The sequence below is a fragment of the Paenibacillus xylanexedens genome (genome assembly GCF_007676705.1).
Lineage (GTDB): Bacteria > Bacillota > Bacilli > Paenibacillales > Paenibacillaceae > Paenibacillus > Paenibacillus xylanexedens_C.
On the sequence record NZ_VEBF01000006.1, the window covers coordinates 1 to 115,343 of the forward strand.

102 protein-coding genes and 1 riboswitch (1 of these 103 running past the window's edge) are annotated in these 115,343 nt (G+C 48.5%); of the genes, 27 read left to right on the forward strand and 75 right to left on the reverse strand.

Annotation, left to right across the window (positions count from 1 at the left end; all coding sequences use genetic code 11):
• Positions 1-556: 556 nt before the first annotated feature.
• From FS628_RS24210 to FS628_RS24235, 6 genes are all read right to left on the reverse strand, one after another.
• Positions 557-1,777 carry a TraB/GumN family protein gene (locus tag FS628_RS24210; RefSeq protein WP_145325539.1) on the reverse strand — a complete coding sequence of 407 codons (1,221 nt, stop codon included), beginning with the start codon at positions 1,775-1,777 and terminating at the stop codon, positions 557-559.
• Positions 1,778-1,932: 155 nt separating this feature from the next.
• Positions 1,933-3,228: an ABC transporter permease gene (locus tag FS628_RS24215; protein WP_145325540.1), complete on the reverse strand. Its 1,296-nt coding sequence runs from the start codon at positions 3,226-3,228 to the stop codon at positions 1,933-1,935.
• Positions 3,221-4,123, reverse strand: a complete 903-nt coding sequence (locus FS628_RS24220) for an ABC transporter ATP-binding protein (RefSeq protein WP_145325758.1) — start codon at positions 4,121-4,123, stop codon at positions 3,221-3,223. The genes FS628_RS24215 and FS628_RS24220 overlap by 8 nt, the downstream gene beginning before the upstream one ends.
• 20 nt (positions 4,124-4,143) lie before the next feature.
• Positions 4,144-5,040, reverse strand: coding sequence for an ATP-binding cassette domain-containing protein (locus tag FS628_RS24225; protein WP_145325541.1), 897 nt, complete (start codon positions 5,038-5,040; stop codon positions 4,144-4,146).
• A 16-nt stretch (positions 5,041-5,056) separates the two neighbouring features.
• The gene (locus FS628_RS24230) at positions 5,057-5,446 is read right to left on the reverse strand and encodes a GntR family transcriptional regulator (RefSeq protein ID WP_036613231.1); all 390 of its coding nucleotides are present in this window, start codon (positions 5,444-5,446) and stop codon (positions 5,057-5,059) included.
• Positions 5,447-5,538: 92 nt separating this feature from the next.
• Positions 5,539-6,279 carry a hypothetical protein gene (locus FS628_RS24235; RefSeq protein WP_145325542.1) on the reverse strand — a complete coding sequence of 247 codons (741 nt, stop codon included), beginning with the start codon at positions 6,277-6,279 and terminating at the stop codon, positions 5,539-5,541.
• A 213-nt stretch (positions 6,280-6,492) separates the two neighbouring features.
• On the opposite strand from FS628_RS24235, the gene FS628_RS24240 reads away from it, so the two are divergent.
• Entirely contained in the window at positions 6,493-6,822 is a 330-nt protein-coding gene (locus tag FS628_RS24240; RefSeq protein ID WP_145325543.1) for a hypothetical protein, read from the forward strand.
• 110 nt (positions 6,823-6,932) lie between these two features.
• On the opposite strand, the gene FS628_RS24245 is transcribed toward FS628_RS24240, so the two are convergent.
• The 10 genes from FS628_RS24245 to FS628_RS24290 form a co-directional block, all read right to left on the reverse strand.
• Positions 6,933-7,304, reverse strand: a complete 372-nt coding sequence (locus FS628_RS24245) for a hypothetical protein (protein ID WP_145325544.1) — start codon at positions 7,302-7,304, stop codon at positions 6,933-6,935.
• Positions 7,305-7,446: 142 nt separating this feature from the next.
• Positions 7,447-7,911, reverse strand: coding sequence for a DUF420 domain-containing protein (locus FS628_RS24250; RefSeq protein ID WP_145325545.1), 465 nt, complete (start codon positions 7,909-7,911; stop codon positions 7,447-7,449).
• 35 nt (positions 7,912-7,946) lie between these two features.
• The gene (ctaG, locus tag FS628_RS24255) at positions 7,947-8,870 is read right to left on the reverse strand and encodes a cytochrome c oxidase assembly factor CtaG (protein ID WP_145325546.1); all 924 of its coding nucleotides are present in this window, start codon (positions 8,868-8,870) and stop codon (positions 7,947-7,949) included.
• A 108-nt stretch (positions 8,871-8,978) separates the two neighbouring features.
• On the reverse strand, positions 8,979-9,299 hold the full coding sequence (locus FS628_RS24260; protein ID WP_076332731.1) for a cytochrome C oxidase subunit IV family protein: 321 nt from the start codon (positions 9,297-9,299) through the stop codon (positions 8,979-8,981).
• A gap of 3 nt (positions 9,300-9,302) precedes the next feature.
• Positions 9,303-9,929 carry a cytochrome c oxidase subunit 3 gene (locus tag FS628_RS24265; RefSeq protein WP_047840264.1) on the reverse strand — a complete coding sequence of 209 codons (627 nt, stop codon included), beginning with the start codon at positions 9,927-9,929 and terminating at the stop codon, positions 9,303-9,305.
• Complete coding sequence (ctaD, locus tag FS628_RS24270; RefSeq protein ID WP_440131311.1) at positions 9,926-11,776, reverse strand: cytochrome c oxidase subunit I; 1,851 nt, start codon at positions 11,774-11,776, stop codon at positions 9,926-9,928. Before ctaD ends, FS628_RS24265 begins: the two co-directional genes overlap by 4 nt.
• 71 nt (positions 11,777-11,847) lie before the next feature.
• On the reverse strand, positions 11,848-12,900 hold the full coding sequence (gene coxB, locus FS628_RS24275) for a cytochrome c oxidase subunit II (protein ID WP_145325548.1): 1,053 nt from the start codon (positions 12,898-12,900) through the stop codon (positions 11,848-11,850).
• Between the two features lie 310 nt (positions 12,901-13,210).
• On the reverse strand, positions 13,211-13,396 hold the full coding sequence (locus tag FS628_RS24280) for a hypothetical protein (RefSeq protein WP_222125285.1): 186 nt from the start codon (positions 13,394-13,396) through the stop codon (positions 13,211-13,213).
• A 69-nt stretch (positions 13,397-13,465) separates the two neighbouring features.
• Positions 13,466-14,227 carry a type I methionyl aminopeptidase gene (gene map, locus FS628_RS24285; RefSeq protein WP_145325550.1) on the reverse strand — a complete coding sequence of 254 codons (762 nt, stop codon included), beginning with the start codon at positions 14,225-14,227 and terminating at the stop codon, positions 13,466-13,468.
• A 133-nt stretch (positions 14,228-14,360) separates the two neighbouring features.
• Positions 14,361-14,549: a hypothetical protein gene (locus FS628_RS24290; RefSeq protein WP_017690840.1), complete on the reverse strand. Its 189-nt coding sequence runs from the start codon at positions 14,547-14,549 to the stop codon at positions 14,361-14,363.
• A gap of 398 nt (positions 14,550-14,947) precedes the next feature.
• On the opposite strand from FS628_RS24290, the gene FS628_RS24295 reads away from it, so the two are divergent.
• Both FS628_RS24295 and FS628_RS24300 read left to right on the forward strand, forming a co-directional pair.
• Positions 14,948-15,223, forward strand: a complete 276-nt coding sequence (locus FS628_RS24295; protein ID WP_145325551.1) for a transposase — start codon at positions 14,948-14,950, stop codon at positions 15,221-15,223.
• 197 nt (positions 15,224-15,420) lie between these two features.
• Positions 15,421-15,759: a DUF4870 domain-containing protein gene (locus FS628_RS24300; RefSeq protein ID WP_047840268.1), complete on the forward strand. Its 339-nt coding sequence runs from the start codon at positions 15,421-15,423 to the stop codon at positions 15,757-15,759.
• A 265-nt stretch (positions 15,760-16,024) separates the two neighbouring features.
• On the opposite strand, the gene FS628_RS24305 is transcribed toward FS628_RS24300, so the two are convergent.
• Entirely contained in the window at positions 16,025-17,386 is a 1,362-nt protein-coding gene (locus tag FS628_RS24305; protein ID WP_145325552.1) for a nucleobase:cation symporter-2 family protein, read from the reverse strand.
• A 1-nt stretch (position 17,387) separates the two neighbouring features.
• Positions 17,388-17,975, reverse strand: coding sequence for a xanthine phosphoribosyltransferase (locus FS628_RS24310; RefSeq protein WP_036613196.1), 588 nt, complete (start codon positions 17,973-17,975; stop codon positions 17,388-17,390).
• A gap of 300 nt (positions 17,976-18,275) precedes the next feature.
• Positions 18,276-18,375: riboswitch (purine riboswitch) on the reverse strand.
• 270 nt (positions 18,376-18,645) lie between these two features.
• Here FS628_RS24310 and mscL point away from each other — a divergent pair.
• On the forward strand, positions 18,646-19,140 hold the full coding sequence (gene mscL, locus FS628_RS24315) for a large conductance mechanosensitive channel protein MscL (RefSeq protein ID WP_145325553.1): 495 nt from the start codon (positions 18,646-18,648) through the stop codon (positions 19,138-19,140).
• A 241-nt stretch (positions 19,141-19,381) separates the two neighbouring features.
• On the opposite strand, the gene FS628_RS24320 is transcribed toward mscL, so the two are convergent.
• Positions 19,382-19,684: a hypothetical protein gene (locus FS628_RS24320; RefSeq protein ID WP_017690846.1), complete on the reverse strand. Its 303-nt coding sequence runs from the start codon at positions 19,682-19,684 to the stop codon at positions 19,382-19,384.
• Between the two features lie 79 nt (positions 19,685-19,763).
• Between FS628_RS24320 and FS628_RS24325 the strand changes: the two genes are divergently transcribed.
• Positions 19,764-20,456 carry an NUDIX hydrolase gene (locus tag FS628_RS24325; protein ID WP_145325554.1) on the forward strand — a complete coding sequence of 231 codons (693 nt, stop codon included), beginning with the start codon at positions 19,764-19,766 and terminating at the stop codon, positions 20,454-20,456.
• Positions 20,457-20,725: 269 nt separating this feature from the next.
• Here the strand turns inward: FS628_RS24325 and FS628_RS24330 are convergent, their stop codons facing one another.
• Positions 20,726-21,532 carry a TrmB family transcriptional regulator gene (locus FS628_RS24330; protein ID WP_145325555.1) on the reverse strand — a complete coding sequence of 269 codons (807 nt, stop codon included), beginning with the start codon at positions 21,530-21,532 and terminating at the stop codon, positions 20,726-20,728.
• A gap of 73 nt (positions 21,533-21,605) precedes the next feature.
• A complete protein-coding gene (locus FS628_RS24335) occupies positions 21,606-22,427 on the reverse strand; it encodes a zinc ribbon domain-containing protein (protein ID WP_145325556.1) in 822 nt (273 codons plus the stop codon).
• Positions 22,428-22,777: 350 nt separating this feature from the next.
• On the opposite strand from FS628_RS24335, the gene FS628_RS24340 reads away from it, so the two are divergent.
• Complete coding sequence (locus FS628_RS24340; RefSeq protein WP_145325557.1) at positions 22,778-25,357, forward strand: UvrD-helicase domain-containing protein; 2,580 nt, start codon at positions 22,778-22,780, stop codon at positions 25,355-25,357.
• Positions 25,358-25,454: 97 nt separating this feature from the next.
• A complete protein-coding gene (locus FS628_RS24345) occupies positions 25,455-25,823 on the forward strand; it encodes a hypothetical protein (protein WP_145325558.1) in 369 nt (122 codons plus the stop codon).
• A gap of 91 nt (positions 25,824-25,914) precedes the next feature.
• Here the strand turns inward: FS628_RS24345 and FS628_RS24350 are convergent, their stop codons facing one another.
• Together FS628_RS24350 and FS628_RS24355 are read right to left on the reverse strand one after the other, a co-directional pair.
• A complete protein-coding gene (locus tag FS628_RS24350; protein WP_145325559.1) occupies positions 25,915-26,985 on the reverse strand; it encodes a Gfo/Idh/MocA family protein in 1,071 nt (356 codons plus the stop codon).
• A gap of 47 nt (positions 26,986-27,032) precedes the next feature.
• A complete protein-coding gene (locus tag FS628_RS24355) occupies positions 27,033-27,509 on the reverse strand; it encodes a GNAT family N-acetyltransferase (RefSeq protein WP_145325560.1) in 477 nt (158 codons plus the stop codon).
• 261 nt (positions 27,510-27,770) lie between these two features.
• On the opposite strand from FS628_RS24355, the gene FS628_RS24360 reads away from it, so the two are divergent.
• Entirely contained in the window at positions 27,771-28,829 is a 1,059-nt protein-coding gene (locus FS628_RS24360) for a copper amine oxidase N-terminal domain-containing protein (RefSeq protein ID WP_222125286.1), read from the forward strand.
• A 224-nt stretch (positions 28,830-29,053) separates the two neighbouring features.
• Here FS628_RS24360 and FS628_RS24365 read toward each other — a convergent pair whose 3' ends face one another.
• The 6 genes from FS628_RS24365 to FS628_RS31505 all read right to left on the reverse strand — a co-directional run bounded on the left by FS628_RS24365 (position 29,054) and on the right by FS628_RS31505 (position 36,199).
• Positions 29,054-29,455, reverse strand: a complete 402-nt coding sequence (locus FS628_RS24365; protein WP_145325562.1) for a RidA family protein — start codon at positions 29,453-29,455, stop codon at positions 29,054-29,056.
• Between the two features lie 223 nt (positions 29,456-29,678).
• Positions 29,679-30,647, reverse strand: coding sequence for a M15 family metallopeptidase (locus tag FS628_RS24370; RefSeq protein WP_145325563.1), 969 nt, complete (start codon positions 30,645-30,647; stop codon positions 29,679-29,681).
• Positions 30,648-31,050: 403 nt separating this feature from the next.
• Positions 31,051-31,863, reverse strand: a complete 813-nt coding sequence (locus FS628_RS24375) for a hypothetical protein (protein ID WP_145325564.1) — start codon at positions 31,861-31,863, stop codon at positions 31,051-31,053.
• 46 nt (positions 31,864-31,909) lie between these two features.
• The gene (locus FS628_RS24380; RefSeq protein ID WP_145325565.1) at positions 31,910-35,113 is read right to left on the reverse strand and encodes a DEAD/DEAH box helicase; all 3,204 of its coding nucleotides are present in this window, start codon (positions 35,111-35,113) and stop codon (positions 31,910-31,912) included.
• A 364-nt stretch (positions 35,114-35,477) separates the two neighbouring features.
• Positions 35,478-35,924, reverse strand: coding sequence for a chemotaxis protein CheW (locus FS628_RS24385; protein WP_145325566.1), 447 nt, complete (start codon positions 35,922-35,924; stop codon positions 35,478-35,480).
• Positions 35,925-36,022: 98 nt separating this feature from the next.
• Positions 36,023-36,199, reverse strand: coding sequence for a hypothetical protein (locus FS628_RS31505; protein WP_222125287.1), 177 nt, complete (start codon positions 36,197-36,199; stop codon positions 36,023-36,025).
• Positions 36,200-36,289: 90 nt separating this feature from the next.
• Here FS628_RS31505 and FS628_RS24390 point away from each other — a divergent pair, with 90 nt between their 5' ends.
• Positions 36,290-38,269 (forward strand): methyl-accepting chemotaxis protein, encoded by a 1,980-nt coding sequence (locus FS628_RS24390; RefSeq protein WP_145325567.1) that lies wholly within the window; start codon positions 36,290-36,292, stop codon positions 38,267-38,269.
• Between the two features lie 394 nt (positions 38,270-38,663).
• Here FS628_RS24390 and FS628_RS24395 read toward each other — a convergent pair whose 3' ends face one another.
• The 6 genes from FS628_RS24395 to FS628_RS24420 form a co-directional block, all read right to left on the reverse strand.
• Positions 38,664-39,611 (reverse strand): aminopeptidase, encoded by a 948-nt coding sequence (locus FS628_RS24395; RefSeq protein WP_145325568.1) that lies wholly within the window; start codon positions 39,609-39,611, stop codon positions 38,664-38,666.
• Between the two features lie 99 nt (positions 39,612-39,710).
• Positions 39,711-41,663, reverse strand: a complete 1,953-nt coding sequence (locus FS628_RS24400; RefSeq protein ID WP_145325569.1) for an alpha/beta fold hydrolase — start codon at positions 41,661-41,663, stop codon at positions 39,711-39,713.
• A 60-nt stretch (positions 41,664-41,723) separates the two neighbouring features.
• Positions 41,724-42,290 (reverse strand): TetR/AcrR family transcriptional regulator, encoded by a 567-nt coding sequence (locus FS628_RS24405; RefSeq protein WP_145325759.1) that lies wholly within the window; start codon positions 42,288-42,290, stop codon positions 41,724-41,726.
• Positions 42,291-42,627: 337 nt separating this feature from the next.
• A complete protein-coding gene (locus tag FS628_RS24410) occupies positions 42,628-43,926 on the reverse strand; it encodes an ABC transporter substrate-binding protein (protein WP_145325570.1) in 1,299 nt (432 codons plus the stop codon).
• A gap of 783 nt (positions 43,927-44,709) precedes the next feature.
• Positions 44,710-45,546, reverse strand: coding sequence for a carbohydrate ABC transporter permease (locus tag FS628_RS24415; RefSeq protein WP_145325571.1), 837 nt, complete (start codon positions 45,544-45,546; stop codon positions 44,710-44,712).
• Positions 45,546-46,427 carry a carbohydrate ABC transporter permease gene (locus FS628_RS24420; RefSeq protein ID WP_036607341.1) on the reverse strand — a complete coding sequence of 294 codons (882 nt, stop codon included), beginning with the start codon at positions 46,425-46,427 and terminating at the stop codon, positions 45,546-45,548. The genes FS628_RS24415 and FS628_RS24420 overlap by 1 nt, the downstream gene beginning before the upstream one ends.
• A gap of 143 nt (positions 46,428-46,570) precedes the next feature.
• Here FS628_RS24420 and FS628_RS24425 point away from each other — a divergent pair, with 143 nt between their 5' ends.
• Both FS628_RS24425 and FS628_RS24430 read left to right on the forward strand, forming a co-directional pair.
• Positions 46,571-48,400, forward strand: coding sequence for a cache domain-containing sensor histidine kinase (locus FS628_RS24425; RefSeq protein ID WP_145325572.1), 1,830 nt, complete (start codon positions 46,571-46,573; stop codon positions 48,398-48,400).
• A gap of 5 nt (positions 48,401-48,405) precedes the next feature.
• Positions 48,406-50,034, forward strand: a complete 1,629-nt coding sequence (locus FS628_RS24430; RefSeq protein ID WP_145325573.1) for a response regulator transcription factor — start codon at positions 48,406-48,408, stop codon at positions 50,032-50,034.
• A gap of 122 nt (positions 50,035-50,156) precedes the next feature.
• Here the strand turns inward: FS628_RS24430 and FS628_RS24435 are convergent, their stop codons facing one another.
• A complete protein-coding gene (locus tag FS628_RS24435; protein WP_145325574.1) occupies positions 50,157-51,122 on the reverse strand; it encodes an arsenic resistance protein in 966 nt (321 codons plus the stop codon).
• Between the two features lie 185 nt (positions 51,123-51,307).
• Here FS628_RS24435 and FS628_RS24440 point away from each other — a divergent pair, with 185 nt between their 5' ends.
• Positions 51,308-52,066: a tryptophan-rich sensory protein gene (locus FS628_RS24440; RefSeq protein ID WP_145325575.1), complete on the forward strand. Its 759-nt coding sequence runs from the start codon at positions 51,308-51,310 to the stop codon at positions 52,064-52,066.
• A gap of 110 nt (positions 52,067-52,176) precedes the next feature.
• Here FS628_RS24440 and FS628_RS24445 read toward each other — a convergent pair whose 3' ends face one another.
• The 4 genes from FS628_RS24445 to FS628_RS24460 form a co-directional block, all read right to left on the reverse strand.
• Positions 52,177-52,551 carry a RidA family protein gene (locus FS628_RS24445; RefSeq protein WP_017690870.1) on the reverse strand — a complete coding sequence of 125 codons (375 nt, stop codon included), beginning with the start codon at positions 52,549-52,551 and terminating at the stop codon, positions 52,177-52,179.
• A 147-nt stretch (positions 52,552-52,698) separates the two neighbouring features.
• Positions 52,699-53,379: an oxidoreductase gene (locus FS628_RS24450; RefSeq protein WP_145325576.1), complete on the reverse strand. Its 681-nt coding sequence runs from the start codon at positions 53,377-53,379 to the stop codon at positions 52,699-52,701.
• A gap of 225 nt (positions 53,380-53,604) precedes the next feature.
• Positions 53,605-54,762, reverse strand: a complete 1,158-nt coding sequence (locus FS628_RS24455; protein ID WP_260871177.1) for an MFS transporter — start codon at positions 54,760-54,762, stop codon at positions 53,605-53,607.
• Between the two features lie 213 nt (positions 54,763-54,975).
• Positions 54,976-56,385: a sensor histidine kinase gene (locus FS628_RS24460; protein ID WP_145325578.1), complete on the reverse strand. Its 1,410-nt coding sequence runs from the start codon at positions 56,383-56,385 to the stop codon at positions 54,976-54,978.
• A gap of 240 nt (positions 56,386-56,625) precedes the next feature.
• Here FS628_RS24460 and FS628_RS24465 point away from each other — a divergent pair, with 240 nt between their 5' ends.
• On the forward strand, positions 56,626-57,279 hold the full coding sequence (locus FS628_RS24465; protein ID WP_186327952.1) for a phosphatase PAP2 family protein: 654 nt from the start codon (positions 56,626-56,628) through the stop codon (positions 57,277-57,279).
• Between the two features lie 4 nt (positions 57,280-57,283).
• Here the strand turns inward: FS628_RS24465 and FS628_RS24470 are convergent, their stop codons facing one another.
• The 6 genes from FS628_RS24470 to FS628_RS32090 all read right to left on the reverse strand — a co-directional run bounded on the left by FS628_RS24470 (position 57,284) and on the right by FS628_RS32090 (position 62,205).
• Positions 57,284-58,795: an HD domain-containing phosphohydrolase gene (locus FS628_RS24470; RefSeq protein WP_145325580.1), complete on the reverse strand. Its 1,512-nt coding sequence runs from the start codon at positions 58,793-58,795 to the stop codon at positions 57,284-57,286.
• Between the two features lie 244 nt (positions 58,796-59,039).
• A complete protein-coding gene (locus tag FS628_RS24475) occupies positions 59,040-60,023 on the reverse strand; it encodes an anti-sigma factor (protein ID WP_145325581.1) in 984 nt (327 codons plus the stop codon).
• Positions 60,020-60,616: an RNA polymerase sigma factor gene (locus FS628_RS24480; RefSeq protein WP_145325582.1), complete on the reverse strand. Its 597-nt coding sequence runs from the start codon at positions 60,614-60,616 to the stop codon at positions 60,020-60,022. The genes FS628_RS24475 and FS628_RS24480 overlap by 4 nt, the downstream gene beginning before the upstream one ends.
• An 807-nt stretch (positions 60,617-61,423) precedes the next feature.
• Complete coding sequence (locus FS628_RS33490) at positions 61,424-61,723, reverse strand: hypothetical protein (RefSeq protein ID WP_440131310.1); 300 nt, start codon at positions 61,721-61,723, stop codon at positions 61,424-61,426.
• A 226-nt stretch (positions 61,724-61,949) separates the two neighbouring features.
• Positions 61,950-62,057 (reverse strand): YjcZ family sporulation protein, encoded by a 108-nt coding sequence (locus FS628_RS32085; protein ID WP_221825910.1) that lies wholly within the window; start codon positions 62,055-62,057, stop codon positions 61,950-61,952.
• Between the two features lie 43 nt (positions 62,058-62,100).
• On the reverse strand, positions 62,101-62,205 hold the full coding sequence (locus FS628_RS32090) for a hypothetical protein (protein ID WP_017690880.1): 105 nt from the start codon (positions 62,203-62,205) through the stop codon (positions 62,101-62,103).
• A gap of 350 nt (positions 62,206-62,555) precedes the next feature.
• Between FS628_RS32090 and FS628_RS24490 the strand changes: the two genes are divergently transcribed.
• Positions 62,556-62,930, forward strand: a complete 375-nt coding sequence (locus tag FS628_RS24490; RefSeq protein ID WP_145325583.1) for a helix-turn-helix domain-containing protein — start codon at positions 62,556-62,558, stop codon at positions 62,928-62,930.
• Positions 62,931-63,009: 79 nt separating this feature from the next.
• A complete protein-coding gene (locus FS628_RS24495) occupies positions 63,010-64,134 on the forward strand; it encodes a PsbP-related protein (RefSeq protein ID WP_145325584.1) in 1,125 nt (374 codons plus the stop codon).
• 171 nt (positions 64,135-64,305) lie between these two features.
• Here the strand turns inward: FS628_RS24495 and FS628_RS24500 are convergent, their stop codons facing one another.
• On the reverse strand, positions 64,306-64,632 hold the full coding sequence (locus FS628_RS24500) for an MTH1187 family thiamine-binding protein (protein ID WP_145325585.1): 327 nt from the start codon (positions 64,630-64,632) through the stop codon (positions 64,306-64,308).
• A 772-nt stretch (positions 64,633-65,404) separates the two neighbouring features.
• Between FS628_RS24500 and FS628_RS24505 the strand changes: the two genes are divergently transcribed.
• The 4 genes from FS628_RS24505 (at position 65,405) to FS628_RS24520 (ending at position 71,344) form a co-directional block, all read left to right on the forward strand.
• The gene (locus tag FS628_RS24505; protein ID WP_145325586.1) at positions 65,405-67,738 is read left to right on the forward strand and encodes a ribonucleoside-diphosphate reductase subunit alpha; all 2,334 of its coding nucleotides are present in this window, start codon (positions 65,405-65,407) and stop codon (positions 67,736-67,738) included.
• A gap of 376 nt (positions 67,739-68,114) precedes the next feature.
• On the forward strand, positions 68,115-69,146 hold the full coding sequence (locus FS628_RS24510; RefSeq protein WP_145325587.1) for a ribonucleotide-diphosphate reductase subunit beta: 1,032 nt from the start codon (positions 68,115-68,117) through the stop codon (positions 69,144-69,146).
• 167 nt (positions 69,147-69,313) lie between these two features.
• Positions 69,314-70,288: an SMI1/KNR4 family protein gene (locus FS628_RS24515; RefSeq protein WP_145325588.1), complete on the forward strand. Its 975-nt coding sequence runs from the start codon at positions 69,314-69,316 to the stop codon at positions 70,286-70,288.
• A gap of 21 nt (positions 70,289-70,309) precedes the next feature.
• Entirely contained in the window at positions 70,310-71,344 is a 1,035-nt protein-coding gene (locus FS628_RS24520) for a phosphotransferase family protein (RefSeq protein WP_145325589.1), read from the forward strand.
• Positions 71,345-71,470: 126 nt separating this feature from the next.
• On the opposite strand, the gene FS628_RS24525 is transcribed toward FS628_RS24520, so the two are convergent.
• From FS628_RS24525 to FS628_RS24605, 17 genes are all read right to left on the reverse strand, one after another.
• Positions 71,471-73,282, reverse strand: a complete 1,812-nt coding sequence (locus FS628_RS24525; RefSeq protein ID WP_145325590.1) for a S9 family peptidase — start codon at positions 73,280-73,282, stop codon at positions 71,471-71,473.
• A gap of 106 nt (positions 73,283-73,388) precedes the next feature.
• Positions 73,389-74,195 (reverse strand): 4'-phosphopantetheinyl transferase family protein, encoded by an 807-nt coding sequence (locus FS628_RS24530; protein WP_145325591.1) that lies wholly within the window; start codon positions 74,193-74,195, stop codon positions 73,389-73,391.
• A gap of 36 nt (positions 74,196-74,231) precedes the next feature.
• Positions 74,232-75,455, reverse strand: coding sequence for a M16 family metallopeptidase (locus tag FS628_RS24535; protein WP_145325592.1), 1,224 nt, complete (start codon positions 75,453-75,455; stop codon positions 74,232-74,234).
• Positions 75,448-76,755: a M16 family metallopeptidase gene (locus tag FS628_RS24540; RefSeq protein ID WP_145325593.1), complete on the reverse strand. Its 1,308-nt coding sequence runs from the start codon at positions 76,753-76,755 to the stop codon at positions 75,448-75,450. The genes FS628_RS24535 and FS628_RS24540 overlap by 8 nt, the downstream gene beginning before the upstream one ends.
• A gap of 25 nt (positions 76,756-76,780) precedes the next feature.
• Positions 76,781-77,758, reverse strand: coding sequence for a hypothetical protein (locus tag FS628_RS24545; RefSeq protein ID WP_145325594.1), 978 nt, complete (start codon positions 77,756-77,758; stop codon positions 76,781-76,783).
• A 2-nt stretch (positions 77,759-77,760) separates the two neighbouring features.
• Positions 77,761-78,942, reverse strand: coding sequence for an arginase family protein (locus tag FS628_RS24550; protein ID WP_145325595.1), 1,182 nt, complete (start codon positions 78,940-78,942; stop codon positions 77,761-77,763).
• Between the two features lie 27 nt (positions 78,943-78,969).
• Entirely contained in the window at positions 78,970-80,355 is a 1,386-nt protein-coding gene (locus tag FS628_RS24555) for an MATE family efflux transporter (protein ID WP_145325596.1), read from the reverse strand.
• A gap of 18 nt (positions 80,356-80,373) precedes the next feature.
• Positions 80,374-81,342 carry a hypothetical protein gene (locus FS628_RS24560; RefSeq protein WP_145325597.1) on the reverse strand — a complete coding sequence of 323 codons (969 nt, stop codon included), beginning with the start codon at positions 81,340-81,342 and terminating at the stop codon, positions 80,374-80,376.
• Positions 81,335-82,492, reverse strand: coding sequence for an acyl-CoA dehydrogenase family protein (locus FS628_RS24565; protein ID WP_145325598.1), 1,158 nt, complete (start codon positions 82,490-82,492; stop codon positions 81,335-81,337). The genes FS628_RS24560 and FS628_RS24565 overlap by 8 nt, the downstream gene beginning before the upstream one ends.
• Positions 82,492-83,214, reverse strand: coding sequence for a hypothetical protein (locus tag FS628_RS24570; RefSeq protein ID WP_145325599.1), 723 nt, complete (start codon positions 83,212-83,214; stop codon positions 82,492-82,494). Before FS628_RS24570 ends, FS628_RS24565 begins: the two co-directional genes overlap by 1 nt.
• 15 nt (positions 83,215-83,229) lie before the next feature.
• Complete coding sequence (locus FS628_RS24575; RefSeq protein WP_186327953.1) at positions 83,230-84,186, reverse strand: 3-oxoacyl-[acyl-carrier-protein] synthase III C-terminal domain-containing protein; 957 nt, start codon at positions 84,184-84,186, stop codon at positions 83,230-83,232.
• A 20-nt stretch (positions 84,187-84,206) separates the two neighbouring features.
• On the reverse strand, positions 84,207-85,085 hold the full coding sequence (locus FS628_RS24580) for a hypothetical protein (RefSeq protein WP_222125288.1): 879 nt from the start codon (positions 85,083-85,085) through the stop codon (positions 84,207-84,209).
• Positions 85,085-85,345 carry an acyl carrier protein gene (locus FS628_RS24585; protein WP_145325602.1) on the reverse strand — a complete coding sequence of 87 codons (261 nt, stop codon included), beginning with the start codon at positions 85,343-85,345 and terminating at the stop codon, positions 85,085-85,087. The genes FS628_RS24580 and FS628_RS24585 overlap by 1 nt, the downstream gene beginning before the upstream one ends.
• 18 nt (positions 85,346-85,363) lie before the next feature.
• Positions 85,364-86,650 (reverse strand): diaminopimelate decarboxylase, encoded by a 1,287-nt coding sequence (gene lysA / locus FS628_RS24590; protein ID WP_145325603.1) that lies wholly within the window; start codon positions 86,648-86,650, stop codon positions 85,364-85,366.
• The gene (locus tag FS628_RS24595; protein WP_145325604.1) at positions 86,651-88,039 is read right to left on the reverse strand and encodes an ATP-binding protein; all 1,389 of its coding nucleotides are present in this window, start codon (positions 88,037-88,039) and stop codon (positions 86,651-86,653) included. It abuts the gene before it with no gap.
• Positions 87,978-88,988: a 3-oxoacyl-[acyl-carrier-protein] synthase III C-terminal domain-containing protein gene (locus FS628_RS24600; protein WP_145325605.1), complete on the reverse strand. Its 1,011-nt coding sequence runs from the start codon at positions 88,986-88,988 to the stop codon at positions 87,978-87,980. The genes FS628_RS24595 and FS628_RS24600 overlap by 62 nt, the downstream gene beginning before the upstream one ends.
• 121 nt (positions 88,989-89,109) lie before the next feature.
• On the reverse strand, positions 89,110-89,301 hold the full coding sequence (locus tag FS628_RS24605; protein ID WP_145325606.1) for a hypothetical protein: 192 nt from the start codon (positions 89,299-89,301) through the stop codon (positions 89,110-89,112).
• A 184-nt stretch (positions 89,302-89,485) separates the two neighbouring features.
• Between FS628_RS24605 and FS628_RS24610 the strand changes: the two genes are divergently transcribed.
• Complete coding sequence (locus FS628_RS24610) at positions 89,486-90,736, forward strand: helix-turn-helix domain-containing protein (RefSeq protein ID WP_145325607.1); 1,251 nt, start codon at positions 89,486-89,488, stop codon at positions 90,734-90,736.
• A gap of 53 nt (positions 90,737-90,789) precedes the next feature.
• Here the strand turns inward: FS628_RS24610 and FS628_RS24615 are convergent, their stop codons facing one another.
• Positions 90,790-90,993, reverse strand: coding sequence for a hypothetical protein (locus FS628_RS24615; protein WP_145325608.1), 204 nt, complete (start codon positions 90,991-90,993; stop codon positions 90,790-90,792).
• A gap of 135 nt (positions 90,994-91,128) precedes the next feature.
• Complete coding sequence (gene fosB, locus FS628_RS24620; protein WP_145325609.1) at positions 91,129-91,548, reverse strand: metallothiol transferase FosB; 420 nt, start codon at positions 91,546-91,548, stop codon at positions 91,129-91,131.
• Positions 91,549-91,705: 157 nt separating this feature from the next.
• Here fosB and FS628_RS24625 point away from each other — a divergent pair, with 157 nt between their 5' ends.
• The 4 genes from FS628_RS24625 (at position 91,706) to FS628_RS24640 (ending at position 97,451) form a co-directional block, all read left to right on the forward strand.
• Positions 91,706-92,605 carry a glucose 1-dehydrogenase gene (locus tag FS628_RS24625; protein ID WP_145325610.1) on the forward strand — a complete coding sequence of 300 codons (900 nt, stop codon included), beginning with the start codon at positions 91,706-91,708 and terminating at the stop codon, positions 92,603-92,605.
• 180 nt (positions 92,606-92,785) lie between these two features.
• Positions 92,786-94,396, forward strand: a complete 1,611-nt coding sequence (locus tag FS628_RS24630; RefSeq protein ID WP_145325760.1) for a gamma-glutamyltransferase family protein — start codon at positions 92,786-92,788, stop codon at positions 94,394-94,396.
• A 368-nt stretch (positions 94,397-94,764) separates the two neighbouring features.
• A complete protein-coding gene (locus tag FS628_RS24635) occupies positions 94,765-95,772 on the forward strand; it encodes a BMP family lipoprotein (protein ID WP_145325611.1) in 1,008 nt (335 codons plus the stop codon).
• Positions 95,773-95,798: 26 nt separating this feature from the next.
• Positions 95,799-97,451 carry a methyl-accepting chemotaxis protein gene (locus FS628_RS24640; RefSeq protein ID WP_145325612.1) on the forward strand — a complete coding sequence of 551 codons (1,653 nt, stop codon included), beginning with the start codon at positions 95,799-95,801 and terminating at the stop codon, positions 97,449-97,451.
• A gap of 491 nt (positions 97,452-97,942) precedes the next feature.
• Here FS628_RS24640 and FS628_RS24645 read toward each other — a convergent pair whose 3' ends face one another.
• The 3 genes from FS628_RS24645 to FS628_RS24655 all read right to left on the reverse strand — a co-directional run bounded on the left by FS628_RS24645 (position 97,943) and on the right by FS628_RS24655 (position 101,142).
• Positions 97,943-99,622, reverse strand: a complete 1,680-nt coding sequence (locus FS628_RS24645; RefSeq protein WP_145325613.1) for an NAD(P)H-hydrate dehydratase — start codon at positions 99,620-99,622, stop codon at positions 97,943-97,945.
• A gap of 138 nt (positions 99,623-99,760) precedes the next feature.
• Positions 99,761-100,393, reverse strand: coding sequence for an NAD(P)-dependent oxidoreductase (locus FS628_RS24650; protein WP_145325614.1), 633 nt, complete (start codon positions 100,391-100,393; stop codon positions 99,761-99,763).
• A 320-nt stretch (positions 100,394-100,713) separates the two neighbouring features.
• Positions 100,714-101,142, reverse strand: a complete 429-nt coding sequence (locus FS628_RS24655; RefSeq protein WP_145325615.1) for a GNAT family N-acetyltransferase — start codon at positions 101,140-101,142, stop codon at positions 100,714-100,716.
• Between the two features lie 111 nt (positions 101,143-101,253).
• On the opposite strand from FS628_RS24655, the gene FS628_RS24660 reads away from it, so the two are divergent.
• Positions 101,254-102,141 (forward strand): hypothetical protein, encoded by an 888-nt coding sequence (locus tag FS628_RS24660; protein WP_145325616.1) that lies wholly within the window; start codon positions 101,254-101,256, stop codon positions 102,139-102,141.
• Positions 102,142-102,321: 180 nt separating this feature from the next.
• On the opposite strand, the gene FS628_RS24665 is transcribed toward FS628_RS24660, so the two are convergent.
• Positions 102,322-105,033: an S-layer homology domain-containing protein gene (locus tag FS628_RS24665; RefSeq protein WP_186327966.1), complete on the reverse strand. Its 2,712-nt coding sequence runs from the start codon at positions 105,031-105,033 to the stop codon at positions 102,322-102,324.
• A 363-nt stretch (positions 105,034-105,396) separates the two neighbouring features.
• Between FS628_RS24665 and FS628_RS24670 the strand changes: the two genes are divergently transcribed.
• Positions 105,397-107,718, forward strand: coding sequence for an AraC family transcriptional regulator (locus tag FS628_RS24670; RefSeq protein WP_145325618.1), 2,322 nt, complete (start codon positions 105,397-105,399; stop codon positions 107,716-107,718).
• 284 nt (positions 107,719-108,002) lie between these two features.
• Positions 108,003-109,610: an extracellular solute-binding protein gene (locus FS628_RS24675; RefSeq protein ID WP_313958629.1), complete on the forward strand. Its 1,608-nt coding sequence runs from the start codon at positions 108,003-108,005 to the stop codon at positions 109,608-109,610.
• Between the two features lie 29 nt (positions 109,611-109,639).
• Here FS628_RS24675 and FS628_RS24680 read toward each other — a convergent pair whose 3' ends face one another.
• The 5 genes from FS628_RS24680 to FS628_RS24700 form a co-directional block, all read right to left on the reverse strand.
• Positions 109,640-109,879, reverse strand: coding sequence for a YezD family protein (locus tag FS628_RS24680; RefSeq protein WP_145325619.1), 240 nt, complete (start codon positions 109,877-109,879; stop codon positions 109,640-109,642).
• Positions 109,880-110,057: 178 nt separating this feature from the next.
• Positions 110,058-110,933, reverse strand: a complete 876-nt coding sequence (gene cysW / locus FS628_RS24685) for a sulfate ABC transporter permease subunit CysW (protein ID WP_145325620.1) — start codon at positions 110,931-110,933, stop codon at positions 110,058-110,060.
• Between the two features lie 67 nt (positions 110,934-111,000).
• Entirely contained in the window at positions 111,001-111,837 is an 837-nt protein-coding gene (gene cysT, locus FS628_RS24690; protein WP_145325621.1) for a sulfate ABC transporter permease subunit CysT, read from the reverse strand.
• 87 nt (positions 111,838-111,924) lie between these two features.
• Positions 111,925-113,004, reverse strand: a complete 1,080-nt coding sequence (locus FS628_RS24695; protein WP_145325622.1) for a sulfate ABC transporter substrate-binding protein — start codon at positions 113,002-113,004, stop codon at positions 111,925-111,927.
• Between the two features lie 482 nt (positions 113,005-113,486).
• On the reverse strand, positions 113,487-115,343 hold the 3' portion of the coding sequence (locus FS628_RS24700) for a rhamnogalacturonan lyase (RefSeq protein WP_145325623.1). 21 nt of this gene lie beyond the right edge of the window; 1,857 of the gene's 1,878 nt are visible here — the last part of the coding sequence; the start codon falls outside the window, past its right edge; it ends in the stop codon at positions 113,487-113,489.

A 115,343-nucleotide genomic window follows, 5' to 3' on the forward strand; every position in this document is an offset into this window, starting at 1 on the left:
GCCAGGATCAAACTCTCCAATAAAGTATTGAAAAGAGCGATAAGCTCATTTTGAATCTGACGAGATTAAAAATCTCATTTGTGCTCCAGTCGATCCAAGCCAAGGCTTGTTTCAAACTTTCGCGTTCATTCTGCAAGCAGAATGTTTACTCACTCGTTGTTCAGTTTTCAAAGATCAAACTTGTTTCATTACCGAATGTCGTTCTCTTCAGCAACTCTTATATAATATCATGTCCGAACCAACTTTGCAAGCTCTTTTTTAAGTTTCTTTCGAAGCTTATTTTATTCGCTTGCCGCACCATGTAAACCGTGTTTTCTTGGCCGGACTAATAATATATCATGCAGTACATGTACTTGTAAAGAGTTAATTATTAAAATAACAAATCCACATTTTAACTGTATCACGGACCTTGAATCTAGGATTAAACCTTAGGTTCAATTGTATTATCTTGTAGTTTATCTTTTCTACTTAATCTGTCTTTCTTCTATATATAGAAGATAACCCTCTCAATTCTCACATTCGAGACGATTGGGTTATCTTCTAAAATAAACTATATTTATTTACGTTCTACTTTGTACCCTTTATCCTCAAGCAGTTTCACGATCCCGTGATCGCCCAGATAGTGTGCCGCGCCAACAACAATGAAATACTCCTCGCCTTTGCCGTTTTTCAGGTAGCCATCGATTTTATCCGCCATACCGATATTACGATCAACCAGCATTGCTTTGTTGTACTCCTCGTTAGTGGAGAAGCTATTTGTCAGTTCAAGCAGTTGCTCGTCATTACCCGTTTTCCACATCTCTGCCATTTCATTCACACTGCTATCCAGCACATCGAAGTTTTCAATTGTTGCTTTTAGTGTTTCCTCTTGTGTCTCTTTGGAAAAGTCGTTAAACATGCCAAGTTGAGATTGGTAACTCTCCAACTCAATAACTGGGAGTTTGCGCTCGATCGCCTTCTGGATAAAATACAAATCTACTCCCGCTGACGCTTCGTATCCTGCCGTTGACGACTTCAAACTTGCGAGTGTACTTTCTACTACCCAAGGCTTGAATGCATCCAAAGCATTAGGTTCCAGACCATTTTTCTTCAATACATCGCCCAGTTTAGTATACGTTTCACTTGAAATATGATCTTTAAGTGTTGTGCCGTCTTGATACGAACCCAGACTCAGAACCAACTTTTGCTGCTCTTCATCAGCAGCTTTGCTAATATCAATCTCAACGCCGAGATAATCAGCTTCGGCAAAAGCTTCTTCAAACTCCGGACGCAGTGGATAGAAGCTCTCATCGGCAATATGCATTGAGCCTACCAGGTAGACCGTGTTGCCGTTGCTTTCAACTTCCCACATGAAGCCGCGTCCACCGGTTTGAGCAGTTTCGGTTGCTCCGCCCTTGGATACCAACAGCACTGTGCGCGTTGCAGCATCCCAGCGTACTTCATAACCCGCTGCATCACCAACAACGCGGATTGGAGCATACGTTACACCGTTGATGCGTGTAAGTTTGCTTTTGAGTGTAATTGTTTTGCCATCTACTACAGCCGTGATCGTATCATCTGTCGCAGTCGTTAGCTTCACGTCCATGGCATTCAGCGTAGTGCGCAGTGGAACCAGTGTTGTGCCTTTTTCCAGGATCGGCGCACCTGTAGCATATTTCACAGCTTGATCATTGACCTTGACGGAAGTTCCCTGAGGAGCTGCCATTGCCGGTACCGCAGATGCGAGCAAACCTACTGAGATTGTAAGAGATAAGAGCGTGCGTTTCCAATTCTTCATATTATGTATTCTCCTTTATTGAATATAGTTGCCAATCATTTTAATAGAATGGACATACTTAGATACTACGGATAAAAGTGGGAAATGGTGCCACTCCTTTCCGAAGCAGCACCTTCCCTTAACTATTTTTTTTCAATTTTAAAACAGCACTCATCTTAAATCTTATATGCCTTCATGGCTTTGAACAATTCCTTGAAGGTTGGACGTTTACCGTACATCAGCACACCTGTACGATAGATTTTGGCTGCAAGCCATCCGAAGATGATAATGGATACGATGAGAATCGCTAATGAAGTTAGAATCTCCCAAGTCGGTGCAACCCCTGCGCCGATTCGTACCAGAATCGCGGTCGGCGACGTGAACGGAATAAAGCTTGCGATTTTCAACAACAGAATGTTCGGTGTAGCAATACTGAAGATCGCAATATAGAAGGAAACGAGCGACAGCATCGTGATTGGCAGAACAGCCTGACCGAGTTCTTCAGTACGACTTACCATTGAACCAATGGCAGCGAACAACACGGCATACAGGAAGTAACCCAGAATGTAGAATATGAGTCCATACACAATAACCGCAATATTCACATCCGTGAGATTCATATTGAAGTCACCTAGCACTGCACGGTTATGTGGCAGCAAGACATTTCCGGCAACCACTGCGCCGAAAATCCCGATTTGCAGCATACCCACCATGAAGATACCGATGATTTTCCCAAACATCTGGCTGAGCGGAGATACACTTGTAATCAGAATCTCCATAATACGTGAGCTCTTCTCAGCTGTGATCTCAGAGGCAATCATATTACCTGTCATCATGGTCGAGGTGAATAGCAGGATAATCAACAGGTACACCACAATATAATTAATCGGGCTCATTGCACCTTCAGAATCAGTGCCGGCTCCACTCTCATCTGTGCTCAGGCTTTGTTCAGTGAGCTTCACAGGTGTAGTAATCAGTTCCTTCTGCTCCGCTGTGAGCACATCCTTCACAACCACATCCAGCTTCACACTTTGCAACGCAGCTTCAATGGATGCAATGATCTGAGGTGATACGTCTTCTGCTGAATATAGAATGGGCTGCGGGAACTCTTGCCCGGAAACTGCTTCAAACTTCAGATAGCCATCGGTAAGCCCAGCTTCCGCATCTGCTTTAAGGGCCGCCTCATCTTTGTCTCCACTGGCAATGAATCGATAGGCCTGATCTCCTTGAGCCGCAGAGAAGCTCTCCAGTTTCTCGGAAACTTCAGGCTGCCCTGTACTCAGAAGACCAATATTCACAGGGTTACTGCTTGAAGCTCCGCCAATGGAACCCCCATTGAATAAGGTAATGAAATACGGAATATTGAGTCCGATTGAAATTAAAAGTGCAAGTACAATGGTCGTCACCATGAATGATTTCGTTTTAACTTTGTTTTTAAAAGTAAATCCCGTAATCGTTCCCATTTTATTCATTCGACTCACCTACCTCACGAATAAAGATTTGGTTAAGCGTTGGTTCCTTCAGTTCAAAGTGTTCCACTGTCGTCTGAGTCATGGCTGTTCTCAGAATCTCTTGAGCTGCTTCCACCTGGCCAATATGTATCAGGTAACCGCGCTCATTCCGCTCGACTTTCTTCACACCAGACAACTGTTCGAGTCCTTCCACACTACCAATCGTACCCAGGAATACCTGTTCACGCGGATACCGGCTCTTGATCTCCTTGATCTCTCCTTGTACCACCGTGTTGGAACGATGCAGAATGGTGATCTGACGACACAACTCTTCAACGTGCTCCATACGGTGTGTTGAGAACAGAATGGCCGTGCCTTCGTCACGTAATTCCTTGACGGTGGACTTGAGTAATTCCACATTCACAGGATCCAGTCCACTGAACGCTTCATCCAGAATGAGAATCTGCGGTCTATGCACTACAGCCGCGATAAAGCCCATTTTCTGCTGATTACCTTTGGATAACTCCTCGATCTTCTTATCGTAATACTCCGGTACTTCGAACCGTTCAAGCCAGTATTTGAGACTCTGGTCTGCATCTTTGCCACTCATGCCACGAAGCCGGGCCAGATAATTGATCTGTTCGCTGACCTTCACCTTCGGGTACAATCCGCGTTCTTCCGGGAGGTAACCCATAATCTGTTGTAATTCTGTGCTGTATGACTTGCCATTGTACTGGATGCTACCGCCATCCGGGTGGATCAGTCCAAGCACCATGCGCATTGTTGTTGTTTTGCCTGCACCGTTGGCTCCGAGCAATCCGTAAATCTCCCCCTCTTTTACATTGAGCGTGACTCCATTAACGGCTGTTTTGTCTGCATATTGCTTGACGACTTGCTTCAATTCCAATCGGTTCATCATTTATCGTCTCCCTTCGGTTATTTCCACTGTACGGGTGCATACCCGGCAATCCAGAATGCCAGCACTTCATCCAATTCCAAGTTACGGATTCTCAATACTCGGTTATTCGACAGCTCCAGCCTTTCCTGCGCTTCGCTGACCCGGGTTGTAATTACGCGAACCAGACCTCCCTCTTCCAAAGAAGATTCCACAACACCGGGGATACTCTCTGGCCTTAAGTCTCCTTCATACCAGACTTCCTTCCACTGATCGAGCACCATATCTTTCTCGGCCATCCCCAGTGACTGACCACGGTGCATCAATACGATGTAATCCGCAAGCCTTTTGACTTCGTCCGCAATATGTGTGGCAATCAGAATCGTGGTGTCACCCCCTGCCATGAAAGTACGGAACTGCTCAACCATCACTTTCCAGGCAAAGGGGTCCAGTCCTGATGAAGGCTCATCCAAAAGCAATAGTCGTGGGCGAGCTGCAATTGCAGCTGCAATCTCAAATTTTCGCCGTTCTCCTTTGGACATCTTGTTCAGCTTTACATCAACAGGTACTTCCATATCATGAATCAGTTGGTCGAACAACTTCATATCCCAACGTGGGTACCAGTACGCCCGGAAATGGGCTGCTTCCTGTGCTGTTATCCGGCTCTCTTCTGAACCAGCGTTATCTGCCACAAAACCAATTTGTTGTCTCAGTTCAATGGGAAGTGGCCCATCATGTTCCTGACCAAACCATATAATCTGCCCAGCGTCTGGCAGCACCACTTGCTGCAGCATGTTAAGAAGTGTGCTTTTGCCTGAACCATTGTGACCGAGAATAGCGACTATATACCCTTCCGGGATGGTCAGATCAATTGGGCCAATAACTCTGCGTTTGCGCATTTTGGATACGCCATTCAACTGGATTGCTATGGGTTCCACCGTATGAATCACTCCCTTACTTCACGTAAATAGCCTTCAGGACTTCCCTGAACAGACTCTCCATCTCTTCTTCCGTACAGCCTACCGATTTCCCGGACTGCACCGCTGCCTGCATCGCTTCCTGTGCGGCCTTTAATCTATAATTTTCTCTGTCGCCGGCTTCTACCTGGGCCACAAATGTACCTGTCCCCTGCTTCGTACGAAGCAAGCCTTCATTCTCCAGATCCTGATAGACCCGTCTAACCGTAATAACACTGCAATTCAGTGCTCCGGCGAACTCACGAATGGACGGCAAATGTGTTCCCTCCCCCAACTGACCCGTAATAATTAACGATCTTAACTGATTTTCAATTTGGTGGTATAAAGGTTCAGCGCTATTTTCATTAATTTGAATGGGTATTTTCACATCTTGCACCTCGCCCTCCGGTACACTCCAGTCTGTTACCTGACCGAGCCGGCTTCATCCTGTATTCGTACATACGCTCATATCTCATACATTTAACTCAAATCCCGACAGGCCAGCTTCTTCAGTGTCAATCGACTGAATAACCACAATCCCGCCAAGCCAACTACCAAAGCGATCCACATGATCGGAGACAACAGGCTCCATGATTGGCTCATATCTATCACAAGCTGCAATCCATGGCTTCCTGTCATTCGAATTAGAATGGAGATTACCACGGTGAACGGAATGAACAGCATACTGAGAAGTAAATATTTCTTGCCACTGTGCAAAAACTCTCCATAAATATATAAGCCAGTCATGAGAAGCCCGTAACCTGTCCAGGTTATGCTAAAGGCCAGATATTGATCCCATCGGAACCCTTCGAAATGAAGTCCAACCACATATAACGATCCGTAGAAAAAGATACCATTGTACGCAAACGCCATCAGAGACTGCTGGAGCCTGGACCACATCACTGTCTGTTCTGGAATAGGAAGTCTGCGATAATAGGTCAGCATCTGTGTATAGGAATCCTCTTGAATGTAACGAAAGGATCGTCTACTGAACAAGAATCCTTGAAATGGTACCATGATCAAAAAGTAGGCATCTGCAAAAGGATTCAAAAAATCCGTCTGTTGTTGTCCCAATAACATCACACCGCCCATGCCGCCAGTGTATATCATGAAGATTACGGTCCACAGCCATTGGAGCCTATCCTTGTTCATCTCGCTACGGGTCAGCCACCAAGCCTGCTTCCATGCGTTCATATCATTGCCTGCCTTTCCATCTGTCATTAGAGTGCCTTTACTCACTGTGTTTACTGTGTATATCAATATACACAGTATACAAACCACTCGCTTATCCCGTCAACCCCTTATTTTCCTGAATCAGGAAAGCAGGATGGGATTCATCTTCGATTTACGTTAAAATAAAACTTGATTCTGAACATACAGAGGTTCATTGTAAAATCATTCACTTAACTGGTACATAGAAAGGTTGATTCATCTATGGATTCGCTGATTGAAATTGGTTTTGTGTTCCTTTTCCTTATCGTGGTCATCTGGCTAATTGTTCGCGTTGAACCCAAACGACAGTCTGCCAAAAAAGGCAAACATCGTATGCAGCGTAACAACCGCTATACCGATTCTTCTTCGGCATACCCGGTCATTACCAATGAAGACTCCTATACTCATCATTCCAGACACACACAGGATCACAAACACCAAGAAAGTGATTCTTCTTCAGGACATCATCACTATCACAGCAGTGATAGCGGAGGTAGCAACGACAGTGGTGGAGATAGTGGCGGCGGAGACAGTGGGGGTGGCGGGGATTAGACTCATTCCGCAATCACAAAAAAAAGGGCTGTACCCGTTATTGTGTAAACACAATTCGGGTACAGCCCTTTGCCGTTCTCTAGCACCTGTTAGAAGAAGAGGCCTTGCGATTAAACGAGGTTATAACCACTAGGCAGACTACGGTTGCGGCGGATCGCACGAATCTCGGCCAGAGTCAACCGCTGATTCGTGGAGATCAGGGATTCCACGTCATTGCCTCGGATCAGATCATCCAAATCTCTCAAGTTGGTGTTGCCTCGGAAGACCCGGAATCCACCTTGGAAGTTAGGACGTGTAAACACAACCAGTGTTGCATTCGAACTTGTTGAGAAAAAGCGCAGGCTCTCCACCCCGTCCAAAATATTGTCCAGGTTACGAAGACCCGTGTTGCCACGATAGATGCGGCTTCTCCCTCTGTAGTTCTCTTCTGAATACACCGTAAGACGTGGATACGTTTGACTGACGTTGACTGTTTTTTTCATTTTGTTTCCCCCTCTCGAACTCATTCTATGAATGAATGAGAGAGGAAGCGTGGACGAATCGTCTGCTAGATTCGTCCATTTTCATATTTTCAGAAGAAATGAGTGGCATACATCCAAGAAAGCCGATAGTTAGATGTCTTCTTTATACACCGAGAATGGCTTCCCATACCGGACGTGTATGACCACCAGGATATAACAGATACAACAGGACATACACGATAACACCTGTCAGTGCCGAGCCGAACCAGATCATGGACGTGAACTTGCCCCAACGGCGATGTGTTCCGAACTTCTTTTTAAACCCCAGCACCAGTGTGGAGATCCCGAATATGGCAGCCACAGTAGCCAGAATGATATGAAAGATTAGAAATATCCGGTAAAAGATCTCCAGGTCCGGGTCCCCACCCCAAGCCGTATTGCCCACAAATACCGTGCGCGACATATAGATCACAAAGAAGATCAGAGCCGCAATTGCTCCTGCGACCATGGCGGACTGGTGTGCCTCACGTTTGCCCCGAATAATCAGTGCCCACCCAATCCCCACCAGTACTGCACTAATCACAATGAAAGAAGTGCTGATCGTGGGTAGCCAAAAATACATATCCATCGTGTGTTCCCCCTCTTGTCAGAACATTGCCTTAATTATTTGGCAGCCGGATTGAGCGGCCCTCCTGTGCCTCCTGCGGGATATGAATCATCGTCATCTTCCTGTTTCTCTTTCCGATACCATTGAAAAAATACATAGGCCAGCATGGAGGCAAAAATCCCCTCCTGGATAAACTTCATCACAATGCCACCCACCTGCTGATCTTCCTTCGCCGAAGACAAAAAGTTGAAGAAGGCAGGCCCACCGAATGAGCGAAGTAATGCCGTAGAATCTCCAGACACACAATACCGCATGGCTTCAGCCCATACCGCCGGGTTGCTGTACGTCTGATACAATGGCTCGGACGCAAAGATAATCAATCCGCACGCAGGCGTAAGCAGCACCATATTCAAGAAAATAAAACCGATCTTGGATAACCCCGATGCTTGTCTGCCTTCTGGTAACGGATTCAGCAATGTCCACCACATGAGCATGGAAGTGATGAACAGTGCAATGTAATACAATCGGTGAACGGTAAAATTCAGCATAACGTAGTCATGCACAATCGGCAGGTGATACAGCGAGAACAGCCCGTTAAAGAGCACTGCCGCAACGATCGGATGAGCGAGGAACGATAGCTGACGTGTTGGCAAGCAACGCACGATTCTCCGCCATACCCAGATCGGCAATCCTTTCATCATCAGCGGCGGGGCTACCAGATAAGAGAACGCCATGCTCACCATATGGAAGCTAAACATCACGTGACCAAGCAGATTAAAGGGTCCCGCTTGAGCTAGATACAGGACGAACAGCCCTGTAATAAACATGATTTTCTGTGCAGCAGTCGCTGGCTCTGCATCCTTTATTTGCTCGCTTAACGGTCCGACAAGCAATAAGTAGGCTGCAGCAATGATCAGAAATAAAGCCAATATAAGCGGACTCCACAAGTCGTTGAAGCTAAAGTATTGCAACCCGAGCATACGGGAAACCTCCCCGTGACCTAATTTGATTGTTGCCAATATCTTTCTGAGAAGTTCCATTCGCCAAAAAGGGGAAAAGACGGCGGCAATGCGCCGCCGCCATCTCTTTTACCACCAGACCCAATAGAGTGCCATAATGATGCACGTAAAGGCTACGAAAAAGCCAAAAGCCATGAACAGAATTGGCATCAAATGCCCTTTGTCCTTCATGTGCATCCAGTAACCTAATTGAACAAATACCTGAAGAATAGCCATAACGAGCAAAATAATAATCGTAAAGGTTGTGTTGACCCCTCCGGCAGAAGCAGCCGCAAACGCAATCAGCGTGAGAATAATGGAGAAGATAAACACCACGACGTGTTTCTGTGGCCCTTCCGTCCGGTGACGGTGTTTCACAGGTTGTTGATCTGTCTTATCCTGTGCCGACATGTCTTAGCCCACCTTTCCGAGCAGGTACACGACCGTAAAGATGAACACCCAGACCACGTCAATAAAGTGCCAGTACATTGCGGAGACGTATACTTTAGGTGCAGTTACGACCGTCAATCCTTTTTTGAACAATTGTCCGATAATGATTCCGATCCATACAATACCGAAAGCAACGTGGGCTCCGTGGAACCCGACCAGTGTATAAAATGCTGAACTGAATGCACTTGTGGTCATGCCGAACTCTTTATGTTTCACATACTCATAGAACTCGTATATTTCCAGTGCGAGAAATCCCATACCCAGCACCACTGTGATGCCCAGCCACAATGCCAGCGCATCTCGTTTGCCTTTATGCATAGCCTGAATGGCAAATACACTCGTCAAACTGCTGACCAGGAGAATGAACGTTGCAGCTGCCACGAGTGGTAGGTGGAACAGTTCATTCGCCGTAGGTCCATCATTGGTTTGGCCACGAAGAGCCAGGAAGGTAGCAAAGAGTGTACCGAACAGTACCGTCTCGCCGCCAAGGAACAACCAGAAGGCAATAAGCTTGTTACGTCCTTCCAGCGTTGCTTTCTCCGGTTCATGCGGCAATTTGTCGTTCACCGGTTCGGCATGTGAGGTTGTCATGTTCTAGCCCCCTTCTCATCCTGATCCTCCGGTTCAATATGCCAGCCATGATCATCATAAAGTGAACGAAGTGCCATTGCGCCGAATGTGATTACGAGACCAATAATAACTACAATATAATTGTTAAAAATGACATTCATAAACGCATTACCAAATTCATCCTTGCTGAACATCAAGCCAAGTCCTGCGATAAAGATACCTACTGACATCACAAATGGCAACGGTGTCGCTGAAGGCATATGAATCGAACCTACAGGTTCTGCCGGTGTCATCTCCGTATGTCCTGCCATTTTTTCCTTCCAATAAGCATCAATTCCACGTACCAGCGGCGTCTGCTTGAAGTTATATTCGGGCGGCGGAGATGGAATAGACCATTCCAGTGTACGGCCGTCTTCCCACGGGTCGTTCGGTGCACCAGCTGGTTTTCTCGTTGTGATCACGATGTTCACGAGGAACATGATAACCCCAACACCCATTAGAAATGCACCGACGGAGCTGACCAGATTGAGCAGGTCAAAGTCCTGATTCGGCAAGTATGTAACGATCCGGCGCTGCATCCCCATCAGACCGAGGAAATGCTGTACAAAGAACGTTAATTGGAAACCGATCATAAATGTCCAGAATGTCCATTTGCCCAGTGTTTCGCTGAGAATACGTCCGAACATCTTCGGCCACCAGTAATGTAATCCTGAGAACAATCCAAGTACGAGTCCCCCTACAATAACGTAGTGGAAGTGGGCTACAACAAAGTACGTATCATGGAACTGGAAGTCTGCCGGAGCAGATGCCAGCATAACGCCTGTAACGCCACCCATAACGAAGGTTGGGACGAATCCAACTGCGAACAGGTTTGCCGCTGTAAAACGGATCTGTCCACCCCACATCGTAAAGAGCCAGTTAAAGATCTTGATTCCTGTAGGTACGGCGATCAACATCGTGGAGATGGAGAAAAGCGCGTTGGCTACATTACCCAGACCGGTTGTAAACATGTGATGCGCCCATACCATGAAGCCCAGGAAGGCAATCAGGATGGTAGCAAATACCATGGAGCTGTATCCGAACAACCGTTTACGCGAGAAGGTCGGAATAACCTCTGAGATAATACCAAATGCCGGCAAGATAAGAATGTATACCTCCGGGTGTCCGAAGATCCAGAAGATGTGCTGCCAGAGTACCGGGTTACCACCACCTGCGACATCGAAGAAATTCGCTCCCAGAATACGGTCAAACGTTAAGAGTACAAGCCCTACCGTGATGGCAGGAAAAGCAAAAAGGATAATGGCAGATGTAATAAATGTCGTCCATGTAAACATCGGCATCCGCATGTATGACATGCCTGGAGCACGCATTGTAATAATTGTCGCGAGAAAGTTAATGCCCCCAATGAGTGTTCCCAGACCCGCGATCTGAAGGCCTATGGTGTAGAAATCCACGCCATGCGTTCCACTATATTCACTGCCCGAAAGCGGCGTATATGAAGTCCAGCCCGCATCCGGTGCTCCGCCCATAACCCAGCTCAAGTTCAGTAACAGTCCACCAAACAGGAATGTCCAGAAACCGAGCGCGTTAAGAAACGGAAAAGCAACGTCCCGTGCCCCGATCTGTAAAGGCACAACAGCATTCATAATGGCAAAAATAAGCGGCATGACTCCAAGGAAAATCATCGTTGTTCCGTGCATGGTAATCAATTCGTTGAAGACCTGTGCTGATACAAAACTATTCATCGGTTTCATCAGCTGAATCCGAATCAAAATGGCTTCAATGCCACCGATTCCAAAGAAAAATCCACCCGCAACCAAATAAAGAATGGCGATTTTTTTGTGATCGACGGTGGTGATCCAATCCATCAAGCCCCTGTACCTCTTGACGCTATGCGCATGAGCCAAGGTTGTGTACCCCCTTCTTCGTCCTTGCTGTTCTATTCATAGTCCAATTTGTAATTGGCCAGATATTCGGCAATTCCGTCGATTTCTTCATCCGTCAACCCAAGATCTTTGGGATTCGGCATGGTGTTACCCGGCTTCACGGATTGTGGATCATGGAGCCATTCTTTCATGTTATCCAGTACCGGATTACCTTCTTCCTGTCCCTCACGATAATTCAGCAGAATACCTGCGACAGATTCTTTGCCGCCGATTCCCGTCAGGTTAGGTGCAACAGGTCCACCTTGATCGCCAACAGCGTGGCAAGAAAGGCAGTTTGTTTTGAACTTTTCAGCCAATTGAGCATCTTCAGGAAGGACTGCGGGTGCTTTCATTTGATTCACCCATCTGTCAAAGGATTCCTGACTCACTGCTTTTACCTTAAATTCCATGAAAGCATGCGATCTGCCACATAATTCGGCACATTTACCGCGGTAAACGCCTTCATTTGGTGCGGAGAAACTGAACTTGTTAAGCGTTCCATCCGGGTTTGTGTCCATTTTGCCCGCAAGTGACGGCACCCAGAAGGAGTGAAGCACGTCAGCGGTTTTTAATTCGAATGCGATTTTGGTTCCGGTCGGGATGATGAGATCTTGAGCGGTGGTTACGTCATATTGAGGATAAGTGAATTCCCACCAGTACTGATGCGAGGTGACTTGGACCTTAAGTGCGTTTTTGTCATTAGACAGATCTTCGCCTTGGGCAAAAATCGTTTGTACCGTCGGTACTGCCAGAACAATAACCAGCAATAACGGAATGGCTGTCCATATTACTTCCAGCTTGAAATTACCTTCAACCTGTTCGGGCATCTCAGTCTGCCCGGCCCGTCTGCGAAACCGGATCAGGACATAGGCCGCTATGGCGAATACAATGATGAGCACCACGATCATAATCGCAATGGACAGCTTCATCAGATCGTATTGGCCTTGCGCCACAGGACCCTGAGGTTTCATTACCGACAAGTCTTCCCGCCCGCATGCGGATAGCAGCAAAGAGAACACCGCCAGCAAGGGGAGAATTCGCTTTGCAACCTGCCACTGTTTCATCATTGATCTACCCCACTTTTTTACGTTTTCGTAGATTACCGTTGTCGTTCGGTAGAAAGGCAACAAAAGGTACGTTTCAGCACGATACGCATAATCCTCTTCGTCATACAGAACGCTTACAAAAATAACGCTTCCAGTACTCCCGTCATTTCCTGCTCAGGGCATGTCTGCGCATTCTTCCAATTCATTCTATATGCTTCAATCACTTATTAAATATAAGTTGAGGGTATGATTTTGTCAATCTTTGGACACATGTTCACAAATTGTTCACTTTATGTAAAAAACCGCTCTGCAACTTGATTTGTAAACGATTTCAGTTAAAAATATTACACTCTACATTTGAAAATTTTTGCCAAATTTCGGTGATAAAACTTGATTTATTGGCGATTTTTCTCACATTGAAAACATGCGGTATTATGCAAAAGAAAGGTTCATTTTTATGGAAACCATCTTCCATATCAATCCAAAAGCCATGCATACCGCTCCATACTGCTTTCATTAAGTCCAAAAACAGCATGGAGCATTCCTGAGAAGTTCAACTCAAGTTATCATCTTTACTCACCTTATCTCACGTGCCATTGGTCAGGATCAAAGGGCCATCCCCCGTTATGGCAACCGTGTGTTCATACTGAACTCCCCAGCTGCCATCTACCGTTCTTACCGTCCACCCATCCTCATCCCATATAACGGCTCCGGAACTGCCTTTCGTAAAGATCGGTTCAATCGTTATGACCATCCCCTCGGTGAGCAGCATGCCGGTTCTGCGTTTGCCATAAGGCAGTACATTCGGAGGTTCATGAATATACTGACCGATCCCATGACCGATGAGAGGCTTCACAATCCCGTACCGATATAGTCGGGCTGTTCGTTCAATGGCGCTTCCAATATCTCCGAGCGTATTGCCTGGGACTGCCTGTGCTATGGCTCGCTCAAGTGCTTTCTCCGTACGCCTCATCAGCTTGCGAATGGATCTGCTTGGTTCGCCAATGCCATATGTCCAGGCTGAGTCAGCAAGCCAGGTGTCTTTGTTCACCACCATATCGATGGTCACCACATCCCCGCTTGCCAGCGCCTCATTGCTCGGAAATCCGTGGCACACCACTTCATTGACGGAGGCACAAGTCGCGTATGGATATCCTTTATACCCTTTTTGCTCTGGTGTAGCCCCATGTTCTGCGAGGAAATCTTCAACACGCTCGTTGATCTCTGCTGTTGTGATGCCGGGGACCATCCATTGCTCAATATGTTGGTGACAGCTGCGCAAAATTCGTCCTGCTTCCCGCATGTAGCCAATCTCTTCTTTGGTTTTCAAAATAGGGTCCACATGCATTCATCCTTCCCGCTGTAGGTGTACTCCCATATATATGCAGCAGGAACGCAAAAAAAACCGCCTGCCGGAGCTTAACGCCCGAGAGACGGTTCTATTCATTATCGGAACAGTATAATCAGAGTTGTGTGTTGTTTCAGGACACGGAAGAATCCATCTTGACAAGCTCATGCTCAACCACAGAAGTCAATTCTTCCTCATATCCACCCGTAATCCGGTATTTTCTCACGTACTCCTTCACGAATTTTTTTGGATCCTTAGGACGGAAAATCCGAGTCATTTCCCTCAAACTTTCTTTGACCTCATTGTGACCTTTCGTTGCCATTGTAATTCCCTCCCAAAACGTTGAAAGTGAATGCTCCGTTTAGAGAATGCCGAATAAGTCTTAAATGCCATCCATGAAGTTGTGTGCGCGGCTTAAAGCAAGCTTTAGGTCGGGAACCTCGCAGAAAGCAAGTACCTGACACTATAAATACCCGATATGATTCGGAATGAATCATAATCTTATTGTAGCATATTCGGAAGTATCTTACGACTTGACGATTTCCTCTAATAAATATAACGGTTTTTATGCCCAAAAAGTTTAATTCCGAATCATATGTAGTGATTACGAACATTCTATACGGAATTAATATATCCAGCATAACACTGAACTATTCGGGGGATATTATCACGGACAACCCATACAGTTAAATTAATGGCATCCAAAGGAGGCGTCGTCTCATGGACCGCAAAGAACAGGATATGCTGCCCCTTTCGCATGAAAAGGTGGAAGTAGACGGAGTTTACATCAACGAAGCTGGACGTGAGGAACATCTGCACCGGGGGCAACACTTCCCGGCTGACCCCGTTCTAGGCAAGTCGGAATGGAAACTGACCGAATATGCATTTGATAATCATCACGAAGGAAGAACCGATGAACGTTTGGTTCCCAAAGAAGACGATACCAACAAAAACGGCAAGATCAACAGCCCGCGCAGACAGTTTCAGGGTGGGTAGTGATTTTTTTCGTTAGAAGTACCGATTCTTCATCCGGACAGGGGCAGATCATGCTGTAACTCAGCTGATCCTGTCCCTGTTTCATGTTTTTTGACTGTTCTTTCACTCCATATTATTAAAGGCAAATAAATTCCCAGGTTCAGTTCTGTCCACCTCCCTCATAACCTAGTTAAAAAGGTCAAAGGAGGCTGGACCGGATGTCCCCCATGAAATCATCTAGCGGTCTGGATGAAAATATTGCTGGCATGCTCTGTTATCTGTTTACCTTTGTAGGAGGAATTGTCTTTCTCGCTGTGGAGAAGCGGAGTCGGTTTGTGCTATTCCATGCGCTGCAATCTGTAACGGTCTTTGGCATCATTATGGTCGGGCATGTACTATCAGCTTTCCTTCCGTTGTTTGGCCCCCTCGTGGCATCGCTGTTATCCCTGCTTGGTGTGGTGGTCTGGCTTATTATGGTCGTCACCAGTCTACAGGGGAAGTGGCTGAAGCTGCCGTGGGTTGGCGATTTTGCAGAGAAACAGTTACGTCATCTGTAATCCCCGCTCATCATAGTTAAATAAAACAAAAAAAACACCGAAAACACGACTCTGCTGAGCCTGTTTTCGGTGTTTCGCATCTAAAAGGTCTCTTTCATTTGTTCATGTGATTGAACATTCATAGCATAAACGATGTATGCCATAAACCATTCATGCTGTATATCATCATGATTAACCTGATTCATTATTCATCTTGTGAATCGTCTATTTATAACAGTTAACATAACAATCCTGCTGCACGAAAAGCCTGGCCTAATTCGACTAATTAAGCTGACTTGCCCGCCTCTCCAAGGATGGCATCTGCCTGTTGTTCAGCCATCTTGGCAGCTGTTTCCTTGGTGCCCAGACCATTAAACAGCAGGTTCATGAAGATCGCTGTGAAGCTGCCTGCAATGATACCATTACCGAGCATAATCTGAGCCCAGGCCGGTGCCCCTGCGAACAGCTCAGGTACAACGGTAACCCCAAGTCCCATACCTACAGAACAAGCGATGACAAACAGATTCTCATGTCGATTCAGATCGACCTGACTGCCGATAATCCGAATGCCTGATGATACCACCATGCCGAACAAGGCCACCATGGCTCCGCCAAGAACTGCCCCTGGAACGAGCTGTGCGAGCGCCGCAATCTTCGGTACAAATCCAATGACCACCAGGATTCCACCAGCCACCACAATGACATCACGCGTCTTCACACGTGTCATCTGTACCAGTCCTACATTTTGCGAATACGTTGTATATGGGAAAGAGTTGAAAATACCACCTAACACAATGGCCAGACCCTCTGCACGATAACCGCGGGCCAGATCCTTGGAAGAAAGGTCCTTGTCCAAAATCTTGCCCAGAGCCATAAATACGCCTGTGGACTCGGCCACGCTGACAATCGCCACCAGGATCATTGTCAGGATCGGTACAATCTCAAACGTAGGTCTACCAAAGTAAAACGGCTGAACAACGTGGAACCAGCTTGCATCACGAATAGGGGCAAAGTTCACTTCACCCATGAACCCTGCTGCCACTGTACCTACCAGCAGACCAATCAGTACCGAGATGGAACGGATAAAACCTGTAGTGAAACGAGTCATTAAAATGATGAAGAGCAACACGCCGAAACCGAGTAACAAGTTTACTCCACTGCCGAAATCTTCTGACCCCTGGCCACCGCCCAAATCATGGAAAGCAACTGGAATCAAGGTTAGACCGATAATCGTAACCACCGAACCCGTGACAACGGGTGGAAAGAGCCGAATAAGCTTCCCAAAGATTCCGGAGAAGATCAATACGAATAGCCCTGAGGCAATAATCGCTCCGTAAATGGCAGATACTCCACTGTTCATCCCGATTAGGATCATCGGAGACACGGCCTGGAATGCACAACCGAGCATGACAGGCAGCCCTACGCCGAAATATTTATTTCCCCATACCTGAAGCAGTGTAGCCACACCACATGCGAGCAGGTCAATGGCAATGAGATAGGTTAGTTGTTCCTGTGTAAAGCCCAATGCGTTACTGACGATCAATGGGACAACGACGGCTCCTGCATACATCGCAAGCACGTGCTGTAGTCCGAGGGAGAACGTTTTGATTGGATGCCGATGCCGCTGAAAAATACGTTCGCGTGCCATATTAGTTCGTGCCCTCCTCGTCCGCAAATGTAACCTGTCCATCCGACAGTGCCCCGATGCGAACCAGCGATTCCACACGGTATCCTGCTTCTTTCAGCAAGCGACCTCCTGGCTGGAATGCTTTCTCAATAACGATACCGATACCAACCACTTCTGCTCCGACCTGCTCCACAATGCGGGCCAGACCAAATGCTGCTTCACCATTCGCCAGGAAATCATCAATTATCAGCACGCGGTCACCAGGCTTCATGAATTTCTTGGCAACGGTAATTTCATTCGTCTCCTGCTTGGTGAAAGAGTATACTTTCTCCACCAGAATGTCTTCCGTCAGTGTGAGTGACTTCTGCTTCCGTGCAAAAATCAGCGGTACATTCAGTTCCAACGCGGTCATGATGCCTGGTGCAATCCCTGACGACTCAATCGTCAGCACACGAGTTATATTCTCGCCTTCAAAGCGGCGAATGAATTCCTTGCCCACTTCCTTCATCAGAACCGGGTCCATCTGGTGGTTCAGGAATGAATCCACTTTGAGTACTTGCTCGGACAGGACAATGCCTTCCTGTCTTACCTTGTCTTTTAACAGTTGCATGCAATTCTTCCCCCTGAATGCCCTCTACACAGAAACCCACATGCCAATCCAATCACACGGTAAAAAAACAAAAAAACCGCCTTTTCACACGCTGCGGAAAAACCGGAGACGGGAAAGACGGACTTGTACGTATATGGACAAGCCGTATGGATGCTGCAAGTGCCTGGAAGGATAGATAGAGACATGATGTCACTCTGACACGTCAAGCTCCAAACAGTCTATTCAGGATCAGATGTGAATCTACCTGAACCTGCTTTTCAGTCAAACTGTCTGAGAATGATCTCATTCCAACCATACAAAATGTTGCAGCATCTTTCCCGTAGTCCGATCATTCCGGTGATCGGGTAGAGACATGCAGGCCTATTCCTGCACATATACGAGTAACGGCATATTTAATTTTTGGCTCCATGATTCGTTACAATGTATGATCGCGAACCTGAATATAAATGGTTAAACATAACTGACAATGTTAGAAGTATACCGAATCGACGGCATGAAATAAAGAAGTATTTTCATGGAAATTGCGGAAACTTGTCTTAATTTGCAAACAAAGGGTGATTGGAATGTGTTTTTTATGTACAATATGAGGACGGAAGCGCGGATCTGAACGGATAATGCATGGAGACGCGGCCTATATTTTGAATTGAATGATCAAAGGAGATATGCAAACATGAAAGGCGTACTTAAAGAATTCAAGGAATTTGCCGTCCGCGGCAACGTCATCGATCTGGCGGTCGGTGTCATTATTGGGGCTGCTTTTGGTAAAATCGTCACATCCCTTGTGAATGATATCATCATGCCCCCGGTTGGAAAACTGCTGGGTGGAATCGACTTCAGTCAGAAAATCATCAACCTGGATGGGGCTATCAAAACAGCAAACGGACAGGACATCACCACACTCGCTCAAGCCAACGAAGCTGGGGCTACTGTGATTGCTTATGGTCAGTTCATCAACGTCATGATTGATTTCCTCATCGTTGCGTTCTGTATCTTCATGCTCGTCAAGGGCATCAATTATCTCAAAAGCAAAGAACACAAAAAGCCCGAGCCGCAAAAAACGACCAAGGCTTGCAAGTATTGCCTATCCGAAATTCCGGCTGCAGCCACCCGCTGCTCGCACTGTACTTCAGAGCTCGAAGCAGAAGGCACCGGCGCTCCGGCATAATCACGTTGAACCTTTAAAGACGCACCGAATGAAATTCCTGATATAAATCCTGATGCGGGGGACAACCTCTTACTTGCTAGAGTTTATGTATGAAAAGCTAGCCATATGGACTTCATTAACAATGGGTTGCGTAGCTTAAAGGTTTGAAGGTTCCACCGTAAAGGTGGGGCCTTTTTTGTGCTTAACATACATGTGATACATGTGCTCCCCCATGAATGTCATTCGCAGCCATGCTCATGAACTAGAAACGGCGTGGCAGCAAATGTTCCAGGATCGACTTCAGATCTTTATCTTCTTTGTAAACTTCTTCCCCGGTATCAAGCTCTGTCACGCGAATATATTCAAAGTTTGCCGAAGCATCCACTGGCTTGAACAACAATTGAGCCTCATCTTCCAAACGTACATTAAAACCCATATCCTTAAACATGCTGCTTAACTGACTGTTAGCCGGTTCCTGACCTTGCCCTACAAATATAAGTCCTCTAAGACTTTTACGTTCCTGAGGTTGCGGATAAATCACCTGAAAGTGTACAATGCATTCCATACGATCGTTCCCCTTTCGTTTAAAACATACTTTGTGAAATTTTGAACTTTAAAAACTGCTATATAAGGAGATACGTTTCATGACCCCAGAACGTTTCGACATTTATGACGATCAGCAACATTGGATCGGTACAGCACTGCGCAGTGAGGTGCATGCCAAAGGATATTGGCACCGTTCATTCCACTGCTGGATCGTGCGTGACGAAGGCGAGCAACGACGGGTTCTTTTTCAGCGGCGGCGTGATATTAAGGATACCTTCCCCGGATGTTACGACATTACAGCAGCAGGTCATCTCACCGCAGGTGAACAACTGCAAGACGCCAGTCGTGAGCTGGAGGAAGAACTGGGTGTGAATGTTCCATTCGAGGCACTAACCTATCTATTCACGGCTACACAGCAGCTCCAAGGAGAGGTCGGTGGTGTTCCATTCGTAGATCGGGAATTCAGTGCGGTCTATGGACTATATCTCAACCAGCCTCTCGAAGCTTATGTTCTGCAGCCCAGCGAGGTGGACAGCCTGTATGAAGTGCCCCTGGATGATCTGCTCGCCTTGTTTCGTAATGAGATCGACGTGATCCAAGCTACCGGAGTTCAGACCCAGCCGTTGACATCACCGCCACATTCCATCGGTCATAAGGACCCGTCCAGCGATCATGCAGCTTATGAACCAGAGCGTATCGTTCGCCCGATTCGGGCGAGGGAATTCGTGCCTCATGGTACAGCTTATTATACGGATGTGCTGGAAGCTCTGTATCACGTGCCCAAAGATTGATCACGTAGAGTCCTGTTCAACCCAATCCAGTTCAATCGAATGTTCATAGCTTCATTTTCTCAAAAATAGCATAACTTCATACCCTTACTATCGACTTGACTGGAAACAGATGCTGTGACGAACATCACTGTCATATCTCAAACCAGCACAAACAGGCGTCTGCCTCTCGGGCAACGCCTGTTATATGTACACCCGTATTCGTTACAGCGAGAACAGTATCTGGCACGAGCACATTCACTCAATCACATGTCAATTAGTTGTCGATCTGCCTAGCTCTTGTCATCCTCTCCTGAAGGAGAAGACCAGTAACGGGCAGAGAGTTCGCCGTACCGATGTCCATAGCGGGACTCCAGTTCCTCACCCATATCCTGTTCCAATTCATACAATACCAGCTCTTGAGCAAAATGATTCAGCAGCAGTCCGGTCATCACCGGATGCTCCGTAACTACGGCCTGTGTGGCGCATGATTCCCCGCGCATGCCCAGCATGCACCAGCGGCGGTCCACCACCAGAGAGAATTTCCGACCATTACCTGTGCCATACAAAGGCAAACCCGGCCAAGGTACGGGCTGATCCAGCATGCCTTCCCCACCGTCACACGACCATAACAGCCGCACACCCCGAGCTTCAGCCTGCTGTAAGTCATTACGCAGTAGCTCCGCCTCTTCACGCCAAACGTCTACGACAATCTCATGCTGAGCCTCAGCCAATTCACGACTCAGATTCTCAAACACATTCTTGTCACCTTCGATGTTATAGAAGACAGGCTTCTCCGGTTCACTCTTGGGCATGCTGCTCTGGACATAATCCAGCGAGGTACGCATTTGATCGGAGATCATGCGTGTCATCTCCTCAGGCTTCAGTACACTATACTTCGCCGGTTCCCCTGGACTACACCGCAAGAATCCACGCTGTTCGAGCCGTTGCAGGGTCGCATATACATTGGAACGGGACACGCCCAGACGCTTCGCAACCTCATATCCTGAGGCTGATCCCTGACGGGCGAGTTCCACCATAATTTTAGATTCCATCTCGGTAAACCCCAGATGACGCAAATGATGCAGCAGTTGGTCCATATTCCCGTCCCCCCATGCTGTCAGCAACCCGCACTGCCTCACACTGATGCGGCAGAGCTTCTACTGCATCAGATCAGATCTGTTCGGCACCACAACGCGGACACCACTTCGAACCTTTGGGCAGCTCGGCTGCACAAATCTGACAATTCACCATTTCGCGTGACACTTCGGTCTGTACGTCCACCGTGTTCACAATCGGGTTATTTTCTTTCCAGTAGCGGATGCGTTCGTCCAGCTCCTGCTGACGCTCACGTTCCCGTTGCATCTCTTCATCTCTGCGACGTTCCCATTCCGCATCGAACGCTTCCTTTTCTTCCTGGGTAAACTCGGTACTGTTATATTCCGATTCCGTCTCCAGATCGGCTATGGACGGAATGACCGTGTGATACGGCTCATCTTCCTCCAGTTCCAATTCAGGTGGCGCATCGTAGAAGTTCGGTTCCGGACTATGGGTCTGAGTCTGAGCTACGGCTGCCTCCTGTCTCGCAGCTGTGGTGGCTCCTGCGACTCCTGCAGCTCCTACTGTAGGTGCTGGTTTCTTGAATTCACCCAACTTGCGTCCGCATTTAGGGCAGAAGTTGGCATCCAGGGAAGCGACGTGTCCACACTCGCACAACCGTTCATTCTTGAGCTGTGCAATCTTGTTGCGCAGACCATCAATCTCGTCCTGCAATTCGTCGCACAGCTGCGACAGATCCACCATCTCTTTTTCTGCACGCGTCATATCCTGTGCCCGATAACCCTCATAGAAGATGCGACCCATATCTGTAAAATGGACTTCCTGTTCCTGTTGCAAGCCCACAATCTGGTTGTTCAATTTCCCAATCTCAACGGCGTGCTGGGCACGCTCTGTTGCTTTGTTCGCTCCGTCTTTGATGCGCTGAAGCAGTTTCATGACCATTCCTCCTCTGTCCCGTCAAAACCAATATTATCATTTCAAAATTTTTAGTAGATTAGCATATTACATCCTTCATGCAAAATGCTCAGGCATATAACTTATACGAAATCATGCCAAAAAGTTGCGTAATCTCGTGCAGGTGCCCGTTTTATACCGATACTGGATGAAATCGGGGGCTTTCGTCAAGACCATACGTTCGGGTATAATGAAGCTTTGGCCATACTTAACCGCCTGATTAGGCGACTAACTCTATCATACCAATTTACAATGCGATTGTGAAAAGGGCAAATGGTTTACTTTTAACCGGGATAGTCCTATCCCTGAATGCATACAGAGGTGGATGAAACATGTTAAGTCCGAACTCAACGTTCTACCCCCGTCCGCTCGGGGTTACCCCGGCGGCGTCCCTGCCCCAGTCCCCGTCTGCTCCGCTGGAGACCAGTCGGCAACTCGTGGGCAGTGATCAACAGGATGCCTTTTATTTTCGCTCTCTGGAAGAGGCAGGCATCAAGTTAAACGCACCACAAATCTCGGCAGTCCGTCACGGCAGAGGACCCATTCTGACGCTCGCCGGAGCCGGCTGTGGCAAAACAACTGTGCTGGCTGCAAGAGCTGGCTATCTCATAGAGGTCAGTGGCGTACATGCAGGCAGTATCCTGCTGGTGACGTTCACCAACAAGGCCGCCACCGAGATGAAAGACCGGATCGCGGCTTTGCCAGGAATACGCCCAGCAGCTGCAAGAGCCGTGCAAGCTCGCACCTTCCACTCTTTTGCCCTGACATTGCTGCGTCATTACGGTGTGCAGGAAGAGATCTTTGGCGAGTCGCGAGCCCAGCATACGGTGCTGAAGATGCTTCTTCGCCAAAATGGCATGAGTGAAGCCTTCCAGCCCGAAAGTCTGCTGGCCATGCTGTCCGCATGGAAGATGCAAGGATCGGAAACAACCGATCTGCCTGAGAAATCGCAGGAAGAACGCGATGCCAAGCGTGTCCTGCTTGGTTACGAAGCCTGGAAGCAGGATCGCGGCAAAATGGATTTTGATGATATTTTGCTACGTGCAGCTGCGCTGCTTCGTGATCCTGCTGTTCTGGGGCCGCTTCAGAAGCGTTTTCAGTACATTATGGTGGATGAGTTCCAGGATACCAATCATCTGCAATATGAGATTGTACAGAAACTGGCTTCCGCCCACCGCAACCTGATGGTTGTGGGAGACGATGACCAGACGATCTATACCTTTAATGGCGCACGCCAGGAATCGATTTTGGAATTCGATAAAGTATACCCAGGTGCACGCATCGTGACGCTGGATATTAATTATCGCAGTGATGCACGCATTCTGGGACTCGGAAGCGAACTGGTCGCCCGCAATAAACGCAGACGTGACAAACGGCTGCGTGCCGCTGGAAACCGCGGCGATGCGCCCCGTTTCGCTACACCCTCCAATGCGGAGGAAGAAGCGGCGTGGGTCGTAAACCAGCTGTGTCAACAGGTTGAAGAAGGGCAACACACCTATCGTGACATTGCAATTCTTCACCGGACAGCCAGCAGCAGCCGGGCTGTATTTGAGCAGCTTGTGTTGAAAGATGTGCCTTTTGTACAGCATGGTGCTTCTCCGGTCTTCTATGACCAGTCTCTCATCAGACCCCTGATGGATCATCTGCGTCTGTCCCTTGATCCACGTGCCATGGATGCTCTCCCCAGTGCATTGGGACCGCTCTACGTATCACGTGATGCGGGTCTGGAGTGGATTCAGCGCTGTGAACAACAACAGGCGAAGAAATATCCGCTCATCCATCTGGTGAAATGGGACAAGCTAAAACCGTTCCAGCAGGAACAGGTCAAGGAACGCATTAAGCTGATCAAATCACTGCACAAACTGAAGCCCATCATTGCCATTCAGGAGATGCGCAGACAGTTCTACGACAAGTATATGGAAAGTGGTGATCCCAGCATCTTCACCCATTATAAGGAAACGATGCTGGAAACCCTAGATGAATTCGAAGCTGCTGTCAAAAAATTCGAAACGGTGGAAGAGTTCATTCAATTCGCGGATGAGCTCTCCCGCAGACACCGTGAGATGGAATCTCTGCGCCGTGCACAGGACAGTGACGCGGTACAGCTGATGACCATTCACCGGGCCAAAGGACTGGAATTTCCTTGTGTGTACTGGATTGGAGCCAGTGAAGGCATTGTGCCTCACAGTACAGCACTGCGCCAGGATATTCCTGAGGATCAGAAAGCTGCACTTGCTATGCAGCAGACAGACGCCGAGCTGGACATGGCGCTGGAAGAAGAACGCAGACTCGCCTATGTTGCCATCACACGGGCCAAGCAGTACTTGTATGTCACCTCCCCCGCAAGCCATCACGGAAAGCCAGCGGATGTGTCCCGCTTCCTGCTTGAAGCCTTCGGCATGGAAGTTCCGGACAAACGCAAACCTCGTGAGGAGAGCCGGACGAGCGGTCAGACTTCATATGGTAAAGGTAATGGACCGTATGCCCGCTCGGGCTCGGGTGCTCGTTCCGAAGGTCGGGATATGGCTCAGCGTCGTGCAATCAGCCACAGTGACCGTCGTGAGTTCGAGGTCCACAACGAACGTGACGAGGATCGCCTTGGGGAACGACGTGGCAGTGGTGAAATTCGCAACCATAAGGCATTTAGTACCACAGGTGTGAGTCCGACAGCTGCAAGTTCCTCCAGTTCAAAGTCGCACACTTCAGGTTCAGGTAATGCTGAGCGTACGGAGACCGTTGCGATCTGGAAATGCAGTTCGTCCACCTGCAAAGCGTGGCTAAGACAGCAGCCGGCTGTACCTTCAAAAGCAACCAAGAAGGCATCATCGGGCCCTCCCGCCTGTCCCCTGTGCTCAGGATCGATGGAGGCCGGTACTCGTCAGGTTCCCGTAACGGGGAGATTTGGGAAATAAACGAAACAGGATACCGTTATGGCTCGTTTCAGGGCGCTTTTTGCTGTTTATTAACAGTAGAAGCGTCTTTTTTCCATTTCAGAATGGAGGTTGGATTATGCAGGACGGCAAACAACATCTGTATGTATCGGTAACACATAATCTTATTGAGCAAACACAGAATGAATCTACACCCTTTGAAGTGCTGGTGGATGATGAACAGTTGGGCCGATTGAAAGATCTGATGAAGGTGCTTCAGGATGATGATGCCTATACCTTGCAACGGGCTCCGGTACCCTACAAGTCGGCAGATCATGATGAGGCAACAGAGCAATTTTCGGATGGCATGACCTTGCTGTACACTTTTCTGTATGACCATGGCACGCCGGACACCCGGCAGGCGATCGAGAGCATGAACGTGCTTCCGAGGCTGCAGGATACGGATTACGATGACCCGGGGTACGAGAATTCACCATTGAACAAATGACAAGATGCCAAAAAGCATGCGCAGCCGCAGATCACGCGGAGGACGCATGCTTTTGTTATATGAAGAAGCACAACAGGAACGTGAAATGGATTTAATCCAGACGAATCTCCTGCCCTTTCTCAGCCGATTCGTAGATTGCGCATAGCATGCGCGTGGAAGTCACACCATCCGCGATTGGACTGATCGGTTCTGTACCGTTCAGACAACAATCCACAAAGTGGTCAATCTGGTTCTGGAATGCACTATGAATATGGAGACCCGTATTATCCGTCTGGGGTTCAATATTCAGAATGGTATTATTTTTCTCCGTGACGATCAGCGTCTCTGGCTCCAGTTCAAATCCCCCGTGCTCGCCATACAGTTTCACGGAAGACTCATCCTCACGTGCATGCAGAGTAAAGCTCACATCCACTGCCAGCGAAGCCCCGTTCTCAAACCGAATGAGCGCATTCGCCATATCTTCCACATCATTCACAGCTGCGCTGTAGTCGGCTGCCTTGTAAAAAGAAAGATGTTCGATATGGGCACGATTGCCCAGCTTCCGATACGTATTACCACTGACCGAAACAGGTTTCGGTCTGCCCATCAGATACCAGCATTGGTCGATAATATGTACGCCCAGATCAATCAGGGGGCCTCCGCCGGAACGGCTTTTGTCAGCGAACCAACCGCCTGGATTGCCGTGACGCCGCAGAATGGAAGCTTTGGCATAATACAGTTCACCAAACTCCCCGGCATCAATGAATCTGCGCATCATCTGCATATTGTTATCATAACGCCGCACAAATCCAACGATAAACGTACGTCCACTCTTCTTCACCGCTTCTTCAATCCGCAGTGCATCTTCCACATTGGTTGCGACCGGTTTCTCCAGCAGTACATGCTTGCCTGCCTCCAGTGCAGCAATGGCAAACTCGGCGTGTGTATTATTCCAGGTACAGATACTGACGGCATCCACATGCGGGTCCTCCAGCATCTCCCGATAATCGGTGTACACGGATTGAGCATCATACTTCTGTGCAGCAGCCTTAGCCCGTTCTTCGTTCAGATCGCAGATCGCATAGATGACAGCATCCTCATTTTTGGCGTAACACCTCATATGAAGATCCGAGATTGATCCCGTACCGATCATTCCAATGTGTAGCATTTGTTTCGTGCTCATCTTCGTCCTCCCTTCCTTTTACACAACTTCCAGAACATCATTATCGTCTAGTCTGCCCGCAGCATACCTTCGTAAATACCCGGCGTTGAATTTTCGATCTTCACGGCACCCAATGTTCGGGCATAGAAATCCACAGGTCCCGCTGATCCGATAATGGCATACCCGTACCCATCCGCCTTCATCGCATGCATACAGGCCAGTAACAAGGCTGTGCCTACACCTTTGCCCCGTGCATCCTGGCTCACACCTGTGGGTCCAAAGAAGTTGCGGCATGTCGCTTCGTAACAGGCAAAACCAATCATTTTCCCATGCTCAACCGCAATATAACAGGACACGGGCTGACGTGTAAAAGCGACATCACATTCATCCACCCAAGCCTGCCTAAAATGTGACCTTACCCAATCCAGTACAAGCTGTTTCTCTGGGGCAATGGCTCTTCGAATCACAATGGAGGATTCCTCCAGCGTTCTCAGTCCACTCTCTTGTTCCGGCAAACGATAGAGCGCTACCAACATATCACTCATCTAATTCGTTCCTCCTCGTACTTGAATGTGAAATGGGACAAAGGTTAGGCCACTTACCTGAAATTAACCTGATCTTGCTGCTGATAACCTGGAATACATGCGAACTTTCAAAACTAAACTAACATGCTGTTTACATTCTATGCATTCCAACTGCAACAATGGATCAAGTTGTCCCGTCTATAAACATGTAGCGCGGCCTTAAGGAAGATTTTACCGCGTCAGTACACAGATTAGAAGGGATGAATATTGATGAACAACAACATGAAAAAAGTAAGTGCACTGATGGCCCTATCCATGGCATTGGGTGGTGGAGCCGCTTATGCAGCAACACTGGACAACACACAACCAGTCCATCAAACATCCGTTTCAGCAGATAGTAACGCAGTGAGAGTAGTAAACGTATCCGTGAATGGTGCATCCATCTCTGATGGTTATTGGAATAAGGATGGCAAAGTAGCCATGATCCCGCTGCGTGATCTTACCGACGCACTGGGTATTGAACTGGAATGGAATAAAGAAACTAAAACTGCAGAGCTGACTCGTGGTGCTCTCTGGACACAGGTAATCACAGGCAAGGATCAATATTCCGTGAATAAAATGCTGCTCACGCTGGGCACAGCGCCCGAAATCACAGGCGGCAAATTGTATGTACCGGCTGCTTTTGCTGAAAAAGCTCTGCATGGACAAGTGAACACAACGGGGAATCAAGTGACCATCTCCAGTGAAGAGGACGTGAAGACGGTTACTGAACGTGGTGTAATTACCAGAATCTCGAACCAAGATAAATATAAGTCCATCCAGATTGGCGGTGCAGGTACGGATGGTATTGTGCTCAATCTGAGCGATGAGACAAAATTCATCTCAGTTGAGGGGAAAGAGATTGCACTGACTGATCTGGCCATTGGCATGAACGTGGAAGCTGAGCATTCCCAGATCACTACCCGCAGTCTACCACCACAAACGCCGACCTATAAAGTCACTGTACTGGATGCGGCTACAGCATCTGAGGCACAACCTAAAGAGCTTCTGGGTACAGCGGGTACAATTGAAAATGTAAAAACTGCAGAAGGACTTATCTCACAGATTGAGATCACAGGTACACGGTTAACAGAAACAGCTCCTGACCATGTCGTGCTGAACATCGATAAAGACACACTGATCGTGAACCACGAAGGTGAAACGGTAAAAGCTGAAGAACTGACCAAAGATGCCAAAGTTATCGGCTTTTACAGCCCTGTGTTGACACGCAGCCTGCCTCCAATCGGAACAGCATGGAAAGTGGTTGTGGAAGCACCAGCAGCAGAACTGGAAGCAAAATAATACGGTTTGTGAAAAGCGCGGACTAAGCATGTGCTGATGCTGTATATTGCAAACCACATACATCTTCTGCCATATGTTGAATTGAGTGTGGCGCATCATGATGACCAGCCAGCTACACGGCTAGCCTAATCAAAAACAACCTTATCCGCCTGTCTTTTGACAGGCATGGATAAGGTTGTTTTTTAGTTTATGGAGTTATTTTTTGTGACTATTTAGCGATACAATTATTCCGGTTTCCCTTCATCTTCAACAATCGCTTCCACTTCAATCTCAACCATCAACAAGGGATCAATGAGTGCGCTAACTTCAACCATCGTGGCTACAGGCTGGATCTGTCCAAAAAATTCACCGTGCGCCTTGCCAACTTCCTCCCATCTGGAGATATCGGTCACAAACATCCGGGTTCTCACCACATGCGACATGTCAGCACCCAACTCTTTCAGTGCGTTCTCAATCGTCTGCAAAATGAACCTCGTCTGTGCATAAGGATCACCTGCACCAACAACCACACCATCTTGCATCGCCGTTGTCCCTGCCACTTCAATTCGGTTACCTACACGGATGGCACGGCAATATCCCACCAACGGTTCCCATGGGGAGCCCGTAAAAACCTGCTGTCTGCTCATTCTCTCGTCCCTCGCTTTGGTTGTATTTGTCTCTTCGGATTAAACATGAATTATATCAGTCTATCATCATCTAAAACAATGGAATGAAGTTTAATTTCATCTTAATTCCAACATCATTTTTGAACAGAAAAAAATCCCCTGAACCCATTGTTTAGATCAAGGACAGTCATTCAGGGGATTTCAGGAAAATTAGTATCTTATCTTTAAGAATAAAGCATCCGGATTACAACTTAATATTAGCCTCATCGAAGTATTCTTCCAGAGTTAATCCACTCTTCGCTACATCCAACGCCAAATCCGTACCGATGTACCGGATATGCCAAGGCTCATAGACGTAACCTGTCGTATCTTCTTCACCTTGCAGATAACGGATGACATATCCATATTCTGCAGCGTGTTCAGCCAGCCACTGGCCTTCCTTCGATGTGCCAAATACCTCTTCCAGCACATTGCCTACACTCGGACTGGATACATCAATGGCCAGACCCGTCTGATGTTCACTTCTGCCGGGTACAGAGCTCACGCGATCTGTGTACTCTTGACCTTTGGTTTTGACATTGTTGTTGTAGATGGATACCTGACGCTGATATGAACGATAGCCAGACACCGCACGAAGCTCGATGCCATCCGCCTTTGCACCTGCAAACAACTTCTCCAGTGCCTCGGCAGCTTCCTTGCGCATATGGCGCTTCTCGTGTGGTTCGTCGAAGGAGAACGGTACATTCGGCTCTACCAGATCGTCCGGCTCGTACCCTTCCGGCAGACTGCGTTGCTTGTTGACAATGACGGTCATAGACTCGGCATTCGTCACCACGGATTGTGCATCAATTGTCGTTTGCAGTGCGCTGATGCTGCGTTTCTCCAGCAGTGGATCTTCGGCTGTCGCACCATTGCCATCGTCTGAAGAACCCTGCTCTTCGCCAGCTGAACCATTATCTGACTCACTGCCTGTGCCCTCATCGCTGTTGCCAGAAGATGACGTATCATCACCACCAGCATTGTCGCCGTCCGTTCCCTTATCCTCCGTAAAATGAACCGTTGTGCCGTCCGACTCTTGTTGTGTCTTACCTGCTCCATTCGGATCTTGGCTCTCCTCTGTGCCATTCTGGCAAGCGGCAAGCAATGCTCCGCATATCATTAATGAGGACAGCATAACCACAATCCGGCGCTGTCTTCCTGTACGTGATTTCATATAAAAACTCCTATCGCAATAATATAAATGTTATATAGTTGTCTGCGTGCAGTGTTCCCTGCGACAGTATACCTTAATTGGGAGTGAAGCTCCACCTGTAAAGACCTCCTTTAGAAGAGATCCGGATGAATATATATGGGCTGCACAGCTTGTATGATCGTTTTTTGGACTTTTAGAGCAATATCCCAGTGCTGTACACCATAGAAGTGAAATGAGAATAAGCCTTCATATATCCAATATGCAAAAAAAATGATTATACCTAGTTGCACTTTAACTAATGAGCATTGTTGGATAAAGACAAAATTCATCTTGTACCGGGAAATGAATTAAATCAAATAATGCAACATGCTGCAATAAAAACAAGCAGGGGTGATCTGAGATCTCCCCCGCTCTGATGGGTGCATCATTTGGTTGCCGGGCTGTCCGTCTTCTTCTGGACAGCCTGCCACATCCGCGCGGCTACACGCTCGCGGATCAAGTCCAGCCCTGCGGTGGCCGGCACGCCCGGCAACAGCGCCGTCAGCTCCGGCAACGCCGGCGGCTTGCCTGGTCGCGCGAGGCGCACCTCAACGGCGCCAAAGCCCGGCCCCGGCTGGTGCATGGCGCCGTCCGCGGCGGCCTCGGCGATCCACTCGCCGACGGCTGCGCCGCCTTCGCCGCCCCGCACTTGCGGGCGGCCAGCTGTTTCCGCTGCGCGGCCAGGGCCGCTGGGATCATGGGCGAGTTCCTCCGCCCATGCCCCCAGCACGCCGGCGAGCAGCGCTTCGCGCGGCAGGCCGGCGTGCGCCAGCTGCAGCAGCGGCTCGGCCGCGAGGCGCGCGGCTACGGCGCGCTCAGCGGCCTCGGCATGCGCGCAGCCCGGGCGGCCGCAGGTGCACGCCACGGCCGCGCTGGCCGTGGCTGCGCCTGGCGAGCCCTCGGGCGCGAGCGTTGCCGGCAGTAGCCCGGCAAGCTCCTCAGGCGCCGGGCCGCCGCGCAGCAGGGCGTACAGCGTCAGCGGGCGCTGGCGCAGCTGAGCCAGTACAGCCTCGCGCTGGGCTTCGCTCAGTCGCGCCGGCGTTCCCGTGACCGTGAACATGCCTGCGGCTGATCCGGTCTTGCCCTCAGCAGCGGAAGCGGAAACGGAAACTTCCTGGTCCGCATCCGCTGCTGTATTTACTTCTGCTGTCCATCCACCGGGGGACATATGCAGCTCGATCTTCCATTTTTCGCTCACAACAATCCCCCTTTCTCAACATCTATATTCCTCTGAATGTTCAAGGTCACAGCCACGTCTCACCCTGAAGCGAGATCAGACCACGCAGCTCATCATCCGACATCTCTGTCAGCCAGTTCTCACCTGAACCGACGACCTGTTCGGACAGTGCCTTCTTGCTCTCAATCAGTTCATCAATCCGTTCCTCCAGCGTTCCCTGACAGATCAGCTTGTGCACCTGCACATTGCGATTCTGCCCGATTCGGAATACACGGTCCGTCGCCTGGTTCTCGACCGCGGGATTCCACCACCGATCATAGTGAACCACATGACTCGCACGTGTCAGATTCAGACCTACACCTCCGGCACGAAGAGATAGAACAAACATGGACGGCCCCTCTCCTTTTTGGAAAGTCTCCACCATATCGTCCCTTTGCGCCTTCGACACACCACCATGCAGGAAATACGGTTCTTCCTCATATCGCTGTTTCAATCGTGCTACCAGCAGATCTCCCATAGCAACATATTGAGTGAAGATCAGGGCAGATTCCCCGTTATCGCGGATGGCGTCCAGCAGTTCAAGCAATCGTTCCATCTTGCCGGATGCCTCTGCCTTGCCATGGTCTTTCCGATTGCTGTCCGCCAGCACTGGATGATCACAGATCTGCTTGAGCTTGGTCAGAGATGACAGAACAATCCCCTTCCGGGCAATGCCGTTTCTGCCATCCAGGCCCCCCATCAGATCGTCTACCACGCGTTGGTACAACACCGTCTGCTCCGGCGTCAGCGAACAATAGGATTTCAGTTCAAGCTTCTCTGGCAGATCCTTGCGAATATCCGGATCACTTTTCAGCCTGCGCAGCATGAATGGAGATACCAGTCGATGAAGCTCACGCAAGGATGCTGCATTTTCTTCGGATGGTCCCAGTCCTGTATAACGCTGACGGAACGATGAAGCTGTGCCCAGATACCCCGGATTGAGGAACTGGAAAATAGACCAGAGTTCGCTCAGTCGGTTCTCTACAGGTGTGCCCGTCATCGCAATACGATGAAGTGTAGACAGACGCATCACACTTTGCGCTTGCTTGGTACGGTAGTTCTTAATATATTGAGCCTCATCCAGCACAATGGTGGACCAGTGTAACGAAGCCAAATCCGGCCCATCTCTGCCTGCCAGATGATAGGTCGTCAGTACAATGTCATGCGTCTGCGCTTCTGCCTGAAAATCATTCCCGTGCAGCCGTTGTCCGCCATGATGAATGTACAGCGACAGATCCGGGGCAAACCGCTTCAGCTCACGCTGCCAGTTTCCAAGCAGCGAGGTAGGACACACAATAAGTGCAGGCAGATGAACAGGCTGCTCATTCGTGTGCTGATCCGCCGGGAAAGAATCATCCGATCCATTCAACAGCTCATTCTCACGCGCTTCCTCTTCGGCTGCCTGCCGTTCCTCATGTTTTCGATCCAGCAGACAGGTGATTACCTGAATTGTCTTTCCTAGTCCCATATCGTCCGCGAGACATACGCCGAAGCCCAGCTCACGCATAGCGGATAACCATTGGTAACCCCGTTCCTGATAAGGTCGTAATTCACCATGCAATTCTGCCGGTACCTGACGGGGCTCAATACTGCGAAGCACCTGTCCATCGAGCAGGAAAGCGAGCAACCCATCGGATTCTGCACCGAAGACGGAAAGCCCCTTCCATGCGGAATCCTCCCCTTCATCCGCAGCCAGATGCAGCCATTCGGAGAGAGGCATATATTGTTCTTCTTCTTTTTTCATATATCGCAGGACTTGGCGAATCTCTTTCGTATCCACTTCAATCCATTCACCGCGGAACATGACATATGGAACAGTCGATTCAGCGAGCGCTGCCAGTTCCTCCGCCGTGACCGGTTTACCATCCAGCATAGGCTCCGCCTTGAAAGCAACCAATTGTTCCATGCCCAGTGCCGATGTGGCTCCAGGCAACCGCTCTGTTCCCCGATTCAACATCTGCAGACGCAGTCCCGCACGACGTTTCCCGGCACGACTCCATTTGGAAGGCATCAGAACGGTTATTCCGGCCTTTTGCAGACGCGGAACGGCATGCGTAAGAAATTCAAAGAAACCCTGCTGCTCCAGCTTGATTCCCTCTGGACGAGGTGTGAGCAGCGCCGTCTCCAGTTCAGGTGCCAGTTCTGCTGCATGCCCGAGTGCCATCAACAACTGTTCTGCCGCCGAGGTATATAACACTTTCCCCCGGTCAAGATCACGCTCCGGATGTGCCCAGATGGTACGTACAGGCAACCTCAGGCTCGTTTCCTGCTCACTGTCCACCCAAAAGCTGATTCCCCAGATCGTTTCATGCTCACCCAGCGGCGGCTCCAGCCGGAGCACCAGCTTCAATTGGCCTTCGGCAGGCGCCATTTCTTCTGCTCCTACGACCGGCATCGTGGTTCCACCGGCATCCTGTAATGTATGAATAAAGGCTGTCATATCATCCGTAGGTCCTTGCACCGTTACAGGTCGGAACATCGAGATCAGACTGTTCCACCAGAGCTCACCTACTGGCGAAGATCCACGTCGATATGGTGTGCGGTAACGGGACAACTCACTGTCCATCCCCTCCAGCTCACTCGTCACTACAGCATGAATCATGCCACTCATGAATGAAAATAATACCGCCGCCCCTGCTTCCTCACGTGTTTCCGGTTCCAATGAAGCATAGGCCCCGGGAGCAGCTAATCCAATAGGAGGCATCGCTTCAGCGAGGTCGCGGAAGCGTTCAATGTCCTCCTCTGACTGCAAGCGTGGCCGCCATACTCCTGTCAATGTCTCTTGCCCAGTCCGTCGACGTGCGCCCGTCTTTGCTGCGAATTCAGCCGATGGAGCAATTGCCCCTCGCAACAGCAGCTCCTGTGTGAACTGCGCCGCTTTGATCCAGTAACGCATCTCTTCTCCCACCTGAATTCCGGCTGCGTTGAATAAACGGTCATCCCATTGCAGCAGCAACCTGAAGGCATCCTTGGGCAGGACTGCCAAGCCTTCCAATGTGCGTCCCAGCAGTTGACGCCGCTTCGTGTTCTTGGCTTCAGCCGTGTTCCTCAGCGGATTCGGCCAGCGCAGCTCTGCAAGACGCAGAGCGGCAGGTTGAAACAGACGACCCCCGTCGCCAAAATTCAACCTTCTTACCACGTGGCTCCATGCATCCACACGCGGTTCCGATGTTTCACCGGAAAAACAAAAAAATACGTCACCAAGCCATACTCCATACAGCGATTGCATCATTAAAGTCTCCCGTCATCCCTTCGCATTGTTACTCTCCATCATATACGAAAATGACCGGATTTAAAAACCTTTACCCATAAAAAGTGGTTATTTCGATGGTTAGGGCGTGTCTCAAAACTCACTGAAGTGCATCTTTTACCCCCTTTTCTCCCCCTGCTGCGTCAATTTCCCTTGACGTGCCCCGACACGCCTGCGGAAAACTTTCTTGCTTGGAACGAAAATTCGGCAAAATCTGCTTCCTTCGGAGTTTTCAGACACGCCCTAGCGGCACAAAAAAATGTCCCTTCTCCCGAAAAGCGGATGAGGAACATTTGGGTCAACCGAAGGATAATACTGAATATTGAAAGAATTACGGATCGTTACATTACGATGATCTGATCAAGCTGCCCAGCAATACATCCAGATTCAAAATGCCTGCACGATGGTCTTCACAGAACCCGATCTTGTCAAAAACACCAAGCATGAAACGGCGGTGTTCCTCAGCTGGTTCCTCGAAACGATCATAACTTACAACAGAATCGACCATATCTACGATCAGCGGCACGAATCCACCTTTGTAAGGCACCACAATAATACGAGTAGAAGAGGTATCCTCCTGGTCCGGCATGCCTAACAATACACGAAGACTCACAACTGAAACGACCTTACCGTACAACGAAGCAAAGCCCCGGATCTCCGGACTTCCAAATGGAACTGTTGTTACCTGCACCATTCTGATAATCTCATGAACTTCATCAATTCGAAGTGCAAAGATCTGGTCTCCTACCGAAAAATTAATATATTGCATTCCCTCGTCCATAATTATCCCCATACCCTCTCATTCCGTATAATCAGATCCATGTAAAATATTTAAATAAAACTACAAGAAGAGCACTTTATTTGGCAAAGTGACCTGCTTATGATTCACATTCACCAAGTCACCACAGGTACTTTCGTCCCATTAGTTGTTACTTTGGTGTATCGGTTATTTTCAAGCAAATGTTTAGGCTTCAGATCAATTTTGCCAACTTCAATAGACGTTGCATTACCGGTTACTGTCTTTGCTTTGTTCATTTGTTTGTGCCCATGCAGCGACTTGATTCTCATCCGTTCAGTTCATCTACCAAAGGCCATATAAAATCACAGCATAAACTACCGATATAAATAGTATATACAGGATCAGAAAAGAGGAAAATCATGACGCTCAAAACCAAAGTTATTATCATCGTCACCACCATCTGTATTCTGCTCGCAGCGCCACTTAGCTATATCGCTTTGTACGTGATTGAAAAGCAAGCGACAGAATCCGTGGATAATGAGTTGCAAAGCACAGTCCAAAAAGCAGTAACAGAAGTCAATGGATGGGCTCTAACTCAAGCCAAAGTCATTGAAACACTGGGCAAAGTCATTGATGATACGGTACCACTCAATGAGATCAGCATGGAGCATCTGCAAGCTTTCCAACTGGCCTCCAACAAAGAGGATATCGCCACCATTTATTTCGGTCTCGAAGACGGTACATATCTAGACGGAGCAGGTTTTATCCCGGATGCAACCTTCGATGCACGCGAGCGTCCATGGTACGTGGCCATTAAAGCGTCGAATCAACTCACGTTCAGTGATGCTTATGTCACCAAGGCCGGCATACAGTCCATATTTATCGGTGTGCCGCTACATGACGAGAATGGGAATTTCCAAGGTGCCATATCGGAAAATATCTCACTCGATTCCATTAAGGATGAGATTAATTCGATCCATACAGATAACGGATTTACCTTTTTGCTGGACCAGAAGGGTGTTGTGCTCTCACATCCGAATCATGAGCTGTTGAATACACCTCTTGCCGAACAAAGTGACTATACCGATATTGTGGGCACGATGCTTAAGCAACCTAACGGATTGTCGGAATACACGTATAATAACGATCGGCAGTTAATCTATTACGAGAAAATTCCGAATACCAACTGGATTGTGGCAACCTCCATCTCCAAAGCAGCAGCCTTGGCGGAATTCACCAAGACAAGACAGCTGTATCTGGCGTTTATCGTTATTTTCACTGTGATTCTGGCAGCTCTGGCCTACTTCTTCGCGCTCAGAACGATTAAACCCCTGCTGAATATGAAGAACAGTGCGCAACAATTGGCCGCAGGAGACCTTACGGTGCAAGTTGCCGTCAAAGGTAAAGATGAAATCGCCCAGTTAGGCACTTCTTTCAATGCCATGTCCACTTCTCTGCGTCAATTGATTCAACAAGTGGATCACTCTGCACAGCAAGTACAGGCCTCTTCTCAAACGATGTATAAGGAAGCTTCCGGCAGCAATGAAATTGCAGGCCAGATCTCCACAGTCATTGAAGAGATTGCCAAGGGTGCAGGCGAACAGGCTGAATCCATCCAATCCGGTGCAGAGATGGTATCTGGCATTAATCAAGTCATTGACCAAATTACAGATGAGGCTCATCAAGCTTCGCAAACCATACTGGATGTTACTCAGGCCATGGAAAGCGGTACAAGTGCTATCAGCCGCCAGATGGATCTTTCTGAAGTCGGACAACAATCCACGACTCGGGTCGAAACATCCAATGAACTACTACTTAGCAAAATTGGAGCAATCTCCGAAATTACGGGCAGTATTAAGAATATTGCGGCTCAAACCAATCTGCTGGCCTTGAATGCATCTATTGAAGCTGCCCGTGCTGGAGAGCATGGCAGAGGATTCGCGGTGGTGGCGGGTGAGGTTCGCAAACTGGCAGAACAGTCCTCCCAGTCTGTAGCGGGTATCGATCAGCTGTTGAATGATCTCAATCATGCAGGTCAGCAAAGTGCAGCAGAGCTGGAGCAATTCAGGTTGAATAGTTCAGCGCAATCTGACTCTATGGCAGAGACGTCGGCTTCTTTTGAGAATATCCGTCAGTCCATTGAGGAGATTATTCATCAGATCAATTCCATTACTTCGGGCATGAACAGTATCAAATCAGGTGCTGCTCAGGTCTCTGACGTCATTACAGGGCTCGCAGCGGTTGCCGAGCAAAGTGCAGCTTCGACCGAAGAAGCTGCGTCTTCGACCACGGAGCAATCCGAGTCCATTGGTAATATCGCAGATGCCGCCAAAGCATTATCGGATCATGCGGATCAGTTGCTATTGGAAGTCAGTCGTTTCAATACGGAGAGTAAGTAACCTGACATCAATCTCATTAATTTCGTTGCAAAAAAAGACCAAAGATCAGCTTGATGCCGATCTTTGGTCTTTTTTATCCCCATATTTATGGATCTGTTTCTATGTTTTCAAATACTTGGAACAAAAAAACGGAATTTCTGTGGATAACTTATATTTTCGCTCCAAAATGGCTGTTTTATGGAGTGAAAACATGAGTTATACCTGATTTGTGGATAAGTTGTGCACATATTGCACACATGCTGTGGATATGTTTAGCGTTTCATGTGGATATTCATTATTTTAATGTGGACATGTTGTGTATTTGTTTGTAAATCTGACGTAAAATCTGAATTTTCGCCCCAGTTATCCATTACTGTGGACACGTTGTGGACATGCCCGATTTGCTTCACTCTGGTTATTCCACCAGTTCACCCTGACGCATAATCAGCTTATCATCGATATACACATCCGGCTTTTGCACAACTGCATCGATATGCACACCGGCGGCAATCGTTCCACCGAATGTATTATTGCTGCCAAAGGCCACATGAATCGTGCCATACACTTTCTCATCTTCCAGCACTACACCCGTGATTCTCGCCTTGTTATTGGTCCCAATTCCGAATTCGCCGAGAAAGCGACCATCCCCCTCGCCAAGTGTTGCCAGTAATTGCGCCCCATCCGGGCCTTCAGCTGAAACCAAACGTCCTTCCTTGACGGTTAATATCATCGGTTCACGAAGTGCACCGATTCCAGCAACGGAGCCATCTACAACAATACGGCCTTCGCCTTTACCCTCAACCGGAGCAATATAGGCTTCTCCAGATGGCAAATTGCCTGATTCACCGGGGTTCAAGTACATGCCTGTGCTCGGTACACCGTTACGATCTTCAATGGAAAAGGACAGACTATGCCCCTGCTTCTCTATTCGTACATGACGACCTGCAGTTAATAGAGCTGTCACCTTCTCGGTTAATGCCTTTACTTGTGAGTATTCAGCCGTAATTGCTCCGTTCACAAACATATCCTCTGTCATGCCAGGCATGGTTGCCACTCGAGTTCCTGATGCAGCAGCTTGTTTGCGTGCTTGGGTATGCGTTAATGAATATCGCGTTACACACACGGCTACATCTGCCCGAATCATGGCATCCGCGATTGGCGCAGGTGGCTCTTCACCGGATCTGCTGCGTTCCTTCATGATTAACAGGACTGATTCTGCTCCAAGTGCTTTGCCTGCCTCATAGATGGATTCGGCCAAATCCCGTTTCATATCGTCTGCGACAACCACCAGATTCTCTCCGCTACGTAGTCCCAGACACTCGATTAGCACATTTTTACTAATCTCCACACGTTGCTGACTCATACATTCATCTCTCCTGTCTTTGGTTCATCTCTTCACAACTCGACTTGACCCTTTCGACAGTTGGCACGGGATTCCTGCATATCCGAACCGAATCTGAACTCATCTCACGTTATCAGACCATTCGACGAGGATTGAAGCTGTTTCCTTATACTGATACGTCGGAAAGTAATGTCCATAGGGCACATCTATGCGTTTGATCTTCGGGTTCATATCCCGGGGATAGTGATATTCCGGATCTTCCTTGGCCCATACGACCAGCGCATTCTTGGCATAATGCTGACTTTCCATTTTCGCCCACAACGTTGATCTCGCGCCTTTCCTCTGACCCGAGTGGATCCAGCGCAACAGGTCTGCATGTGCTCCTGCAATGCGAGGGGATTGGAGACTGGAGCGTATTCTCTTGCCCATGGTATGGGCCATAACACTGCCGTCGCCTACGCCGCTATAGGCACTGAACATTTGAATCCAACTTTTCTCCGATCTGCCACGCAGCAGAGAGCGCATCACCCCTCTTGGCAAACGCGAAATCCATCTCAGCACATTCGGATTCGAATTGTTAGCTACTGGCTGAAGCAAACCCAACCGAATGTCTGTCCGCCCGCTACGCATATGTGCCGCAGCTGCAATAGCTGCACCGATCGAATGACCCACCAGCTTCACCGGACCTTTAAACTCACCGAGCGCCTGAAGCAATGCATCCACCTGACCTTCAAATGCTTCATCCCCCTGATGTACAGGGGACCGTCCAAATCCAGCGAGATCGATTAACCATACCGGGTTCCCGGTCCGTTCCCTAAGCTGTTGTCCCAAAGGTAACATCTCATCCGCAGATTGAAGCAAACCATGTACAATAATCCACGGCTCACCCTCACCTTCCCAACCAAGCATAGCCATATTTCCGCTCCGCGACCGAATATAATCTGTCGGAAAACCCTCAGGTAGCGGCGTATAACGAAGACGATAGTCCAGATCGGCTGTAACCAGCGGAAGCTGTTCCCGGATGTCCGGCCAGGATTGCCCCATGCGTGTGAACAGAGCCTCCGTCTCTTCAACCGGGAATGACCGGTTGGTAATAAAAGCAACCGACTCCGCTGGAACACCACTGATGCGTGTGCCCCCAGATTTCATGATCCATTGGATCCATGGTAGTGGCACAGCCCCTTTGGGCTTGGGTACGTCCAATTGCTGTGCCAGAAGCTGCAACAGTTCCTTCATATTGGGACTGTCTTCCTTCCGCGCCAATAGTGGATAGGTTCCTCCGACTGGAGCGGTTTCCCTCGATAGAAAAACAAGCGTCTGTGCAACAATGTCATTCTCCACAAGCGGTAACCAATAGGATGAACCTCCCGGCACGACCGGCATAAGTCCTTTCTGAATCGCCTGAATGAGCAGGCCAATCCCACCCGTTTGCTCGGTTTCACCGGTGGGACGCGGTCCAACCACTGTACTCGGATTCACAACGGATAAGGGATAGTTATGCTGCTCTGCATGCTCGCGAATATGCAGATCGGCATGAAACTTCATCTCTTCATACGCACTTTCATTGTTATCCACATGCTCAACCTGTAGATAGTTCCCCTGTGCATTCCGCTCTCCATAAGGACTCATATAACCAACAACGTGGATAAAGTGTCTTAATCCGTGGTTACGGTGGATTTCCCGTGCAAGCTGTGCCACTTCTCTGGCCCCGTTCATAAATATCTGCTCTGCTACTTTTCGGTCCAAGGTAACGTCCATGGTTCCACCCGCATGCATGATTACATTTGCTTCAAGAGCACGCTCCCGATCCGCTGTAGTCATTCCAAGACCCGAATGGGATAAATCACCCGTAATAAATGTAATTCGGTCGAAATTCTTCACTCCGTAAGCCTTCAGCACCGTTCTGGCTCGCTGTTCCGAACGAACCAACAAGAGCAATTGTGCCTCTCCCTGCGTGAGTTGCTTGACCGTTTCTTTGCCAATAAAACCTGTGCTGCCTGTCATGAAGATGATCGTTGCTGCATTATCAGCCTTGCCCATTACCTTATTTATTCTTGTCGTATGTACACTCATTCTGTTACAGCTCCTTTTAGTACTATGTAGTACTAGTTATATTCAAAAAAAGAGCTTCGATTAACGAAGCATCTGACAAAACGTACGTGCCGACTGTTCTATAATCCCTACATCACGGGCAGTTCCCGCAAGAATAAGTGAACCTTCCAGGGCTGCAATAAATAACAAAGCGGACGGTCCTGGCTCGATTCCCTGGCGAAATTCACCGCGATCCAGACCTTGCTGAAATAGCTTTTCCACCATTGGTCTAAGCTCCCGAAAGAATCTGGATATGCTCTCCTTCACTTGGGGTGCAGTGTCGGGTGTCTGCATATATAGCGTAACAAAAGGACAGCTCCCTTCGTAATTTCGGCCTTCAATGCCTGCCGATAGCAAAGCCATGAATGAGTAGATGCGTTCTTCCACCCCTCGCTCACGCTGACTGAGCAGCAAGTACAACTCCGATTCATACTGGGCAATCCAGTACTGCACCACGGCCTGAAGCAATTCCTCCTTGTTTTTAAAATGATAATAAATGTTGGACTTGGATACTCCACTTACCCGTACGACCTCATCCATGCTGACGTAGCTGTATCCCTGACGCAGGAATAACTGTGCAGCCACTTCAACCGCCTTCGTCCGGTTCACCGGATTGGAACTTTTGGATTTGGCAGATCCTGTGATCGATTTTTGATTTGTCATAATTAGAACTATATAGTACTAGTTAAATAAAAACAAGTTTTTCTGTTAACAAAAGATACTCTCTTGCTTAAGTTCCACTCACTTGTCCACATTTAGAAAATTATACACACAAGATATCCACATATAGTATTAACTCTAGATTAAATACGTCACGGGATCATTAACCCTTCCGGGTTATCCACATGTCTTCCGCTTTGACACAACAAAAAAAGGTGACTCCGGTTCATCCAGAGTCACCTTTGCATGTTTTTTATTCATAATTCATTAAATGAATGGGAATCTGCTATTTTTTCAGACTATCCCAGTTCTGTTGTAATGCATCAAGCAATCCGGCTTTATCCGATTTGCCTGCAACATAAGCTTGAATAGTGCTACCGTACTCTTGTGGGACGCCTTCAGGGAAACGGTTGAAGTTCCAGCTGAGTGTTTTATTTTCCTGACTGTATTTCATAATTTCAGTGGCGAGGTCACCCAGATCCTCTTCGGATGCCGTGATAGAACTGAACGCCGGGATGAACTTGAATTCTTTCGTCATGTACTGTTTCCCGATATCCGAAGTTACGAGCCACTCCAGAAACTCTTTCGCTTCCGGTTTCACTTGGGAATTCTTATTCACAACCCAGTAGTTCGGCACGCCGACAAACAATTTGTCATTCGGTTCATTGTTAATTGGCATTGGCAGGATACCCAGATTCAGATTTGGATCGATTCCATCGATCTGTACTTGAGTCCAGTTTCCTTGCTGCATCATCGCTGCTTCTCCACTCGCAAACAGCGTTACTTGCGTATTGTAGTCGGTTGTCAGCGGGTTTTTGTTGCTATATTTCAACGTTAAGTCGAGCAAGTTGATCCAGTCAGTGAATACCTGGTTGCCAGGAATTTTCTCCGTGCTTTCGTTGAGCCCCTGGATGAATTTCACCGGATCTGCCTGATTCGCAAATGCCACGTTTACGTTATGGTTACCCAGCACCCACCACTCCTGATATCCGTTCGAGAATGGCGTAATGCCTGCGGCCTGAAGTTTCTGTGCGGCCTGATCCAATTGTTCCAGTGTCGTTGGAATTTCAGTGATGCCAGCTTTTTGGAAGAGGTCTTTGTTATAAATGAAACCATAACCCTCCAGCGCGAGTGGCTGTCCGTAGAGCTTGCCGTCTTTGGTCATTGGCTCTTTGGCTACTTCGAGCGCATCCTTCGCCCAAGATTCTCCAGACAGATCTTCCAGATATTCAAGCCATGTATCCAGCTCACGATAACCACCAACGTTGAAAATATCCGGTTGTTCGCCTGCGGCAAACTTGGCTTTCAGCGCAGCACCATAGTCACTACCGCCACCCACGGTTTGGATATCCAGTTTGACACCTGGATGGGAGGATTCATATTCGGCCTTAAGGCGATTAAGCGCTTCCGCAATTTCAACTTTGAATTGGAAAATTTTAATTGTTTTGTCCCCGGCAGCAGCTTCGCCTCCACCCTGAGCATCCGTATTGACTGGACTGCCGCTTTTATCCCCGTTGCCACAACCCGCAAGCATTACCGAAAAAGCAATCAGCATAAGCAACGTCAACTTCGTCATTCTTTTCATACATACACTCTCCCTATAGTAGTTTCAGTATAACAGTTCCACTAAAGAATATTTACACTGGCACTCCGATGACAGAATAACCTTCCGATCGCTGTTATCCCCAGATTTTTTTGATCCATTAATAATGGGAAAAATCCCGGGATAGTGTATGCTTCCGAAGCAGCTTTCTTCCAGAAAGCTTTTAGGTGAACGCTTCGCTTCTTCAAGTTATTTCTGCCCTCTACGTTTTCGTTGTAAATGTTTAGTTGAACTCATCTAGCATTTATCAAGAGAAGGATCCCCATCTATTTGGGCATCTTTCTCTTCAAGAGTCATGCCCAAGCTATGCGGGCATGACTCCCTTTACACACCTCCATGCGAGGTGGGAGCAAAGGGATCAGGATGCGATGGAGGAGCGGAGCGCTCGCCTTTGATACTCGGTGGCTTCCTTGCCTTAATACATTCAGGCCACCGAGGAGCAACAGCGACCGAAAGCGCAACTTGAGCCCGCAGTGACCTGCACTCGCACCCTTCTCTGCCTTACCGGATTTAGCTTTAAATCTTTTCTTGAAGGATCTCTTTTCTTTATTGCTCTTTTCCCTAGGAGTCATGCCCAAGCTATGCGGGCATGACTCCCTTTGCATACCTCCATGCGAGGTGGGAGCAAAGGGATCAGGATGTGATGGAGGAGCGGAGCGTTCGCCTTTGATACTCGGTGGCTTCCTTGCCCTAATACATCCAGGCCACCGAGGAGCAACAGCGACCGAAAGCACAACTTGAGCCCGCAGTGACCTGCACTCGCACTTACCCTTTAACTGATCCAGCGGTAATCCCCTGAATGATATACTTCTGCATCAGCAGGAAGAAGATAATGATCGGCATGATACCAAGTACAAGTGCTGGCAAGGCCAGATCCCATTGCTTCGTGTACTGACCGAAGAGTGCAAAGGTCGCAATCGGGATTGTACGCAGGTTGGAGCTTTGCAAGATCAGGGATGGAAGCAGATAATCATTCCAGATCCAGAGTGTGTTCAGAATGATGACGGTTACATACATCGGCTTCATGAGTGGAAATACAATCCGGAAGAACACTCCATAGACCGAGCTTCCATCCACCCGGGCTGCCTCCTCAATCTCCAGCGGGACGGATTTCACGAATCCGTGGAACAGAAAGACCGACATGGGTGCCCCGAAACCGAGATAACAGATGATGAGTCCGCCAAGGCTATCGATCAGGCCCAGATTACTGGTTACAGTAACGAGCGGAATCATGATAGACTGGAACGGAATCACCATGGCGGCAATGAACATGCCGAACAAAATCCGGTTGAACCGGGTATTACTGCGGACCATTCGGTACGCGGCCATGGAACTGATCAGCACAAGCAACAGATTGCTGACCACGGTAACGATAAGCGAGTTCATTAGCGCGGACGGGAAGTTAATTTTCTCCCAGGCGTTCGCGTAGTTGCCCCACTGGAATACTTCCGGCCATGCAGCCGAATTGGTGAGCAGATCACCGAAGGTTTTGACTGAATTCACAAACAGGAAGTAGAACGGAACCAGGAATAAAAGTCCAATGAGTACCATGACAATCTCGGTTACAATGGTACTGAAGCGGTAATTTTTCGTCGTCTCCATTAGGCTTCTACCTCCTTGCTCTTCGTCAGACGTACCTGAATCATGGTGATGATGGCAACGATTACGAAGAACACGAGCGCTTTGGCGGTTCCGATGCCATACCTGTTATTCACAAAAGCTTCATTGTAAATATTGAGTGCAACCGACTCTGTCGATCCGAATGGTCCGCCTTTGGTTAGCGACAGATTGAGATCGAACATTTTGAACGACCACGAGATTGCCAGGAACAGACAGATTGTCACACCCGGCATAATGAGCGGAAGAATGATGCTCCGCAATACCTGCCAGCGACTTGCACCATCAATCTCGGCGGCTTCCAGCAGATCAGGGGATACATTCGTCAGGGATGAGATGTAGATGACCATCAGATATCCTGCGGTCTGCCAGACAAATACAATAACAATACCCCAGAAGGCGGTCGGTTCGTCTCCCAGCCATGGAAGGTTGAAGAAGGACCAGCCGGTCACATCGCCTACTGCTGAAAACCCTTTCACAAATATGAACTGCCAGATAAAGCCGAGCAACAACCCACCGATCACGTTCGGCATAAAAAAGATTGTACGCAGAATATTTCTCGTCTTAAGCGGTTTGGTCAGGAAATACGCCAGGAAAAAACCGATCACATTGGTCAGTACTACACCAACCACGGTAAAGCGTACCGTAAACCAAAACGCCGTTTGGAACTTGGGATCATTCGCAAACACATGCACGAAGTTATCGAACCCTACCCAATTAATGTTCTCGGATACCCCGTTCCAGTCCGTGAAGGAATACACCATGCCAAGCAGGAAAGGGACCACGATGATGAGAATAAAAAACACGATGGAGGGACCCACGAACACGAGCTGCTGTAACAGCTGTGAAGATTTGCGATGCTTCATATCGTTCTCCCCTTCTATAGATGGATGAAGTTGGTCTCTTTTTCTATTAAACCCCAATATCGCCGAGGGAAACACCGACCCTTGTGAACAGTTGGGGGTAAAATATTGTCCTTTCTTAACCTGCAACCAGAAGGGGTGTTCCGATGTCCAAATACTACAGTATACGCACCAAATTAATTGCTTTTATGCTGATTGCTACTACACTTCCGCTGCTCGCATCGATCAGCATGACGTTTATCCAGACCAAAACGGCCCTGCGGGAACAGGCTGTTGAAGAGAACAAACGCCTGATCTACCAAGCGTCCACCAATCTCAACAACTATGTGGATAACGTGGCCAGAGCGTCGCTCGCTGTGTATAACGACCCGAATTTTCTGCGTAACTTGGCGAAGATCCCTGGTGATTATCGTGCGGTGGCCGAGGTGTACACCACTTTGCAGACGATACGCGCTGCTGTGCCGGATGTATTCCAGCTGTATTTGCACTCTTTTGCCGCTGATCAATCCACCTTAATTATGAGCCCCTTTCCGAAACGGGAGGAACGCAAACAAGCTTATTCCGACTCGCTTCATGGAAGATTGGGTGGTGACAACTCGGATATCTGGGTGGAATCGGCCCATATGAGTCACACTTACGGATTCAAGGCTGCCTCCGCCGATGACCCTGCCAGAACGGTCATTACCTTGCATCGGGTGATCAAGGATATTCCGTCCACCGAGCGTCTGGGTGTGCTCGCCATTGATCTGAATATGAATACCATTGCAGCAATCTGTGGCAGGTTGTATGATCCGGCTAAGGAACAGATCTATGTGGTGGATGGACAGAATCAGATCATTTACCAGGGACGTTCCGAGGTCAATCATACCGAAGCATTCCGAGAGGAAACGGCTAGTGAACTGACTATTGCACGATCTAGCGCTGGTACAGCCCAGAATGTCGCAGGACATTTTGAACAGGATCGTTCCATGTATGTATATCAGCAGCTCGGTAGCTCATATGCCGATTGGACCATCGTCAAACAGATCCCGAATGAGACGTTATACGCCAGAGCGACCACACTCACGTGGAATAACGCGATGATTGCCATCGCGGCACTTGTATTGGTCATTGTCGCAACCTTGTTCATCTCCATTCGAATCACGGGTCCGCTCAAGCAGCTTATGCGGTATATGAATCAGATTCAAGCGGGGCGTCTGCATGTGGATATCCATCTATCCAGCCGAGATGAATTCGGGGTGCTCGCTCGTCATTTCCGGGATATGATGGATACGGTAAATAACCTGATTCTACGGGAATATCGACTGGAAATCGCCAATAAGACCAATCAGCTCAAAGCGTTGCAAGCGCAGATTCATCCGCATTTTCTGTATAATACATTGCAATCCATCGGTACACTTGCCCTTCAACAGCAAGGACAGCGGGCATATACACTGCTCTCTTCCCTATCGAAAATGCTGCGCTACAGCATGCGAGATCAGACCTGTGTGACATTACGCGAAGAGGCGGAGCATGCCCGATTATATCTGGAACTGCAACAGGAGCGGTTCGGTGACCGCCTTGAGGTGAATTTGGATTTTGCCGAAGATACGCTATCTGTCGAAATGCCAAGAATGACGTTACAACCTTTAATTGAGAACTATTTCAAACATGGAGCAGATATTCAGCCTGGCAAAGGACAAATATCCCTATCCAGCCGCCGGATCAACGATCATTGGATTGAAATAGAACTGAACAATAACGGCCCCTCCATACCTGAAGATAAGTTACTGGAGATCCAGGGATGGTTCCATCAAAGTCTCACAGCAACCGGGTTATCCACGCAGGAATCCGACGAGTCTGAGTCCATCGGTCTACGAAATGTGATACGCCGACTTCAATTGAACTCGCATCCCGGTCACTCAGCCAGACTTGAGATCAGTAATCGGGAACCCAATGGTGTGAAGATCACGGTTAAACTATACGCGGGAGAGTGAACAACATGAAGGCACTGCTTGTAGATGATGAAAAACATGTCCGCGATGCCATAAGGTTGCTTGGTCATTGGGAAGAGTTTGGTATTGATACGTTACTCGAAGCGGCAGACGGGGATGAAGCCATAACTGCCATCACGGCACATCAACCTCAAATCATACTCAGTGACATGCGTATGCCGGGCAAGGACGGTATGGCATTACTTGAATGGATATCAGTTCATGCCCCACACAGCAAGGTACTGGTCATTAGTGGATATGATGATTTTGAACTCGTAAGACATGCAATCAGACATGGAGGCATGGACTACCTGCTGAAACCTGTGGAAGCAGCCGAACTGAACGCATCCCTATTGAAGGCAATCACGGCCTGGGAAGAGGAGGATGCTGTTCGAATGCAATCCACAAGGCAATCCATTGTGGTTAATCGGATGAGGCCTCATTATCAGGATCGTCTATTAACCGAACTTGCCGTTGGAAGAGGCAGCAGCCCATCACATATGCAGCGATTGCAGGATGAGTTGAATCTCCCCGGTCTAATCCCTGTCTGTAGTGTCGCTGTCACCAGTCTGTCCCATCTGGATGCAGATTGTCTGGCAAAATACCGCAGTCAACCGGACCTGCTTGTGTTCTCCGTGCTCAATATCTGTGCGGAGATGTTATCCACACCGGACGAAGGCGTGATGTTTCGCCAGTTGGATCAACCTGACGAGATTGTTCTGCTGCATTGGGGCCCACCCGCATCATTGGAACATATTCTGGATAAGGTCAATCATGGATTGGAGCAGACGATTCAGCGCCGGCTTCATTTCGGCATCTCCACCTGCAAGTCCTACCCTGGCGGAATCTCAGCAGCCTATTTGGAAGCAAGTTCCAGGTTATGGCGACGTAATGCATTGCAAATCAAGCAGAGAATCCATGCTTCAATGGAATCGTCTGGCGGGCTTAAAAGTAGACGTTTAACCGCCCATGAAGAGTCCATGCGTATGGCGGCTATGAGCTGCCGGGTTTCCAGTGTATCCGCTGCAGTCGCTGAATGGCTTGATCCGATCACTGAGCTTGAGGTTGTCAGTGCCGAGCAGATCCAGCAATGGATTGATGAGCTGGAATGGATGCTGAGCCGCTGGCTTGATGATACGGAAAGCTCACCACCCAAAGCGGAAGAAGTGACGGAGGAACAGTCTATCCCCTTTGCTGAATTACCTTTTGACCCTGAAGGAATGTTATCCTTGCCCCTGCTTCGTTCATTGTTGGAACAACGGTTGCTTGCGGCTGGAAAGGCGTTAACCACTCATCAACACGCCAATCCTGACCCCATGAGCGAGATTGCGCGCTATATGGACACCCATTATCAGGAGGACCTGTCCTTGCAGCAGATTGCCGCGCGTTTCTATCTGAGCCGGGAGTATATCTCACGCAAATTCAAACAGCAATTTGGTCTGAACTGGTCGGAATATCTGGGCAAACTGCGAATCAATAACGCAAAGCTGCTACTTCAAAACCCTTCTCTGCGAGTCGCCAAAATCTCAGAGATGGTTGGGTTTCAGGATGAAAAGTATTTCAGCAAAGTGTTCAAAAAAATAGAAGGCATTACGCCAGCAGAATATCGTAAAACATTATTACAGTCAGGTACGTGATACCATGAACTAAACTAAAAAGGACTCCTCGCGGGAGTCCTTTTTTGCGATTTATTTGTAGCAAGAAAACAACATAACTCATGACGACTGTTTGGCTCTTTCTTTTCTAAGATAGAATACGATCACCGATCCCGTAAAATCACCGCAGGTACAAGCCGAATATAGATCAGTTCACCTGCAAGCTCCACCATCGTCTGAGTAACGATGACTGCCGCAGCTACAGTTGCCCATTCTGGCGGAAGTGCCAACGCCAGTGGCAGAACAACCAACGAATTCCGTGTAGCTGAACTGAAAATCAACGCCCGCCCTGCGCCAGTATTCAATCGAAACCCATTGGCAATGATTCGTGATATCCAAGGCATCAGAATTAGAAAAGCAACGTAGATCGGGATCACGTTCACAATGATCGCCATATCACTGTAGACTTTGCCAATCTGGGAAGCGACAACCACGATCAGTGCGAGTGCCATCATTGGAACAGGGAGCCAGGCCGAGGCATTCATGACCCGCTCCCCGCTCGCTTTACCTGTAGAGAGAACTTGTGTAACGATTGCGAGCAGCAGTGGAATAACGATCAGGAACAGAAAAGCCTCCACGAACGGCCCTACCTGCATGATCTGCGCTACCTCAGCACCCATCAATAGCCATAGATAAAACGGCAACAGGATCATTTGTATAACAAATAAAAGGGGTGTTGCGGCGAGCATCAGTTTCTCATTGCCCCTGCCAAGCTGCGTAAAAACAATGACATAATCAATACAGGGCGTTAACAGTACCAGATAGACTCCGATCAGAACGCTTGCTGATTGCGGAAAGACCAGTGTAAGTAACCAAACAACCACAGGTACAACGATAAAATTAGCAACCAGTAACGCGCCCATAAATCGTAGATTGGACCAGGACTCTTTTAACTGTAGAAAGGGAATCTGCACGAACATGCTATATAACAGAACAGCAAGTATGGGAGACACAGTGTATTGCAAGGCATTTCCCCATTCAGGATTGCCCAGTCCTATTGCTGCTCCTGCGAACAACGCAATGACATAGATCCAAGTCTGTTGTTTCTCCATCGTTTCTCTAGAAAACATTCTTTTCTTCCCCTCCTCTGGTTGGACATGGGCATGGACATATTCCTGATTCATTGCGCGTACATTGGGACAGAGTACAACATGTGAATTTTTTGCGGCTGTTATTAGAATGTGCAAGAACTGGGTATATTCATTGTAGACTGACCGGTGGTTCATTCATCTCGTTAAACCAAGGAGGAAACACAATGTCACGTAACAATCCGTACAAGTGGTTAAATGCCATTGGTTTTATCGCTGTAATTATCGTGAACTATCTTTCTAACGCTCTGCCGATCGGAGGCAAGACCAACAAAGATGTATCGGATATGTATCCTGTGCTGCTTACACCTTCTGGCTACGCCTTCTCTATATGGGGTCTGATTTACCTGCTGCTTGCTGGGTTCGTGATCTATCAGTTCGTGCCCTCTTCCTGGAAAAGGGATTCAATTACTCGTCTCGGGTATTGGTTCCTGGCAAGTTGTGCCTTCAACGTAGCATGGATTTTTGCTTTTCAAAACTTGCAGACTGGTCTCGCCTTACTGATCATTGTACTGCTTCTGTTGTCCTTGATCATGCTGTATGTAAAAACACGTACCATTACCGTGCCAACCACTGCTGAGATCTGGCTTGTGAAGCTGCCATTCAGCATCTATCTCGGATGGATTAGCGTGGCAACCATTGTCAATGCAGCTGTGCTGTTATATAAAATTGGCTGGGATGGTTTTGGTATCAGCGAACCGACCTGGACGATCATTATGCTGATTGTGGGTATGGTGCTTGCTGTACTCGTTAGCTTCCGTTATCGCGATAGTGTGTACCCACTTGTATTCACATGGGCATATATCGCCATTGCACTTAAACAAAAGGATGTTACTTCCGTATATTATACGGCAATCATCATTGCGATTGTATTGGCCATCTATGCGGTATGGTTATTCTTCGCCCGCAATCAGGATCGCGATTGAACGATTTCCTCCATTATAATGCAAAAAAATAGTGCAAAAGCAAAAAGCCGATTCTGGTCATTTGACCTGAAATCGGCTTTTTATGTATACCGTAGCGAATGAAGGTTGTCCTATTTCAGGGCAATAACCTCAATCTCCACCAGTGCATCTTTTGGCAAACGAGCAACTTCCACTGCACTGCGTGCAGGATACGGCTGTTCAAAGAACGTGCTATACACTTCATTCACTGGAACGAAGTCGTTCATATCCTTCAGGAACACCGTCGTTTTCACGATTTTATCCATACTTGTACCTGCTGCTTCAAGAATAGCCTTCACATTACTCAAAGACAGACGTGTCTGCTCCTGTACATCTGCACCGAATTCTCCCGTTTGGGGATTCAGGCCGAGCTGTCCGGAAGTATAGATGAAATCGCCCGCATCAACGGCTTGACTGTATGGACCAATGGCGCCTGGCGCCTGATCGGTAGAGATTGGTTTTTTCATGGACGAGTTCTCCTTCATGTTCGTTATCCTGCTGCCACAAGGAGTCAGGGTTCGAACTCATTTTTGTTGCCTATTATACCACGATCTACCTCAAGCGAGAAACGCTCCTACCTATACACATGAAGCAAACAGCTCGTTCAAAGGTTCTTAACCCCCGTCCGCACCAAGAACATGAATGACTTCATTCGGGTAAACATGGTTTCCCTTGGCTTGCACCAGCGCAATATTCGTCATGGCCTGTGCAATGGTTGCCGCGTGGACCGCCCGGTATTTGTCCGCTCTGCCTTTCATCCACCGATCCAGAAACTTCATGGCATGCGCAGCCATCTGTTCACCGAACCGTTTCTCGTTTCGATCTCCCAGGATTAAGGAAGGGCGGAAGATGTGCAATGACTGAAAACCAATATCGGACAGCGCATCCTCCATTTCCCCCTTGGTCCGACTGTAAAAGACACGGGAGCCTGCGCTTGCTCCCATGGAGGAGATCACAAGCATCTGTGATACTTCATGCTGCTTCGCAAGTGTAGCTGCACGAACCGGGTAATGGTAATCCACTTGGCGGAAGTTCTCCTGACTGCCTGCTTTTTTGATCGTTGTACCCAAACAACAGTACAGGTCATCGATCCCGTCGAATAAGTGGTCTTGGCTCTCCAACTGCTCCCAGTCCACTACATGCTGTTCCAATTTGGGATGCTGTAGCTCAAGTGGGCGTCTAACCAGTATGCGAACCAGGCTGTATGCCGGGTGATTCAGCAGGTTGTGAACCAGTAATTCGCCTACAAGTCCGGTGGCTCCAAGCACCATGGCTTTCCGTTCGAGACGATTCATATACATCCCTCCACTTCGCTACCTTTTTTTGAAGCCATACCAGATACATATGATCAACTTAAATATTTACACGATAACGGAGAGGACAGAAATAACCTGAAGAAGTGAAACGTTCGCCTTTATGGCCGGATTTTTTCCTTTTCAAAAAGGAATCAAAAAAATCTGGGGATAACAGCGATCGGAAGGTTGTTCTGTCATCGAAGTGCCAGTGTAAATATATAGTTTCTATTTTAACAGCACACGACGTCCAAGGGTAAATGTAAGGATCAGCATCACTACACCAACCCCCACCTGAAATCCGTAAGCCGAGATCCAGGCCAGCGCATCGGACCAGGTTTCCATCTTTTCATACAACCAGCCACCCATCAGCGGCCCAAGAAAAGAGGTTACTCCGGTCAGCGCCGAATAGACGGCGACAAACATCGGTCTTTCACTTTTGGGTGTATCTCCGATCGTAAAGTTAAATGCCAGCTGATTGAATCCACCCACACCGATCCCAAGGAAGATATGAGATAGAAAGAGCGCAATCAACACGGGCATGAACGACATTAACCCCCATGATATACAGGAAAGTGCAATGACGGGCAATGTCCAAAACAACAGGGTTTTGTTGCTGAATCTGGCATTCAGATTGCCCCAGACATAGAACCCGGCCATCATGACCAGCGTCTGGACTACCGTGATCAGGGATACGGTCTGATAATTGATGTTCAGCAGATCCAGCATCACATAGGAAAAGAGCGGAACAATCAAGGTCTGGATTAATAACCAGGCAGCCAGGAACAGCGTAGCTTTCAGGAAAGATCGATCCTGGAACGGCTTGATAAACATACGCCAGAAAACCTTTTCGGTAGAACGTTCAAAGGGCACGTCCGGATAGAAGAAATAGATGACTGTGTTGGCAATGGCACAGATCCACACCGGAATAAACAGGATCAGAAAACCCATTTCTCCGGGGTAACGGTCCAAAACAATGCCGCCTGCGAATAAGCATACGCTTCCAAGTGCATTCAGAATCGTATTTCGAATTCCAAAATAACGCCCTCTCACCTTGGCAGGTACGATGTCGCCAATTAGTGAAGTCCAAATCATGCCGCCGATGGTATTCGATATAAAAGCAACCGTATATACACCAATATATACGCTTACCCACCACTCTTTGGGAAAAATGAACGGAATCAGTCCCGTTGCACTCCACAAGATACGATGTGTGCCCACGAACAGCAGCAGCATGCGTTTGCGGCTGCGAATACGCTGCATCCAATAAGCTGCTCCGATCTGGGCAATGTTCACGAATGTGGTAATCGCGAGCACAAAGCCAATATGTCTCGACCCGGCCCCAAGGTATAGCAGAAATCCGGTTAAGAACGGGCCTCCCAGCAATGTCTGTAAAATAATTGCCGGTACACCCTCCCATGTTGCAATCGATAAGTTAGTGCGTTGTGTCGAACCCTTGCGCCGTGGTTTGCTTGCTAACGGGGGAGGGTTAACGTTGACCGTCTTCTGTATGGGGATACACTCCTTAGACCGGGTTTCGAAAGCCGATCGATGCTAGTTGTCACCCCAAATTCTACTCACGGCGCGAAGGTTGTCAACTCATTTTTTCACGTTCAATGGAAGATAGAGGTGGAAGGTGCTTCCCTTGCCTGCAGCGCTCTCAAGTTCAATCGATCCTCCCAGTAATCTGGCCAGATCTCGACTGATCGAGAGACCAAGTCCCGTTCCACCAAACTTGCGGCTAATCGACCCGTCTGCCTGCTGAAAAGCTTCAAATATAGAATGATGTTTGTCCTCGGGAATACCAATGCCTGTGTCCTGAACGGAGAAAACGATCCATCGACTCTGATCACCTGCATTTTTGATCTGTTTGGTGCTTACGGTCAGCGTGACCTTTCCCCGGTGAGTAAACTTGATGGCATTGGACATCAAATTCCGTAAAATCTGCTGAACCCGCTGGGGATCAGACCAGAGCGTATCCGGTAGTCCTTGTTTTTTATTCAGAACCAACTGAATTCCCTTTTTCTCAGCAACGAGCTGAAAGTGGTTCATGGCATCTTCTATAAGTTGTGCCACACTGATATCCTCGAGTACAATATCCAGCCGCCCCGCTTCTACTTTGGATAGATCCAGAATATCGTTAATGAGCGTAAGCAGTTCCTGTCCGGATTGGTCGATCATATTGGCAAAACGTACAATATCCTCCTGATCCATCGTATCAGCATTCTCATTGATCATCTGAGCAAAGTTAATGACGCTATTCAGTGGTGTACGCAACTCATGTGACATATTGGCTAGAAATTCCGATTTGTACTGGGAGGCAATCATCAATTGTTTCGCTCGATCCTCCAACACAATCTGGGCTTTCTGCAATTCTTCCTTTTGCACAGATAATAGTCGGTTTGTGCTCTGTATCAACAATATTCGATTCTGTTCATTCTGAAAATCACGTAGAATAAATGCAAAAATAAGACTTAATACAATCCCTGTAGGTAGTGTATAAGGCATAATATGTGAAAAGAAATATGTAGCCGGAATCACACCAACGATAGCAATGTTTACACTATTGACCACATTGACGATAACTGTAACAAGTATTCCTTTAATAATGAGCCTATAGTTGCTGCGTCTCATCCATATATTTAGACCTGCACAGATCACGCCCAGCAAAGACATGTTGATCACTGCCGCCAATGTAGCATCCGTGATGCCAAAAGTCAGCCGGGACAACCCAATTCCAACACCCACGAGGATCACGCTATAAGGTTGTCTATACGTCAGAACGGCAACAATTAAAGGGACATAACGAAGATCAAAGACCACTTCATCGGTGAGTTGTAAGCCAAAAACGGTACTGATCCAGCCTGCAAAAATAAGGACAAGCACTGAGCTGATCTGTTTCACTCGGGATGAGGTACGTATTACGATATATTTATAGAACACACTAGCTAGATAGGCTATCGTTATAAGCATTCCCATATTCAATACGAACATTTTTGAAAATTGCATTCACTCACTCCTGTTGTCCGACTTTACTGGCCAAATTACCTTCGTCCGTATGCGTTTCTATCATATCATGCCCATGGAAACTTCGGCATTCCTTCTTCGTCAAAAAAATACACAAAAATACACAAATCAGGATTCAATTTGTGTGCTGGACGTAGTAGAATATATTGTTGTTTAAATTTTGAACGATTTAATTGCTGGGGTCATGTTCGTCGGAACATGAATGAAAGGAGAAAAGGTGTTGTGCAATTGTTAAAAAATAAATCCTATTGGCTGTCATTGAGTCTGATGTTGTCCTTGGCCGTCATGGGGCTGTTCTATGATATCCTTAATAGTCCGGAACGCGGGTTCGTAGTGCTTGATTCCTCGCTTGATCGGATCATCCCCTACGTGCCTGCCATGTCCATTCCATATTTGGGCTGGTACCCGTTCGTATTCGGTGTGCTCGCTTACCTGTGTGCCAAGGATCGACTGACGTACTACCGCGTCTTGTTATCCATGAATATCTGTGTCTGGATCTGTTATCTGATCTACTTCAACTTTCAGACCATGGTACCGCGCCCGGAATTAACAGGTACAGGGTTGGGGGCATCTGTTCTTGGTTGGCTCTACAGTCAGGATCGTCCTTATAATTGTTTTCCAAGTATTCATTCTCTGCACTCATATCTCGTGATGCGTGCTGTTCTCTCGGTTCCAAGCATCCGCAAACCCATTAAGATCTTGGTAGCTGCCGGTGCAGCAACCATCATAGTATCCACACTAATGATCAAACAACATGTGATCTATGACGCGCTGGGTGCAATCATACTTGGCGAATGCGTTCTTACCATTGTCACAGGACTGGCTCTTTATCGGAGACGCAGAAAAGAATCGAAGTGGACCGAGGGAATCAGCTGATCCCTCACTTCGATGGTTTCTGCATATGCTGTTGTCGTCTCCATTCATCAATAAATAAGCCTGCAAAATAGGGATCCCATTGGGTCCCTTTTCCTTCTTCCAAAATCGTTAGCGCTTTCTCGTGACTCATTCCATTCCGATATGGTCGATCAGACGTCATGGCATCAAAGGCATCTGCCACCGCAATGATTCGCCCAAAAAGCGGAATATCATCGCCAGCCATACCATCCGGGTATCCTTTGCCATCATATCTCTCATGGTGAGATCTTACTCCTGGCAGGAAGTCCGCCATGGCATCAATGGGTTCTATCTGTAACAAAATACTTTCTCCCTGCACGGGATGTGTACGAATGATCGCAAATTCTTCATCGCTTAGCTTACCATCCTTCAACAACACCTCATCAGGTATGCCAATTTTCCCAATATCATGAAGCAGGGCTGATTTGTACAATAAATCCGCCTGTTCTTCATTCATTCCGCTCAGCTTGCCGATCATAAGCGAATACTCTGCCACACGCATGGAATGGCCTGCCGTGTATTTATCTCGGGCGTCCAATGCAGCCGCCAGCGTAGAAAAATAACTTTGCAGTAGCTGCCGATTACGTTCCTGTCTCATCTCAAGTCGATTAATCATCATATTGAAACCGGAGATTAGTGCAGAAAATTCATCCGCATAAAGATCCGGAGCTCTTCTGCCAAGATCTCCCTCCTGAATTCGGTTCATCTCATGCGTCAGCTCGGCAACCGGATCACGAACATCACGAATCAACAACCAGCTTCCCACCAGCGCAAACCCCGCGCCCAGAACAACGATGAGAATTCCCCACAGAATGTACTCTTTCGCAAATTCTTTGTCCATATACTGCAGCCGGATATATGTAGCCAAGAAAAATAAAAATAGAGGAAATAGTCCGATCAGTGCCGTACTTAGCTGAAATTTACGCTGGATCGATACCAGGATGCGCCCTCCCAGTGAAGGCTCCATCCCATATTGGGTTTTGCCTCGATGGCGAATCTCAAGTAACAGGGGTCTAATCGCCCGTACCGTTAGGTAATACTCAATCAGCGCATGCATGATGGCTATCAAAAAGGCGCACGCTGCAGCCACCACAATATACCCGTAAGGGAACTCAAGCCACCCTGTGGATATCATCCATATGGTTAGTCCAGCTGCCGGAAGTGAAAAACCAAGCATGTGCGGACCCATAATTCGATATATGGTCTGTCCCGGAAAACGATGGATACTCTCATACATGCGATTCAAGTCATCTTTTTCATGATATTCTGAAGCAAAAAATTGCCTTATCGGGCCCAACTGCACCCATAACGTAATCAATTCTGCGACCAGCATGAACAAGATTGATATCAACACAATGACGATGAGTCGGACAAATTGAATATTGGGTATCTGTAAGGTAGATACCATAGCCACTGTACCGACAACAAAAACAGCTGCCAGTGAACCGATCAGATAATTGCGTATCAGGCGAAAGATAAATGAACGGTATACTTCCAACTGAACCCCTCACTCTCTATGTGCAACCACTTCTCCCTTGAGACACGGGGAGATTAAGGGTATTGCCTTCTATTTGTTTATCGGTTATTTAGACTGAAAAATTAATAAAATTCCCTGATCAGATACTGAAGCTCCACCTATCAAATCGTAAAAAAACCGTCACGTTCCGCAGTAACTTGATGGTACTCTAAAATAACAAAAAGGCCGCTCCACGAAGGAGCAGCCTTTTGTGATATCCCTATAGTTATCCTTTGATCTTGGCAGCCAGAATCATTGTACCGCGCGGCTCATCTCCCATGGCATCGGGTTCAAGTGTGATCGCAACCGTATCATAGTCGTTGGCCGAATCCAATGTATAGTACACCGCTCCCGTGCCATCACGACTTAGGAATGTTCCGGCATTCTGAGGTGTATCCCCCTTGATCAACCAGACCTGGAACGCTTCATTGCCTTCCAGATTCGGCAGATTCTCAGCTTGCACTACCAAGTGAGTGCCCTTGCTGTCAATAACGATGGTTGCGAGACCCTGGGCTACAATATCCTGCGTTGCAGGATTAAGCTTCACTGCCTCGCCAGTCTGCATTCCCTGTGCAGGCTTCAGAGCTGATGCCAGCTGCTCTTGCAGCTGCGCATTCTGTGCCTGTGCCTGCACCAGTTGCTCTTGCGTAGCCGACGAGCCCTCCGCTTGCTGCGTCAGCGAGTCGATCTGGCTCTGCAGCTGCGCCGCATACACGCCGAGCACCAGCGCTGCTGCCGCAAGGCCGGCGCTGGCCACACGCCATGCGCGGCTGCTGCGCGCACGCGCGCGCGCTTGTGGCTGCCCTGGCTGTGCCTGGGCAGCCTCTTCCACCCGGGTCGCAGGCACCGCCGTTACCGGCGGCAAGCCTGGCCCGGGCTGCGCCGCACGTTCGTGCTGCGGCGCAAGGTCCTCCTGAAGCACCACGGGTGCTTCAGGCTCTGCAGGAGCAGCCGCTGGCTTCGCCTCGGCGCTCTCCTGCCCATGTCCGAGCACGTTGCCCAGCACACGTGCTCGCATGCCTTGCGGCGGCGCTACAGGTTCCGCCGCCAGTGGCAGGAAGCCAGTCACTTCCTGCAATTCCCGCACTTCCTGGCGACAAGATTCACAAGTCGCCATATGCGCTTCAAATGCCGCCACTTCCTCTGCTTCCAGTCCGCCCAGCACATACATCGGTGCCAGATCAGACCACTCCTCATGTCGTTCTATCATGGATGTATGCCCTCCCTTCCCGCGTCCGGATGCAATTCAGCATCGGCCAGCAACTTTTGAAGCTGGCGCATGGCAAGCCTGACACGGCTCTTTACTGTACCCAGCGGAATCCCGAATCGGCTGGATACTTCCTGCTGGGTTAATCCCGCATAATATATCGATTCGATGACTTGTTGCTGATCACCATTCAATTGGGACAACGCCTCTTTAATCCGGGTGCCTTCCCATTTACGCTGCACTTCTTCTTCCGTGTTTGTATATTCATCGGCATAGGCCGCCAGTGTCTCCTGTTCAACTGAAGTAGTCGCTGCCCCTTTCGATTTCCGCCTCAGCATGTCCACTGCAATGTTACGTGTTATCGCAAACATCCATGTGGTCAGCTTCCCCTGTGAAGCATCGTATCGTTCAGCATTATTCCAGACCCGCAGAAAAAGTTCCTGAACGGTCTCTTCCGCCGTCATGGGATCGCCAACGATCCTGTAGGCAAAAGAGTATACCGCACGCTCATAACGGTCATATAAAAGCTCCAGTGCGGAAGCATCACGTTCCGCAATCTGCCGCATTAACCTGCTGTCCTCCATCGATTCAGTCATGCGAGGGCCCCTTTCTGTTTCTTCCCTCATTATTATAACCTACGCAGAAACTTTTGAAGAGGATTACCTCTAGTGAGAAATACTTTGGAAAGGTTTCTGTATATTTTCAAACTAGCCACTCAACTTTCGACTGAAAGAAAGCCCGTAAACATGTTGTTCTGCTTACGCTTTCCTTTTTATTGCAAATAATTACAGCCTGTGGTATACTATAAAAGTTGTATTAAACAACCTCATATGATTTCTGTCTTCTTTAAACCCCGGAATATTTTCTTCATGCTGCGACCGCAGCGAATTAAGTACCAATCAACCTATGAAGATTGAAGAACCTGAATCACAATAACCCGGTATTACAGAGTTTCACAAGATGTTCCCATTCACACTGGCGCGGTCATCGGAGCCGCAAGGACAAAAGAGAGGTAGGGCTTTTGTTGTTTTGGATATCACTTATTCTTGAGAAGATTGAAAACATACACAAAACACCCGGAATTGGGTTCCGGGTGTTTATCTATGTCTACATACCCCTCCCAACCCTACAATTGGGAACAGTCCATATGGTAAGAAAACTTTCTCCATCCGCTCACTAACTCACCAAATAAGTTCAGCTCCCCCTTTTTCCATTCTCATACCTATAGCTTCCCCACCTACTGCCAGATACAAAAAAGGGACACCGCAGGATGAAATCCCTACGCTGTCCCAATCTGATTATAGGAGTGTTACGCCTATCATTAATTTCAAGGTTTAGAGCTTTTGGTACCAGCCCCATTGTAACGGTCCACATTCAGCAAAGCTTTCTTGACTCACAACTAATTAGATGAACATTGTTTTGGAGATAATCACCAGCAGGATGAACAGTACGAGGATCGTACCCATGGAACCCCAGCTTGAGCCACCATGACCATAGGATACTCCACAGCCCTGTTGATAACCGTGCATCATTGGAGCCTGGTTAGGCTGGTGTCCGTAACCGTAGCCCATCGGCATTGTACCGCAACCATATCCGTGCATAGTGTGACCTGTGTATTGATATCCATACATGTGTTCATTACCTCCCATATGTCCGTATACATGCCCCTGTCCGTTCGGTGAGTTTGGTTTTACTTCGCTCATTGTTCATTCCTCCTTAACATTTGCCTACACCCCTAAGCTATGTATTCTGCCTACCTCTGGACCGGGCTATCGCCCTCATTTTGATAAAATGGGCGTTTAGCCAATGGACTAGCTTCCCCATTATCGCCGCATCGCCGTCCTTCCGCAGTCTATATCACCGCGGCTCTCCCTCATGCTTGTCCATAGCCAAAAAAACCCTACCGGTTGCCCGGCAGAGTTCGCCATATTATACCCAGAAAGATTTAGTGATGATTACGAGCAGAATGAACAGAACGAGGATTGCTCCAGTCGATGTCCAGCCGCCGTATCCTGCGCCTCCAACTACTTCACTCATACAGAACCCTCCTTTACCGATATATTAGGGTCCAAACCGTTTATTAGATCAAGAATGCTTTAGAGATGATAACCAACAAGATGAAAAGAACCAGAATCGCGCCAGTCGATGTCCATGCGCCGCCGTATCCACCTACTACTCCACTCATGTAAACCCCTCCTTTGATTTGAGGTACAGTTCACTATATGCACCGATCCGATATGGGACCGGGCTCAGGTCAAAAATGGGCTGTTCTTTTTCCACAGATTATTCTCGCATTGCGCATATATACAGGATTAGTTCTTAAGTCTGTCCGCTTTGTTCGAATACGTTAGGTCATAAATAAACCTCACAGTTATATATGTAAAATGAGTGTACTATTGCTCAATATTGATACCAATACGGTATATTATTAGAAGCATACATGTTAAATTCATACAAATTACCTTTTTGGTAATTATGAATACTGAAATCTTTATTAATGTTATTATTTTACTAATAACGTAGAAAGGAGTTGCTATGCCCACTCTTGGTGAACGCATGAAGTACTTACGGGAATTAATGGGGTTATCGCAGAAAGAATTATCACGATTAACCGATCTTACTGTAGTCCAATTGTCCCGGTATGAAACCAATCACAGGAAACCTGACCCGGATGCTTTGGGTCGCCTGGTGAATGTTTTGGGAACAACCGCTGATTACCTTATCGGACTTACCAAAAGCCCTTTTTCTGATGTCTCCCCAGATCTGGATGAACACGTTCATTTTTATCTACAACATCCTGTACATGGAGCCTTCTTCAGAGAGTATCTCCATGCTCCGGATCAGCTTCAGAATGAAACCAGGCAGTTTTTTAAATTTATTAGCGAGCAATTACGAACACCTAACATCTAAACTTGATTATCCCAAACGAGATGATGACCTTAGAAAAAATCCCAACCGATGGGAAGCACATTAGGAGAACTTAGACATAATGAAGAAGCTTATTACGATTTTGGCCCTAGCGGCATTGCTTAGTGCTTGTGGAAATGCAGAAACAAACAAAACAGCAGACACCTCAACCTCGGAAGTAAACAATACAAAAGAGACTGTATCAGCTGAAGCAAAAGCTACGAAATACACTACATATAGTGGAGAAGGATTTTCTTTTGCCTATCCTGAATCCTGGAAAAGCGTAGATACAAGTCAAATGAATGCTCCATCCATTAAAGCTGCTTTTTCAGACCAATCTTCATCAGTCACATTTGCAGATAATATGAATCTGACGATTGAGGCCAGCTCAACCGGCTCAATCAATCCTGAAGAATACGCCAATAATATAGTTGATTATTACACACAAAACGGTTCAAGCATCGGCATTTCCGATTATACAAAAACCAGCTACACGAACAAGCCTTATAAAGAATATAGCGCTGGTGTCTTGGAAGGAGCCTATAAGCATTCCTCGGGTACAGATGTTATCCTTGTGCAGTATCTGATTCCGACCAATACAGAACTCTATACCATGACGTTAACCTACGCCAAGGATACTTATAATCAGGATGAGATCAAAGATATTCTTGATTCCCTAAGCATTACTGCTTCTCTGGAGCAAACAGCACCAACTGCAACGACTGGAAATTCATCTGCCACAGCATCAGTTGCCGATTTCTTTAATGAATTAACTCCGTACATTACGGAAGATACAGCCTTTATGGAGCAGGCTTCTTACGATTTCTTTGGTAAACATAGCGATGTATTCCCGGCCAGCACAGCAGAACTCCGCAAAAAGGCAAAGGATCTCGTTGACAACAATGTAACGACCCGACATTTAAATAAAAATGTCGCCAACTATTACAATACTTTCGTACAAGTTAACGGGGAAGTCATCTCAGTTGAAGAAGATAGCTCTCTCGGAGCAACTTTCTCTGTCGTTCATGTCATGGATGAGAACGGAAACGATATTATAGCGTTATATCCTGCAACGACCGGAGATTTGCTTGACGGCGATTACGCTACGGTTACCGGTGCACCAATTGCCAACTTCTCTTTTGAAAATGTCGGTGGCGGTTACACCAACGCCACGTTGATTGGCGCCTCGTTGGTAGTTGCAGAATAATTGATGATAAATGTGTGTACACAAAGGACCAGCTTATGAACGCTAAACTGGTCCTTTTTTGTCTTTCAGTTTATAAATGTCAGAAATTCACGTTAACTACACCATCTAAGCTTTAATTAATGACTCATAACATACTGAATAACCGAATATACGGATGTTTACACTAAATCATTAATTCGGATGCGCCTGGAGCGCTGTCAGTTTGTCCTGAACCGATTGTAACTTCTGTACGCTTGAGGCATCGGGTCTATCACGACGGTCGTCAATCTTGACGGATGTAGAGACACGCTGAGCTCCTGACAGAAACGGCGCTTCATGCAGAGCCGCGATTGCTGTAAAGATCTCGTTAAGCGGGCCCTCAATAATGGTACTCATGGAAGTTAACTGATATGTAATGCCCCGTTGATGTTCCAATACCTTCTGCATGTCTGCCACATAACTGCTCAGACTGGTCGTGGCCGTTCCAATTGGAATGACAGTCACTTCTGCTATTGCCATTGTGCTACGCCTCCTCTGGGCCCCGTGAACAACCGCTGCCGCTTATTTTAGTCGATTTTTGACTGTTTTTATTCTACCAGTTCAATACGTCATAATTCAAACTGACGTGAAGACGTCATTGGAATTGCCCAAAAAATTTTTTTGATAAATCTTCAAATCTTCCAGTCCTTTTCCTTTGCGGATTCTCGGCTTAAATGGTATACTCGGAATTACGTTTTACTGTATCGGCCCACTTTACAAACACAATATGTTGGGTTACAGTATGTTGACAGCTACAAAATGTAGTAACACTAGATTTCTCCGCTTCTATTAGTCACCTTCTGCAATCTCGTGAAAAACAGGATGAAATCACCTTCAAAGGCACGTCCCTGTAGGTGTAAATCGCTTTCTCGAATCAGAGTTGACATGGAGGTTAACGGGGCTGTTTGGACTGCATCCGGTATCCTCAAAACCACAGGTATATCTGCAATAGACAAAAGCTTACATAAGCACCCTTTTCTGTCGATATTCTGAATGCTAAGACAGTGAGGAAGCCAGAGCATCCATGGGCATTTTCAGCCGCGAGGCGGGAGAATGCTTTTTATATGAGCATGTTCTGCGTTGTGCTGCTTTGTGCTCCTCAAGTTGAGCGATTTAAGACATGACCTGTCACCGCCGTTTCAGTCCGCAATACGCAACCTATATCTTTTTCTCACCGTAAGAAGACACTCAATTCTTTATATAAAGAATTTCTCCAATTTATCTCTTAAACATGCGAAAGCGAGGAATATTCATGCCACAAGTTGTGACCAAGCCGAACAATCGCCAGCTTGCCTTTGATGATATGCGCATCTCGGTATATGCCGACCGTATTCTGGAAGGACTGGATATGCTGGACAAGGAACGTCTGGTACGTGGGGTAAACAGCAAGCTCCGCCGTGATGAAGTTACCGGAGACGAGATCAGCAACGCTTTTATGATGAGCGCACTGGAACTGGTAACCAAAGAGGAGCCTAACTGGAAATTTGCAGCGGCACGCTCCCTGCTCACTTCCCTGTACAAAAAAGCGGCTACCAACCGCAGATACAAGTCTTACCCGGACGAGCCTTATGGCGCATTCCATCCTCTTCTTGTAGATCTCGTGAAGAAAGGCATCTACCGCGAAGAATTGCTGGAATGTTACACCAAAGAACAGATCGACGAACTTGCTGAGTGCATTGACTACCGCAACGATCTGCTCTTCGATTACATCGGCTTGCTCACACTGGCAGAACGTTACCTTGCTCACGATTTTGACGGAAAAGTAATGGAGTTGCCACAAGAGCGTTACATGGTTATCGCGATGTACCTGATGCATCAGGAGCCTGCTGAGAAACGTATGGATCTCGTCAAGGAAGCTTACTGGGCGATGAGCAACATGTATATGACAGCAGCTACACCTACGATGTCCAACGCAGGCAAAAAAGTGGCTGGACAACTCTCCAGCTGCTTCATTGATACGGTTGACGACTCACTTGAAGGTATCTTCGATTCCAATACCGATGTAGCGCGTCTGAGCAAAATGGGTGGCGGCATCGGCGTGTACCTTGGCAAAGTCAGAGCACGTGGATCGGATATCCGTGGTCACAAAAACACAAGTTCCGGTGTAATCCCTTGGATTCGCCAACTAAATAATACAGCGGTCAGCGTAGACCAACTCGGTACACGTAAAGGTGCCATTGCCGTATATCTGGACGTCTTCCACAAAGACATTCTGGCGTTCCTCGACCTGAAGCTGAACAACGGTGACGAGCGGATGCGTGCGCATGACGTATTCCACGGCATCTGTCTGCCTGACTTGTTCATGGAGCGGGTATCCAGCCGCGGCGAATGGAGCTTGTTCTGCCCGCACGAAACGAAGAAAGTGATGGGTTGGAAAGACGAGAATGGTCGTGCACTCGGACTGGAAGATTTCTACGATGAGTCCTTTGGCGAAGGTGCGTTCCGTGATAAATACGAAGAAGCGGTCAACCACCCGCTGTTGTCCCGTATCACAGTTCAGGCGATTGACATTATGAAACGTGTGATGAAATCCCAGCTGGAAACAGGTACGCCGTACATGTTCTACCGGGATACCGTTAACCGTGCGAACCCGAACCGTGCACACGGTATGGTTTACTCTTCCAACCTTTGTACCGAGATCATGCAGAACCAATCTGCCACTGTGGTAGAAAAGGAAGAACTCGTAACCAAAGATGGACAGACTCGCATCGTGATTTCTAAAGTGCCTGGCGACTTCGTTGTCTGCAACCTGAACTCCATTCACTTGGCACGTGCCGTGCCTCACAATGTACTGGAGCGTCTGGTACCGATTCAGGTACGTATGCTGGACAATGTTATCGACATTAACAATATTGAAGTGCTGCAAGCCCAATACACCAACAGCCAATATCGTGCAGTCGGTCTGGGAACGTTCGGACTTCACCACCTGCTTGCCCTCGAAGGTATTCGCTGGGAGTCCGATGAAGCGGTAACGTATAACGATAATCTGTATGAAAAAATTAACTATCTGCTCGTGAAAGCCAGCATGGAGCTGTCCAAAGAAAAAGGACATTATCCGAAATTCAAAGGTTCCGATTGGGAAAGTGGTCACTACTTCGACCAACGCGAATACACGTCAGGTGAGCGCGTAGGCGAGTTCGTAACAACCGAACAATGGAAAGAACTGCAAGCTGAAGTACGGCAAAACGGTGTACGTAACGCCTGGTTGTTCGCCATTGCGCCTAACGGTTCCACATCCATCATTGCCGGTTCAACAGCCAGCATTGATCCGCTCTATGAGCTGTTGTCTTATGAAGAGAAAACAACATACAAGATTGCCAATCCGGCACCGGATCTGTCCGAAAAAACGATCTGGTATTACAAAACGGCATTCATGGTCGATCAACATGCTTCCATCAATATGGCTGCTGCCCGTCAGCGCCACGTCGATCAGGGACAGAGCTTCAACCTGTATGTTCGTCCGGATATCAAAGCAACGGAATTCCTGGAACTGCACTTGCATGCCTGGAGAGCCGGCATGAAGTCAACTTATTATGTCCGTAGCCGGGCATTAACCATTGAAGAATGTGATTCTTGCGCAAGCTAAGTTTTGACCGTGATAGAGAAGATTGACTAGATCCACGATGACCACCAGGGCATCCTGTTTTGATTGCAAAATGGCGTTGCCCTGGTTCTTTTTTGCCTAAAACACGATCACAGCATCGCAAGATGTTGATATAGATGCCACATTATAAATAAAAGAATTAATGATTACACGATAACGAAGAGGACAGAAAAAAGCTGAAGAAGCGAAGCTAAAAGCTTTCTGGAAGAAAGCTACTTCGGAAGCATTCACTTCGCCTTTATCACCGGATTTTTCCCTTTGAAAGAGGGAATCAAAAAATCAGGGGATAACAGCGATCGGAAGGTTGTTCTGTCATCGTAGTTATACAGTGTAAATTCATTCAAGGAGTGAACGGACTATGCAAGTACAGAAAATTTTCAACACCGAAGCCCCTAACCAATCGACCCGTATTATTGAAGGTGAATGCTCCGGTATCCTGAACTGGAACGACATTCGCATGCCTCATATGTACAAGTTGTACAAAGTATTGCTGCTCAACCACTGGATCGCAGACGAAATTCCAATGTCCAAAGATGCTTCCCAGTTTGCCCAATTGGACGAGGAAGAACAACGTACGTTTAAAATCAACATCTCTCTGCTCGCGGTACTTGATTCCATGCAGACGATGTTTGTCGGTGACGTAAAACGTTACTTTACCGATTCTTCACTCGAAGCGATCTCGGCCATTATCGGACAACAGGAAGTCGTTCATAACCAATCGTACTCCTACGTCCTGTCTTCGATCGTATCTGATCGGGAGCAAAAGGAAATTTTTGAATACTGGAAAAATGATCCAGTCCTGCTTGACCGTAACCGTTTCATCGCAGACATCTACCAAACTTTCCGGGACGAGCCGTCTCCACAGACGTTCTTCCAAGCTATGGTAGCCGATCTGGTACTCGAAGGTATCTTCTTCTATAGTACGTTTGCCTTCTTCTACAATCTGGCCCGTGACCAGAAAATGATGGCAACCAGCCAGATGATCTCTTATATCCAGCGCGATGAAAACCAACACTGTTACTTCTTCGCCGAAGTGTACAAACAGCTGCTGGTAGACTTCCCTGAACTGAACACACCTGAGAACATGGACTACGTATACAAAACAATCCATCGTGCTGTTGAGCTCGAAACTAACTGGGCACACTACACGCTCAGCAACGTACGCGGCATTGACCTGAACGAGTTGGAAGACTACATCAAGTACATCGCCAACAAACGTCTGCGTCTGATGGGTATGGAAAAAGCATATGAAGGTGTGGACGTAAACTGCATGCCTTGGATTAAACCATTCTCCGATGAAGCGTTGAATGCAACCAAAACAGACTTCTTCGAAGCCAAATCCCGTAACTACGGTAAAGTCGGCGACGATAACGGATTTGACGATTTGTAAACCCCTACAGATTCAGTATTTCCGATATAAATAAATACAAAATAAAACACTCCCTTCGATGGAACGCCTTCATGGCTATCTGCATGCGGGAGTGTTTTTTTGTCTCTTAACCTTGTAAGATAGTTTGGAAGAGATTCGCATCCCTCCTACGGAAGTGAGGCCTATTCATGAAAAAAGAACTGCTGGAACAACTCAACTTATGGCATGAGCAAGACCAATTCAGTCTCATTATTGAACGTATTGAAAGTATCCCTGCCTCAGAGTGGGATTATGATCTGATCGGCCAACTTGCCAGAGCCTATAACAATGACGCACGCTACCGTGAAGCTATTCAACATTTGTTGTCTGTCCAAGAGCGAGGAGCAAACGATCCACTCTGGCAATACCGCTTGGGTTACGCATACTGTCACATAGCAAGCTATGAACATGCACTCCTCGCTTTTGAAAGAGCTGACGAACTCCTGCCCCATGATGAATCTACGCTTGAATTCCTTCGCCAGATTCGTCCCAGAGCAGAGAAGATGCGGCTGGATCGCCAACGTCATGAAGAGAATCTTGCAGCATTGGAGCAGAGCGGTACACAGAATCATCTAAGAGCCGCATCAGGGACTTACGCTCCAGCAACGTTCTGGGTACAAAGCGATTATGCGCAAGAAAATCATGTCTCGGAACCTTTTGACGAAGAACAAATTCTGTCTATTGAGAAGGAATTGGGCTACAAGCTACCCGCTTCCTATATTCAACTAATGAATACCCAAAACGGCGGTATCCCCGCACTCACGGTATTCCCAACCCAAGAAGCGACTTCCTGGGCTGAGGATCACATTGCCATTTCAAGCCTGATGGGGATCGGACACGATAAAATATACGCGCTCGGTGGTGAATTGGGAAGCCGGTTCATGATTGAAGATTGGGGATATCCGGATCTGGGGATTGTGATCTGTGATTGTCCATCTGCTGGTCATGATGTCGTCATGCTGGATTATCGATTCTGTGGTCCTGAAGGTGAGCCCTGTGTTGTTCATGTGGATCAGGAAAATGATTATGAAATTACATATCTTGCGCCAAATTTTGAAGCTTTCATCCGTGGATTGGTCGATGAGGATACGTATGACCTGTCTGATGAAGAGGATGAGGACTAAAATCTAGGAGGGTCGGACCGTATGACAACCCGTATATATTTTGGTTCCAATCAACTCGGTGACGTGGCCGCAGCTTCATTGCAAGATGCGCTGAATGAGTTCGATCTGGGAACCCTTGAAGATTATCGACGAACAGAAAAGGGAGTTATGGGCCAGACACTGCTTATTCGTTCTTCTCACGGAGAGTACATTCTGAAAGGTAACCCTTTATACCCAGGACAGCTGGAGGAAGAAAAGTTTTTCGTAGAACAACTGGGGAAACATACCTCCACGCCCGTCCCTGCCCCCTATTTATTACATGAAGATACCGATCTTCTGGGCTGGAGTTATGCTATGATGCCACGCCTGCCAGGCAATCACCTATATGATCCATCATTCCAGGCTACGCTAACACAGCAAGATCAGGAAGAGATCGCCTGCATGTTTGCTCATACTTTGGCTGAACTGCACCGCTGGAAGGTGCCTGATGCGGGAGAATATGATCCTGTAGCGAAGCAGATTGTTTCTTTTGCAGGTAATTATCTGGACTGGTTGTACGGAACCATTCGGCACTGGTTACATGATGCTGAGAAGTACTCGGTGATTACGGATGAAGATGTTCAGTGGGTGGACGAGCAATTCAAGAATGCGGAACCGGCGTTCGAGTCCATGACCGTTCCCGGGTTTGTCATGGGAGACTTCAAGGTCGAGAATGTTTTGGTCCAAAAAATGGATTCTCCTTCTGCAGACTGGCAGATTAGTGGTCTGTTTGACTTCACAACCTCCTATTTCGGGGATGGTACAGCTGATTTAAGCAAAATGTCCACCAGATATGTTCTTGAGGGTCAACCAGAGCTCGCCGCACAGTTCCTTCGCTGTTACCGGGATCTGGTCTGCACAGCGGATGTGGAAAAATACGAACAATTCCGTTCACGTCTGAGTGTGCATCTACTCTATCAACGTGTCTTGTGGTGGGGTGAAGCCAAAGCGACAGGACAAGTGACATGGTCCGAGGAATTACCTTTTGCCCAGTGGGCGGAGCAGGACATCGCTTCGATTCTCGCATTGCTGGATTAAGAGGTTGGGATGTGTCGACTCAATATATCCGGGCGCACGCATAAAGCCGCCAAAGATCAATCATGATCTCTGGCGGCTTTTGTCATACCACAATATATTTCAGTCAACGACGGAATCTCACGCGACTTAAGCTTGTGAGACCGGTGCCTCCTGATGTTTCTGCAAAAACTCCAACATCCGGCGGTATACGAGAATCTCATTTGCCTTTCTGGAGAATCCGTGGCCCTCATCGTCCAGAACGATATATTCCACATCAAGTCCCTTCGACTGGAGCGCAGCCACAATCTGATCAGATTCAGCCTTTACTACCCTTGGATCATTCGCCCCTTGAATGACCAGCATCGGATTCACCATCTGATCCAGATATGTGATTGGTGAATCCTTCGTCAACCGTTCGCGGTCACGGACCGGATCCCCCAGCCAGTTATCCATCATCGGCTTCCAGTCTTCCGGCACAGAATCCAGGAACGTGAACAGGTTGCATGGCCCAAAAATATCGACCGCAGCCCGGAACAGCTCCGGATGGCGTCCTGCCAGCAACAGGGTCATATACCCCCCATAACTTCCACCTACCACAAACAAGCGCTCTGGCGAGGTAATTCCCTGTTCAAACAGCCAGTGGATCCCGGCAACACAGTCCAGCCTTGGGCCTTCGCCCCAATCCCGCTCAACCATCTTGACGAATTCCGCTCCATATCCGGTACTGCCCCGGAAATTCGGTGCAAAGATATGATAGCCCTGAGCAAGCATCATCTGGAACATCGGCCGGAAAAACTTCGCTTCCGAGGCTTGCGGCCCGCCATGCGGCCAAAATACTGTGTAGCCATTGGCCTGCTCCGGTTTTGCTTTGAACAAGAGAGCTTCGATCTCCAGTCCGTCGTAGGAGTTATACCGAATAACGTCAGGGTACACGAGATCACTTGGGTCCAGTCCGGTTACCCGATTGGCAGTCAGCGGCTCCCAGGACTCGACACCTGCCATTTTGCGATAAATGTTATGCGGCTGAATTGCTCCACGCCCCAAAATATACACATTGCCAGCCTTGGTAACGGTCACCTGCTCGACCGTATCCAGCGGCATGTCTACGCGCCGAGGCTGATCAGCATTTTTGTATAGTGCATACATGCGATTCTCTGGCCCTGTAAGTGTCCAGAAGTATAAAGTCTCGGAAGCCTGGTGCCAGCGGATAATCTCCACATCTTCCCCTTCGATTCTGCACAATGGACGGAACTCACGGGTATCGATAAGGTACTCAGCCACATAGGAATATGCCGAGTCATCATTCGTAATCAGTAGAAGGCGATTATCATCTGCAAAAAGTACATATGGAACCTGACTCTGCCGATCTGAATCGGGCACAATTAATTCGGACTCACCATTCCGATACAGATAGGCCTTCTGGTAGGTATTCGAATATACTTTCAAGATTACATAGGCCTGTTCATCCGCACTTACAGCAACCAGCTGGCTGGTGATCTCTTCTCCCTGATGCAGAAGTTCATCTTCTCCTGTCTCCAGATTAAGTCGGCGCGAATTGAGATAGTTCGGGTTACCTGCGCTGGTTATATAATACAATCGCTCTCCATCTTCCGATAAGTGGGCGTAATAACAACGATCATTCGGCTCAGCCTTCACAACGGGCAGTGGAACGCCGCCTTCCGGTTTGAGTGCATACAGATGATAGTTCTCATCACCATCCCGATCAAACGCGGTAAGAAGATGACGCCCTTGCGGGTCTGCTTTGATAAATTGACTGCTCTGATTCAAGTACGTTAAAGGATACGGGTACCCTCCGGGCAAATCCATCGCCCAAATATTCGGCTGACCGTTCAGATTGCTGTCCATGAACAAACGTTTTTCGTCAGCTGATACGGCAAAATGGGAAATCCGATACGTCTGAAAATATTGCTCAACATCCGGTTTGGGGAACTGAATCATGACAAACCTCCTTGGATTGAACCAATGAATTTAACATTGGTAAATTAAGGTACCATTTGTCCATACTATAGGTAGTTCCAATGGTTAGACAATAGATATGTAAGATTTATTTTCCAATTTGTCTGTAAATTTGCATTTCATGAGTTACGTTCATCCGGCGTATACACGGTCTCGCCGCCCCTTTTATGCATAATGATGCGGAGTAATCGTTACCCAGATTCAGGGATTGCAATACATAATGCTGTCCTGCCCGTTCCAGCAACTGTTCATGGTTCCGTAAGGCTTGTACCGTATTTAAGTTCCTCCACTGTCCACATAAAGACTGACCCGATGCCTTAATCCAGGCCTCCTTGCCTGTTAGGACTTCCCATAGCAGGCAGGAAGAATCATATTCGGAACTCCTGGCTTCCCTGACATAATCCTGCTCCTCTTCCGTCAGGAATCGTTGGATAACGGCTTGCTCTCGCAACAGCGGACGTATCCATTCCACGTCTATTCCAAGCTCGCAGTTACTAGATGTAACCGCCAGTACACACAGCCCGTTCGTGTGCGAAAGGCTGAACTGTGGACCTCCCTCAAGATAAGGCTTTCCGGCGTCCCCGTATTCAAATAGAATATCCCGGGCATGCAGCTGCGTGTAATGTGCCAGCACGTTTCTAAGGAAAAGCCTTGAAATCATCCAGCAACATGCCTTTAGCTCTGAGGTTTTGCTGATTTTGGCAATACGTTCACGTTCCTCAAAAGTCAGTGTATCGGAATCCATGGCAAATGCTGATTGCAGTTGATTCTCCCTTAGTGGCAAGGCTTGTGTCCAGATATGGACCTCCGGTTTTTCTTTAATTGACGTGAGCGCATCATTTTCTTGTTCTCTCATGAATAGAAGGCTGCTGATTGTTGCAGTTCTGGAATCCATAAGTCCATAAGCCCTCCTTTTCGTGAGGCATGTATGCTATCGTATAACAACCATCCGCAAACGGGCTGACGTTGCTATATTCCTCAGGCCACTCCATATCTCTTCTTCTGTCAATTCGAGTGCATATGCGCCGAGCTGTATATAATCCAGTCCGATCACATCATATTCCGAGACGTTCATACATCGCTGTTTTAACACATCCATATCTGCATAGTATTTGCTTAACCACTTCATCCGTGCATCGTTCAAGTTAAATAGGGGTAGCGTTCCTTCCTGAATACGCTCGCAAGCTTCCTCAACCCGGGCATACAAAGAAACGGGATCAGCTGAATATGCACAAGTGTTCGAAAATGAAAATTCCTTGCGATAATAGTGGTCCCATTCTGCGCCCTTATGTAGCAGGCCTAACTCTCTGCAACCGAAAAGAAAATCAGAGGTTGCACCCAACAAGGCTTCAATGCCGATCATACAAGCGATCTGCTCCTTCAACTGCATTCCGTTGTCAGCACGGAACCCATACCTTACAAGCGGCAAAGGCATTCCAGCTTCAATCTCCCGATATTGCTTATCGGTATCCTCGCTCACATCGTGGAGTGTAAGTTCTGGCAGGTAGGAAGCAGCTGGTGTTTCCATCGCAGGGAATTGTCCCAGTATATTCGCAATGTCCTCCGCCTCAACCGGACCGGCCACAGCTACTGCCATTCTCCCTGTGACATAGCGAGTGTTGTAGGCATCACTCAGTTCATCAGGTGTTATTCGATATAGGCTGTCCGGTGTGCCTGCAACATCCATCGCGATGGGGTGATTGTTACCATACATCATCTGGGTTAACTGCTGTAAGGCTAGCCACGAGGGCTGATCTGCATACATGGACAGTTCCTGATGAATGGTGGCCCGCTCCTGCTCCACATGTGTCGGAGTGAAATAGGGAGCAGCCAGCATGCCAGTGAACAACTCCAGACTTCGTTTCAACTCACCTGTGCAAGCCAGTTGATAGGTCGTTACATCGTAACGTGTCAATGCGGATGTCGAAGCTCCCAACGTATGGAATAGCGGCTTGACAGGTTGTCTATCCGGATTGTAGAACATCATATGCTCCAGGAAATGTGCTCTTCCAGGCAGAGCCGCATCATGAATTGAGCCATAGGACACGGACCACGATATAAAAGTATGTTGAAAATGAGGTTCAGGGAAAATGTGAACCGACAAACCATTGGACAAGCGCCTGCGGACAGGAGCGATATTAACAATCCTATTCATGAGTCACCTCCTGTACTGGTGCGGAATATTCACTCTCGGGATACAAGATCCAGGTGATCGCCTTTTTCATGCCAGAGGCTACCACGGCTACATGTTCTGCAGTAACACCGGATATGGCATCCAGGAATTGCGGAGTGGTCATCTGCACTTGATTGAGCAACCGATCGATATGAAGATTGACCACCTGCTCAGGCAGATCGTAACCCACCTGCACATAATGCATCACATTCTGAATGGCTCTATTCAGCTCCACTTCCTGAATGTCTCCGCTGCATATTCTCAGCCATTCAGCATCAATCGCTTCGAGAACCTCTGTCACATAACCACTGCTTGTTCCCGTTGTCACATGAAGCGTTCCCCGATAATCATCCAGCGTGCTGTAGATCTGATACACCCATTGCTTTCGTTCACGAAGCTCGGATTGAAGCCTGGAGGCTGGCGTTGCGCCAAACAGGGAATGCAAAAGAAACAGCGCAGGATAGTCCGACGATCCATACATCACTTCGGTGGTAAAGGTCACATTAATTTTGCATTGTTGGACATCCATCAGTTCAAGCATCATCTCGCCTTCCTCCCGGTGTTCAACAGGCTGATTATTCCCGATCACAGGTGGAGTTACTTCCCCCTTAGCCGTGATAACCGAAGGTAAAAAGGTCTCCATGACTTGGGCTATCATCTCATCCGCCTGGAAATCACCAATCACATGAATATGGAGCGGGCTGCAAAGCATCTCCCGGTACCATTGCTGCAGTTCACCATCACGCACACAACGTTGCAGTTGCTCCAAGTCATCATCCCTGCTTCGCCCTGCATACCCAAGCCACTCCAGACTGCGCCCCCGCACCACCTTGTCCCATTGGGAAACATCATAGCCAGCATGATGTTCTGCCCAGGCAAGTTCTTCCTGGATCTGCGCTTCATCAAAATCAAATCCACCCTTAAGATTCGATCCAAACAGCAGGTCTGCGAGCAGCTTCAGCGCATCCAGCGTTCGTGCCTCTGTTCCGGGCAGCGCCCCCGCGGGAATACGCAACCGGATGGATGCAAGTTGATTCTCCCCTTTCTGCTCCAATTCACATCTTAGATCATCTGCATACATGAACCACAAGTGCTGTTGTAGATCTGTTTTGCCACGCGAATCCTGCCTGAACAGTAGCCGCACAATGACTGCAAACACCGCTGGTGGAATTCTCCCCTGTTCGTTAACAATGCCCAGATGCAAATAACGGTTTGCATATTTGCTTGTTGGCATCACATGGACCGATAGACGATTATACTGCTCCGTAATGAAAGACTGCATCCTTGCCTCCTCCCTTATCTGACGGTTAACCCAAATTGTAGATCGTACCACTCGCCATGTTCAGTCCGATCTGACCGAATCCCTCCAGCGGTTTGGAGAACCAGTCCACCCCACCCTCCGCTTCAGCTGAATGAAGGGCAGGCTCATCCTCTTTCCAGTGAATCACCTGCTGATGATGACGGTCCCAGAATCTCCATAATGCAGGTTGTTTCAGCAGTTGATTGCGAAACGGCTCATATACACGTCCTGCTGACTCCTGAATATCTCCTTCTAATATGAACGGCGGCAAGAAGACAATTTTGGAACGAAAATCTTCAGTCAACGTCATAAAATAGAGGCATACCGGCTTGCGTGTCTTAGCCAAAATACGAAAAATGCCGCTCCTCGTCCGGATTCGTGAACTTAGAAACGGAAGCTCCACTGCACGGTTATCCGTGTTGAACCCAGTCTGTCCATCTACAAAAAGGTTGAATGAACCTCCCTTCCGCAAATGAGAATATAATCGTATGCCAATCATCTCATCCTCGGCGTTGAGCAGGTCAGCTCCTGCAAACTGCCGAAGGGTGTTCCACGAGGATAACTTCTGCTCCTGTTCTACAGTGCCTTTTTCAGCCACCAGATAGAAGGGTAGTCCAGACTTCATGTGACCTGCGCGAATCTCTTGTCCGATGGTGATCATGTTATGCCTGACGAATCCATAATGCCAGGTTAACAGAGCTCCTCCTTCCTGCAACGTCGTTTGCAGATGTTCAAGTCCCTCAACTTCGTCCCAATCCATAAAGGAGTACGGGCTTTTTTTGTGTTCGTCGATCGTCCGCAAAAAAGCCAGATAATCCATCCAGATCGACTCCGGTGACGATTCCGGCTGAAGAGGCGAAAGTTCCTTAACAATATTCATCAGTGCATAGAGGAATCCAAGTTGAATTCCGTCTGACTTTTCCTTATGCAGCTCCTCTCTGACCTGTTCCCGATGTAGCGTATATAATGTATGAAAATCCTCCATACTCACACCTCCTTTATGCCCTGATTTAGAAATGATCCCACTCCCGATGCCATTCCTTCCCTAGCCGCACTCGCACAGAAAGACGATTCAAACCGACGACGATTCCGGTCGATACCATCCATCATATAGACCAGCATCCGAAGCGCCAGCTCATATTGTCCAGGAATGTGCCGATCTGATTGCACACCCTGTCCTTCAACCATATCTATCCCTTGATAAGATATCGGAACTTCCAGCGCTGCAATCACACAGTCTCGAATATTCTGCCACGTTGGTCCTGCAGCAATTGGAAAATCAACATATGGGAAGCTTCCGGGATCAAGGGAATCCAAGTCAAAAGTTAAATAAGCCGAATTGGCATCATACTTCTGCCTCACCTCGTTCAGAACATGGCTTACCCTCTCGGGTGTCATATGCTCTGCCGATATCTGGATCAAGCCGGGATGACTGTACATCTGATCTGCTGAGCGAAGACCACGAAGGCCGATCTGTACAACAGCGGCAACCGTACCCTCCTCCAGCAGATGTCTTACAAAATTGGAGTGACTGGTATGCTCCTGATGGATGGCATCGATACCACAATCATGATGGGCATCGAACTGGACCAGAAGCCTTCGACTGCCTCGGGCTTTTGCCATCCATTGAAGTACTGTATGCGTTATGGAATGGTCTCCGCCAATGCAGCACAATAGCGCCTGTTGATCCAGCGCATGGTCCAGTGCGGCGACAAGCCCTTTTTTATAGGGAATAGCTGTATCGGCTCCCACTTCATCCATCAGACAAGTCCCCCAATCCTGCAGGGCTACGATCTCAAGCAATCGTCTTCCACTTCCAATATCGTACAAGCTCGAATTCCCGGACTCTCGCAACGATGGGTATATGACCTTTTTCCATGATTCTACGCGTAACGCATGCGCGAATCCGGAAACAGAGGAATGTAACATGCTTGTCCCCCCAGAGTAGGGGATACCCAAGATCCCCAGTTGAGGAGACCGCTGACCGATCAGAGGCTCATACAAAAAAAAAGGCGCTTGCGCGGGTTCCACCCCCGGCAAATCCGGGGGGAGTTGTGGCTCCAGCTCTTTCGCAGGTTCCAGCTCATAAAACTGGCTGAACGTTTCATCAGCAGCAATCCACGCATCTGCAATCCGACGTACCAGATAAGCGGGTTCTGATGTTTTCAAGCAAAAACCTCCTGTACGTAGTTAAAGTCAAGTCTGTGTGGAATAGCCCTTATTCGGCAACGTCGCTTCCCCTCCTGCAGCGATATCCTTATCCCCAGATGGTTCAACGTATTCCCGTTTCAGCATTCGCATGAAAGGCAGGAAGAACGACATGCCGATAACATTCATGCCAGCGATAACTCCATAGAAATAGATGACTTCATTGAAGGCTCGAGTCAATCCCCAGCCAAGTGCGATAATAATGAGGAAATATACCGCATTCAGGAGGATGGCCTGATATCCGCGTCCGCTCTGTTCCATCGTCAGCAGGGTTGTCATCATGGGGCCCATGCCAATATAAGAAAGAGCAACGATGGACAGATACCTCGCTGCTTCAGCTCGGGTCGCCACGTCTTCAATCAGGAATGCTGTAAGCGGATCTCGCCAGATCCAGACGGCAATGGCAATGATTGCGTACAGCGCAAAGGATTGCAACAGCCCCTGACGATAGCTTGCATAGGCTCTTGGCCGATGTGGGGATTGCAAATTATGATTGATGATAATACCGATAGCGGAGCCAATTACGATTCCCGGCAAGATCGCCATCGTTTGAATTCGATAACCGACGCCAAACCCGGCTACTGCCCCTTCACCAAAGTGACTGACAATTTTATTGAAAAAAAATGTACTCAGAAAAATCATGCAGTACGAAATGAACACAGGAATACCTACATGCCTGAGGGAAACCAGATGCTTTTGTGCAAAAGCAAAGCGTTCAAACACCATTTCCTTGCGAATAAACAGAATCAGCAGGGAGATGGCCAATGACAGGGTCGAAGTAATCAGGTTGGCGTAGATGATACCCTTCAAATCCAGCCCGAAGATCGACACAAATGTGTACACGAGTGCAATGTTCAGCATCGCCATTCCAACCGAGCTCCATGAAGCAGCCTGTGCCCGGCCCAGTCCTCGTAGTGCCGCGCTGCTCACTGCCGCCAGGACAGCCGGTATGCTCACTGCCATCATGCCCCCTACGTACAGCGTAAACACGGGCCCGATGTCGGCAGGCACGCGGTAAAACCATGAAAGCACAGGGGTGAGCAGCATCACAATTCCCCCGGTGAGAATGGCAAGCAGCATGGCACTGCCCATCATGTGCAAGAACAATTGGGTAAATGCGCGGGAGCCCCCGGCACGACTGCGTGCCACCGCTACCTGAACAGAGAGCTGCATCGCTTCGATGATGGCTATCATGACGAATGAGACAGGAATGTACAACGAGAGTACATACAGTACACTTTGACTCGTGTGACCCATGAAAAATACATTGGCCAGTTGCGTAATCACGTTAACCAGAGAAGCGAGAAGCATCGGAACGGCCGTACGAAATAACAAACGATGGATCGAGCCGGCCGTATAATCGATCCCCTGCATGGTGTTCACCTCCACGATTCATGAAGTCTTGATTTCTTGATTCAATGTAATTCTGCTGAGCAATGGCAGATGTACCACATGCACACAACAACCGGATATCATCCGGTCGTTATCCCATGAGACCAGTATGACCCGATCATCTGGCCTAATGATGCCACGCTCCAGCTTATCTGCCAGTTGTATCCACACATCCCCGCTCTGATAATCGGTATGCGGTACGCAGACGGTCTTGGAAGGCGAAATATGCAAAACAGTACTTCCACTGATGCGTAATCCCAGTCTTGACTGAAGAATGATGTGCTCGGCTGCATAAACATCCATCCATTCGCGGATAACGCCAAGTGCTTCGGATGAAAAAGTCGTAGTTTCATTTGACCTGATGATCCTTTTTCCCGAGTAGTATACCTGCAACGCACCTTGACCCAGACCAGCCTCCAGCGCAACCGCCATGTCACCCAGTTCACCGTAAGGTTCGGATCGCTGACCGTACCCCATCTGTCCATCTTCATGGAGAATTCGCTGCTCCACCATCACAATCGCAGTGCGTTCGTTGGGAAGCATACTCCAGAGAGCTGCCTGAATGGCCTCAGTACCCGCGAGTGCACCCATATGGGTTATCCCCAGTGGATGATCAACTCGCCATGGAGCCGTTTCAAGTATTCGGGCAAGCGGAGCATTCAGCGCATGGCGTTCGGGACAACTCTGGGCAAGGATCAGCCATTCCCAGTATGGCTTCGTAGACAATCGCTCCAGCACCATAAGCACAAGATCACCGGCTGTCACACGTCGCCCATCGGACATAAGGGAGCGGGTCAACGTCCCTACGCGACCATAGTAGTGATCCTCCATGTATATGTGCGGTGAAACACATACATAATCATCCGGGGTTGGCCAATCCAGCGTATACAGATGATCCTCCGCCGTAAGCCAGCATATATGATCCACATAGGTGGGCACGCCAATGTCATCATGAAGTGAATCAGGCATTCTGCATCTTCCCGTTGGCATATGCCTGAAAAACGTTAATCTTTTGAATGGACGTTGTGCCTTCCATGAACTCAAAGGCCCTTGCATCACGATACCATTTGTTCAGCAGAGGATGTTCCATCAAGGAACCTGGCCCCATCATCTCCAGTGCCCATTCCGTCGCTTCCTCGGCAACTGCCGCAGCTCGTATTTTACTAAGGGAAGCCAGATATCCCTTATTTGCATCATGGTCAATCTCGGCCGCAGCGTTACGAATCATGCTGCGTAGCGCGTGCAGACGCATCTCCAGCCGCTCCAATTCTGTCTTCTCGCGTTCTGTGAAGAACGTTCTGTGCTCCACAACATAATCATACGCAGCCTGTGCAACACCAAGCGCCAATGCTGCCACGCTGGGACGCATCCGGTGGAATGTCCGCAACGCTCCCCACAACCCACGCTTGGTTGGGCTTAAATGACGCCCGAGAATATCCTTCTCTTCCAGTGGGTATGCCTCGAATTGCAGATGGCTGAGTTGCAAACCGCGAAGACCCATCGTGTCCAGCGGAGTTGCTGTGAAGCCCGGCATGGAAGGATCAACGATCGCCACCTGAATACCCAGAGGCGTGCGATTGGTCTGGGCAAATACCAGACCGATACTCGCCCGGTGTCCATTTCCAATATAAAATTTGTGTCCGGTTAACTCCATTCCCCCATCCGGATGACGCGTAATCCGCGTACTAATCTCCGTTGCATCCGAGCCCTTCTCCGGCTCAGACAAGGCAAAAACAGCCCAAGCCGCTCCTTTCAGGAAGTGACTATAAAAGCGCTCCTTCTGTTCCTCATCCCCCAAGTCAATCATGACGATACTGGACATGGAAGGGCCAGGCCCCCCCAGAAAGACTCCCGCATCTCCTGCGGACAACTGCTCGATTGTAATAACTCTTTCCAGCGAAGAAAGTCCATAATATCGATCCTGACCTATCGTTACGATCGGCTGACCGCCATACTCCGGGGGAATCATCATATGATTGATGGCCTGCAGAGCAGACGTGTGCAAAAACTCGGTGAGCCGGTCTGGCTCCTGGTCAATGATCAGGCCGATCTGACGAAGTTCCGCAGCATACTGTTTCATCTCATGCTCAAACACCGCAATTGTTGATGGTGTAATCATCAATACTCCTCCTTACCTGGCAACAGTACGTTTTTCACCAGTTGGCCGGCATATGTATAGGCAGATACGCCCTGTCTCAAAAAACCAAAACCACCGCCAAGACGTTGGATCTGCCTGAAGGCCTCGTCCAATTCCTGATGTATCCACGTATGAACACGGACGGATGGGATGCCAGGATTCGCGGACAAGTAACGGTCTTCAGGTAACGTTTCCACCATATATAGCGTGGTCAGAATGTCAGCAACCATGCCCTTCACGAGTTGGTGCTGAAACGTGGATTGCCCACCCGATATTCGCACCGACAAATGCTTGCGAACCTGCTCCAGGCCAGCCTTACACAGCTCTGCACGGAACTCAAGCAGGCGTGTTCTCAGTTCATTCGAATTCACACCTTCGCCTGATATCTCAGCCTTCTCGTCCTCATTCGGCTGCACCCGGTATAGCTGTAATCCGGAGGGCTCCAGCATCCGATCCTGCACAGGAACGGCATGTAGTTGGTTCCAACGATACAGTCCAGCTGATGCTTCATGCCAAAGTAAAGGATCTTGTTCAATGAGATGAGCGGTCGCCAATACGTATGGGCCTGTTGCCAAAAGTACTGGACGATTGCTCACAAGCCAGGTTTTCGCCTCGAACATTTCCGAAATCGGAGCAACGGGGTTACCTGCTGCCTTTGATCCAACAGGCTTCGCATCTGCGCCCTGGAATTCAATAACGTGCATTGCCATTCCTCCTGTTCATTCTTCTTCGCATCCTCCATGCTCCACCAATGCAAAGCCAAAAAAACTGCCAAGCCCGATACTGACCATGATGGAGCGCCCCTTCATACACACCCAATCCTGCTCCAATCCCGAACTCAGGTTAATAAACGGGTCGTTGGAAAAGGTATGTCCGATTCGCTGAATGTTATCCAGATATATCCGATCAAGCCCAACTCCCGTACGTCGCGAGAATTCCTTCCAAGTTGTCCAGTTCACATTATGGGGGAAAATATGATTCACATCCTCGAAACTCAGGCCTTGCATTGACAGCAGCTCTTCCATCCCTTGAATGATATGGTCTACATACAATCGATTAAATGCCGAGATCTCATCGGCAGTCGCATGATAGCCCGTGTGGAACCGGGTGTCTCGCAGCACATGCGCGGCCTGAACGACATGTTGGCGACTCTCTCTGCTTAATAGAACGGCTACGGCGGAATCCCCCAGAATGGCCGACTTGCGCAGATACCGCCATTCGGGAGGCAAAAAATTGAATTGATCCGCACAGATCAGCAACACATTGCGGATGTGAGGCTGCGTTCGCGAGATTCGTTCAAGCCATTGAAGAGCAGCTATCGACGATGCACAGTTCATTTGGGATATACCATAGAACGGGACATCTTCCAGCCCAAAGCGACAGAGGATACGCTGCCCGAGCCTGTAATCACTCGGTGTCTGCACCTGGAAGGAATGGACATAGAGAACAAGGTCGATCTCGGAAAGGGAATGTCTACTCTGAAGCCGTTCCACAGCCTGCGCGATCGTATCGTCAAGCATCTGGTCCGATTCCGTTACAGGCACGCCTTCCAGGCGGTGATACTTGTGCAGAAACTGAAGTTCGCCTTTCCCTAGCTCCATGGCAGCTAACACCTCTTCCGGCTGCTGAATCTGCTCAGGCAGATAGACGCCAATATCCACAATACCGAAACCCAATGATCTCCCTCCTTCTTCCATTAGTGTCCATTCATGCTCCATTCAAAGGTCCGGATCAGCAGGGCATGAATAAACGAATCCGTCTGTTCCAGATGCATAAGACATATGTACTCTCCCCCGTCCTTCTCATTCAGTAACTCCTGTAATGCAAAGAATGGCGCGGCACTCCAGTGTGACGGATCATAACAGCTCTTCAATCCAATTTCGCCGTACCAGGCAGCCTGATTGCACAGCTGCTCCAGATCAGGATGGATGAGCAAATTAATCCGGCTCCGGTGAATGGATGCCCCGACACATAATCGATCCAGCACCGTCTCCGCAGTATCCGCTATGGAATCCTCAGCATGTCGCATCTCTACACCAAGCAGCGATGGTCCTACGCCTGTCATCCGATCAAGGTATATGGCTGCTGCGGTGTCCGGCCCAAGTGGCGCTTCCAGCTCCACAGTTTCATAGGGGAGAGCTGTCTGATCCATGATCAGCAGCATGCCTTTTGAGTATCCTTCTCTGCCCAGATAGTGCTGAAGCATGTGCAGAGCAGCAAAAGGAGCACCAAAACCAAGATCATTTACAGCAAAACTGATAAAGCGAGCCTGATAACGATCCATCAAATAATTCACAATCGATATATCCGGGCGGGTATTCGGAAAATTGTAAGCCAGCAGTAGCACATCCACATCCTGCATGACCCGATCAAGTCCCGTTTCTTCCAACAGTTCTACACTCATCTCGTGATAGGCATTGTTGTTACGCCCCTGCAAAAGTTGAACGTCGTACTTGATCGGAGTACCTGCGAGCATATCCTGATGAAAGCGTAGCAGCTCCGGATGAGCAAACGGAGGCTTTTTCTCCGAGAACAGTCTGACTCCCATCTCCCGAATGGCAATGGGCGAAGCCATCAAGCCGCGATGAGCTGCTTCTCAATATAAGCAGCCAGGGAACCTACCGTATCGAATACATCGGGCTCCAGATCATCCGGGTCAATCTCCAGACCTTCAATCTGGTCCTCCAGCGTCATCAACAGTTCCAGAACCGAGGTCGAATCCAGGTAAAGTTCGTCAAATAAAGACGTGCTCAATTGGATATCCTGCCTGGCTTCGGTATTCAACACTTCAGCAAGGGCAATCCTGATCTCTTCAAGCAATACTGCAGTCGTCATGATCATCATCTCTCCTCATTAATTGGTTATTGCCGTGTGGGATACTTGAATCAGGCGTTGCTTGGACAGTAAATCCTGCGGAGTATCCCGCTCACGGATCAAGTGGGCCTCCCCGCCAACAATCAGCACTTCCGCCGGACTTCCGTGACTCAAAAAATGGGTGGGAGAAGCCGTTGGTCCGTAGGCTCCCGAATGAAAAACGCCGATCAGATCTCCTCGTTCAACAGGAGGAAGCAGTACACGCTTACCAATAACATCGTTGGGCGTACACAAGGGACCCGTAATGTTGTATTCGGCCACGGGGGAAGCACCATAACGCGTCAGCGAGGCGATCGGAAAGTTGCGCTTCACGTAGGAGCCTGTGCCTACCGCCGCCATATGGCAGTTTGTTCCACCATCTGTTACGACGAAGTGTTCTCCATACGATTGCTTCACGTACAGGGCACGACTAACCAGCATACCGCAGGTGCCTACCAGATATCGCCCAAGCTCCATAAACAGCCGGGTATTCGCATGACTGGACCGAAACGATTCGAACATTGGATTCAACTGTTCTGTGAGTGTGGCTATCGATAAGAATTGCTCGCCTTCATGATAGGGCACGCCCAATCCCCCGCCTACATCGACCATGCGCAGCGTGATATCCAGCTCATTCTCGATTCGATCCGCCAGTTCCAATATATGACGGGTATTCTGCACGATCGGCTCTACTTCCAACATGCGGGTTCCCATGTACACGTGAAGTCCCATGATCTCCACATGGGAGAAGCTTTCGAACTGCTCTTTCCCCTGGAGCACACTTTGTTCATCCATACCAAACTGCCGCGGTTTGCCACCCATAGTCAGCCTGGAACCTTTGACGGAAAAGGAAGGATTCACTCGCAGCGCCACTGGCACGATCCGTCCCTCACTTGCAGCAATGATCTCAATGCGCTCCAATTCCTGAAATGACTCACACACAATTGCATATATACCAAGACGTATGCATGCAGTAATCTCGTCATCGCTTTTACCTGGCCCCAGGAAAATAATACTCTCTGGTGCTACTCCGGCCTGTACAGCCGTATGCAACTCTGTCAGAGAACACACCTCTGCCTGTGCTCCCATCTCGCGCAGCATTTGTACGATTGAAATATTTGGATTGGCCTTCAATGAATAGAACAGCTCCACGTGAGACGTAAGCGATTCCCGAAGCTCTGTATACACTTGTCGCAACACATCCCCGTCATATACATACAGCGGGGTTCCGAATTTCTCGGCGATGTCCGAGACAGGCAACTGCTGAATCTGATATTCCGTAGACACTCACATCACCTCGTTAATGGAAGATAGGACGGCTTCTATCGCTTCGTCGATCACTCCCAGCCGTTCAGGAGAGGACGCAATAATCACGCCATACAGACGTCCGGAGAACAAGGTCCCCTCACTTCTGAATGCCGCATTAACTGTGGCAAAATTATTGATCAATAATCCCTCGCCGCGTTTCGGTTCAAACATCAACTCGCCCAGACAGGAACGAAGTACACCGTATTCCAGCAGGTGGTTAAGCCGAAGTGTATATTTTTTGGCCAATCCACATTGATCTTCAGCCAGCCATTGATGTTGGATGTTGGTCTGGTAGGTAGACATATTAAACCTGGCATTGATCTCCAGATTGGGCCAGATTGTACCCGCCTCGTCCAGAATGGCGTCCATGCCGGCAATACCATAATATCCATCTTGATACAGGGCGGCTCCAATTCGCATGGCAGCTTCACGAATGACCGCGAGTTGAACATCGTTGAGCCGGGAAGGCATGAGATGTCCCTGATGCACACCTTGCTCTACCAACGATTCCTTCACGCCCAGAAACTCGACTCCACCGGATCGATCAATGAGAATTTGATAATTCAGGTCACAGATTTTATCAATCCATTGCTCAAGCACATAGTTAATGAGCCGAATTCCCTTTTTGCTTGCCTGTTTCTCCAGCATGCTCATGCATTTGTGGAACCTGGCTTCATCGGCAATGACGGTGATGCCTTTGCCCGATACACCCATGGAATCCTTCAGTACAAGGCGTCCACCCTGTTCTAGCACAGACTTCAACTGGTCGAAACCGGATGCAAGTTCGTCCAAAGACGTGCATTCAACACCGGGAATCTGGCGAATGCCCAGTTTCGCGTTGAGACGGCGGGAATACCCTTTGTCATTCACCTTTCGGAAGATATCTGAAGAAGGCACAGCCAGCGGAATACCGGTAAGGCGTGATAATTCCTCTTCCTGGTCCGAGGTACCGAAGGGAACCAGATAGGCAGGGGAATCGCTAACCTGTGAAAGCTCCCGCAGCTTGTCCATCGTTCTTGGACACTGCAGAAGATTAGCGGTAATATTCATTGCCGGATCATTGTGCTCTGCAGTTATGCATTGGGAGCGACCGAACCCGAGAGCCTGTGCATCTGTCATGAATTCCTGATTCGGAAGATCCTTGAGCAGGATAATATCATTCTCTCCGGCGAGGAAAACACCGAGTTCCTCCATCCGATTAACAACGTTCGCAGCCGAGCCTATGCTTAATGAAGGCAGTTTGAGAATGCCCGATTCACTCCAGTACTCCTCCACTTCAAAATTATTCAGATAGACAAAAGTAACATCATGCTGGCCCGTTAACGCCCACTTGAGCTTGCTCGAAAAATCGGTCAACATGGTAGTCATGACTAGCTCCTCCTATTCCTGCATATTGCATCACTGCTACGCTGAATGTAACCCCAAGTCCGACCGTAACAAGCAGATAATAATCATCTGGTTGCAACAGCTTCTGCTCCAAAATGGCTTGGAGATTAATATACGGGTCCGAGCAGAAGCAATGTCCGATCTCCTGCACGTTGGACGTATATATGCGTTCAAGGGGAAAGGATAAACGAGTAGCCACCTTCTTCCACGAGGATAGATTCACATTGTGTGGAACGATATAACGAATATCCTGTAATGTCAGACCCGCCTGCTCTACTGCGGCAAGAATAGCTTCACATAACCGGGGGGTGTAGATCTCTTGAAACTCTCTGAGGATCTGCGGGGTTCCCGTTAGTACATTACAGAATTGGCCCAGTGTAACACTCGTAAGTCCAACGACACGACTTCCACCCCCCTTGTTGCCAACCAGTACTGCAGCCGATGCCTCTCCCATCACCGTGGTATTGGGGATCAATTGCACAACGGGACTAAATGTTTTTTCACCTGTCAAAATTAAAATATGATCATCCGCTTCCAATGAAGGCAGCAATGTCTCGGCAACATTCAGGGCGATCAAGCCCGATGCACAGTTCTGCTGCGTAAGCGAAAACGCGATGGCATGCTGCAACCCGTAAGTCTGTTTCAGGACTTGCAGAACTTTCATAGGAAAGGGGAAATTTTCCTGAATTGTGTGGCAATAAATGATATACTTAATCGAGTTGGGAGCTACTTCAGGGTTACTTACAACCTGGGTTAATACGCGTCCAAGCAACGAAGCCAAATCTCCATCCCTGTCTTGCCGAACCTGTTTCAAACCGTGAATTTTCTCCAGTACCTTTGTCTGGGCTTTATTGAGCCCCAGAACCTCATTCAGTTCCCTGATCGGCACAATGTGCTCCGGAATGTAAGACCATATTTGCTTGATATGCATCGGCTTCAGACACCTCGTTATCACTAACGTACGAATCTCACTGAAATATAGGGAGATAAAGAGCTTCCGCAGAAGCTCTCATCTATGAATCTAGCGTAATACGATAAGTAAGTAGGAAAAATCAGGCACGAGCTGCTGCTGCACGAGCTTCGACAGCACGAGCCGCTACGGCACGAGCTGCTACAGCACGAGCTTCAACTGCGCGTGCACTGACTTCTCGTGCTTCGCCCAGTCCACTCACTTCCAATTGTGCTGCTTCAATTTCTTTGCGTTTCAGTTGCTCCAGTGTAATGGGAGTCGCTTTAATGACCATTCATATCTCCTCCTCTCATCTTAGATACTCTGATTCTATAATCTTCCAAATTGGATTCAAACTGTAAATGGAGGTAAATGCACCTCTCACTCGCCTTACCCCTGTTTCTGCACATTCGATGGAACCAACATACCAAGCACATCTCCAATCCAAATCAAACTATATTAAGGGACGGTGAACGATCATGCTCGGACCCAAAATCCGGCAAATCCGGGAGCAGCTTGGTCTGTCTCAGAAGCAACTGGCAGGTGAGGATATGACGCGTTCTTACATCAGCCTCATCGAAAAAGGCAGGGCCGTTCCTTCACAGCGTATGTTGAGAATTATTGCCCGCAGGCTCAATACACCTATGGAGTTTTTTTTGGGAAACAGTGCATCGACAGATACGGATATTAGCGAGGCTGTGTTGGACAAGGCCAAAGCCTATTATGCCGAACAGAATGATTCTGCTTGCATCCGTATTGCTCATAAAGTACTAACGCTGACAGAGGATACACTCAGTCAGTCTGAGGCGTACCTCCTCATTGTGCGAAGTCATAATCGACTCGGGGAGTACCGCCAAGCTCTGGATGAAGGGGAAGCTGCAGCATTTACAATCATTCGCTCGGGGGACAGGGGGCGGATCGTTGAATATTATCTAGAGTTGGGGAGAGCGGCTTTTCATGCAGAGCTGTTTCATGCTGCCCGGAAATATTATGAACAGGCGTATACTTACAGCAGCCGACTCAAACATTTACAGGAAGAACACATCCATTCGCTCACCTTTCTTGGCACGACCCATTTACGGCTAGGCAATGTAAATGAGGGGCTGAATTACTATCTCAAAGCGGAGAAGGAAGCCCAAATGGTGGGACAACCCGAACTGTATGGCGAGATTACGCTCGGTTTAGGCAAAGCGTACTATATGTCTGAACAGGACGGACACATGCTGTTAAGTTATGACTGGACCAAGAGATCTGTACAGGCATATAAACAGGCGCGCAGTGAATCCTACGTTCTGGCGCTTCACAACCTCGCCGTGATCCAGCTTCATATGGGGCAAAAAAAAGAAGCCATCCCCTTGTTGAATGAATGCGCCGTGATTTACGACAAACGCAATCTTCCCCACAAGAAGGCTTCCATATTGGAGGAAATCAGTAAAGTATATTTGGAGCAGCGCGAGCCAGAACAAGCAGAGGCCATCATTAAAGAAGCCCTTCAACTGCTGGATCAGCAAGATGAAGGGATGCTCCGTGCCAAACTCTATCGCTTGCTTGGTATTGTATTTCATGAGAAAAACAACAGCAATGAAGGCTATTATTTTCTAAGAATGAGTCACGATCTGCTGAAGCGCATCTATGCAAGTCGCGAGGCTGACATCAGCCATCAACTCCTTTTGCTAAGCCAACAGGATCGTAAAATGAACTATGATGATTATAAGTCATTTATCAAATAAAGCGGATATCTTCTTCAGCTAACAACTAGGGACACAGGATCGTCTTCAGCCCTTCATCGAACAGGCACAGGATCATTCAGATCTAGCAGAGTTTCCGTTGATATGCCATATTTGTGTGCCTGCTGGCCAAAAGCTTGAGCCGATCCTGATTGTGCCCCTGAAACGTGAAGCTGTTCTGCAACAAAGGGTAGAAGCATGATGGTAACCATGCAGAGTTCACTTGTGGCTGTAACCAATTTGCTTCTTTTACTCTCCATGCTCATCTCTCCTCATGTTTATGAATTGGTAGCAGACCACTACATTGATTCCCATGAACCTAAGACGTATTGTACGAATAATGGCTATGATTTAAAATACGTTAATTCCCATTTACCTCCATTTGCACGTTCATCTCAAGGATAAAAGGTCATATGAGCCTTATCCTCACGATAATAATCCAGCCTTTGCTTCATCGTACCTGTATGCAGTTCGAACAGATGACCATCCGGATCAGTGAAATATACAGATGCTGCATCCCGCGGATCTCTTGGCCTTCCGGGAAGAATGTCCGCTCCGGCTGCTCGCAGATGTTGCACCGACTCTTCGAACTCCTCTTCTTTGACTGTAAATGCAATATGGGTATAGGTTCGTTCCGTATAATTGCGAATAACATCCTCCTGATTCAGGGCGATCCACAGACCGGCAAGCTCAAAATAAGCCAGTTTGCGTCCTTTCACCTGAATTCGGGCACCGAGAGCCTGCTCATAAAAGGTAATGGCCCGCTCCAGATTGGATACGGAAAAGCACAAATGATTAATTCCCTGAATATTCATGTGGCTCCTGACACCTCCATCGATTTAAGGATCTATCCTTATTATGGTATATTCTGTGCAATAAAAACAACCGCTCTGCTGTTTCCTCCCGCACCTTCTTTTGGGCGAATGCATAGTTTATCCGTATCAATGAACGTTCGAGGAGGATGTAAAGCGCATGAATCCTGTCTATCCTTTTTATGGTGAGAAAACGGTGTGTAAGGAGCAAAAGCTGGCATTCCCACCCCAGCATCAGGACCAGCAACCTGGTCTGGAAACCCTGATGGTGCCTGAACCAATCAGTGAAGACCCTGCCTATATCGGTAGCTGCAAGCTCGAAGGAAAGGTTGCCATTATTACGGGTGGTGACAGTGGAATCGGCCGGGCGGCCGCCATCGCTTTTGCGAAAGAAGGCGCAGATATCGTCATTGCTTATCTATATGAACGGACAGATGCCGAAAGGACTCGCGAGCGGATCGAAGAATTGGGGCAGCGCTGTCTGTTAATTGAAATTGATCTCCGCTTAAAGAAAAACTGTGAGGCTGTCATTCGCACGACCATGGAAACCTACGGGAAGATCGATATTCTGGTCAACAACCATGGCGTACAGTATGTGCAGCCAAGCATCGTTGATATTACAGAAGAACAGCTGTATCACACCTTTCAGACGAATGTGTTCGCCTATTTCTTTTTGATCCAGGCCGCTCTCCCGCATCTGTGCAAAGGCGCCTCCATCATCAATACCGCTTCCGTTACAGCATACAAAGGCAACACCCAATTAATCGACTACTCTTCCACCAAAGGAGCTGTCGTGTCGCTGACTCGTGTACTCGCCCAGTCGCTCGCTGCACAGGGGATTCGCGTGAACTCCGTCGCCCCGGGACCTATCTGGACCCCGCTCATTCCTGCCAGTTTCTCTGCTGAAGACGTGCAGGTATTTGGAACAGATACGCCCATGGGTCGGGCTGGTCAGCCTTACGAACTGGCGGCAGCCTACGTCTATCTCGCTTCCCGCGATTCATCCTACGTCACAGGTGAATGCATTCATGTGAACGGCGGCGATATGGTAACGACGTAGAGTGATATCGTTAACTGATCACTCCACTTGGTAAAAACATATCTGAACGATGTGCTGCTGATGTCAGGTTGGATTTGGCAGGTGTGACAGGATATCGGTTGTCCGGTTGCGAAGAAGGTTAGGAGTATGATCCGGTTATACCGGAGCCTGACATCTTGCGACAAGGAGCTGAACAACCTGATGAACTTCGATCCACTCTACCAACCGTACCCCTCTTACCGCGTGCCCGTTTATGCCAAACAAGGCATGGTTGCCACGTCACAGCCCCTGGCTGCACAAGCAGGTCTGGATGTATTGAAAAAAGGCGGCAATGCCATTGATGCCGCCATTGCAACTGCGGCAGCGCTGACGGTGCTGGAGCCCACGTCCAATGGCATTGGTGGCGATGCTTTTGCCCTCGTCTGGACCGAGGGCAAACTGCATGGCCTGAATGCCAGCGGCCCTGCGCCTCAGGGCATATCCATTGAGGCGCTTCAAGCGGCAGGCCATACGGAGATGCCGAAGCTGGGAGTTGTTCCGGTGACGGTGCCTGGCGCACCGGCGGGTTGGACCGAGCTGAGCCGCCGTTTCGGGCGGCTCACGCTGGCGGAAGCGCTGGAACCGGCCATCCGCTATGCGGAGGAAGGTTACCCGCTTGCGCCAGGGCTGGCCCGCCACTGGGCAAGGGCAGCCGAGATCTATGCACGCCAGGGGGATGCGGAAGCAGGGCGTGCGTGGTTTGAGACATTTGCTCCAGGCGGGCGTGTTCCCGCAGCTGGAGAGATGTGGCGCTCGCCGGATCATGCGGCGACTTTGCGCCAGATTGGCGAGAGCGAAGCGCGAGACTTTTACGAAGGAGAACTGGCCGAACGCATTCATTCCTTTATGGCAGAGCACGGTGGTTATCTGACTCGCGAAGATCTGAAAGCTTTTCAGCCGGAGTGGGTCGATCCCATCTCCGTCTCCTATCGTGGATACGATGTATGGGAGATTCCGCCGAATGGACAAGGATTAATTGCTCTGGCGGCGCTTAATCTGCTGAAAGGTTACGCATTCGACGAGAAAGAATCCGTTCTGGCCTATCATCAGCAGCTTGAAGCCATGAAGCTGGCATTTGCCGATGGGGAGAAATATATTACTGAAGAGCGCAAAATGGGCGTGAGCGTGGAGGAACTGCTGTCCGAGGCCTACGCGGAAGAACGGCGCAAACTCATTGGTGATACTGCACGTACACCTGAGGCAGGCGATCCACGCGCAAGTGGAACGGTCTATCTGGCTACAGCGGACGGTGAAGGCAACATGGTTTCCTTTATTCAGAGCAACTATATGGGCTTCGGGGCCGGACTGGTTGTTCCGGGGACAGGCATTGCATTGCAGAATCGCGGACACAATTTCTCACTGGACCCAAGTCATGCAAACGCCCTGGAACCGGGTAAACGAACGTATCACACCATTATTCCTGGGTTCCTCACCCGCGGTAGCGAAGCGGTTGGGCCATTCGGTGTCATGGGTGGTTTCATGCAACCGCAAGGTCATGTGCAGGTGGTTATGAATACGATCGATTATCACCTGAACCCACAGGCTGCACTGGATTCTCCACGCTGGCAGTGGACGAAGGGCAAAACGATACTTGTGGAGCCGGGCTTTCCGCAACATATTGCACAGGCACTTGCCCGTAAAGGACATGATATTCAAGTGGCGCTCGATCCATCCCAGTTTGGACGTGGTCAGATCATCTGGCGCAACCCGGACAATGGCGTATTATGCGGGGGTACGGAGACCCGCGCCGATGGCTCGATTGCCGCTTGGTAAAACTCTCATAATTTCTATCATAAGGACGGGTAAGATTATCCTGCTATGCTTCACATATCTGCTATTCAAATTCAAAGACACAACAGAGATGTTTCATCTCAATTGTGTCTTTTTTTGAGTTTCGACATCAGCAAACAACAGACTGAAGTCATATACGCACCCTTTTAACCAGATAATTGTAAAACCCATGTATAATTCATGAAACATACTACGATTTTCGTAAATTTTCAGTGAATACCATAAATCACAGTACCCTTCTGTCCGATAAAGATAAAGGGGAATCCTGTCATCCATATATGCATATTTCTCCACATCTGAAGAACACCTGGAATCAGCAATAAGCGACTATAGAAATGAGGGGACAACACATGAAAACAAACAAGAGCATCCGCGCAGGTCTCACCCTAATGATGATCCTGACGGTGCTGATGCTGGGAGCTTGTTCAGCCAATAATACAACAACGACAACAGATACTAGAACGAAAGTCGGTATTGTTCTTACGGAGGTTGGCCTGGGCGATCGCTCCTTTAATGATGCTGCTTTTGATGGACTGGTTCAGGCCAGAGACGAGAAAAGTATTGTCTTTGACTATCGCGAACCGGGCGAGAATGGATCTGCTGAAGCTGCATTTGAGGAATTTGCGGTGGCCAAATTCGACCTGATTATCGGCCTGAGTGATACGGTCCAAGCGGATATGGAGAAGGTTGCAGCCAAATATCCTGACCAGCAGTTCCTCATGATTGACAGTAAGTCCGAGTTATCCAATATTGCTTCCATCTCATTCCGGGCGGAAGAAGGAAGTTATCTGGCAGGCGTTATTGCCGCTATGGCTTCAACAGAAGATCGTGTCGGTTTCTTGGGTGGCATGGAGATCCCCGTCCTTCGCAATTTCGAGCAGGGTTTTGAGCAAGGTGTCCTCGCTGTCAAGCCGAATGCAATAGTGGATGTCGTCTACGCAGGAGACTTTGGTAATGCCGATCTGGGTGAACAGCTCGCTGCACAGATGATTCAGGAAAAGGGCGCTGACGTGATCTACGTAGCTGCCGGTCTCACAGGCGTGGGCGCACTGACGGAGATTCAGAAATTAGGGAAATACGCCATTGGCGTAGATACGGATCAGTTCTTTTTAGCGGAAAAAGCCATTCTGACGTCCATGCTGAAAAATGTGGATGTATCCATCTATAATGCCGTTAACTCGTTTATTCAAAACAATCATTCCTTCCCTCAAAAGGAAATCGTGGAGGGGCTGGCAGAGAACGCCGTAGGTCTGACTGCTCTACATAATATTACGCTTAGTGATGAACAACAGAAAACCTTCGATGATCTGAAAAAGCAGATCTCTTCCGGTCAAATCACAATTACGCTTGATCAATAACCCATCGGATTCGAGGAGGTACGCATATGAAACTACAGGGAAAACTGATACTTAATGCTCTGATCTCGCTACTTCTATGCCTTGCGCTGGTAGCCTATATCATCATGGAATTGCTCGGTATGAATGCCAAAAATCAAAATCTGGTCCCTGCCATGCTTAAGGTTAGTGAACTGAATGCCAATCAGATTCAAACCCAGCAGGCACTGGATGTTTATTCGTTCTCCATGACAGCAGGAAATCAGGATGCCGTACTCCGCTTGCTGGATGAAGGACAATCGATGATCCAGGAGCTTACAGACGGATTACTGGAAACGGATCAGCAGTTGCAGCTTATTCAGTCCATCCAGACGAAACTACAAGCTCTGAACCAGGGAGCCACCGAAGCGATGACCGAAATGAACAGTGCAGAAGCCAAGCGTTACAGCACACGGGTTCGGGGCATACAGAACGATATCTATTCGTTGGATGAAATAACGCGAGATCGATATGATCAATATACCGTCGATTTGGAGCGTGACATCCAGCAAACGTGGCAAGTCGCTCTCGGCGGAGCCATCGTACTGCTCGTCGCCGTGATGTTGTTCAATATGTATACTTCACGCCAGATCGCCCGGCGTATTCGTACACTCAAAGACGCGGCGGGACAGATTGCGGATGGTGACCTTACCCTGCAATTACCGGAAGCTCGGGGCAAAGATGAACTCGATGACCTGAGCCATTCATTCCGTATCATGACTCATAATATCCGCAGCATTATTCAATCGATCGGTGCAGCAGGTCATCGTGTCGATCTGATGGCGCAAGACATTGACCGTGGGAATGATACGTCTCAAGCGATTGTGCAGCAAGTATCCCGTACAACCGAGGAACTGGCGGTTGGCAGTCAGAAGATTGCCGAGGACCTGAGTGAAACGGTCATCGTTGTGGACAAGATGCAATCTACCTTCAATAGTAATCTGAAGGCTACATCCCAATCCGTGATCGATGGTCGTGAAGTATTAAATACCGTTGAAGAAGGTAATAAGGCCGTTGCGGAACAACTCCGCCTGGCTGAAGTGAATCGTCTGGCGATGTCCGAGGTAGAGCAAACGGTCCGGGAACTGGAAGACAGCGCGGTTCGAATCACCACGATGACTGCATATGTATCGGAGATTGCCAAGCAGACGACCATGCTCTCGTTAAATGCCTCCATTGAGGCGGCCCGTGCCGGAGAAGCCGGGCGCGGCTTCGCTGTCGTAGCTGGAGAGGTGAACAAGCTCGCCGAACAGTCTGCGCAATCGGTCAAGCATATCTATGCGGCAGTTGGCGAGATTACAACCTCCATGGACAAGGTGAAGAACTCTGTAGCGCAGAGCATGCAGCTATTCAGCGAACAGGAACAAGCTACAGGCCAGACCCGGGAATCCTTCTCCGCCATTCGTGAAAGTGTAGAGCGCATTAGCACTGGCATCCACCAGCTTGCGGAGGACATGCGGCATTCGAACGAGCTCAGCACACAGGTACAGCAGGCCATCGAAAATATCAGTGCCATCACTGAGCAGTCGGCCGCCAGCAGTGAAGAGATTACAGCCTCCACGGCAGAGCAACAACGGTCCTTCACCGATGCGAGTGTTAAGGTCAAGTCACTGCGTGATATCAGTGCAGAGATGCATCAGGAACTGCTTCGATTCCGGCTATAGGCAGGATGCTTGAGAATTTTCGGGCCGGACGTAGTTGGGATGTAGTTTAGATGCAGGTTAGATACTGGTTATAGGTGAGCCAAGATCAGGCAGCATGAACATACAACAAATAAAGGGGAGCCTCCATCATGAATCATGACAGGGCTCCCCTTTTCAGTAACTAATCGTTGTTTCATCTAACCATTGTTCCCAAGACACGCGCCAGTCGGTAACCAGACACGAAAGTTGATAACAAGGCATCAGCGTTTCAGATCCAAACGTTCAACGAACTGAGCAAACCTTATTGGGCCACTAATTGCAGATTATAGAATCTAACGAATCTCAGGCACTCTATTCCCTAATTTAGTCCGGTTTTTCAGCTGTATACTCTGAAATAACACAGAAATAACGTGGATGAGGTTCGTTAGCTTTTGCTCCTCCATGTAAACCATGGCATAAGGTGTGTCAGGTTCGTTAGAGCACTGACGAGCTTGTCCCACACCTGCCCGTCCTCATAGTGCGTCGATAATGTCTCCAGCCAGCAGGGATGATGGATCGCCTCGTAGCAGGGCTGCTCGTTCGGCAGCCTGTCCATGGAGATATACGCCGAACGCGGCGGCTTGCTCCGCGCTGAGCCCTTGGGCAAGCAGACCGGCGATGATGCCGGTCAATACGTCTCCGGCGCCGCCAGTCGCCATGCCGGCGTGTCCGGTGGTGTTGATATACGCCTCGCCGGATGGCGTTGCGATGACCGTTCGTGCTCCTTTGAGCACAAGGGTCACGCCCTGCTCGCGGGCGTATCGTGCAGCGTGTCCAATCCGGTCACGCTGCACCTCCGGGGTCGACATGCCCAGCAGTCGGCCCATCTCGCCAGGGTGCGGCGTCAGGATCGTCGCCGCACTTCGCTGGCCCCAGTCGCGAGGCCCATGTGGGCCAGCGTCTGCCAGCATGTTGAGGGCGTCCGCGTCGATGACGAGCGGACGATCCGTTTGTTGCCACAGACGGCGGAGCCAGTCTGTGTCGCCCTGGAAGCGGCCGAGGCCCGGGCCGGTCGCGAGCACGTCGCGGCTCTCCGCGAGACGCAGCACGACGTCCGCGGAAGCCGCGTTCCATTCGCCGCTGTCGCCATCGGCGGCGGCAGCGAGCATGAGCTCGGGCACGGTGCCGATGACATGCGGCAGCAGTGCCGCGGGCAGCGCCCATGTGGCGAGCCCGCAGCCTGCGCGCAGCGCGGCCTTGGCCGAGAGCAGGCCTGCGCCGCTCATCGGCAGACTTCCTGCGGCCAGCAACACGTGGCCGTAGGTGCCCTTGTGGCCGTCCGGTGCCCGGAGACGGCCTGTATCCACGCGCAGCGCACCGCGCAGCACCTCGTCCGTCAGCAGACGGACCGAGGGGCCATGCTCCGGCGCAAGGCGCGCGGGAATGCCGATGGCGCGCACCACGATGCGCCCCGCGGCAGAAGCGCCCGGGTACTGCACAAGCCCGCGCTTAAGCAGCGCGAGGCATACAGTCACCCGGGCTTGAATGCAGGGCTCGTACACCTCTCCGGTGTCGGCGTCCAGCCCGCTCGGCACATCGGCGGACACGACCGGCTTGCCGCTGTCGTTCGCCGCCTCGATCAGCGCCGCGTAAGCTCCTCGCGGCGCCCCCTGCGAGCCGGTGCCCAGCAGCGCATCCACGATGCCTGTGCACCGGCTGAAGTCCACGGCTTCGCGCCCGTGGACAAGGGCAGGGATGCCGAGCTGCGCAGCGGCATCCCGTTGCACAGCGGCTTCGCCCCGCAGTGCCTCAGGGGCATCGGCGTAGACCAATGTCACGCCAAGCCCCGCTTCAACCAAATGGCGCGCCGCCACCAGTCCGTCGCCGCCATTATTACCCTTGCCGATCAGCATGTACCACTGCTGATCTCCAGGGCGCTCCATCACCAGCGCCGGATCGGCGATGATGTCGCCACCATAACCGTGCCGATCGCCGGGCCCGGTGTGTGCCCGCCGCGCATCTGTCTTGCTGCTATAGCCAAGGTGCCCTGAATCCGCAAGCCAGCCTTCTTCCTGCTCTTCCCGGCACAGCTTGATCACTTCCTCAGCAATGGCTCGTCCTGCATTCTCCATCAGACTCGCAGCAGGAATACCCAACTTTTGAATGGTATACTCGTCTACAGCCCTCATCTGTTCAGCGGTTACGATAAACAACGTTCATCCCTCCCCATGACATGGTCATCCTACAAACAACAAATTGCACTTAAACTCTGCATCCTATATTTTTATCGCTATCTTTCCCTCTACCTCATCCAGTTACCACGATCCGTAACTTCTCCAAGCCTGCTACGCTTAATAACCGACCGTAAACCGCGATTGAATAAACTGTGGGTCGTCCAGTTCGTCCACCAAAGCGGCTGCAAAATCGCCAACGGAAATGGAGCTCTCCCCGATATCATCCGTAATCACCCGGTTCATGCCAACCCGGAACTGGCCTGTCCGCCGTCCTGTTGTGATCGTTGCAGCAGGACTCATATACGTCCAGTGGATATCCGATGCTTCAATCAGATCGTATGCTGCTGCATGAGCTTTCGCCAGAGGCTTGACTTCCTCCGGGAATCCCGGCGTATCCATCAGCATATCACCGGAATCAGTCAGCAAGCTTCCTGCTCCACCAACCACAACCAGACGTCCTGCTTTTGCACGGCGCACACCTTCAATTAATGAGCGTGTGACTTCCAGCATTTCTTCTTCTTCTCCAAACTTCGGTCCATACGCACTCACTACCACTTCTTGTCCTGCTGCAAAATCAGCCACCTGATCCGGGTTAATCAGATCTCCCTGTTCTACACGCAAACGTTCATGTACCATCTCAATCTTCGACGGATCACGCACTACCGCAGTCACTTCATGACCACGATCCATCAACTCCCACAGTATCGTCTTGCCAATCGCTCCGGTTGCTCCAAAAATTGCAACTTTCATATTAAATCCCTCTTTTCTGTAAATATCATCTCGTCAACTTACCGTTATTTTAATACTTAATCCTATTGTTATATACCTTAAACGGCTCACGCCATCTTAAACCGGATGTGAACAACTTGTAAACCTATCTCTTACAGCTTATATGTAGAAAAATAATCTTTACTTCAACTAGCGGAAGAAGCAACGACACTCTTAAGTATCCCCTCTCTCCGCCAGCACTCAACACGAATCATGAAAAAAGCCGCTAAATGCGGCTATACTAAGATAATTTCATACGACATAAAGTCTATTCTTATCTCAAAATTTCAGTTTCCGTTCCGCTAGGTAGTCGGTCCTTCTTCTCCTTGCCTCCACCACATGCCCTCCGATTTCGGGCTGGTGTATTCAAATCCAAATTGAGCATACAGGCGATCAGCCGGAACATCCGCCAGCAGACTGACCAGACCACGGGCAGGTACTGCTTCACGCAGATAATTCATAATCTCGCTCATGATCAGTTTTCCATACCCCATTCCCTGAACATCCGGGTGTACAGCAATATCGACGATCTGAAAGAAACAACCGCCATCTCCAATCACTCGCCCCATGCCTACCAGCATATCTTCTTCACGCAGACATACGGCAAACAGACTATTCGGTAGCCCAATCTCAGCCCCCTCTCTGCTCATTGGACTAAGGCCGGCAATCTGCCGCAAGGCCAGATACTCCACTGCTGCGGGTGGTGTGTGTTCAATATTCACATGATCCATGAATTGTGCCCCTTTCTGCTTGAATTCATCTACTTCCTGTGTAATAGTGAGAGAAAGCTTACGTGAAGCGTGTTTCATGATACGTGAAGTTGGTGCAAAGGAGGAAAAAGTGTGTTTCAACGTTGGATTGAAGATCTAACATCGCGTCCAGGCGCTGTGGCCGTGCTATTTGGAATCATAGCACTGCTTCTGGGGATATACATATGGTCTGCCACTGAAGTTCGCCGTAGCCACGAAAGGCGAATGAGAAGGATACGAGATACATTATACATAAGTACAGCCCTCTTGGGACAACTTACCATCCAGGAAAATCGGAAATATGAACAGTCGGAACATGAACATAACGATCTGATAACGGCAATGTTAGCCTGCAAAGCTGCATCTTACCTTTCCCCTCAACTACAGGATCAGATCCGTGACTGTATCAAGGAACATGACCCTGCCAAACTCGGACTCATGCACAGAGCACTGGAACGAGAATGCACCGTATTATCGGATGAACTCAGCCGGGATACACAAGCAGACCATTGGGGCACAGCAATCTGGACGATCCTTCGGCCCATAGCCGAACCAGCAGCAGTAGCAGCCACAGGGTTTCTGGTCGCAGATCTGGTATTTCGTCAGCGGATGTTGGCCGTCCCTGTGGACTCATGGGACAGCATCTTGCCATGGATTCGCGCGGTCTCCCTGATGATCACCATTATGTTTGGTTATCTGCTCTGGGCCAGCCCACGTCAGGATACATCGGGTACAATCACCAAAACGCTCTCTTTGCTAATTGCGCTATGCTCCTTGCTCCATCTGATTGGACTTGTTGCCGCCCCCTATGCCCTTGGACTACAACTGATTTTATTCACCACAGGTTTCGGACTGACCGGAACACGCTCTCGCAGTGATCGTCCATATGCAGGGCATACCGAACTGGAACCAGCGAAGGAAGTCTCTACGGAGATTGAAGTGAATACACGTCGTAAACCTGGTACCAACACCGGCGAATAACTTACGCATCCAGCCCATCACCATCTTCGAGTGAATTTTCAACATCTAGATTCTGCATGTCTCTTACCACGTAAAAAAGGGCTGAAACTACATTGTAGTTTCAGCCCTTTTCTATGATCTTTTCTTGCGAAGAGTGATCGGAAGGTTATTCTGTCATCGAAGTGCCGATAATTACTTCACTTATTTGGCTACAACATGTGCAATGACACGACCGTTTTCGTACGTGACAGTCACGTCATAACCATCTGCAGTTACACTGTCGAACTCACCTGTAATTCCATTAGCCGTGATTAACGTAATATCTTTGGAACCTTCGATCTTATAGTTGGACAAGTCCAGATTCAGACTTCCTCCATCAATATAGAGCTTTCTGCCAACATTCAGTTGACTATTGTCATCAGCCACAACCAATTCCAACGTACCCTTATCCATGGTAAAGTTTCTGTTCAAGTTGAGTGCTCCATCCACATCCACGACAACTGTTCCGTTTTCTACATACAGATCACCTGTACCAAAAGCAGTCGCTGATTCAGCTACCAGTGTTCCGGCTTGCAGCAAGGTTCCGCCTGTGTAGCTATTGTTGCCTGTCAGTGTCAGTGATCCTGTTCCCTTTTTCGTGAGCATACCACTGCCGGTAATGTTATTTCTCCACCAGTCTTGTGCATTGAAGCGCCCTTTGGAAGCGTCCATATCCACAGTTACATTGTTCAAGAATGCACCGTATCCATCCGCAGCCGTGACCAGATCAATTCTACCCCAGCCCTTGGATTCATCCAGTACAGGATATCCAGAGTCAATGGATGTTGTATACAATACTTCCCTGCGTTGCTCATCTGTTAAATAAGGTTGGCGTGTTTCTAACAGAGCCTCTGCTCCTTGCGGTACAACTGGAGCCAAACCTTTGGTTCCTGTTTGTGGCAGACCGTAAGTCATCTTTTCTCTATAGAAGGCTTTATTGGCATCATGATCTTCCCATTTGTGCTCATCATAAGCACTCTTGAACGTGTAATCCTCTGTTACGGTGTGTGCATACTCATACAGACTCATATTTTTTTCCTTGGCTGCAGCTCCAAATACTTCTCCTGCATTTTCATAGCCTTTCTCTAACACTTCTCTGTTCTCAGCCTGATTAAGTGCATATGCGGCCATGGCTGTGGATTGTATTCTTCCTCCTATAACATCAAGCGGTGAGTGCATCCCTGCTACAATTCGATTCTCACCCATCTGAGCTGCTCTCGTTAAGAATTCAGAGAATCGTTCTGGCGTAGCGTATGCCAAAGGAAATACGGATAAGTAAGCTGCACTTGTATGTCCACTCGGATATCCGCCGTCTTTTCCTCTTCCATCCTCAGCAATTCGTTTGACATAGCTTAATGCAGGAATAATCTTCACGTTTGTTTCATATTGCTGGTAATGTTTTTCTCCTGTTGATTTGGTGCCGCCTGAAGCCAAAGGTTCTTCCTTTTTCTCACCTTCGCCCAAGGTTTCCCATACAGGCAATCCTTTGCTGTCAACAACTTCTTTCACTTCTCCATTGGAATTCATTCTCCACGGTCTAGGGGAAGAGTAGAAATATTTAGATGGATTAGAGGAGGCAGGAATTTTGAATCGCACCAGATCAACTAAATTGATCAAGTCTGCAAGCTCCGTAGTTTCATCCCAATCTCCAATGCCTTGGCTTTCATCTTCCACTGTTTCTTCGGTCAATACCACATTCATCTCTTCCACACTGCGTTCAACATTGGTTTTTGGCTTGATATGTTTTACATACGTGTTAGCCAACGGACCAAAAGCTTCCATCATGCTATAGATCTTATCTCTTTGGTCATCGTAGTAGGCTGCCAAAGCCTCTTCACCCGTGCGGTTTTGCGTGACATCTTCTACATATTTGATATTGGCTTCCCAAGTCGCTTTATTCCGGATCTCTGCATTCGCAAATGTTTTATGATCCGCAACTGCTACTGTTGGATCATTCTTAAAACCGTCATAATATGGGGTCGGTCCATCTCCATACTTTGCATTCTTCCCGTCAGCTCCAATTTTAGTTGCCGCTGTTCCATCTCTCCAATCCGCTTGGTTCATGGACCACACTTGATCAAAACCGTCCAAAATATCAATAAACGGATTAGTGTCCGGAATATTTTTCAAGGTGTCGTCTCCAGCATTGGCTCCATGCTTCACGGCGGACAACCGAGCTTCATCTGCTGGGGGATTAATATTCAGTACGGTTGCCGTTCCTTTTGGCTTAGCTGGTTTGGCAGCTGTCGTAGAATCCGTTTCTACAGCCTTAACGAGCGCAGACACTGCTTCTGCACGAGTAATGGAATTAAGCGGTTTGAAGCTTCCATCTGCATAGCCGGCGATAATTTTCGCTGCTGCCGCTCCACCTACAGCTCCCTTGCTCCACGCCGCAATAGACGATGAATCACTAAACACATTCGCAGCTGTTTCATTTAATTCCAAATTCAAAATGCCAGCGATCACTTTAGCAGCTTCCTGACGTGTGATCGGATCTTGCGGCTTCATTGTGCCATCGGTGTACCCATCTATATATCCATTCGCGTTTGCTATAGAAACTGCTTCGTAATACCATGCACTCTCAGACACATCGTTAAAGGTAATTTTAGCTTGTCCTGAATATCCAAAGGCACCGTTTACCAAGTTCATAAATTCTGCTCTGGTGATATACGTGTTCGGTTTAAATGAACGATCCAGGTAGCCTCGAATTAATCCTTCATCACCCCATGCTTGAATATTTGCTTCGGCCCAGTGTCCCTTAATATCAGAGAACTGAATCTTCTGATCGGCTGCAAAACTTTTCTCTGCAAACGTCGGACCTACCATAGACAACATTAGAAGTAGTGCCAGTGACTTTTTAAGTGGTTTTCTCATGGCTTGCAAATACACGCTCCCATTATAGTAAATTAATTTTTTGCTTCTGCGTCAGCAAATGAGTAAGAAAGTCTCTATCCAGATGTCTGATCTGCCGTTACTGTAGCATTAGGGGGCGTTTGGTATCTATAGAACAAATTCCGTTTTATATCAAAATCGTACGTTCTGGAGCTTTTATGCCAAGAAAAATGGAGGGGATACTATATTCGTCAATTAGAATATCTTTTTTTGTAAACGTTTCATTAACTGAAAGTAAATTATTCAGGTTAAGTTTGTTAAATTTCGGTCAACATGATTTCTAGTCCTCGGCCTACTATATAATGATGAAGTTGTTTAGATACGAGAAGTGAAGGGGGAAAAAAGATGCGTAAGCCATTACAGTCTGTGAGATCCAGGATGGTTTTTTCCTATCTCGCTGTTGTCCTTGTCATCTCGCTTCTTTTCGGTTCCATTTTATATCTCTTCTTCTCCCATCAATACAGCAAAGAAATCCGAATCAATAATCAGCTCTCGCTGAAAAATACCGTCAATTATATTGAAAGCTCCGTCATCCAGAAGGTAAATCAGGTCTATCTTTCTCTGGCTTTGGGCAGCTCTGTCAGTATTGATTTAGATAACATCAAAGGAAACCATGGCAAGATTCTGGACATCGAACAGTTACTTCAAAATAAGGTGCAAAATTATTCCGACCTCATTGAAGCCATTCATGTGTACGATGCGAAGAACCATTGGATGATTTCATCTGTATATGGGCTGTTGCTCTATGAGGATACGCCTTCGCGTGCGGATCATACCACGGATTGGATTGTTGCGATGAAAGAAACTGAAGAAAGCTCCTTATGGATGCAGACTCGCATGGTGCCTCAAGATGCGTATATCGAATCGCCTGAGCAGACCAACGTGAATCCTTTGATTTCCTATGTCCACAGCTACCCGTTTCAATCTTCTGGACAAGACAGTAAGGTCATGATTGCCATTGATATCAAAGAATCAGCGATCAGTCAGATCATTAAAAATATGATTCCTTCTGACTATGATAGTACATTAATCGTAGATCAGGACGGGACCGTCATTTCTGCCGCAGACAAATCCTTGCTAGGTAGCTCCACGGAGGAGAATTTATCTCAGTCGTTGCTCTCCATTCATTCTTCAGATGAGAGCTTCACGCCTGTATTTAACCATGGCTCTTATGTCGTGTCCCAGGATCAATTCAAAGGAAATGGATGGCGGATATACACCACCACACCCAATAAAAGTTTCTATAATAAATTGGATAGTTTGAAAGAAATCTCGATTCTTCTTTGCTTGTTAGCTATCGCGGTGGGGATTGCGATGTCGTCCATCTTTACGACCGCCAATTATAGTCCTCTAAAGCGAATCCTGAATAATATCAAGAGCCGGATGGATAGCCCCACCAGCCTCAAACAGGATGAATATCGCTTCATTGATACGGCAATTAACAGCCTGTCCAACAAAGTGGATAGTCTGGAGGAAACACTGCAAGCCAATCACAAAATGATTAAGCATAGCATCATGCTCAATATGTTAAATAATCGATTCACACCCGAGGAACTTACGGAGCAATTGCAATCTATTCACATTTCAATGGCCTACTCTCGCTTCCGCTGCATCGTCATTGACCCCGTCAATGAGAAGTGGAAGGATCTGCAGCCACGACAGTTGCAGCATACGTTGTATACGATGATCCAGCAACTGGAGATCGCAGAAATGGACGGAACTCAACTGCTGGCAGAGGAATTGCAGGATCACAAAATAGCAGTAATCATCTGTACCAACCAACCCGAAGAACCTCTCTCTGATCACATTGTGGACTTTATTCACACTGAGGCAAGAAACAGGTTCGGTCTGGATTTTGCATTATCACTGGGCGGATGGGTAGAGCATTTCACGAAGATCCACACCAGCTATCATCAGGCGAATACCTTGATTCGATACAGCTATTTCTTTCCCGATCAATCTGCCATTCAGGATCTTGATCTTCTGAACAGGGAAACCAGCAGCTTGGAAATTCCGGACACATACCTCGTAAACTTTGAGAAAAAATTGCAGACTCGTGATGTGCACGGCACAGTTCAGGCCATTCAGGAGTTGGTCGCGACGATAAAGGAAGGCATGTATTCAGCTGAATACAGTCGAATCATATTATTAAAAACGGTCTCCATTTACTCTGAGTGTATCAGTCAGGTGCGTTGGCAGCCCACCGAGGCCAGCTCATTGAATTTGTACAAGCAATTTTCATTGTTCTATAATATCAACCGCTATTCGGAATGGATGATCCATCTCGTGACCGAGTTTGTGATGCATATGGAGAAGCGAAGCGAGGTACGGAGTGTAGATACCATCTCGGCGGTCAAAGCCTATATTCACGAGAACTTATCGGGCGATCTCACGCTGGATCATGTCTCAGAACAAGTATTCATCAGCCCTAAATATCTCAGCAAACTTTTCAAGGAAGAAACCGGGATTGTCTATTCGGAATATGTTACCAACCAGAGGATGGAACGCGCAAGAGAACTCATGACACAACGCGAAATTACGGTTGAGCAGGTAGCAAATACGGTCGGTTACCGTACCCCTGCTTATTTCATTAAGAAGTTCAAAGAAATTCACGGCTGTACACCGAAAAACTTCATGCGCAGTCTAATGGAACAGGGATCTATATAGGTTCAGTTTAACATTTACACAATAACGGAGAGGACAGAAAGAACCTGAAGAAGCGAAGCGTTCGCCTAAAAGCTTTCTGAAAGAAAGCTGCTTCGGAAGCATACGCTATTCCCGGATTTCCCCCTTTAGAAAGGGATCAAAAGAAATCTGGGAATAACAGCGATCGGAAGGTTGTTCTGTCATTGGAGTGTCCGTGTAAATACTCTTTAATTGAACTTATATAGAATTTAAAATTAAAGAAAGGAGCTGCTATGAACCTCAACCTTTTAAAAAAACTATATCTATTGTTTGCTACATCTATTCTTATTGGATTGATGAGCGGTTGTACCGTTCTAAACAAAGAAACAGCACAAGTGCAACAGCAGGAACATTCAGCAAGCTCTGAGAAGGATACAGCTCCTCAATATACGATTTCCTGGACCATGCATCAAAATATCCCCGTTCCTGAGGACGCTGAGATGATTGCCTATATTGAGGATCAGTTTGATGTCAATCTGGAGGTGTGGAACCTTGAGAACAAGCGCTATGAAGAGCTGATGGAACTGGAGCTGGTTCAAGGGAAGATACCGGATCTGTTCCGGATCAGGCAGCCACATGATCTGCTCAAGTATCAGATGCAAGGGGTATTAGCGGAAATCTCCCCGGATGTCCTCGAACAATATGCGCCAAATATTGTGCAACGAATCCGCGATTATGATTCACGTTACTTGGAGTACGGAAAAATAAACGGCGGCTTATATGGCATTCCGGTCATCAATCAGACTAATATCTATCGAACCCCTGTCGTATACCGAGAGGACTGGCTTAAGCAGCTTGGTCTGGACGTGCCAAAGACATTAGATGAATTCGAAACGGTTATGTATGCTTTTGCCAAAGATGATCCGGACGGAAATGGTAAACAGGATACGTATGGCCTATCCAAAGAGGGCTTGAACGTTGTATTTGGCGCTTTTGGACAGTCCATTTTTACTGAGCAGCTGTACTTTAATGAAAAAAACAACCAACTCGTAATCGGCGCTTTGGAGCCTGAGATGAAAAAGGCCCTGACTTATATGCAAAAGTGGTATCGGGACGGGATTATCGACCCTGAGTTTATCACCGGCGAGAATAAGGGCGGCTATAAACATCTATCCCATGCTTTTATTAATGGCAAAATTGGGATGACCTCGATGGGCAACTACTATCATTGGAATCAAGCGGGAGATTACAGTATCCCCAACGATAATGGCCAAGAAACCCCAGTGAAAGCCTCGTTCAATGTGAATGAGCTGCTACAGAAGAACGCAGCTGCAGAGATTGTATTTGGTTCTCCTGTTATTGGTCCGGATGGACATAGCGGTTCTAAAGGAAATAATCTGCTGATGAATTTTATTGCTATTGGAGCTGAGGCTGCGAACGAACCGGGGAAACTGGAGAAAATTCTGGAGATACTGGATTATGTAAGTGCCAACCCCGATCCGGCCGAGCAGATCAAAATGGAGTATGGCATTCCAGGAAAGCACTGGGACTGGAGCGCTGAACCTTCAAGATCGTTTCATTTACTTCCTCCATATAGCAGTATGGAGAATTACACCAATATGATTGGCTCAAGTATCGGCATGACGGTTCCTGGTACGCCTTCGGACAAACGTGAACAGTGGGCTGCATCTGCAGGATTAACGGAGCATGGTATCTATAATCGCCTGGAGGTTGCAACCCCTGCTCTGATTCAGTATTCAGCTGAGTTGATTCGCATGAGAGACAGAGCGTACATCTCCATCATCACTGGCGATCAGCCTGTGGGGTATTTCGATACCTTTGTGGAAGAATTCATGGATGCAGGTGGGCAACAGATGCTACTTGAAGCGAATGACTGGTATAAGGAGAATTTGGAGACAAATCCTGCCCAATAGGCGGGACGTATTGGAAGCCACGTCACTCTCTATCCCTTCGCACTCGCATTGGATCCGCGCAGGGATCGGGGTGAAGCGCTTCGTGCAGTGCTGCCGGATTTGGAGGTGCTGCCTGAGGGCGTATTTTCAAAACGCTTGCGCTCGGTCCGCTCCATCTGTACAATCTGACCTTCGTGTACCACGATGTGTAATGAACCAAACTCCATGTCATTCAGCTGTCCGGCAATTCGGTCCAACCATACCTCATCCACTTTTAACGGCTTAGCCATAGAGCCGCCTCCTCTTCTCGGGCTACTGCCCGCTATAGTCCTCGATGTGTTGTCATCCAACCGATTTATAATTCATTCTTATCCAACCTATATACTTGGTTTATACATTAGCAGGGCTTCCAGTAGCTGTCAATCTGTATTTTCTTCTTCTCATATTATGAAATTGATTCGCTTTGTATCACTTTTCTGAAACCGCTTTGTGTCCAAGCCAGCTCTTGAGCAGCAATGTGGCGAGAGCGAGAATAAGTAATAAGGACGCTACGGCAAACGAAGCCGAGAATTGATATTCGTTATACAAAATCTCCACATGCAGCGGCAGCGTATTCGTCTCCCCGCGGATATGTCCTGACACCACAGATACTGCTCCGAACTCGCCCATAGCACGGGCATTACACAGAATAATGCCGTACAGCAGCCCCCATTTGATGTTGGGCAAAGTCACACTCCAGAAGATTCGCCACCCGGAAGCACCCAGCGTAACCGCCGCTTCCTCTTCCCGGGTTCCCTGGTCCTCCATTAGTGGAATCAGCTCCCTCGCTACGAAGGGGAAGGTAATAAACAACGTTGCAATGACAATGCCTGGCAGCGCAAAAATGATTTTGATATCATGCTCGGACAGCCACGGCCCAAACCACCCATTCGAACCAAAGACCAATACAAAAATCATACCGCCCACCACAGGCGAGATCGAAAAAGGAAGATCAATCAGGGTGATCATGAGTCCCTTGCCCTTGAATTGAAACTTGGTAATGACCCAGGCAGCGGCCACACCAAATACCGTATTCAGCGGAACGGTAATCGCCGCAACCAATAACGTAAGCTTCAACGCTGACATGGCATCCGGTTCGGTAAGAGCCGCGATGTACACGCCCCAGCCCTGCTTCAGCGCCTCCATGAGCACGATTGCCAGCGGTAGAATTAGCAGCCATATCAATACCAGGCTTGCCAATCCGATTAACAACCATTTGACCCATGGAGCTTCCGTCGTTGCACGGTTCGTTCCACGGCCGGTCTTCACAGGTGGAACAGGGCTCAGTGGGATGGAACCCGCCATATGCTGCACCTCCTTTGGTTTGGGTGAGTGACATCTGTTTGTACCCTTATTCCATCTTGCTTCATCGTCATGCTCTGCCCGCCTTCCGGCTCCAACGCTGCAAGGAATTAATGATCAGCAAGAGGATGAAAGAGACCAGTAGCAGCAATAAAGCTACAGCTGTAGCGCCTGCATAATCGAACTGCTCCAGCTTGGCCATGATCAACAAGGGGGCAATCTCCGTTTTCATCGGCATATTGCCTGAGATAAATACAACGGAGCCATATTCGCCAATGCCCCGGGCAAAAGCCAGAGCAAATCCGGTCAGCAGCGGCGGAATCAGATCCGGCAGCAGAATCGTACGAAATATCCGCCATCTTCCTGCTCCAAGTGTGGCAGCCGCCTCTTCGACCTCTGCCTCCAGCTCCTCCAACACCGGTTGCACCGTGCGAACTACGAACGGAATTCCGATAAACATCAGCGCCAGCGTAATTCCGGCCTGCGAATAGGCCAACTTAATACCCAAAGGCTCTACAAACTGTCCAATCCAGCCATTGCCGGCATAGATCGCCGTAAGGGCAACCCCTGCTACTGCCGTTGGCAAGGCAAAGGGCAGATCAATGACTGCATCAAACAGCCTTTTGCCCGGGAATTCATACCGAACAAGCACCCATGCCAGGAGTAGTCCCAGCACGAGATCAATCAGGGCCGCTGCGCCTGCGGTCAGGAAGCTGACCTGGAAGGAAGCCAGCACCCTGGGGTTGGTCGCAACCTCAATCATGGTTGCCCACGTCAGCCCTGTGGAGTTAAACAACAGCGCAGCCAATGGAATAAGTACAACCAGGCTCAGGTAGAGTACACTGTAACCCATCGTTAATCCGAATCCCGGCAATGTGCGTCTCCGCGCCACCATCACCTTGCTCATGCACGTTCATCCTCTCTGCCTTCAGCCGGTAAGGCTGGTTGGCCGCTCACAGCGCGATTGATCAGGTGTTCATGGAACAGAGCAACCTTAGCTGCCTGGAACATAGATCTGGTCGAAGATACCACCATCATTGAAATGTTTGGCCTGGGTATCCCGCCATGTTCCAAATACATCATTCAATGTGAACAGTTCAAGCTCCGGGAACTGATCCTTGAATTTTTCCTCCACGCTATCCAGCGTTGGGCGGTAATAATTTTCAGCAGCAATCGTCTGTCCCTCTTCACTGTACAAATATTTCAGATAGGCATCCGCCACGTCGCGGCTTCCTTTTTTGTCTGCATTTTTGTCCACAATCGCTACCGGTGGTTCAGCCAAAATACTGACCGACGGCACAACAATATCGAATTTGTCCGGACCCAACTCTTTTACAGATAGGAAAGCTTCATTCTCCCAGGCAAGCAGCACATCACCGATCCCACGTTCAACAAACGTTGTCGTAGACCCGCGAGCACCCGAATCCAGTACAGGTGCATGCTTGAATAATTCTCCAACGAATTCCTTCGCCTTCTCTTCGTCATTGTTATTTTGCTTGAGGGCATATCCCCATGCCGCCAAATAGTTCCAACGTGCTCCGCCGGACGTTTTGGGGTTCGGGGTGATGACTTGCGTATCCCCTTTGATCAGATCATCCCAGTCCTTGATGCCTTTTGGATTGCCTTTACGTACAAGGAATACAATCGTAGAGGTATACGGCGCGCTGTTATGCTCGTATTTATCCTGCCAGCCTTCGTTAATCAGACCTTTATCTTCAATCGCATCAATGTCGTATCCCAATGCCAGCGTCACCACGTCCGCATCCAGTCCGTCAATGACAGAACGACTCTGTTTACCCGAGCCCCCGTGGGATTGCTTGATGGTCACTTCCTGGCCTTTCTCTTTCAACCAATGCGCCGCAAACGCTTTGTTATATTGCTCATAGAGTTCCCGCGTTGGATCATAGGAAACATTCAGCAGTTCGATAGCCTTGGCGCCTTCTGTGCCGCCTTCCGCTCCCCCTGATGTTCCTGCCGCACTGGACCCGCCGCTATCCGATCCGCATGCTGCCAGAACTCCTGTTAACACCAGTGCCAGACCAACCAGAATACCCTTGTGAATTCTCTTTTTCATTAAATAACACTCCCCCGATATAGATCTGCATGACTACCTCAGGCCGGCTGAACAGGATGTAACGCCCCATAAAAAAACAAGAAGACGGAGGAACCCCCGCGCACTTCTCCCCATAAAGTCATGCCGGCTTAAGGCCGTGCATGCTCCATCCGGAAAGGATGCGCTGCGGTGTTCCTCCGTCTATACGGTGAGAACGTTATTCTGTTCAGGTTGCATTGTTGCATGTGTCTGTAAAATGACCGCTCTCACAATGAAAACAGATTCATTTTTATTATTCCTACCTGTTTAGTATGTTATATACGTATAATAAAGGCAGTCTATATACCTGTCAAACGTTTTTTCCGATTTTTACCGGATTTCTGCACCATTGGCAAAAAAAAGAGGAACAACGGACCAACGTCCGTTGTCCCCTCAGCGATTCCCATCCTTCGCTGTCTAGTGTAAACATGGGCGGAATTGGACCGCCCCGCCTAGTCCATTCCTCATCTGCCCGCATACCGGATATTGGGTACCGGTGGTGTGCTCATGCCTTCTCCCAGATAGAAGCCAGTATGCGGCGGTTGATTGTAGGCTACATTTTGCCAAGCGACGCCAAGACGGTACACCGGATCATGCATCAGCGTGTAGATGCGTTTGTCCGTAACTGCTGTTGTGGTATAGATCCGCAGCGCTGAGCTGTCATTCGTCCGCCATACCACTTCTTCTCTCCAGTCCCCGAACAGATCGGCCTGCAGATTCGGCGTAGACTTGGTTCCGTTATTGGACGATACGCCGGATGCGGTGAGCAGGTTCACCGTTGTGCTGTTGGCATAGTTCCACTTGTCGATTCGGTTGCTGTCCAGCAGTTCACGGAGCAGATCCCCATCCCACCAGATGCCAAAATTCGTGGAGGACGGCAGGGTTGTTCCGAGTTTCTGCCCTTTGGCTGTGTACAGACTGCCGTCTGCCCATACTTCAGCGCCTTTATATCTTGGATCAATATCTGCCGCCATGCCGCGTCCAATATCCTTCGTTGTTTTGACTCCCCAGATTAACTGACCTGTACCTGCATCACGGAATTCCACTCCGGCATTGGATGGTGTCTCATGAACCTGAAATACCTCAAGTCCGGGGCGATCCGGGTCCAGATCACTCAGATGCATGGCATCGCCATGATGAAGTCCTGTCGTGTACAATCCTTTGCCGTTGTCATCCACCGCCATGGCACCATAGACGATCTCGTCTTTCCCATCCCCATCCACGTCCGCCACGCTCAGATTATGATTGCCCTGCCCAGCATAACCCGAATTGCCGGATGTATTGGAATCAAATGTCCATTGTTTGGTCAGCTGTCCATTCCTCCAGTTATAAGCCACGAGCACACTGCGCGTATAATACCCGCGAGCCATGACCAGACTTGGCCGCTCCCCATCAAGATAAGCAATGGCGGCAAGGAATCGGTCCACCCTATTGCCGTAGTTATCTCCCCAGTCGGACACATTGCCGCGTGCCGGTTCATAGTTCACTGTGGAGAGCGCTTTGCCAGTCTGCCCATTGAATACCGTCAGGAATTCGGGGCCAGACAACACATAACCGCTGGAATTGCGGTAATCCTTGCTTGCATCCCCGATGACCACGCCAGTGCCATCCTTGGTGCCATCGGCCGTTTTCATCGCGACCTCGGCTTTGCCGTCACCGTCGAGATCGTAGACCATGAACTGGGTGTAGTGAGCACCCGCGCGAATATTTTTGCCCAGACTAATCCGCCAGAGGCGTGTTCCGTTTAATTTGTAGGCATCGATAAAGACTTCCCCCGTATAACCGCTCTGAGAGTTATCCTTGGCGTTGGAGGGGTCCCACTTCACGATCAATTCATACTCACCATCACCATCCAGGTCACCTGCACTGGCATCATTGGCACTGTAGGTGTAGGCTACTCCATCGGGCGTTGTACCACCAGCGGGTACACTGAGCGGTACAGACAGATAGTTGTTGCCCCATACGCTCGCTGCCGCTGAAGCAGCCTGCTCCGTTCCACTGACTACAGCGCGAACCGTGTATTTGGAGCTGCTTGTCCCGCTTGCATCCTGAAGGTTGGTGCTGTTCGTTATGGGTGATGCGTTCACCTTGGTTCCATCCCGATAGACATTAAACGATACATTCGAACCTTCCGTACCCAAGAGTCGCCAACTGACAAACACACCTGTCCCGGTCTTTACAGCAACCACACCTCGATCCAGAAATTCCATCTGCCTTGCACCCGCTGCATGCGTTACTGGCGTGTTGCCCAGGCCAAGCGAAGTAACCAACAACGCGGAACTCAACAACGATACTCCGGCTGTACGTAATGTGCGCTTCCA

Bases quoted from the DNA above. Each gene is read 5' to 3' on its own strand.
- FS628_RS24210 (WP_145325539.1), bottom strand. From the start codon at position 1,777: ATGAAGAATTGGAAACGCACGCTCTTATCTCTTACAATCTCAGTAGGT.
- FS628_RS24215 (WP_145325540.1), bottom strand. From the start codon at position 3,228: ATGAATAAAATGGGAACGATTACGGGATTTACTTTTAAAAACAAAGTT.
- FS628_RS24220 (WP_145325758.1), bottom strand. From the start codon at position 4,123: ATGAACCGATTGGAATTGAAGCAAGTCGTCAAGCAATATGCAGACAAA.
- FS628_RS24235 (WP_145325542.1), bottom strand. From the start codon at position 6,279: ATGACAGATGGAAAGGCAGGCAATGATATGAACGCATGGAAGCAGGCT.
- FS628_RS24240 (WP_145325543.1), top strand. From the start codon at position 6,493: ATGGATTCGCTGATTGAAATTGGTTTTGTGTTCCTTTTCCTTATCGTG.
- FS628_RS24245 (WP_145325544.1), bottom strand. From the start codon at position 7,304: ATGAAAAAAACAGTCAACGTCAGTCAAACGTATCCACGTCTTACGGTG.
- FS628_RS24250 (WP_145325545.1), bottom strand. From the start codon at position 7,911: ATGGATATGTATTTTTGGCTACCCACGATCAGCACTTCTTTCATTGTG.
- ctaG (WP_145325546.1), bottom strand. From the start codon at position 8,870: ATGCTCGGGTTGCAATACTTTAGCTTCAACGACTTGTGGAGTCCGCTT.
- FS628_RS24260 (WP_076332731.1), bottom strand. From the start codon at position 9,299: ATGTCGGCACAGGATAAGACAGATCAACAACCTGTGAAACACCGTCAC.
- FS628_RS24265 (WP_047840264.1), bottom strand. From the start codon at position 9,929: ATGACAACCTCACATGCCGAACCGGTGAACGACAAATTGCCGCATGAA.
- ctaD (WP_440131311.1), bottom strand. From the start codon at position 11,776: ATGGATTGGATCACCACCGTCGATCACAAAAAAATCGCCATTCTTTAT.
- coxB (WP_145325548.1), bottom strand. From the start codon at position 12,900: ATGATGAAACAGTGGCAGGTTGCAAAGCGAATTCTCCCCTTGCTGGCG.
- FS628_RS24280 (WP_222125285.1), bottom strand. From the start codon at position 13,396: ATGAAAGCAGTATGGAGCGGTATGCATGGCTTTTGGATTGATATGGAA.
- map (WP_145325550.1), bottom strand. From the start codon at position 14,227: ATGCATGTGGACCCTATTTTGAAAACCAAAGAAGAGATTGGCTACATG.
- FS628_RS24290 (WP_017690840.1), bottom strand. From the start codon at position 14,549: ATGGCAACGAAAGGTCACAATGAGGTCAAAGAAAGTTTGAGGGAAATG.
- FS628_RS24295 (WP_145325551.1), top strand. From the start codon at position 14,948: ATGGACCGCAAAGAACAGGATATGCTGCCCCTTTCGCATGAAAAGGTG.
- FS628_RS24300 (WP_047840268.1), top strand. From the start codon at position 15,421: ATGTCCCCCATGAAATCATCTAGCGGTCTGGATGAAAATATTGCTGGC.
- FS628_RS24305 (WP_145325552.1), bottom strand. From the start codon at position 17,386: ATGGCACGCGAACGTATTTTTCAGCGGCATCGGCATCCAATCAAAACG.
- FS628_RS24310 (WP_036613196.1), bottom strand. From the start codon at position 17,975: ATGCAACTGTTAAAAGACAAGGTAAGACAGGAAGGCATTGTCCTGTCC.
- mscL (WP_145325553.1), top strand. From the start codon at position 18,646: ATGAAAGGCGTACTTAAAGAATTCAAGGAATTTGCCGTCCGCGGCAAC.
- FS628_RS24320 (WP_017690846.1), bottom strand. From the start codon at position 19,684: ATGGAATGCATTGTACACTTTCAGGTGATTTATCCGCAACCTCAGGAA.
- FS628_RS24325 (WP_145325554.1), top strand. From the start codon at position 19,764: ATGACCCCAGAACGTTTCGACATTTATGACGATCAGCAACATTGGATC.
- FS628_RS24330 (WP_145325555.1), bottom strand. From the start codon at position 21,532: ATGGACCAACTGCTGCATCATTTGCGTCATCTGGGGTTTACCGAGATG.
- FS628_RS24335 (WP_145325556.1), bottom strand. From the start codon at position 22,427: ATGAAACTGCTTCAGCGCATCAAAGACGGAGCGAACAAAGCAACAGAG.
- FS628_RS24340 (WP_145325557.1), top strand. From the start codon at position 22,778: ATGTTAAGTCCGAACTCAACGTTCTACCCCCGTCCGCTCGGGGTTACC.
- FS628_RS24345 (WP_145325558.1), top strand. From the start codon at position 25,455: ATGCAGGACGGCAAACAACATCTGTATGTATCGGTAACACATAATCTT.
- FS628_RS24350 (WP_145325559.1), bottom strand. From the start codon at position 26,985: ATGAGCACGAAACAAATGCTACACATTGGAATGATCGGTACGGGATCA.
- FS628_RS24355 (WP_145325560.1), bottom strand. From the start codon at position 27,509: ATGAGTGATATGTTGGTAGCGCTCTATCGTTTGCCGGAACAAGAGAGT.
- FS628_RS24360 (WP_222125286.1), top strand. From the start codon at position 27,771: ATGAAAAAAGTAAGTGCACTGATGGCCCTATCCATGGCATTGGGTGGT.
- FS628_RS24365 (WP_145325562.1), bottom strand. From the start codon at position 29,455: ATGAGCAGACAGCAGGTTTTTACGGGCTCCCCATGGGAACCGTTGGTG.
- FS628_RS24370 (WP_145325563.1), bottom strand. From the start codon at position 30,647: ATGAAATCACGTACAGGAAGACAGCGCCGGATTGTGGTTATGCTGTCC.
- FS628_RS24380 (WP_145325565.1), bottom strand. From the start codon at position 35,113: ATGATGCAATCGCTGTATGGAGTATGGCTTGGTGACGTATTTTTTTGT.
- FS628_RS24385 (WP_145325566.1), bottom strand. From the start codon at position 35,924: ATGGGGATAATTATGGACGAGGGAATGCAATATATTAATTTTTCGGTA.
- FS628_RS31505 (WP_222125287.1), bottom strand. From the start codon at position 36,199: ATGAGAATCAAGTCGCTGCATGGGCACAAACAAATGAACAAAGCAAAG.
- FS628_RS24390 (WP_145325567.1), top strand. From the start codon at position 36,290: ATGACGCTCAAAACCAAAGTTATTATCATCGTCACCACCATCTGTATT.
- FS628_RS24395 (WP_145325568.1), bottom strand. From the start codon at position 39,611: ATGAGTCAGCAACGTGTGGAGATTAGTAAAAATGTGCTAATCGAGTGT.
- FS628_RS24400 (WP_145325569.1), bottom strand. From the start codon at position 41,663: ATGAGTGTACATACGACAAGAATAAATAAGGTAATGGGCAAGGCTGAT.
- FS628_RS24410 (WP_145325570.1), bottom strand. From the start codon at position 43,926: ATGAAAAGAATGACGAAGTTGACGTTGCTTATGCTGATTGCTTTTTCG.
- FS628_RS24415 (WP_145325571.1), bottom strand. From the start codon at position 45,546: ATGGAGACGACGAAAAATTACCGCTTCAGTACCATTGTAACCGAGATT.
- FS628_RS24420 (WP_036607341.1), bottom strand. From the start codon at position 46,427: ATGAAGCATCGCAAATCTTCACAGCTGTTACAGCAGCTCGTGTTCGTG.
- FS628_RS24425 (WP_145325572.1), top strand. From the start codon at position 46,571: ATGTCCAAATACTACAGTATACGCACCAAATTAATTGCTTTTATGCTG.
- FS628_RS24430 (WP_145325573.1), top strand. From the start codon at position 48,406: ATGAAGGCACTGCTTGTAGATGATGAAAAACATGTCCGCGATGCCATA.
- FS628_RS24435 (WP_145325574.1), bottom strand. From the start codon at position 51,122: ATGTTTTCTAGAGAAACGATGGAGAAACAACAGACTTGGATCTATGTC.
- FS628_RS24440 (WP_145325575.1), top strand. From the start codon at position 51,308: ATGTCACGTAACAATCCGTACAAGTGGTTAAATGCCATTGGTTTTATC.
- FS628_RS24445 (WP_017690870.1), bottom strand. From the start codon at position 52,551: ATGAAAAAACCAATCTCTACCGATCAGGCGCCAGGCGCCATTGGTCCA.
- FS628_RS24450 (WP_145325576.1), bottom strand. From the start codon at position 53,379: ATGAATCGTCTCGAACGGAAAGCCATGGTGCTTGGAGCCACCGGACTT.
- FS628_RS24460 (WP_145325578.1), bottom strand. From the start codon at position 56,385: ATGCAATTTTCAAAAATGTTCGTATTGAATATGGGAATGCTTATAACG.
- FS628_RS24475 (WP_145325581.1), bottom strand. From the start codon at position 60,023: ATGATAGAACGACATGAGGAGTGGTCTGATCTGGCACCGATGTATGTG.
- FS628_RS24480 (WP_145325582.1), bottom strand. From the start codon at position 60,616: ATGACTGAATCGATGGAGGACAGCAGGTTAATGCGGCAGATTGCGGAA.
- FS628_RS33490 (WP_440131310.1), bottom strand. From the start codon at position 61,723: ATGAGCGAAGTAAAACCAAACTCACCGAACGGACAGGGGCATGTATAC.
- FS628_RS32085 (WP_221825910.1), bottom strand. From the start codon at position 62,057: ATGAGTGAAGTAGTTGGAGGCGCAGGATACGGCGGCTGGACATCGACT.
- FS628_RS32090 (WP_017690880.1), bottom strand. From the start codon at position 62,205: ATGAGTGGAGTAGTAGGTGGATACGGCGGCGCATGGACATCGACTGGC.
- FS628_RS24490 (WP_145325583.1), top strand. From the start codon at position 62,556: ATGCCCACTCTTGGTGAACGCATGAAGTACTTACGGGAATTAATGGGG.
- FS628_RS24495 (WP_145325584.1), top strand. From the start codon at position 63,010: ATGAAGAAGCTTATTACGATTTTGGCCCTAGCGGCATTGCTTAGTGCT.
- FS628_RS24500 (WP_145325585.1), bottom strand. From the start codon at position 64,632: ATGGCAATAGCAGAAGTGACTGTCATTCCAATTGGAACGGCCACGACC.
- FS628_RS24505 (WP_145325586.1), top strand. From the start codon at position 65,405: ATGCCACAAGTTGTGACCAAGCCGAACAATCGCCAGCTTGCCTTTGAT.
- FS628_RS24510 (WP_145325587.1), top strand. From the start codon at position 68,115: ATGCAAGTACAGAAAATTTTCAACACCGAAGCCCCTAACCAATCGACC.
- FS628_RS24515 (WP_145325588.1), top strand. From the start codon at position 69,314: ATGAAAAAAGAACTGCTGGAACAACTCAACTTATGGCATGAGCAAGAC.
- FS628_RS24520 (WP_145325589.1), top strand. From the start codon at position 70,310: ATGACAACCCGTATATATTTTGGTTCCAATCAACTCGGTGACGTGGCC.
- FS628_RS24525 (WP_145325590.1), bottom strand. From the start codon at position 73,282: ATGATTCAGTTCCCCAAACCGGATGTTGAGCAATATTTTCAGACGTAT.
- FS628_RS24530 (WP_145325591.1), bottom strand. From the start codon at position 74,195: ATGGATTCCAGAACTGCAACAATCAGCAGCCTTCTATTCATGAGAGAA.
- FS628_RS24535 (WP_145325592.1), bottom strand. From the start codon at position 75,455: ATGAATAGGATTGTTAATATCGCTCCTGTCCGCAGGCGCTTGTCCAAT.
- FS628_RS24540 (WP_145325593.1), bottom strand. From the start codon at position 76,755: ATGCAGTCTTTCATTACGGAGCAGTATAATCGTCTATCGGTCCATGTG.
- FS628_RS24545 (WP_145325594.1), bottom strand. From the start codon at position 77,758: ATGGAGGATTTTCATACATTATATACGCTACATCGGGAACAGGTCAGA.
- FS628_RS24555 (WP_145325596.1), bottom strand. From the start codon at position 80,355: ATGCAGGGGATCGATTATACGGCCGGCTCGATCCATCGTTTGTTATTT.
- FS628_RS24560 (WP_145325597.1), bottom strand. From the start codon at position 81,342: ATGCCTGATTCACTTCATGATGACATTGGCGTGCCCACCTATGTGGAT.
- FS628_RS24565 (WP_145325598.1), bottom strand. From the start codon at position 82,492: ATGATTACACCATCAACAATTGCGGTGTTTGAGCATGAGATGAAACAG.
- FS628_RS24570 (WP_145325599.1), bottom strand. From the start codon at position 83,214: ATGCACGTTATTGAATTCCAGGGCGCAGATGCGAAGCCTGTTGGATCA.
- FS628_RS24580 (WP_222125288.1), bottom strand. From the start codon at position 85,085: ATGGCTTCGCCCATTGCCATTCGGGAGATGGGAGTCAGACTGTTCTCG.
- FS628_RS24585 (WP_145325602.1), bottom strand. From the start codon at position 85,345: ATGACGACTGCAGTATTGCTTGAAGAGATCAGGATTGCCCTTGCTGAA.
- FS628_RS24595 (WP_145325604.1), bottom strand. From the start codon at position 88,039: ATGACTACCATGTTGACCGATTTTTCGAGCAAGCTCAAGTGGGCGTTA.
- FS628_RS24600 (WP_145325605.1), bottom strand. From the start codon at position 88,988: ATGCATATCAAGCAAATATGGTCTTACATTCCGGAGCACATTGTGCCG.
- FS628_RS24605 (WP_145325606.1), bottom strand. From the start codon at position 89,301: ATGGTCATTAAAGCGACTCCCATTACACTGGAGCAACTGAAACGCAAA.
- FS628_RS24610 (WP_145325607.1), top strand. From the start codon at position 89,486: ATGCTCGGACCCAAAATCCGGCAAATCCGGGAGCAGCTTGGTCTGTCT.
- FS628_RS24615 (WP_145325608.1), bottom strand. From the start codon at position 90,993: ATGGAGAGTAAAAGAAGCAAATTGGTTACAGCCACAAGTGAACTCTGC.
- fosB (WP_145325609.1), bottom strand. From the start codon at position 91,548: ATGAATATTCAGGGAATTAATCATTTGTGCTTTTCCGTATCCAATCTG.
- FS628_RS24625 (WP_145325610.1), top strand. From the start codon at position 91,706: ATGAATCCTGTCTATCCTTTTTATGGTGAGAAAACGGTGTGTAAGGAG.
- FS628_RS24630 (WP_145325760.1), top strand. From the start codon at position 92,786: ATGAACTTCGATCCACTCTACCAACCGTACCCCTCTTACCGCGTGCCC.
- FS628_RS24635 (WP_145325611.1), top strand. From the start codon at position 94,765: ATGAAAACAAACAAGAGCATCCGCGCAGGTCTCACCCTAATGATGATC.
- FS628_RS24640 (WP_145325612.1), top strand. From the start codon at position 95,799: ATGAAACTACAGGGAAAACTGATACTTAATGCTCTGATCTCGCTACTT.
- FS628_RS24650 (WP_145325614.1), bottom strand. From the start codon at position 100,393: ATGAAAGTTGCAATTTTTGGAGCAACCGGAGCGATTGGCAAGACGATA.
- FS628_RS24655 (WP_145325615.1), bottom strand. From the start codon at position 101,142: ATGGATCATGTGAATATTGAACACACACCACCCGCAGCAGTGGAGTAT.
- FS628_RS24665 (WP_186327966.1), bottom strand. From the start codon at position 105,033: ATGAGAAAACCACTTAAAAAGTCACTGGCACTACTTCTAATGTTGTCT.
- FS628_RS24670 (WP_145325618.1), top strand. From the start codon at position 105,397: ATGCGTAAGCCATTACAGTCTGTGAGATCCAGGATGGTTTTTTCCTAT.
- FS628_RS24680 (WP_145325619.1), bottom strand. From the start codon at position 109,879: ATGGCTAAGCCGTTAAAAGTGGATGAGGTATGGTTGGACCGAATTGCC.
- cysW (WP_145325620.1), bottom strand. From the start codon at position 110,933: ATGGCGGGTTCCATCCCACTGAGCCCTGTTCCACCTGTGAAGACCGGC.
- cysT (WP_145325621.1), bottom strand. From the start codon at position 111,837: ATGAGCAAGGTGATGGTGGCGCGGAGACGCACATTGCCGGGATTCGGA.
- FS628_RS24695 (WP_145325622.1), bottom strand. From the start codon at position 113,004: ATGAAAAAGAGAATTCACAAGGGTATTCTGGTTGGTCTGGCACTGGTG.